118 protein-coding genes, 5 tRNA genes and 1 other RNA gene (1 of these 124 running past the window's edge) are annotated in these 115343 nt (G+C 34.0%); 43 read left to right on the plus strand and 81 right to left on the minus strand.

Features of this window, described 5'->3' with window-relative positions; genetic code table 11:
* Nucleotides 1–2706: hypothetical protein (locus tag ACRHOC_RS12720; RefSeq protein WP_431159031.1), on the minus strand; the 2706-nt coding region annotated here is incomplete at its 3' end.
* A 476-nt stretch (nt 2707–3182) separates the two neighbouring features.
* Here ACRHOC_RS12720 and ACRHOC_RS12725 point away from each other — a divergent pair.
* Nucleotides 3183–4772, plus strand: a complete 1590-nt coding sequence (locus ACRHOC_RS12725) for a peptide chain release factor 3 (protein WP_431159032.1) — start codon at nt 3183–3185, stop codon at nt 4770–4772.
* 142 nt (nt 4773–4914) lie between these two features.
* Nucleotides 4915–5145: a (4Fe-4S)-binding protein gene (locus ACRHOC_RS12730; protein ID WP_431159033.1), complete on the plus strand. Its 231-nt coding sequence runs from the start codon at nt 4915–4917 to the stop codon at nt 5143–5145.
* Between the two features lie 73 nt (nt 5146–5218).
* Here the strand turns inward: ACRHOC_RS12730 and ACRHOC_RS12735 are convergent, their stop codons facing one another.
* The 27 genes from ACRHOC_RS12735 to ACRHOC_RS12865 form a co-directional block, all read right to left on the minus strand.
* Nucleotides 5219–5536, minus strand: coding sequence for a DUF3467 domain-containing protein (locus ACRHOC_RS12735; protein WP_431159034.1), 318 nt, complete (start codon nt 5534–5536; stop codon nt 5219–5221).
* An 87-nt stretch (nt 5537–5623) separates the two neighbouring features.
* Nucleotides 5624–9925, minus strand: a complete 4302-nt coding sequence (gene rpoC, locus ACRHOC_RS12740; RefSeq protein WP_431159035.1) for a DNA-directed RNA polymerase subunit beta' — start codon at nt 9923–9925, stop codon at nt 5624–5626.
* Nucleotides 9926–9989: 64 nt separating this feature from the next.
* A complete protein-coding gene (gene rpoB / locus ACRHOC_RS12745; protein ID WP_431159036.1) occupies nt 9990–13802 on the minus strand; it encodes a DNA-directed RNA polymerase subunit beta in 3813 nt (1270 codons plus the stop codon).
* A 123-nt stretch (nt 13803–13925) separates the two neighbouring features.
* The gene (gene rplL, locus ACRHOC_RS12750; protein WP_431159037.1) at nt 13926–14306 is read right to left on the minus strand and encodes a 50S ribosomal protein L7/L12; all 381 of its coding nucleotides are present in this window, start codon (nt 14304–14306) and stop codon (nt 13926–13928) included.
* Between the two features lie 49 nt (nt 14307–14355).
* On the minus strand, nt 14356–14877 hold the full coding sequence (gene rplJ / locus ACRHOC_RS12755; protein WP_431159038.1) for a 50S ribosomal protein L10: 522 nt from the start codon (nt 14875–14877) through the stop codon (nt 14356–14358).
* Nucleotides 14878–14896: 19 nt separating this feature from the next.
* Entirely contained in the window at nt 14897–15586 is a 690-nt protein-coding gene (gene rplA, locus ACRHOC_RS12760) for a 50S ribosomal protein L1 (protein ID WP_431159039.1), read from the minus strand.
* Between the two features lie 10 nt (nt 15587–15596).
* Entirely contained in the window at nt 15597–16037 is a 441-nt protein-coding gene (gene rplK / locus ACRHOC_RS12765) for a 50S ribosomal protein L11 (RefSeq protein ID WP_111684313.1), read from the minus strand.
* 69 nt (nt 16038–16106) lie between these two features.
* The gene (gene nusG, locus ACRHOC_RS12770) at nt 16107–16652 is read right to left on the minus strand and encodes a transcription termination/antitermination protein NusG (RefSeq protein WP_114299322.1); all 546 of its coding nucleotides are present in this window, start codon (nt 16650–16652) and stop codon (nt 16107–16109) included.
* A gap of 18 nt (nt 16653–16670) precedes the next feature.
* Nucleotides 16671–16865 carry a preprotein translocase subunit SecE gene (gene secE, locus ACRHOC_RS12775; protein ID WP_431159040.1) on the minus strand — a complete coding sequence of 65 codons (195 nt, stop codon included), beginning with the start codon at nt 16863–16865 and terminating at the stop codon, nt 16671–16673.
* A gap of 47 nt (nt 16866–16912) precedes the next feature.
* A tRNA-Trp gene (locus tag ACRHOC_RS12780) sits at nt 16913–16985 on the minus strand.
* Between the two features lie 63 nt (nt 16986–17048).
* A complete protein-coding gene (gene tuf / locus ACRHOC_RS12785; protein ID WP_431159041.1) occupies nt 17049–18236 on the minus strand; it encodes an elongation factor Tu in 1188 nt (395 codons plus the stop codon).
* Between the two features lie 69 nt (nt 18237–18305).
* Nucleotides 18306–18377: transfer RNA gene (locus ACRHOC_RS12790), tRNA-Thr, on the minus strand.
* Between the two features lie 63 nt (nt 18378–18440).
* A tRNA-Gly gene (locus ACRHOC_RS12795) sits at nt 18441–18513 on the minus strand.
* 35 nt (nt 18514–18548) lie between these two features.
* Nucleotides 18549–18631 (minus strand) — tRNA-Tyr (locus ACRHOC_RS12800).
* Between the two features lie 44 nt (nt 18632–18675).
* Nucleotides 18676–18749: transfer RNA gene (locus ACRHOC_RS12805), tRNA-Thr, on the minus strand.
* Nucleotides 18750–18860: 111 nt separating this feature from the next.
* Entirely contained in the window at nt 18861–19163 is a 303-nt protein-coding gene (hpf, locus tag ACRHOC_RS12810) for a ribosome hibernation-promoting factor, HPF/YfiA family (RefSeq protein WP_431159042.1), read from the minus strand.
* Nucleotides 19164–19228: 65 nt separating this feature from the next.
* Nucleotides 19229–20116, minus strand: coding sequence for a tyrosine-type recombinase/integrase (locus tag ACRHOC_RS12815; protein WP_431159043.1), 888 nt, complete (start codon nt 20114–20116; stop codon nt 19229–19231).
* 96 nt (nt 20117–20212) lie between these two features.
* Nucleotides 20213–20407, minus strand: coding sequence for a 30S ribosomal protein S21 (rpsU, locus tag ACRHOC_RS12820; RefSeq protein WP_431159044.1), 195 nt, complete (start codon nt 20405–20407; stop codon nt 20213–20215).
* Nucleotides 20408–20476: 69 nt separating this feature from the next.
* Nucleotides 20477–21904, minus strand: a complete 1428-nt coding sequence (locus ACRHOC_RS12825; RefSeq protein WP_431159045.1) for a carboxypeptidase-like regulatory domain-containing protein — start codon at nt 21902–21904, stop codon at nt 20477–20479.
* Between the two features lie 43 nt (nt 21905–21947).
* Entirely contained in the window at nt 21948–23114 is a 1167-nt protein-coding gene (locus tag ACRHOC_RS12830; protein ID WP_431159046.1) for an acyl-CoA dehydrogenase family protein, read from the minus strand.
* Between the two features lie 13 nt (nt 23115–23127).
* Nucleotides 23128–23994 (minus strand): ComEA family DNA-binding protein, encoded by an 867-nt coding sequence (locus tag ACRHOC_RS12835; RefSeq protein WP_431159047.1) that lies wholly within the window; start codon nt 23992–23994, stop codon nt 23128–23130.
* Between the two features lie 17 nt (nt 23995–24011).
* Complete coding sequence (locus tag ACRHOC_RS12840) at nt 24012–25646, minus strand: alanine/glycine:cation symporter family protein (protein WP_431159048.1); 1635 nt, start codon at nt 25644–25646, stop codon at nt 24012–24014.
* 94 nt (nt 25647–25740) lie between these two features.
* Nucleotides 25741–26769 (minus strand): potassium channel family protein, encoded by a 1029-nt coding sequence (locus ACRHOC_RS12845; protein WP_431159049.1) that lies wholly within the window; start codon nt 26767–26769, stop codon nt 25741–25743.
* On the minus strand, nt 26766–26993 hold the full coding sequence (locus tag ACRHOC_RS12850) for a PspC domain-containing protein (RefSeq protein WP_431159050.1): 228 nt from the start codon (nt 26991–26993) through the stop codon (nt 26766–26768). Before ACRHOC_RS12850 ends, ACRHOC_RS12845 begins: the two co-directional genes overlap by 4 nt.
* Before the next feature lie 12 nt (nt 26994–27005).
* Entirely contained in the window at nt 27006–28277 is a 1272-nt protein-coding gene (locus ACRHOC_RS12855; protein ID WP_431159051.1) for a DUF2851 family protein, read from the minus strand.
* 32 nt (nt 28278–28309) lie between these two features.
* Nucleotides 28310–30040 carry a PAS domain-containing hybrid sensor histidine kinase/response regulator gene (locus ACRHOC_RS12860; protein ID WP_431159052.1) on the minus strand — a complete coding sequence of 577 codons (1731 nt, stop codon included), beginning with the start codon at nt 30038–30040 and terminating at the stop codon, nt 28310–28312.
* On the minus strand, nt 30034–31161 hold the full coding sequence (locus ACRHOC_RS12865) for an FIST signal transduction protein (RefSeq protein ID WP_431159053.1): 1128 nt from the start codon (nt 31159–31161) through the stop codon (nt 30034–30036). The genes ACRHOC_RS12860 and ACRHOC_RS12865 overlap by 7 nt, the downstream gene beginning before the upstream one ends.
* A 323-nt stretch (nt 31162–31484) precedes the next feature.
* Between ACRHOC_RS12865 and ACRHOC_RS12870 the strand changes: the two genes are divergently transcribed.
* Nucleotides 31485–31904, plus strand: a complete 420-nt coding sequence (locus tag ACRHOC_RS12870; RefSeq protein WP_431159054.1) for a hypothetical protein — start codon at nt 31485–31487, stop codon at nt 31902–31904.
* Between the two features lie 8 nt (nt 31905–31912).
* On the opposite strand, the gene ACRHOC_RS12875 is transcribed toward ACRHOC_RS12870, so the two are convergent.
* On the minus strand, nt 31913–32893 hold the full coding sequence (locus ACRHOC_RS12875; RefSeq protein WP_431159055.1) for a PLP-dependent cysteine synthase family protein: 981 nt from the start codon (nt 32891–32893) through the stop codon (nt 31913–31915).
* Nucleotides 32894–32959: 66 nt separating this feature from the next.
* Nucleotides 32960–34192, minus strand: coding sequence for an ABC transporter permease (locus ACRHOC_RS12880; protein WP_431159056.1), 1233 nt, complete (start codon nt 34190–34192; stop codon nt 32960–32962).
* An 8-nt stretch (nt 34193–34200) separates the two neighbouring features.
* On the opposite strand from ACRHOC_RS12880, the gene ACRHOC_RS12885 reads away from it, so the two are divergent.
* Nucleotides 34201–35466: an exo-beta-N-acetylmuramidase NamZ family protein gene (locus ACRHOC_RS12885; RefSeq protein ID WP_431159057.1), complete on the plus strand. Its 1266-nt coding sequence runs from the start codon at nt 34201–34203 to the stop codon at nt 35464–35466.
* On the opposite strand, the gene ACRHOC_RS12890 is transcribed toward ACRHOC_RS12885, so the two are convergent.
* The 5 genes from ACRHOC_RS12890 to ACRHOC_RS12910 form a co-directional block, all read right to left on the minus strand.
* Nucleotides 35463–35846, minus strand: coding sequence for a hypothetical protein (locus ACRHOC_RS12890; protein ID WP_431159058.1), 384 nt, complete (start codon nt 35844–35846; stop codon nt 35463–35465). The genes ACRHOC_RS12885 and ACRHOC_RS12890 overlap by 4 nt on opposite strands.
* A 203-nt stretch (nt 35847–36049) precedes the next feature.
* Nucleotides 36050–36877: a glycerophosphodiester phosphodiesterase gene (locus tag ACRHOC_RS12895; protein WP_431159059.1), complete on the minus strand. Its 828-nt coding sequence runs from the start codon at nt 36875–36877 to the stop codon at nt 36050–36052.
* Between the two features lie 28 nt (nt 36878–36905).
* Nucleotides 36906–37748, minus strand: coding sequence for a sterol desaturase family protein (locus ACRHOC_RS12900; RefSeq protein WP_431159060.1), 843 nt, complete (start codon nt 37746–37748; stop codon nt 36906–36908).
* A 2-nt stretch (nt 37749–37750) separates the two neighbouring features.
* Nucleotides 37751–38650: a hypothetical protein gene (locus tag ACRHOC_RS12905; protein ID WP_431159061.1), complete on the minus strand. Its 900-nt coding sequence runs from the start codon at nt 38648–38650 to the stop codon at nt 37751–37753.
* 44 nt (nt 38651–38694) lie between these two features.
* The gene (locus tag ACRHOC_RS12910) at nt 38695–39189 is read right to left on the minus strand and encodes a YkgJ family cysteine cluster protein (RefSeq protein ID WP_431159062.1); all 495 of its coding nucleotides are present in this window, start codon (nt 39187–39189) and stop codon (nt 38695–38697) included.
* Between the two features lie 51 nt (nt 39190–39240).
* On the opposite strand from ACRHOC_RS12910, the gene ACRHOC_RS12915 reads away from it, so the two are divergent.
* Nucleotides 39241–39942 carry a class I SAM-dependent methyltransferase gene (locus ACRHOC_RS12915; RefSeq protein ID WP_431159063.1) on the plus strand — a complete coding sequence of 234 codons (702 nt, stop codon included), beginning with the start codon at nt 39241–39243 and terminating at the stop codon, nt 39940–39942.
* On the opposite strand, the gene ACRHOC_RS12920 is transcribed toward ACRHOC_RS12915, so the two are convergent.
* The 3 genes from ACRHOC_RS12920 to ACRHOC_RS12930 are packed head-to-tail and all read right to left on the minus strand — an operon-like array spanning nt 39918 to nt 45430.
* Nucleotides 39918–40592 carry a hypothetical protein gene (locus ACRHOC_RS12920; RefSeq protein ID WP_431159064.1) on the minus strand — a complete coding sequence of 225 codons (675 nt, stop codon included), beginning with the start codon at nt 40590–40592 and terminating at the stop codon, nt 39918–39920. The two genes, ACRHOC_RS12915 and ACRHOC_RS12920, sit on opposite strands and share 25 nt — an antisense overlap.
* Nucleotides 40593–40645: 53 nt before the next feature.
* Entirely contained in the window at nt 40646–42373 is a 1728-nt protein-coding gene (locus ACRHOC_RS12925) for a TonB-dependent receptor (RefSeq protein WP_431159065.1), read from the minus strand.
* Nucleotides 42374–42406: 33 nt separating this feature from the next.
* Nucleotides 42407–45430, minus strand: a complete 3024-nt coding sequence (locus ACRHOC_RS12930) for a tetratricopeptide repeat protein (RefSeq protein ID WP_431159066.1) — start codon at nt 45428–45430, stop codon at nt 42407–42409.
* Between the two features lie 212 nt (nt 45431–45642).
* On the opposite strand from ACRHOC_RS12930, the gene ACRHOC_RS12935 reads away from it, so the two are divergent.
* From ACRHOC_RS12935 to ACRHOC_RS12945, 3 genes are read left to right on the plus strand one after another with little or no spacing between them, the layout of a single operon-like run.
* Complete coding sequence (locus ACRHOC_RS12935; RefSeq protein WP_431159067.1) at nt 45643–46326, plus strand: cell division ATP-binding protein FtsE; 684 nt, start codon at nt 45643–45645, stop codon at nt 46324–46326.
* 18 nt (nt 46327–46344) lie between these two features.
* Complete coding sequence (locus tag ACRHOC_RS12940; RefSeq protein WP_431159068.1) at nt 46345–47631, plus strand: hypothetical protein; 1287 nt, start codon at nt 46345–46347, stop codon at nt 47629–47631.
* 1 nt (nt 47632) lies between these two features.
* The gene (locus ACRHOC_RS12945) at nt 47633–48574 is read left to right on the plus strand and encodes a glycosyltransferase family 2 protein (protein WP_431159069.1); all 942 of its coding nucleotides are present in this window, start codon (nt 47633–47635) and stop codon (nt 48572–48574) included.
* On the opposite strand, the gene ACRHOC_RS12950 is transcribed toward ACRHOC_RS12945, so the two are convergent.
* On the minus strand, nt 48554–48964 hold the full coding sequence (locus tag ACRHOC_RS12950) for a sugar 3,4-ketoisomerase (RefSeq protein WP_431159070.1): 411 nt from the start codon (nt 48962–48964) through the stop codon (nt 48554–48556). The genes ACRHOC_RS12945 and ACRHOC_RS12950 overlap by 21 nt on opposite strands.
* Before the next feature lie 4 nt (nt 48965–48968).
* The gene (locus ACRHOC_RS12955) at nt 48969–50063 is read right to left on the minus strand and encodes a glycosyltransferase (RefSeq protein WP_431159071.1); all 1095 of its coding nucleotides are present in this window, start codon (nt 50061–50063) and stop codon (nt 48969–48971) included.
* A 26-nt stretch (nt 50064–50089) separates the two neighbouring features.
* Between ACRHOC_RS12955 and ACRHOC_RS12960 the strand changes: the two genes are divergently transcribed.
* Nucleotides 50090–51232, plus strand: a complete 1143-nt coding sequence (locus ACRHOC_RS12960; RefSeq protein ID WP_431159072.1) for a glycosyltransferase — start codon at nt 50090–50092, stop codon at nt 51230–51232.
* Here the strand turns inward: ACRHOC_RS12960 and ACRHOC_RS12965 are convergent.
* From ACRHOC_RS12965 to typA, 9 genes are all read right to left on the minus strand, one after another.
* Entirely contained in the window at nt 51225–52517 is a 1293-nt protein-coding gene (locus tag ACRHOC_RS12965) for an O-antigen translocase (RefSeq protein ID WP_431159073.1), read from the minus strand. The two genes, ACRHOC_RS12960 and ACRHOC_RS12965, sit on opposite strands and share 8 nt — an antisense overlap.
* Nucleotides 52518–52528: 11 nt before the next feature.
* Nucleotides 52529–53839 (minus strand): O-antigen translocase, encoded by a 1311-nt coding sequence (locus tag ACRHOC_RS12970; RefSeq protein ID WP_431159074.1) that lies wholly within the window; start codon nt 53837–53839, stop codon nt 52529–52531.
* Nucleotides 53840–54937: a DegT/DnrJ/EryC1/StrS family aminotransferase gene (locus ACRHOC_RS12975; RefSeq protein WP_431159075.1), complete on the minus strand. Its 1098-nt coding sequence runs from the start codon at nt 54935–54937 to the stop codon at nt 53840–53842. It abuts the gene before it with no gap.
* Nucleotides 54934–55770 carry a FemAB family protein gene (locus ACRHOC_RS12980; RefSeq protein ID WP_431159076.1) on the minus strand — a complete coding sequence of 279 codons (837 nt, stop codon included), beginning with the start codon at nt 55768–55770 and terminating at the stop codon, nt 54934–54936. Before ACRHOC_RS12980 ends, ACRHOC_RS12975 begins: the two co-directional genes overlap by 4 nt.
* 120 nt (nt 55771–55890) lie before the next feature.
* Nucleotides 55891–57369, minus strand: a complete 1479-nt coding sequence (locus ACRHOC_RS12985) for a sulfatase-like hydrolase/transferase (RefSeq protein WP_431159077.1) — start codon at nt 57367–57369, stop codon at nt 55891–55893.
* On the minus strand, nt 57359–58756 hold the full coding sequence (locus ACRHOC_RS12990) for a class I SAM-dependent methyltransferase (RefSeq protein WP_431159078.1): 1398 nt from the start codon (nt 58754–58756) through the stop codon (nt 57359–57361). Before ACRHOC_RS12990 ends, ACRHOC_RS12985 begins: the two co-directional genes overlap by 11 nt.
* Before the next feature lies 1 nt (nt 58757).
* Nucleotides 58758–58955 carry a hypothetical protein gene (locus ACRHOC_RS12995; RefSeq protein WP_431159079.1) on the minus strand — a complete coding sequence of 66 codons (198 nt, stop codon included), beginning with the start codon at nt 58953–58955 and terminating at the stop codon, nt 58758–58760.
* 28 nt (nt 58956–58983) lie between these two features.
* Nucleotides 58984–59223 carry a uroporphyrinogen decarboxylase gene (locus tag ACRHOC_RS13000; protein WP_431159080.1) on the minus strand — a complete coding sequence of 80 codons (240 nt, stop codon included), beginning with the start codon at nt 59221–59223 and terminating at the stop codon, nt 58984–58986.
* Between the two features lie 9 nt (nt 59224–59232).
* Nucleotides 59233–61032, minus strand: a complete 1800-nt coding sequence (typA, locus tag ACRHOC_RS13005) for a translational GTPase TypA (RefSeq protein WP_431159081.1) — start codon at nt 61030–61032, stop codon at nt 59233–59235.
* Nucleotides 61033–61226: 194 nt separating this feature from the next.
* On the opposite strand from typA, the gene ACRHOC_RS13010 reads away from it, so the two are divergent.
* From ACRHOC_RS13010 to kdsA, 3 genes are all read left to right on the plus strand, one after another.
* Nucleotides 61227–61586, plus strand: coding sequence for a hypothetical protein (locus ACRHOC_RS13010; RefSeq protein WP_431159082.1), 360 nt, complete (start codon nt 61227–61229; stop codon nt 61584–61586).
* A gap of 57 nt (nt 61587–61643) precedes the next feature.
* Nucleotides 61644–62186 carry a hypothetical protein gene (locus ACRHOC_RS13015; RefSeq protein WP_431159083.1) on the plus strand — a complete coding sequence of 181 codons (543 nt, stop codon included), beginning with the start codon at nt 61644–61646 and terminating at the stop codon, nt 62184–62186.
* Between the two features lie 63 nt (nt 62187–62249).
* Complete coding sequence (gene kdsA, locus ACRHOC_RS13020) at nt 62250–63068, plus strand: 3-deoxy-8-phosphooctulonate synthase (protein ID WP_431159165.1); 819 nt, start codon at nt 62250–62252, stop codon at nt 63066–63068.
* Here the strand turns inward: kdsA and ACRHOC_RS13025 are convergent.
* From ACRHOC_RS13025 to ACRHOC_RS13035, 3 genes are all read right to left on the minus strand, one after another.
* The gene (locus ACRHOC_RS13025) at nt 63058–63441 is read right to left on the minus strand and encodes a DUF1801 domain-containing protein (protein WP_431159084.1); all 384 of its coding nucleotides are present in this window, start codon (nt 63439–63441) and stop codon (nt 63058–63060) included. The two genes, kdsA and ACRHOC_RS13025, sit on opposite strands and share 11 nt — an antisense overlap.
* 1 nt (nt 63442) lies before the next feature.
* Complete coding sequence (locus tag ACRHOC_RS13030; RefSeq protein ID WP_431159085.1) at nt 63443–63796, minus strand: hypothetical protein; 354 nt, start codon at nt 63794–63796, stop codon at nt 63443–63445.
* Between the two features lie 112 nt (nt 63797–63908).
* Nucleotides 63909–65114 (minus strand): NAD(P)-dependent oxidoreductase, encoded by a 1206-nt coding sequence (locus ACRHOC_RS13035; RefSeq protein ID WP_431159086.1) that lies wholly within the window; start codon nt 65112–65114, stop codon nt 63909–63911.
* A 130-nt stretch (nt 65115–65244) separates the two neighbouring features.
* On the opposite strand from ACRHOC_RS13035, the gene ssrA reads away from it, so the two are divergent.
* Nucleotides 65245–65637: a transfer-messenger RNA gene (ssrA, locus tag ACRHOC_RS13040) on the plus strand.
* Nucleotides 65638–65815: 178 nt separating this feature from the next.
* On the opposite strand, the gene ACRHOC_RS13045 is transcribed toward ssrA, so the two are convergent.
* Nucleotides 65816–66046, minus strand: coding sequence for a hypothetical protein (locus tag ACRHOC_RS13045; protein ID WP_431159087.1), 231 nt, complete (start codon nt 66044–66046; stop codon nt 65816–65818).
* A gap of 135 nt (nt 66047–66181) precedes the next feature.
* Here ACRHOC_RS13045 and ACRHOC_RS13050 point away from each other — a divergent pair, with 135 nt between their 5' ends.
* Complete coding sequence (locus tag ACRHOC_RS13050) at nt 66182–67108, plus strand: hypothetical protein (RefSeq protein ID WP_431159088.1); 927 nt, start codon at nt 66182–66184, stop codon at nt 67106–67108.
* Here ACRHOC_RS13050 and ACRHOC_RS13055 read toward each other — a convergent pair whose 3' ends face one another.
* Nucleotides 67109–67375 (minus strand): hypothetical protein, encoded by a 267-nt coding sequence (locus ACRHOC_RS13055; RefSeq protein ID WP_431159089.1) that lies wholly within the window; start codon nt 67373–67375, stop codon nt 67109–67111.
* A 320-nt stretch (nt 67376–67695) separates the two neighbouring features.
* On the opposite strand from ACRHOC_RS13055, the gene ACRHOC_RS13060 reads away from it, so the two are divergent.
* Nucleotides 67696–67986 carry a hypothetical protein gene (locus ACRHOC_RS13060; protein WP_431159090.1) on the plus strand — a complete coding sequence of 97 codons (291 nt, stop codon included), beginning with the start codon at nt 67696–67698 and terminating at the stop codon, nt 67984–67986.
* Nucleotides 67987–68055: 69 nt separating this feature from the next.
* On the opposite strand, the gene ACRHOC_RS13065 is transcribed toward ACRHOC_RS13060, so the two are convergent.
* The 10 genes from ACRHOC_RS13065 to ACRHOC_RS13110 all read right to left on the minus strand — a co-directional run bounded on the left by ACRHOC_RS13065 (nt 68056) and on the right by ACRHOC_RS13110 (nt 75299).
* On the minus strand, nt 68056–69216 hold the full coding sequence (locus ACRHOC_RS13065) for a hypothetical protein (protein WP_431159091.1): 1161 nt from the start codon (nt 69214–69216) through the stop codon (nt 68056–68058).
* 183 nt (nt 69217–69399) lie between these two features.
* Nucleotides 69400–69789: a hypothetical protein gene (locus ACRHOC_RS13070; protein WP_431159092.1), complete on the minus strand. Its 390-nt coding sequence runs from the start codon at nt 69787–69789 to the stop codon at nt 69400–69402.
* A 4-nt stretch (nt 69790–69793) separates the two neighbouring features.
* Nucleotides 69794–70069, minus strand: coding sequence for a helix-turn-helix transcriptional regulator (locus tag ACRHOC_RS13075; protein ID WP_431159093.1), 276 nt, complete (start codon nt 70067–70069; stop codon nt 69794–69796).
* Between the two features lie 91 nt (nt 70070–70160).
* Nucleotides 70161–70805: a hypothetical protein gene (locus ACRHOC_RS13080; protein ID WP_431159094.1), complete on the minus strand. Its 645-nt coding sequence runs from the start codon at nt 70803–70805 to the stop codon at nt 70161–70163.
* A gap of 11 nt (nt 70806–70816) precedes the next feature.
* Complete coding sequence (locus ACRHOC_RS13085) at nt 70817–72157, minus strand: phage integrase SAM-like domain-containing protein (protein ID WP_431159095.1); 1341 nt, start codon at nt 72155–72157, stop codon at nt 70817–70819.
* Nucleotides 72158–72354: 197 nt separating this feature from the next.
* The gene (locus ACRHOC_RS13090; RefSeq protein WP_431159096.1) at nt 72355–72555 is read right to left on the minus strand and encodes a hypothetical protein; all 201 of its coding nucleotides are present in this window, start codon (nt 72553–72555) and stop codon (nt 72355–72357) included.
* A gap of 38 nt (nt 72556–72593) precedes the next feature.
* Complete coding sequence (locus ACRHOC_RS13095; protein WP_431159097.1) at nt 72594–73436, minus strand: NAD(P)H-binding protein; 843 nt, start codon at nt 73434–73436, stop codon at nt 72594–72596.
* Nucleotides 73437–73448: 12 nt separating this feature from the next.
* Entirely contained in the window at nt 73449–73946 is a 498-nt protein-coding gene (locus ACRHOC_RS13100) for a DUF1772 domain-containing protein (RefSeq protein ID WP_431159098.1), read from the minus strand.
* Nucleotides 73947–73950: 4 nt separating this feature from the next.
* A complete protein-coding gene (locus ACRHOC_RS13105) occupies nt 73951–74352 on the minus strand; it encodes a DUF5367 family protein (protein ID WP_431159099.1) in 402 nt (133 codons plus the stop codon).
* 92 nt (nt 74353–74444) lie between these two features.
* Nucleotides 74445–75299 carry a helix-turn-helix domain-containing protein gene (locus ACRHOC_RS13110; protein WP_431159100.1) on the minus strand — a complete coding sequence of 285 codons (855 nt, stop codon included), beginning with the start codon at nt 75297–75299 and terminating at the stop codon, nt 74445–74447.
* A gap of 304 nt (nt 75300–75603) precedes the next feature.
* Here ACRHOC_RS13110 and ACRHOC_RS13115 point away from each other — a divergent pair, with 304 nt between their 5' ends.
* On the plus strand, nt 75604–76164 hold the full coding sequence (locus ACRHOC_RS13115; RefSeq protein ID WP_431159101.1) for an HD domain-containing protein: 561 nt from the start codon (nt 75604–75606) through the stop codon (nt 76162–76164).
* 34 nt (nt 76165–76198) lie between these two features.
* On the opposite strand, the gene ACRHOC_RS13120 is transcribed toward ACRHOC_RS13115, so the two are convergent.
* Nucleotides 76199–77089, minus strand: a complete 891-nt coding sequence (locus tag ACRHOC_RS13120) for a hypothetical protein (protein ID WP_431159102.1) — start codon at nt 77087–77089, stop codon at nt 76199–76201.
* A 184-nt stretch (nt 77090–77273) separates the two neighbouring features.
* On the opposite strand from ACRHOC_RS13120, the gene ACRHOC_RS13125 reads away from it, so the two are divergent.
* The 8 genes from ACRHOC_RS13125 to ACRHOC_RS13160 all read left to right on the plus strand — a co-directional run bounded on the left by ACRHOC_RS13125 (nt 77274) and on the right by ACRHOC_RS13160 (nt 81582).
* The gene (locus tag ACRHOC_RS13125) at nt 77274–77423 is read left to right on the plus strand and encodes a hypothetical protein (protein ID WP_431159103.1); all 150 of its coding nucleotides are present in this window, start codon (nt 77274–77276) and stop codon (nt 77421–77423) included.
* A 144-nt stretch (nt 77424–77567) separates the two neighbouring features.
* Nucleotides 77568–78020, plus strand: a complete 453-nt coding sequence (msrB, locus tag ACRHOC_RS13130) for a peptide-methionine (R)-S-oxide reductase MsrB (RefSeq protein ID WP_431159104.1) — start codon at nt 77568–77570, stop codon at nt 78018–78020.
* Nucleotides 78020–78559 (plus strand): peptide-methionine (S)-S-oxide reductase MsrA, encoded by a 540-nt coding sequence (gene msrA / locus ACRHOC_RS13135; RefSeq protein ID WP_431159105.1) that lies wholly within the window; start codon nt 78020–78022, stop codon nt 78557–78559. The genes msrB and msrA overlap by 1 nt, the downstream gene beginning before the upstream one ends.
* Entirely contained in the window at nt 78559–78801 is a 243-nt protein-coding gene (locus ACRHOC_RS13140; protein ID WP_431159106.1) for a DUF7672 family protein, read from the plus strand. The genes msrA and ACRHOC_RS13140 overlap by 1 nt, the downstream gene beginning before the upstream one ends.
* A gap of 57 nt (nt 78802–78858) precedes the next feature.
* On the plus strand, nt 78859–79287 hold the full coding sequence (locus tag ACRHOC_RS13145) for a MarR family winged helix-turn-helix transcriptional regulator (protein WP_431159107.1): 429 nt from the start codon (nt 78859–78861) through the stop codon (nt 79285–79287).
* Between the two features lie 61 nt (nt 79288–79348).
* Nucleotides 79349–80080, plus strand: coding sequence for an SDR family oxidoreductase (locus ACRHOC_RS13150; protein ID WP_431159108.1), 732 nt, complete (start codon nt 79349–79351; stop codon nt 80078–80080).
* A 21-nt stretch (nt 80081–80101) separates the two neighbouring features.
* A complete protein-coding gene (locus ACRHOC_RS13155) occupies nt 80102–80743 on the plus strand; it encodes an NADPH-dependent F420 reductase (RefSeq protein WP_431159109.1) in 642 nt (213 codons plus the stop codon).
* A gap of 110 nt (nt 80744–80853) precedes the next feature.
* Nucleotides 80854–81582, plus strand: coding sequence for a nitroreductase family protein (locus ACRHOC_RS13160; RefSeq protein WP_431159110.1), 729 nt, complete (start codon nt 80854–80856; stop codon nt 81580–81582).
* 3 nt (nt 81583–81585) lie between these two features.
* On the opposite strand, the gene ACRHOC_RS13165 is transcribed toward ACRHOC_RS13160, so the two are convergent.
* From ACRHOC_RS13165 to ACRHOC_RS13185, 5 genes are all read right to left on the minus strand, one after another.
* Complete coding sequence (locus ACRHOC_RS13165; RefSeq protein WP_431159111.1) at nt 81586–83562, minus strand: cytochrome c biogenesis protein CcdA; 1977 nt, start codon at nt 83560–83562, stop codon at nt 81586–81588.
* Nucleotides 83563–83700: 138 nt separating this feature from the next.
* Nucleotides 83701–84105, minus strand: a complete 405-nt coding sequence (locus ACRHOC_RS13170; protein WP_431159112.1) for a rhodanese-like domain-containing protein — start codon at nt 84103–84105, stop codon at nt 83701–83703.
* 12 nt (nt 84106–84117) lie between these two features.
* A complete protein-coding gene (locus ACRHOC_RS13175) occupies nt 84118–84429 on the minus strand; it encodes a rhodanese-like domain-containing protein (RefSeq protein WP_431159113.1) in 312 nt (103 codons plus the stop codon).
* Nucleotides 84430–84541: 112 nt separating this feature from the next.
* A complete protein-coding gene (locus tag ACRHOC_RS13180; protein ID WP_431159114.1) occupies nt 84542–85153 on the minus strand; it encodes a thioredoxin family protein in 612 nt (203 codons plus the stop codon).
* Between the two features lie 36 nt (nt 85154–85189).
* On the minus strand, nt 85190–85729 hold the full coding sequence (locus ACRHOC_RS13185; protein ID WP_431159115.1) for a TlpA family protein disulfide reductase: 540 nt from the start codon (nt 85727–85729) through the stop codon (nt 85190–85192).
* Between the two features lie 233 nt (nt 85730–85962).
* On the opposite strand from ACRHOC_RS13185, the gene ACRHOC_RS13190 reads away from it, so the two are divergent.
* The 11 genes from ACRHOC_RS13190 to ACRHOC_RS13240 all read left to right on the plus strand — a co-directional run bounded on the left by ACRHOC_RS13190 (nt 85963) and on the right by ACRHOC_RS13240 (nt 95253).
* Nucleotides 85963–87363 carry an anthranilate synthase component I family protein gene (locus tag ACRHOC_RS13190; protein WP_431159116.1) on the plus strand — a complete coding sequence of 467 codons (1401 nt, stop codon included), beginning with the start codon at nt 85963–85965 and terminating at the stop codon, nt 87361–87363.
* A gap of 4 nt (nt 87364–87367) precedes the next feature.
* Nucleotides 87368–87931 carry an anthranilate synthase component II gene (locus ACRHOC_RS13195; protein WP_431159117.1) on the plus strand — a complete coding sequence of 188 codons (564 nt, stop codon included), beginning with the start codon at nt 87368–87370 and terminating at the stop codon, nt 87929–87931.
* Between the two features lie 2 nt (nt 87932–87933).
* Nucleotides 87934–88926, plus strand: a complete 993-nt coding sequence (trpD, locus tag ACRHOC_RS13200) for an anthranilate phosphoribosyltransferase (RefSeq protein WP_431159118.1) — start codon at nt 87934–87936, stop codon at nt 88924–88926.
* Nucleotides 88923–89708: an indole-3-glycerol phosphate synthase TrpC gene (gene trpC / locus ACRHOC_RS13205; protein ID WP_431159119.1), complete on the plus strand. Its 786-nt coding sequence runs from the start codon at nt 88923–88925 to the stop codon at nt 89706–89708. The genes trpD and trpC overlap by 4 nt, the downstream gene beginning before the upstream one ends.
* A 17-nt stretch (nt 89709–89725) precedes the next feature.
* Nucleotides 89726–90346, plus strand: a complete 621-nt coding sequence (locus ACRHOC_RS13210; RefSeq protein WP_431159120.1) for a phosphoribosylanthranilate isomerase — start codon at nt 89726–89728, stop codon at nt 90344–90346.
* Nucleotides 90330–91511 (plus strand): tryptophan synthase subunit beta, encoded by a 1182-nt coding sequence (trpB, locus tag ACRHOC_RS13215; RefSeq protein WP_431159121.1) that lies wholly within the window; start codon nt 90330–90332, stop codon nt 91509–91511. Before ACRHOC_RS13210 ends, trpB begins: the two co-directional genes overlap by 17 nt.
* A 1-nt stretch (nt 91512) precedes the next feature.
* Nucleotides 91513–92289 carry a tryptophan synthase subunit alpha gene (gene trpA, locus ACRHOC_RS13220; RefSeq protein WP_431159122.1) on the plus strand — a complete coding sequence of 259 codons (777 nt, stop codon included), beginning with the start codon at nt 91513–91515 and terminating at the stop codon, nt 92287–92289.
* On the plus strand, nt 92276–92503 hold the full coding sequence (locus ACRHOC_RS13225; protein WP_431159123.1) for a hypothetical protein: 228 nt from the start codon (nt 92276–92278) through the stop codon (nt 92501–92503). The genes trpA and ACRHOC_RS13225 overlap by 14 nt, the downstream gene beginning before the upstream one ends.
* 173 nt (nt 92504–92676) lie before the next feature.
* Entirely contained in the window at nt 92677–93477 is an 801-nt protein-coding gene (locus ACRHOC_RS13230) for an alpha/beta hydrolase (protein WP_431159124.1), read from the plus strand.
* Nucleotides 93474–94367, plus strand: coding sequence for an alpha/beta hydrolase (locus ACRHOC_RS13235; RefSeq protein WP_431159125.1), 894 nt, complete (start codon nt 93474–93476; stop codon nt 94365–94367). The genes ACRHOC_RS13230 and ACRHOC_RS13235 overlap by 4 nt, the downstream gene beginning before the upstream one ends.
* Complete coding sequence (locus ACRHOC_RS13240; RefSeq protein ID WP_431159126.1) at nt 94360–95253, plus strand: YitT family protein; 894 nt, start codon at nt 94360–94362, stop codon at nt 95251–95253. The genes ACRHOC_RS13235 and ACRHOC_RS13240 overlap by 8 nt, the downstream gene beginning before the upstream one ends.
* A gap of 1 nt (nt 95254) precedes the next feature.
* Here ACRHOC_RS13240 and ACRHOC_RS13245 read toward each other — a convergent pair whose 3' ends face one another.
* The 5 genes from ACRHOC_RS13245 to ACRHOC_RS13265 all read right to left on the minus strand — a co-directional run bounded on the left by ACRHOC_RS13245 (nt 95255) and on the right by ACRHOC_RS13265 (nt 99193).
* Entirely contained in the window at nt 95255–96058 is an 804-nt protein-coding gene (locus ACRHOC_RS13245) for a tryptophan-rich sensory protein (RefSeq protein ID WP_431159127.1), read from the minus strand.
* A gap of 49 nt (nt 96059–96107) precedes the next feature.
* Complete coding sequence (locus ACRHOC_RS13250; protein ID WP_431159128.1) at nt 96108–96761, minus strand: uracil-DNA glycosylase family protein; 654 nt, start codon at nt 96759–96761, stop codon at nt 96108–96110.
* Nucleotides 96761–97519, minus strand: a complete 759-nt coding sequence (gene yaaA / locus ACRHOC_RS13255; RefSeq protein ID WP_431159129.1) for a peroxide stress protein YaaA — start codon at nt 97517–97519, stop codon at nt 96761–96763. Before yaaA ends, ACRHOC_RS13250 begins: the two co-directional genes overlap by 1 nt.
* A gap of 78 nt (nt 97520–97597) precedes the next feature.
* A complete protein-coding gene (locus ACRHOC_RS13260; RefSeq protein WP_431159130.1) occupies nt 97598–98635 on the minus strand; it encodes an RluA family pseudouridine synthase in 1038 nt (345 codons plus the stop codon).
* Nucleotides 98636–98644: 9 nt separating this feature from the next.
* Nucleotides 98645–99193, minus strand: a complete 549-nt coding sequence (locus tag ACRHOC_RS13265) for a PASTA domain-containing protein (protein ID WP_431159131.1) — start codon at nt 99191–99193, stop codon at nt 98645–98647.
* Between the two features lie 126 nt (nt 99194–99319).
* Here ACRHOC_RS13265 and ACRHOC_RS13270 point away from each other — a divergent pair, with 126 nt between their 5' ends.
* The 3 genes from ACRHOC_RS13270 to ACRHOC_RS13280 all read left to right on the plus strand — a co-directional run bounded on the left by ACRHOC_RS13270 (nt 99320) and on the right by ACRHOC_RS13280 (nt 101303).
* On the plus strand, nt 99320–100297 hold the full coding sequence (locus tag ACRHOC_RS13270) for a D-alanine--D-alanine ligase (protein ID WP_431159132.1): 978 nt from the start codon (nt 99320–99322) through the stop codon (nt 100295–100297).
* A 45-nt stretch (nt 100298–100342) separates the two neighbouring features.
* On the plus strand, nt 100343–100795 hold the full coding sequence (gene coaD, locus ACRHOC_RS13275; protein ID WP_431159133.1) for a pantetheine-phosphate adenylyltransferase: 453 nt from the start codon (nt 100343–100345) through the stop codon (nt 100793–100795).
* 64 nt (nt 100796–100859) lie between these two features.
* Complete coding sequence (locus ACRHOC_RS13280; RefSeq protein WP_431159134.1) at nt 100860–101303, plus strand: HEAT repeat domain-containing protein; 444 nt, start codon at nt 100860–100862, stop codon at nt 101301–101303.
* 2 nt (nt 101304–101305) lie between these two features.
* On the opposite strand, the gene ACRHOC_RS13285 is transcribed toward ACRHOC_RS13280, so the two are convergent.
* The 5 genes from ACRHOC_RS13285 to alaS form a co-directional block, all read right to left on the minus strand.
* Nucleotides 101306–101959, minus strand: a complete 654-nt coding sequence (locus tag ACRHOC_RS13285; protein WP_431159135.1) for a response regulator transcription factor — start codon at nt 101957–101959, stop codon at nt 101306–101308.
* Between the two features lie 3 nt (nt 101960–101962).
* Nucleotides 101963–104152, minus strand: a complete 2190-nt coding sequence (locus ACRHOC_RS13290) for a tetratricopeptide repeat-containing sensor histidine kinase (RefSeq protein ID WP_431159136.1) — start codon at nt 104150–104152, stop codon at nt 101963–101965.
* Between the two features lie 104 nt (nt 104153–104256).
* Complete coding sequence (locus ACRHOC_RS13295) at nt 104257–106149, minus strand: PQQ-binding-like beta-propeller repeat protein (protein ID WP_431159137.1); 1893 nt, start codon at nt 106147–106149, stop codon at nt 104257–104259.
* Between the two features lie 117 nt (nt 106150–106266).
* Complete coding sequence (locus ACRHOC_RS13300) at nt 106267–107217, minus strand: GSCFA domain-containing protein (RefSeq protein ID WP_431159138.1); 951 nt, start codon at nt 107215–107217, stop codon at nt 106267–106269.
* A gap of 19 nt (nt 107218–107236) precedes the next feature.
* A complete protein-coding gene (alaS, locus tag ACRHOC_RS13305; protein ID WP_431159139.1) occupies nt 107237–109849 on the minus strand; it encodes an alanine--tRNA ligase in 2613 nt (870 codons plus the stop codon).
* 131 nt (nt 109850–109980) lie between these two features.
* Between alaS and ACRHOC_RS13310 the strand changes: the two genes are divergently transcribed.
* The 5 genes from ACRHOC_RS13310 to ACRHOC_RS13330 are packed head-to-tail and all read left to right on the plus strand — an operon-like array spanning nt 109981 to nt 113152.
* Nucleotides 109981–110952: a M23 family metallopeptidase gene (locus ACRHOC_RS13310; protein WP_431159140.1), complete on the plus strand. Its 972-nt coding sequence runs from the start codon at nt 109981–109983 to the stop codon at nt 110950–110952.
* A gap of 1 nt (nt 110953) precedes the next feature.
* The gene (locus tag ACRHOC_RS13315; RefSeq protein WP_431159141.1) at nt 110954–111283 is read left to right on the plus strand and encodes a MerR family transcriptional regulator; all 330 of its coding nucleotides are present in this window, start codon (nt 110954–110956) and stop codon (nt 111281–111283) included.
* A gap of 10 nt (nt 111284–111293) precedes the next feature.
* Entirely contained in the window at nt 111294–111893 is a 600-nt protein-coding gene (locus ACRHOC_RS13320) for a LemA family protein (protein WP_431159142.1), read from the plus strand.
* Nucleotides 111894–111902: 9 nt separating this feature from the next.
* The gene (locus ACRHOC_RS13325; protein ID WP_431159143.1) at nt 111903–112343 is read left to right on the plus strand and encodes a TPM domain-containing protein; all 441 of its coding nucleotides are present in this window, start codon (nt 111903–111905) and stop codon (nt 112341–112343) included.
* Nucleotides 112340–113152, plus strand: a complete 813-nt coding sequence (locus ACRHOC_RS13330; RefSeq protein WP_431159144.1) for a TPM domain-containing protein — start codon at nt 112340–112342, stop codon at nt 113150–113152. Before ACRHOC_RS13325 ends, ACRHOC_RS13330 begins: the two co-directional genes overlap by 4 nt.
* Before the next feature lie 15 nt (nt 113153–113167).
* On the opposite strand, the gene ACRHOC_RS13335 is transcribed toward ACRHOC_RS13330, so the two are convergent.
* Nucleotides 113168–115343: the 3' portion of a T9SS type B sorting domain-containing protein gene (locus ACRHOC_RS13335; RefSeq protein WP_431159145.1), read on the minus strand. 203 nt of this gene lie beyond the right edge of the window; the window shows 2176 of its 2379 coding nt (coding positions 204–2379); its start codon lies off the right edge, out of view — the gene reads right to left on this strand; the stop codon is at nt 113168–113170.

A 115343-nucleotide genomic window follows, 5' to 3' on the forward strand; every position in this document is an offset into this window, starting at 1 on the left:
TACTGGTGCAACATCATTCGTGATCGCTACGGTCTTAACCGCCTCGATACTTGGACACTCAATAAAATTCAAAATAACTGGGTTGCTCGAAACAGCCACACATGACGGAGTAGTTTGATATCGAACAACAGGTGAGTAAGTATCAGGTGGTAAATTATTAAATGTATTTGAAGATTGCCATGGCTGGTCATTAGTACCACTTAAACTAGTTAAACTATATTCAATAGCTCCACCTCCATTATCGGTAGCATCAACCGAAATAGATCCTAAATTAGTTGGACAGGTTGGGCGATTTAGTACACTAGTTGCTTCTATCGTTGGTGGTGGAATATAGAAGGCAGGATCATATAAAATAAAGGCCTTTCCATCTCCCCCATCATCTCCAGTTGCACCACTTTGCGTTACTCGTATACCCTTTATATCTGTCCCAAAAGGAACTAGAGCCGTAAGTGGATATATTACAACCTCAACATTAAAGGACGGGAAAAACTCTACAACTGAAGTATCAATATAATCAGTAGTTGAAATATTAACAACATTACCTATCAAATTCAAACTACCATCTAGAGCCTGAACTGTCATTTCATTATTCCCTGCTCGTTCTGTTATGACTACATATCTATTTGAAGCGGAAGTTATTTCTGAATTGTATATGAACTGTACATAATCCGTTGACTCAATACCATTATCTAATGATAGATATTTTCTTAAGTTTGGACTAGAGTTTGCCTCTATAAGTGCTGGATCAAAAATTGCAGGACCTTCAGAAATATCGTTAATTGTAGTTTGTTGCTCAACAATGAATTGATTGGCACCATCCTCATTAGCAAACTGATAACTGGTGGATTCAGGTCGTGCTATTCCGGTAAAAGGATTAGGTTGACCAGCTATTGTAACTGAATTTAGAATCGCTGGAGAAGAAGGATCATTCGCGTTAGTTACATCAAATGTAACATCTGATGATATCAATGCAGCGGTAGGATTTCCACCTGGAACTATATCCAAACAAGAATCATCACTACATTCTAAAGGGGCAGTTGTTACCGCCGAATTAGTTAATGTACATGAATTATCATCTGAAAAAGTTGCAGTCAATTCAATATCATTACCAGTTGCTGGCAAAATAACATCATTAAAAGTATGGCTTGTTGCAGAGTCTAAACTACCAACAGCTACAGTTGTATTTCCCTCACCAGATATATCGAGGGTACCAGTTGTTGGTGCTTTATCAAAAATAACAGTTATATCAGCAGTAAAGGTATCATCAGTTGGGTCTTCAGGAGTTCCATTATTATTGCATGATGTAATGTCACTAGCTGATATTGAAGTGATATTGAAGCCTGACTCCAAAAAAACAACATCATTAGTAGATGTAGCCTCACAAATAGGACTAGATTGGTATCTTACAGAAATAGTGTAAGTATCAGGTGGTAAATTATTAAATGTATTTGAAGATTGCCATGGCTGGTCATTAGTACCACTTAAACTAGTTAAACTATATTCAATAGCTCCACCTCCATTATCGGTAGCATCAACCGAAATAGATCCTAAATTAGTTGGACAGGTTGGGCGATTTAGTACACTAGTTGCTTCTATCGTTGGTGGTGGAATATAGAAGGCAGGATCATATAAAATAAAGGCCTTTCCATCTCCCCCATCATCTCCAGTTGCACCACTTTGCGTTACTCGTATACCCTTTATATCTGTCCCAAAAGGAACTAGAGCCGTAAGTGGATATATTACAACCTCAACATTAAAGGACGGGAAAAACTCTACAACTGAAGTATCAATATAATCAGTAGTTGAAATATTAACAACATTACCTATCAAATTCAAACTACCATCTAGAGCCTGAACTGTCATTTCATTATTCCCTGCTCGTTCTGTTATGACTACATATCTATTTGAAGCGGAAGTTATTTCTGAATTGTATATGAACTGTACATAATCCGTTGACTCAATACCATTATCTAATGATAGATATTTTCTTAAGTTTGGACTAGAGTTTGCCTCTATAAGTGCTGGATCAAAAATTGCAGGACCTTCAGAAATATCGTTAATTGTAGTTTGTTGCTCAACAATGAATTGATTGGCACCATCCTCATTAGCAAACTGATAACTGGTGGATTCAGGTCGTGCTATTCCGGTAAAAGGATTAGGTTGACCAGCTATTGTAACTGAATTTAGAATCGCTGGAGAAGAAGGATCATTCGCGTTAGTTACATCAAATGTAACATCTGATGATGTCAATGCAGCGGTAGGATTTCCTGGAGGAACTATATCCAAACAAGCATCATCACTACACTCAAAAGGGGCTGTCGTTACTCCATTGTTCGTTAAGGTACAGCCAGTATCATCTGAGAAAGTTGCAGTTAATGAAATATCAGAACCATTAGCTGGTAATGTAACACCAACAAAAGTATGAGGTGATGTTAATCCTACAACTGACACTGATGCCGAACCATCTCCTGATAAATCTAAAGTTCCTGTAGCTGGTACATTTGTAAATAAAACTGTTATATCTGCAGTGAAAGTATCATCATTAATATTAGATGGAGTACCATTATCATTACAACCAGATTCGTTTGATGAAGTAATATCTGTTATGCTACATTGTGCATTAAGACTACTTATTGAAATAAATGATAATGCTAAGATTAGCGCTAAAACAAAATTTCTGTCTGAGAATCGGATAGAGATTTTCATATATTCTATTGTTAATGTATGTTTTCATTAATTAAGTGTCTATTAGACACATATTCTTTCTATCGAAGCTTATATATTCATTAAACTTTTTGATCCAAGCTTTTAATATTGAAATATTTGAATCAAAAAATTTAACATATCTATAACCCAATAGATACTTCTCAAAAACTAAGTCACAAAATTACGTTTGAATGCCAATGTTGGCCAATGAAGACTTGCTATTAATCGTCTCTGGAGTCCGTAGGCTAAAAGTAATTTGAGGGCTGTGTACTTATAACATGTCAAAATTTATCAATTTTAACTTTCGAAAAGTAATGCATAGGGTCAATAACAAACTAAAAAAATCGATGACCCTAAAAAAAAATAGGTTCAAATAAACTTATTCTCAATTTATAGTGGAATCTTAAATAATATCCATAACTATTAAAAATACTATAAGATTATATTAATTTTGCACCCTCCATTCTTAAATAAATATGAGTTTTAAATCTGAAATAGAAAGACGTAGAACATTTGGGATTATATCACATCCAGATGCTGGTAAGACTACCTTGACTGAAAAATTACTTCTTTTCGGTGGTGCTATTCAAGAGGCTGGTGCAGTAAAAAGCAACAAGATTAAAAAAGGCGCAACTAGTGATTTTATGGAAATAGAACGCCAACGTGGTATTTCTGTTGCAACATCAGTCTTAGCGTTTGAATACAATGGTATTAAGATTAATATTTTAGATACGCCAGGTCACAAAGACTTTGCTGAAGATACTTTTAGAACTCTAACTGCTGTAGATAGCGTCATTGTTGTTATCGACGTTGCAAAAGGTGTTGAGGAACAGACTGAAAAACTTGTTGAAGTTTGTCGAATGCGCAATATCCCTATGATTGTTTTTATTAATAAACTTGATCGAGAAGGAAAAGATGCCTTTGATTTGCTTGATGAAGTTGAGCAAAAATTAGGTCTTACGGTTACGCCACTAAGTTTTCCAATAGGAATGGGTTATGACTTTAAGGGTATATATAATATTTGGGAGAAAAATATTAATCTATTTAAAGGAGACAGTAAGCAACATATTAATGATACAGAAGAGATTAACGATTTAAACTCAGACCAATTAGATGCATTGGTTGGTGAAGTAAGTGCCCAAACTTTAAGAGATGAAATTGAACTAGTTTCTGGCATCTATCCTGAGTTTAATAAAGATAACTATTTAAATGGAGAGCTACAACCTGTATTTTTTGGTTCCGCATTAAATAATTTTGGTGTAAGAGAATTATTAGATTGCTTTATTGAGATTGCTCCAAAGCCCAGAGCTAAACAAAGTGAGGAGCGACTGGTTCAACCAGATGAGAATAAGTTTACAGGTTTTGTTTTTAAGATCCATGCTAATATGGACCCAAACCACCGCAATCGATTGGCATTCGTAAAAATCGTTTCGGGTGAGTTTAAACGGAATACACCATATTTACACGTTAGACATAATAAAAAACTTAAATTTTCGAGCCCGAACGCCTTTTTCGCAGAAAAAAAGGAAATAGTAGACATCTCTTATCCAGGAGATATTGTAGGATTACAGGATACAGGAAATTTCAAAATTGGTGATACGCTCACTGAAGGAGAAATTATAAATTACAAAGGTATTCCAAGCTTTTCACCCGAGCATTTTAGATATATTAATAATGCAGATCCAATGAAAGCTAAGCAACTCTACAAAGGAATAGATCAACTTATGGATGAAGGAGTTGCGCAACTTTTTACCCTCGATTATAACGGTAGAAAAGTTATAGGTACAGTTGGTGCCTTACAATATGAAGTAATACAATATAGATTAGAACATGAATATGGCGCAAAGTGTACTTACGAGAACCTTAATGTACACAAAGCTTGTTGGGTTGAGACTGATAATGAAAAGAGTGAAGAATACAAAGAATTCCTCAGGGTAAAGCAACGCTATTTGGCAAAAGACAAGGAAGGGCAACTAGTATTTCTGGCAGATTCTTTGTTTTCTTTGCAAATGACACAGCAAAAATATCCTAGTATTAGCTTTCATATGACATCTGAATTTAGTTGATAAAAATGTGCATTTCATCGAATAACCTCTTTAAATATAGTATTTAATCGATGTTTTTTGCTTTTTATCGTGTTTTTATTATATCTTACTCATCATTTTTTATAAATTAACCACTGATTAACCCCAAATTAATCTACTTATTATGGAAACTAATCATAATGTTTTCAGTAATTCTAAAATTACTGTTACCTACGAACCTTGCCGTTGTATTAACGCTGAATTATGCGCAAAACAACTCTCTGAAGTATTTAGAAGTTCAGTAATTCCGTGGATAGATCTTGACGGTGCCAAAACCAAAAAAATTATTAAACAGGTTAAAAGATGTCCTTCGGGAGCATTGCAGTATTATTTAAACCGTAAAGAAGTCGCTTAAATAATTTAATACCGAACCGTAAAAAAGAAGACCCTCTATTGTATCAGAGGGTCTTTTTATATAATTTTTTTATTTATGCCTGTCCAGTTGGGCCAAAATTCAAAGGCATTGGTGGTTGTTCATAATCCTTTATTACACCATGGGCTTTTTCAAATCTCGAGACATTATCACCTAAAGCTTTTACCAAACGTTTAGCATGTTGTGGTGTTAATATTATTCTAGACTTAACTTTGCTCTTTGGTGCTCCTGGCATAATATTAACAAAGTCTACTACAAACTCAGATACAGAATGGTTTATAATAGCAAGGTTAGAGTATATACCTTCTGCTACCTTCTCATCTAATTCTATATTGATTTGTCCTTTTTTCTGATTCTTTTTTTCGTCTGCCATTTTACTGTTTTAATTTAAAAAGCCTTCAATCTAAATAAGTTTGAAGGCTTTAGTTATTTTCTCCTGCCCTCGCAGGTAAGATAAATTTTAATTAAAATTCATCTCTTCTTTTGCTTTCATCATTTCATCGAACTCTTCTTTAGAACCAACGATAATATTATCATAAGATCTAACACCTGTTCCTGCTGGTATTCTATGACCAACAATAACATTCTCTTTAAGTCCTTCTAATGTATCTATCTTACCATTTACAGCCGCTTCGTTAAGTACCTTAGTCGTTTCCTGGAACGATGCCGCAGAAATAAATGATTTAGTCTGTAACGAGGCTCTTGTTATACCTTGTAAGATTGGTGTAGCCGTTGCCGGTTGTGCATCTCTTGCAGTTACAAGATTCTTATCCTCTCTTCTAAGAATCGAATTTTCATCTCGTAATTGTCTCACAGATACGATTTGACCTGATTTTAAGTTTTCTGAATCACCAGCTTCTTCAACCACTTTCATTCCAAAAATCTTATCGTTTTCTTCAATGAAATCTGATTTATGTACAAGTTGATTTTCTAAGAAAATAGTATCACCAGAATCCATAATCTTAACTTTACGCATCATCTGTCTTACAACAACCTCAAAGTGCTTGTCATTAATCTTAACACCTTGTAGTCGATATACTTCTTGCACCTCATTAACTAAGTATTGCTGTACAGCTGAAGGTCCTTTGATATTTAATATATCATTAGGTGTTATCGAACCATCAGATAATGGCATACCTGCTTTTACATAATCATTTTCTTGAACCAAGATCTGATTAGATAGTTTTACCAAGTACTTTTTAACTTCACCTAATTTAGATTCGATAATAATTTCTCTATTACCACGCTTAATCTTACCAAAGGATACAACACCATCAATTTCACTTACTACAGCAGGATTAGATGGATTACGTGCTTCAAATAACTCTGTTACACGTGGAAGACCACCAGTAATATCACCTGCTTTCGCGGATTTACGAGGTATCTTAACTAAGATTTTACCTATCTCAATTTTTTCTCCATCGTCAATCATGATATGCGCACCTACAGGTAAATTGTAAGAACGTATAGTTTCTCCTTTATTATCTTCTATCAATAATGTAGGAATCAACTTCTTGTTCCTAGATTCAGAAATTACCTTCTCTTGGAAACCAGTTTGTTCATCAATCTCTACTTGATATGTCACACCTTGTTCGATGTTCTCATACTTCACCTTACCAGCAAATTCTGAAATAATAACACCATTGTAAGGATCCCATTGACAGATTACATCACCTTTCTTAACCTTAGCTCCTGGTTTAACAAATATGTGAGAACCATAAGGTATGTTATTAGTACTTAATACAATACCTGTCTTAGAATCAACAAGCTTTAATTCCGAAGTTCTCGAGATTACAACATCTACATCATTACCTTCATTATCTTTAGACTTAACTGTCTTAAGATCTTCAATCTCTGCAACACCGTCAAATTTAACCGCTAACTTGTTCTCTTCAGAAATGTTTCCTGCAATACCACCTACGTGGAACGTACGTAATGTAAGCTGCGTACCAGGTTCACCAATCGATTGTGCTGCAACAACACCAACCGCTTCACCACGCTGTACCATTTTACCTGTCGCAAGGTTTCGTCCGTAACACTTAACACAGATTCCTTTCTTAGCTTCACATGTTAATGGTGAGCGCACCTCAATTGATTCGATAGCAGAATCACCAATTTTCTTAGCAATAACGTCGTCTATATGACCACCTGCCTCAACAAGTAATTCCTCTGTATGTGGATCGAATACATCATTAAGTGATGTTCTACCAACAATTCTATCTTCGAGTTTTTCAACTACTTCTTCATTTTTCTTAAGTGCTGAAACTTCAATACCTCTTAATGTTCCACAATCTTCTTCGTAAACGATAACATCTTGTGAAACATCTACTAATCGACGCGTTAAGTAGCCTGCATCCGCTGTTTTAAGAGCGGTATCTGCAAGACCTTTACGTGCACCGTGAGTAGAGATGAAGTATTCTAAAATTGAAAGTCCTTCCTTAAAGTTCGATAAGATCGGGTTTTCAATAATTTCACCACCACCTGCATTAGATTTTTTAGGCTTAGCCATTAATCCACGCATACCAGTTAACTGACGGATCTGCTCTTTAGAACCACGAGCTCCAGAATCTAACATCATATATACTGAGTTAAATCCTTGCTGATCTTCACGGATACGTTTCATAGAAAGTTCAGTTAACTCAGCATTTGTAGAAGTCCAGATATCAATTACCTGATTATATCGCTCGTTATTGGTAATAAGACCCATATTATAGTTACCCATTATGCCATCTACCTGCTTGTTCGCCGCAGCAATCATAGTATGTTTTTCCTGTGGAATAATGATATCACCTAAACTGAATGATAATCCACCTTGGAATGCAAATTGGTAACCTAATGTCTTGATCTCATCAAGGAATTCAGCTGTTTCTGGAACAGAAGTTACTTTTAAAATTCCGTGAATAATATCTCTTAATGACTTTTTAGTAAGTACCTCATTAATGTAACCTGCTTGTTCTGGTACCTTTTCGTTGAAAAGTACTCTACCAACAGTTGTTTCAATAATTTGAGTTGTTAACTCACCTGCTTCATTAAAGTCTTTAGTTCTTACTTTAATACCAGCATTTAAATCTACTTTCTTCTCATTATAAGCAATTGTTACTTCCTCTGGTGAGTAGAATGTTAATCCTTCACCATTAACCGTATAATCCTTATCTGTTTTTCTATGCTTAGTCATGTAATAAAGACCAAGTACCATATCTTGAGATGGAACCGTTACAGGAGAACCATTAGCCGGATTCAAAATATTATGAGACGCCAACATTAATAATTGTGCCTCAAGAATAGCCTCAGGGCCTAATGGTAAATGCACCGCCATCTGGTCACCATCGAAATCCGCATTAAATGCAGTACACACTAATGGGTGTAATTGAATTGCTTTACCTTCGATAAGTTTTGGCTGGAAGGCCTGAATACCTAATCGGTGTAATGTAGGAGCACGGTTTAGTAATACTGGATGTCCTTTAAGAACATTCTCTAAGATATCCCAAACAACAGGCTCTTTTCTATCTATAATTTTCTTTGCAGATTTTACAGTTTTTACGATTCCTCTTTCAATTAACTTTCTGATAATGAAAGGCTTGTAAAGCTCTGCTGCCATATTCTTTGGCAATCCACATTCGAATAATTTTAATTCTGGTCCAACAACAATTACAGAACGTGCAGAATAATCAACACGCTTACCAAGTAAGTTTTGACGGAAACGTCCTTGCTTACCTTTAAGTGAATCAGATAATGATTTTAATGGTCTGTTAGAATCCGTCTTAACAGCAGAAGATTTACGTGTGTTATCAAATAATGAATCTACAGATTCTTGAAGCATACGCTTCTCATTACGTAAAATTACTTCTGGTGCTTTAATCTCAACCAATCTCTTAAGACGGTTGTTACGGATAATTACACGACGGTAAAGATCATTTAAATCTGATGTCGCGAAACGACCACCATCTAGTGGTACTAACGGTCTTAATTCTGGTGGGATTACAGGAACAGCCTTCATTATCATCCACTCTGGCTTGTTCTCTCTATTTAAGTTAGACTCTCTGAATGCCTCAACCACCTGAAGACGCTTTAATGCCTCTGTCTTACGTTGTTTAGACGTTTCATTGTTAGCCTTGTGTCTTAAGTCGTATGATAATTCGTCTAGATCAATTCTTGCTAATAAATCAATAAGGCACTCAGCACCCATTTTAGCAATGAATTTATTAGGATCTGTATCTTCTAAGTATTGGTTTTCTTGTGGAAGTGTTTCTAGAATATTTAAGTATTCCTCTTCAGTTAAGAAATCCATTTTTTGAACAGGCTCACCTTCAGCATTTACTGCTGTACCAGGTTGTATTACCACATAACGCTCGTAATAGATAATCATATCTAATTTCTTAGATGGTAATCCAAGTAAGTAACCTATTTTATTTGGTAATGAACGGAAGTACCAGATGTGTGCAACAGGAACAACTAGGTTGATATGCCCTACTCTATCTCTACGTACTTTCTTCTCAGTTACTTCAACTCCACAACGGTCACATACGATACCCTTGTAGCGAATTCTTTTATATTTACCACAAGCACATTCGTAATCCTTTACAGGACCAAAAATACGCTCACAGAACAAACCATCGCGTTCTGGTTTGTGGGTTCGATAATTAATAGTTTCTGGTTTTAAAACTTCACCTCTTGATGCTGCCAAAACAGACTCAGGTGATGCTAAACCAATAGAAATTTTGTTAAACTTCTGTACTGTATTCTTATCTTGTTTTCTTGCCATTTTATTTATGGTATTCAGCACGTAATTTCAGTTGCTTAAACAACTGAAATTACCCACCTAAGTTTTACTCTTCTAATCTAATATCTAGTCCTAATCCTTTCAATTCGTGCATAAGTACGTTGAATGATTCTGGTAATCCAGGCTCTGGCATCGGCTCTCCCTTAACGATTGCTTCGTAAGTTTTAGCTCTACCTATAACGTCATCTGACTTAACTGTTAAGATTTCACGTAGCGTACTTGATGCGCCATAAGCTTCAAGTGCCCAAACCTCCATCTCACCAAAACGCTGTCCACCAAATTGTGCTTTACCACCTAATGGCTGTTGCGTAATTAACGAGTAAGGTCCAATAGAACGTGCGTGCATCTTATCATCAATCATGTGACCTAACTTAATCATGTATATCACACCAACTGTTGCAGCTTGGTCAAAACGTTCACCAGTACCACCATCATATAGATATGTATGACCAAATCTTGGGATACCAGCTTCGTCTGTGTACTCATTAATCTGATCTAATGTTGCACCATCGAAAATTGGAGTTGCATAGGTCTTATTAAGGTTTTGACCTGCCCATCCTAATACAGTCTCATAAATCTGACCAATATTCATACGTGATGGTACACCTAATGGATTAAGTACTATATCAACTGGTGTTCCGTCTTCAAGGAATGGCATATCTTCTTGACGTACAATACGTGCAACAATACCTTTGTTACCGTGACGTCCTGCCATTTTATCACCAACTTTTAGCTTACGTTTTTTAGCAATGTAAACTTTAGCTAGTTTAATGATTCCTGAAGGTAACTCATCACCAACTGAGATTGTAAACTTCTCGCGTCTTAAAGAACCTTGTAAATCATTTTCCTTGATCTTGTAGTTATGGATTAAATCTGCAACTAAAGCATTTGTATGATCATCTGTAGTCCATTTACCTGATGTTAAGTGTGTATAATCGTCAACAGCATTTAACATCTTTAATGTATACTTCTTACCTTTTGGAATGATTTCCTCACCAAGATCATTATAAATACCTTGAGCTGTCTTACCATTTACGATAGCAAATAATTTTTCAACTAAGATATTCTTAAGATCATCAAAACGGTTATCGTATGCATCTTCTAGTTTCTCGATATCCTCCTTATCTTGAGCTCTCTTGCGCTTATCTTTAACTGCACGTGCAAATAACTTTTTATCGATTACTACACCATTAAGTGATGGTGAAGCCTTTAAAGAAGCATCTTTAACATCACCTGCTTTATCACCAAAGATTGCTCGTAAAAGTTTCTCTTCTGGTGTTGGATCAGACTCACCTTTTGGTGTAATCTTACCAATTAAGATATCACCTGGCTTAATCTCAGCACCAATTCGAATCATACCGTTTTCGTCAAGGTCTTTAGTAGCCTCTTCAGAAACATTTGGTATATCGTTTGTTAATTCTTCATTACCTAATTTAGTATCCCTTACTTCTAATGAATACTCATCGATGTGAATCGAAGTAAAGATATCATCTCTTACAACCTTCTCAGAAATTACAATCGCATCCTCAAAGTTATATCCTTTCCAAGGCATAAAGGCGACCTTCATATTTCTACCAAGTGCCAATTCACCGTTTTGAGTTGCATAACCTTCACAAAGAACTTGACCTTTAGTTACTTTATCACCATTTTTAACAATTGGCTTTAAGTTAATTGAAGTTCCCTGGTTTGTTTTTCTAAACTTAACTAATGGATATTCTTTAACATCACTGTCAAAGCTTACCATAGCTTCCTCTTCAGAACGTTGGTACTTAATTACAATTTTATCGGCATCTACATACTCAACAACACCTTCTCCTTCAGCATTAATTAATACTCTTGAGTCTGATGCCACTTGTCTTTCTAAACCTGTACCTACTATTGGTGCCTCAGGTCTTAAAAGTGGTACAGCTTGACGCATCATGTTAGATCCCATCAATGCACGGTTTGCGTCATCATGCTCTAAGAAAGGAATCAAAGAAGCCGAAATTGATGCAATCTGGTTTGGTGCAACGTCTGTATAATTAACGTTAGTAGGTTCAATCACTGGGAAATCACCTTCTTGACGTGCAATTACTTTATCATGAACAATCTTACCCTTTCCATCAACTTCAACCGTTGCCTGAGCGATTAATTGCTCTTCTTCTTCCTCAGCACTTAAATAAGTTGGTTCGTTTTTAATATCTACTACACCTTTATCAACTTTTCTATACGGTGTCTCAATGAATCCCATTGAGTTAACCTTCGCATAAACTGAAAGGGAAGAAATCAAACCAATGTTTGGTCCTTCAGGTGTTTCGATTGGACATAAACGCCCGTAGTGTGTATAGTGTACGTCACGAACCTCAAAACCAGCTCTTTCTCTCGACAGACCACCAGGTCCTAAGGCTGATAAACGACGTTTATGAGTAATCTCTGCTAATGGATTTGTTTGATCCATGAACTGAGATAGCTGGTTCGTTCCAAAGAATGAATTAATTACTGATGATAATGTTTTAGCATTAATCAAATCAATTGGTGTAAATACTTCGTTGTCACGAACATTCATTCTCTCACGAATTGTGCGCGCCATACGTGCTAAACCAACACCAAACTGAGACGATAACTGCTCACCAACTGTACGCACACGACGGTTAGATAAGTGATCGATATCATCAATCTCTGCTTTTGAATTAATTAACTCAATTAAATATTTAATAATGGTTATGATATCTTCTTTGGTAAGTACTTGCTTATCCATTCCGATATCTAAACCTAATTTTTTGTTCATTCTATAACGACCTACTTCACCTAAAGAGTAACGTTGGTCAGAAAAGAATAGCTTGTCAATTATACCACGCGCAGTTTCTTCGTCTGGCGGTTCTGCATTACGTAATTGACGATAGATATGCTCAACAGCCTCTTTTTCAGAGTTGGTTGGATCTTTCTGTAATGTGTTATGAATAATTGCATAATCTCCTTGCTGTGCACTCTCCTTATGTAAAAGAATCGTTTTCACACCCGCTTCAAGGATTTCCTCAATGTTCTCTTTGTCTACAATAGTATCACGATCTAATACAATTTCGTTACGCTCAATAGATACAACTTCCCCAGTATCTTCATCAACGAAATCTTCGTGCCAAGTATTAAGAACACGTGCCGCTAACTTGCGACCTATTACTTTTTTTAGTCCTGTTTTAGAAACTTTTACTTCTTCTGCTAAGTCAAATATTTCTAAAATGTCTTTATCTCGCTCAAAACCAATTGCACGGAATAAAGTGGTAACAGGTAATTTTTTCTTTCTATCAATGTAAGCATACATTACGCTATTGATATCAGTTGCAAATTCTATCCAAGAGCCTTTAAAAGGAATTACCCTGGCAGAATACAACTTTGTACCATTAGCATGGAATGATTGGCTAAAGAATACACCTGGTGATCTGTGTAACTGTGAAACAACTACACGCTCTGCACCGTTGATACAAAAAGTACCACTTGGTGTCATATAAGGTATAGTACCTAAATACACATCTTGAACTATTGTTTCGAAATCCTCATGTTCAGGATCGGTACAATATAGTTTCAATCTTGCTTTTAAAGGTACACTGTAAGTCAATCCTCTTTCTATACACTCTTCAATAGTATATCTTGGTGGATCGATAAAGTAATCTAAAAATTCTAAAACGAATTGATTACGTGTATCTGTAATTGGGAAGTTCTCCATGAAGGTGTTATACAAACCTTCATTCTCTCTTGCTTCTGACTTTGTTTCTAACTGGAAGAAATCCTGGAAGGATTTTATCTGAATATCCAAAAAGTCTGGGTAATCTGTTCTATTTACAATAGAAGAGAAATTAATTCTTTCAGCCTTTTTTGCTAACATTGATGAACTAGATTTTATTAAATAAAAACTTTAAAAGTGTGTATATCCGTTATATACACAAAAGGGTTTAGGTCTTAGAGGGCAACTCCAGACCTAAACCATATATTGTAGGTTAAGCTGAGCTTACTTAAGCTCAACCTCAGCTCCTGCTTCTTCTAAAGAAGATTTTAAGCCTTCTGCTTCGTCTTTAGAAACAGCTTCTTTTATTGTACTTGGTGCTTCATCTACCAAACCTTTAGCGTCTTTTAATCCTAAACCAGTTAATTCCTTAACTAATTTAACAACCGCTAATTTAGATGCTCCTGCTGCCTTTAATATTACATCAAATTCAGTCTTTTCTTCAGCAGCGTCACCACCACCTGCAGCACCTCCACCAGCAGCAACTGCAACTGCAGCAGCAGCAGGCTCGATACCGTACTCATCTTTTAATATTGTAGCTAATTCGTTAACTTCTTTTACAGTTAAATTAACTAATTGTTCTGCGAAATCTTTTAAATCTGCCATTTTTCTATTGTTTAATGTGTGTGTTTTATTATAATTTTTTGTGTGTTATTTATCCTTCCTTTTCAGATAATGTTTTTACTATACCAGCAATTGTACCTCCACTTGATTTAAGTGCTGAAATAACATTCTTAGCAGGTGATTGTAACAATGTTATAATCTCACCAAGAAGTTCTTCACGCGACTTAATTTCTACTAGAGTATCTAATAAGTCGTCACCGATATAAATAGCCTCTTCTATAAAGGCACCTTTTAATAAAGGTTTATCTGATTTTTTACGGAACTGTTTTATAACTTTTGCAGGTGCGTTTCCTGCTTCAGAATACATAACAGAAGTATTTCCTTTTAAAGTTGTTGGTAAATCACCAAAATCTTTATCAGAAGCTTCCATTGCCTTTTCTAAAAGCGTATTCTTTACAACAGCTAGTTTTACGTTTGATTTAAAACAAGCTCTTCTTAAGTTTGAAGTCGTTGCTGCATCTAACCCAGAAATATCAGTAAGATAGATATTAGTGTTTTCAGCTAATTGAGCAGTCAACTCATCAATTACTTGCGATTTTTCTTCTCTTGTCATAATATTCTAAGTTTAACTACTATCCTATTTTAGTATCAATTGCTATACTTGGGCTCATAGTACTAGACATGTAAATACTCTTTACATAAGTACCTTTAGCTGCAGTTGGCTTTAATTTCATTAAAGTTGTAAGTAGTTCGTTTGCATTTCCTACCAATTTCTCAGCACTAAAAGATGCTTTACCGATAGGAGCGTGTACGATACCTGTTTTATCAACTTTAAAATCAATTTTACCAGCTTTTACTTCACTAACAGCTTTAGCTACATCCATTGTAACCGTACCTGTTTTTGGATTTGGCATAAGACCTCTTGGTCCTAATACTCTACCTAATGGTCCTAACTTACCCATGATGCTTGGCATTGTAACGATAACGTCAACATCTGTCCAACCATCTTTAATTTTTTGTAAGTACTCATCTAATCCAACATAATCAGCACCAGCTTCTTTAGCTTCAGCTTCTTTATCTGGAGTTACCAATGCAAGAACCTTCATATCTTTACCTGTACCATGCGGTAATGAAACTACACCACGAACCATTTGATTGGCTTTACGTGGATCTACACCTAATCTAACTGCTAAATCTACTGAAGCATCAAATTTTGTATAGGTAATTTCTTTTAGTAAAGCTGAAGCTTCTTCTAAAGAGTAAAGTTTGTTTTTATCAACCTTCGCTCTTGCTTCTTTTTGCTTTCTTGTTAATCTTGCCATTTCAAAAATTTTAGTTTGGAGCCTCACCTCCTTTAACAGTGATTCCCATAGATCTAGCTGTACCAGCTACCATCTTCATAGCTGAACCGATTTCAAATGCGTTTAAATCTTGCATTTTATCTTCAGCAATTGCTCTAACTTGATCCCAAGTTACTTTTGCTACTTTTCTTCGGTTTGGTTCTCCAGATCCCTTCTTTACTTTGGCCGCTTCTAATAATTGTACTGCAGCTGGTGGTGTCTTGATTACAAATTCAAAGGATTTGTCTTTGTAAACAGAAATGACCACAGGTAAAACCTTACCTGGTTTATCTTGGGTTCTAGCATTAAACTGCTTACAGAACTCCATGATATTAACTCCAGCAGCACCTAAAGCGGGTCCAACCGGTGGCGACGGATTCGCAGCACCTCCCCGAACTTGTAGCTTAACTACTTTGTCTAATTCTTTTGCCATTTTTAAATGTTTAGTGCGTTTTATCTAAATTGGAAGCTAGATTAAACGCTATCTTTATTGTAACAATTATTATAACTTTTCAACTTGCATATAGCTTAACTCTAATGGTGTTTTTCTTCCAAAAATCTTTACCATTACTTCAAGCTTACGCTTTTCTTCATTTATTTTTTCTATAGTTCCATCAAATCCATTGAATGGACCATCAATAACTTTAACAGTTTCACCTTTGGTAAATGGAATTGCAACTAGTGCATCTGCCTCAATTGCCAATTCATCTACTTTGCCTAACATCCTGTTAACTTCAGACTGTCTTAACGGTACAGGATCACCACCTTTAGTCTCACCTAAAAATCCTATTACGTTAGTAATAGATTTAATAATGTGTGGTATTTCACCACTTAGATTAGCTTGTATCATAATGTAACCTGGGAAATAAACTTTTTCTTTGTTTATTTTCTTTCCATTACGAATCTGAATAACCTTTTCTGTTGGTACTAATACCTGATCAACGTAATCCTCTAAACCTAATCTAGAAATCTCATTTTCTATGTAAGTCTTGATTTTGTTTTCTTGACCACTTACAGCCCTAACAACATACCATTTTTTCTCTGACATTCTCTTAGTGTATAATTGTTAGTTTAAAAATTGAAAATATGCTTTTACGGCACGACTAAATACCGTATCTACACCCCAAATAGCTAACGAAAAAATAATTGAAAATACAGCTACCAAAACTGTCAATCTCTGAGCTTCTGGCCAAGGTGTCCAAGACACATTGTTTTTTAATTCTTCAAAAGACTCTTTAATATATGTTATAATTCCTGCCATTTGTTAATAGTTTTTTTTGGCTATTCTCTTAGCCTAATTTTGCTTAGCACGGGTTGCGAGACTCGAACTCACGACACCTGGTTTTGGAGACCAGTGCTCTACCAACTGAGCTAAACCCGTAAATAATAATCAAGGCGTCCTGCGATACAGGACACCTTAATTAACTATTTAACTTTATAGTGTTTAGTCTAAAATTTCAGTTACCTGACCAGCACCAACTGTTCTACCACCTTCACGGATAGCGAAACGTAAACCTACGTTCATTGCAATTGGTTGGATTAAGTCTACCTCAATTGTTAAATTATCACCAGGCATTACCATTTCAACACCAGATGGTAAAGAAATGTTACCAGTTACGTCAGTAGTTCTTACGTAGAACTGTGGACGGTAGTTGTTATGGAATGGTGTGTGACGACCACCTTCTTCTTTCTTAAGGATATAAACCTCAGCCTTGAATTTTTGGTGAGGAGTTACAGATCCTGGCTTAGTGATTACCATACCTCTAGAGATTTGAGTCTTCTCAATACCTCTTAATAGGATACCAGCGTTATCACCAGCTTCTCCTCTATCAAGGATTTGACGGAACATCTCAATACCAGTAATTGTAGAAGTTAATTTCTCAGCTCCCATACCGATAATCTCTACTGGATCTCCAGTGTTAGCAACACCAGTTTCGATACGACCAGTTGCAACAGTACCACGACCAGTAATTGAGAATACATCTTCAATAGGCATTAAGAAAGGCTTGTCCATATCACGCACAGGCTCTTCGATCCAAGAATCAACAGCTTCCATTAATTCCATTACTGTATCTACCCATTTTTGCTCACCGTTAAGTGCTCCTAAAGCAGAACCAGCTACAACAGGTCCGTTATCACCATCGTACTCATAGAAGTTTAATAAATCTCTAACTTCCATATCTACTAATTCTAATAACTCTTCGTCATCCACCATATCTACTTTGTTTAAGAAAACAACGATACGTGGAATACCTACCTGACGACCTAATAATATGTGCTCACGAGTTTGTGGCATTGGTCCATCAGTTGCAGCAACAACTAAGATAGCACCATCCATTTGAGCAGCACCAGTTACCATGTTCTTTACGTAATCCGCGTGACCTGGACAGTCAACGTGAGCATAGTGACGATTTGCTGTTTGATATTCTACGTGAGAAGTATTAATTGTGATACCTCTTTCTTTTTCTTCTGGTGCGTTATCGATTTGATCAAAATCTTTAGCTTCAGATAAACCTGCATCAGCTAATACTTTAGTAATAGCAGCAGTTAAAGTTGTTTTACCGTGATCTACGTGTCCAATAGTACCAATGTTTAAGTGTGGTTTTGAACGATCAAAAGTTGCCTTTGCCATGTTTAATTTATTTTAATCTTATTAAATATTAGTGTTCAAATTTTATTCTAATTCTATCTTAGAAAAAAGAGCCAATGACGAGATTTGAACTCGTGACCTCTTCCTTACCAAGGAAACGCTCTACCCCTGAGCTACACCGGCGTAAAGTGTTTACTTCCTCATTACGAACAATAATGAGATTCCTGCCTTCGCAGGAATTTTTTGAGCGGGAGACCGGGTTCGAACCGGCGACATTCAGCTTGGAAGGCTGACGCTCTACCAACTGAGCTACTCCCGCTTTTTATAAATGACTATGTCATTTAATATTTTTAGTGGGAAGAGCAGGATTCGAACCTGCGAAGGTAAAAACCAACAGATTTACAGTCTGTCCTCGTTGGCCGCTTGAGTATCTTCCCAATAAAATCAATATTTTAAAGAACTGAATCTTAGTCTATTAAAGAGCCGATAGAGGGACTCGAACCCACGACCTGCTGATTACAAATCAGCTGCTCTAGCCAGCTGAGCTATATCGGCTTTTTTACGTTTTTTTGGTCAAAAAAGACCACAAAAAAGTCCGCTATTTCTAACGGACTGCAAATGTAGTGTTTTATTTTTGTATTCAAAACATTTTTAAAAAAATTTTCATCAACTGTGAGCTCTCAATTTTTCCTTTCGTTTTTTTATCTGTCTTTCTAAGGAAGCAATAGCAATATCAGCGCCTTCCTCAAATGTTTTACATTGTTTTTTTACAATAAAGCTATCTCCCGGTACGCTCACCTTAGCTTCAAATACTTTGTTCTCTTTATCACTAGTATTTTCCACTTTTAAATATACATCTGACTGTATTATTTTATCATAAAATAGATCCAATTTATCCATACGTTTCTGAATGAAATCAATTAGTTTACGATCTGCGGTAAAGTTAACGGATTGAGTGTTTACTTTCATAAGCCTATTTTTAGGTTAAACAATGATGATTATTAAGAATTAATCACCCTCTCAATTAAATGCAATCAACTTTTATTTCTTGGATGTGATTTGGCATACACTTTTTTTAATTCGCCTATACTATTATGCGTATAAACCTGAGTTGCTGCCAAACTAGTGTGTCCTAAAAGTTCTTTTACTGCATTTAAGTCTGCACCTTCATTTAATAAGTGTGTAGCGAAAGAATGTCTTAAAACATGTGGGCTACATTTTTCTTTAGAAGATACCTTACTAAAATACTTATTTATTATTCTGTAAACAAGCATTTCATAAACTTTTAAACCTTTTTCAGTCAGAAAAAGCATCTCTTTATCCCTTATCTCTGGCAACTTATTTCTATACTCTAAATAACCTTTAATGGACTTTATTACGGTATCTATGATTGGAACATAGCGTTCTTTATTTCTTTTACCCAAAATTTTGATTTGTCTTTTGGATAAATCGATATCTGAAAGTTTAATATTGATAAGTTCTATGCGCCTAATACCAGTTGAGTAAAATAATTCAATTATTAGATTATCTCTTGCTGACTCAAAATCGTGTATATGAATATTCTCATCTAATACCATTCTGAGCTCGTCTTGTGAAAATGGCAAATTGACTTTCTTACCTACTTTTAAAGCTTTATGCTTATTTAAAGGATTGGTGTCTACAAGCAAAGCCTTCTGTAAAAATTTGTAATAGGCATTTAAAGAAGACACTTTCCTATTTATAGACCTGTTTGCAATACCATTATCCACCAATTCTACAATCCATTGTCTTAACAAATTATAATCTGCATCTATTATTAGGGTTTCATAGTTTTCTTTTAAAAACAATTGTACCTCTTCAATGTCTCCAATATAGGCAGAGACTGTATGATGAGAATAATTTTTCTCTGACACTAAATAATCTGAAAAGGCAGTTACACTCATTTTTTAAGGTCGTTTCCTAAATATAACTAATTTGATTAAGAATCTAATCAATAAAAAAATCCTGTGATTTACACAGGATTTAGAATATAAAATAGTTTATGCTATTACTTGATCTCTCAATGTTTGAATATAAGTTGCTTTTTGAAGCAATCTTCTTCTTTCAACCGAAGGCTTTGTAAAGTGCTTTCGAGATTGCAATTGCCTCTTTGTACCAGTTTTATCAAATTTACGTTTGTAGCGTTTTAATGCTCTCTCTATATTCTCACCTTCACTTATCTGAATCTTTAACATAGGGTCTTAACCTCCTCTCTTTTAAAATTTGGGTGCAAAGATAAATCCAAATTTTATTCTGTAGCAAATTTATTCTTTAAATAATTGTGCTTTCTTGGTAAGATCTTTAATTAACTTCTGCTCTTCCTCACTTTCGAGTAGTACATTATAATTTTTCCAAAATTCTTTATTGTACGGTTTTGAAGAGAAAATATCTGAATCCCAATTTTTATCTAATTCCAATTGAATTGTTTCTTTATCCAAAATAATTTCCGAAAATAGAACCTCTTGGATTGTAGAATAGAACCGTTCGTTTTTATTATATCGAGCTTTTTGACTTTCTGTTAATTCTCTGTTGGGCTTTAATCCAACTGTCACTAGTTTTGGTGTCTCATAATAAATATAGTTAGGATACATTTTATCCTCATATTCCATATAATTTAAAATAAGCCTATGATTAATCTGTGTATCAAATAATCGCTTACTTCTTATTTTCTGAGCATCAGATGCGGCTACCAAATCGTATTCTAATCTTTTGATCGCATAATTATCATAGTAAATATATAACCAACCATTTGCATTATAACCTTCGTTATAGATACCTTCTGTCTTAAGACCAACATAATCTAGGCTCTTATCAATTCTTATTTTATAAATTTTACGTTCATTGTCTACTAGAATTGTATCCAATTTAAACTGATGATTTTTCAAAATATCCTCTCCAAACAGGGCATTGGTTTCTTTTGCATTTCTCAAAATATTTAATTTACCAGAAAACAAATTTTCTAATCCATTAACTCGTGTATCATTCCATTTAATGGCATCTATTAATTGATTTTTGGTAAGCTCCGCTCTATCAACTTCAACTACCTTTAAATTCTTAGTGGCATCCTTTTGATTAACATAGGATACATATGCAAAAACGCTATCTATATCTCGCAGATCATAACTTTTTCTCATTTGATCTACGTTTAACTTTAAATGCTCTGCAGAAGATACTGTATATCCGGAATCATATAAAGTAATGGCGCTTTCTATAAGCCATTTAAATTCTACTTTATTCCTCTCTTTATGTCTAAAGAATCCTTTTTGGATATATGATGAGTCAGGAAGATTAATTTCAAGTTTTTCAATTGCTTTTAATACAATACCATTACCTGTAGTTGGTCTTGGTTCTGCCATTACAACAACTTCATCTAAAGTTGCAATATCTTCCTCAAGAAAAATATCGAGACTATTGTCAAATTCATCAATTCTTGTCTTGTAAGATTTAAAACCTATAGAAGATATAACTAGTGTGTCCGTTTTAAATTCTTCGGGAACTAAAAGGATAAACCTACCATCTGAATTACTTACCGTTCCGATGGTTGTATTTTGAATATAAATACTTGCATTTTCTAGCGGTAATAAAGAATTAAAATCTACTACCTTATTCGTGAGCTCAATTTGTGCATTAGACTGTTGAGCACATAAAATTAGAATACAGAAAAAGAAATGAAATTGTAGGTTCTTAAGCATAATACATTGGAGTAAAATATTACCCAAATGTACTAATTATAAATTATGTGGCTGGCTTATAATCCTTATTATCAATACTCATTTTGGCTATAATTTCTTTGAGTATTTCTGATGTCCCTCCACCAATAGGTCCTAATCGACTATCTCTTGCCAGTCTTGCCAATGGATACTCCTCCATGTAACCGTAACCACCTAGAAACTGTAAACATTGGTAAATGACATCATCAGCCATTTTTGTTGATTGTAATTTGGACATTGTTGCTTCTTTCACAACGTAATCACCTAAGTCCAATCGCTTAGCCACATAATAATTAAACTGCTTACAAATTTCCATTTGTGTTTCGCAGTCTGCATAGGTATGTCTTAAGGCTTGAAATTTATCTATGGTCTTTCCAAAAGCTGTTCTTTCACTCATGTACTGCCTTGCATAATCTAGTGCATATTCAGCTCTAGCATGCGCATTAATCCCCATAATTAAGCGCTCTAAGGCAAAGTGTTGCATAATATATCCAAACCCTTTGTTTTCTTCACCCATTAGATTTGAAGCAGGAATTTCTACATTATCAAAAGCTATCTCTCCGGTGTCTGAAGCTCTCCACCCAAGCTTATCTAATTTTGTTGCTGATATTCCTGGTGTTTCTCTATCCATTACAAAGATGCTAATACCCTTGTTCCCTAGTTCGGGAGTTGTTTTGGCTGCAACTACGAGGTAGTCACTAAAAACACCGTTTGTAATGAATGTCTTAGAGCCGTTGATGACGTAATTATCGCCCTTTTTTACGGCAGTAGTTCGCATACCAGCAACATCACTTCCTCCAAAAGGCTCTGTTATACACAGACATCCAATTTTATCACCAGTTATACTTGCCGAAAGATATTTCTCTTTGATAGCCTCATCACCTTCCTTATTGATATGAGTCATAGCTAAATATACATGCGCCCAAATCGCCGCAGCAAATCCTCCAGAGTTTATTTTTTGAAGCTCTTCTAGTAAAATTACAGTATAAAAAAGATCGAGATCAAGACCACCATACTTTTCAGGATAAGCAAGGCCAAAATATCCCATTTCTCCAAATTTCTTCCATATAAATTTATCTAGGCTACCTTGTTGCTCCCATTTCTCGATGTGTGGAACTACTTCCTTTTGTAAAAAATCTCTTAAACTCTCCCTAAATAAATTATGCTCTTCCGTAAAGTACATATTCGACATTCTCTGCAATTTTTTAAAGATGCAAATATAACTTAATTATCTCACATTTGTTAAGAGGGAAATCTTCAACTTTTGTTAATTCTTCTAAAGATTTAAAGCCATCACGGAGAGTTCGTTCTTCAATTATATTGCTGGCAACTTCATAATCGATATACTTAATTAGAACCAATTCATCCCGACTAGCAGTGTTCAAATTTATAGTTTTAATGTGTCTTGGAGTCTTAACAGCAAAATGCTCTTTCAATCTATCAATGACTTCAGGAGCTAAACCATAAACCTCATTTAATTCTACTGTTGAATGAAATCCACCATCGAGTCTTGTTCGATATTTAATTATTCGTTCCGACAACTTTTCTCCAATACCATACACTTTTTGAAGTTCGTTTACTGTAGCCTTATTAAGGTCTATTTTTTGCTCGATTGTTTTGTTGACATTTTGTTCAAAGCTAGATTTTAAGTAAGATTTTTTTGGTTGAGAAACCCACTCTGGAAATTTAAAATTTGGTGAGATGACATTTAGTAATGAATCTGAAATTAAAGTTACCTTCTGAAATTCCTTTGCTGAATTGACCCATTTATTTTCCGATCGAAATTTATGAAGTCGGTCAATTTCTTTATTGCTCATACCCAAAACAAACCCTTTGTGATCTGTTATATAATTTGGATTAAATGGAAATATTTTTGGCTTATTTTGTTCTAATTGTACCTTTTTAAGCGAATCTATTTCACTAATTAGCACCTCTAGTTCTGTATCATTACTTGGCGATGGTTCCTCATTCAAACAGATAAACATGTAAATACCTTGAAGAACGACAATAATTATTATCAATAAAAAAATCCCATTCCGTTCCTTATTAGAAAACTGAAAATGGGATTTCATAAAATTTATATTATTTATTAAGCGTCGCTACCTGCTTTAATGGCTTTAAGGTATTTGCTAATCTCTTCTCTAACTCTTGGAAATAGGAAGAATAAACCAATCATATTAGGGAATACCAAAGCCAATATCATAGCGTCAGAGAATTTAATCACAGCATCTAATGTCGCACCAGCTCCAATAATCACAAACAATAAGAATAAAACCTTGTACGCAATATCTGCAGTTTTACCTTTACCAAATAAGAATTTCCAAGATTGAAGACCATAATATGACCACGATATCATAGTACTAAAAGCAAATAAAACTATTGCAATTGTTAGTACATAAGAAAATCCTGGAAGTACAGAATCAAACGCTCGAGACGTTAAGTCAACACCTCCAAGCTGTTCTCCGGTACCATTTAATATAACATTACTTCCATTTACAGCACCATACTCAAAAACTGACTGTAAGTTTGTTCCATCTATATTAAAGAAAATAATTACCAACGCCGTCATCGTACATATTACTACAGTATCGATAAATGGCTCTAGTAAAGCTACAACACCTTCTGATGCAGGATATTTTGTTTTAACAGCAGAATGGGCAATTGCCGCAGAACCTGCACCTGCCTCATTAGAAAATGCTGCTCTTTGGAAACCAACAATTAGAACACCCAATAATCCACCGAGTCCAGCCATTGGTGTAAATGCACCTTTAAAGATTAAACCAAAAGCTTCATCAATGTATGAGATATTCGCAAAGATAATTATCAAGGCCGCTAAGACATAAATACCAGCCATAAACGGTACAATTTTTTCAGTGATCTTAGCGATTCTTTTAATTCCTCCGATAATCACAATACCAACAAGTACAGCCAAAACTATACCTATTACAACACCAGTACTACCACCATCTAATCCCATTAAAGAACTTAATTGAACAGCGGCCTGGTTAGATTGGAATGCATTACCACCACCAAAAGATGCTCCGACACATAAAATAGCAAATACAACCGCTAAAAATTTACCTATTCCTGTAAATCCACGCTCCTTTAATCCTTTAGACAAGTAGTACATTGGCCCACCATATACTGTTCCGTCTTCACCAACATCTCTATACTTTACGCCTAAAGTACATTCTACAAATTTTGTAGACATACCTATTAAACCACAGACAATCATCCAAAATGTAGCTCCAGGGCCACCTAACGCGATTGCAACTGCAACACCTGCTATATTACCTAAACCAACGGTACCAGAAACGGCTGTAGCAAGTGCCTGGAAGTGACTTACCTCACCCTCTTGGCTCTCATCTCTAATAGTATCTGGTAAATCACCGTCAACTATATTCACTGACACCTTCTCTTCTGCACTATGACCCTCAACCTCATCGTATTTGCCTCTCACAGTATTAATTGCGAGTGGAAATTTTGTAATACTAGGAACTTTGAAATAAACTGTGAAAAATGTTGCTCCTAATACTAATAAAATTACCACAAAAGGAATATCATAACCTCCTAAAGGAACAGTGGTTAAAACTAAATCTTCCCACCAAGTCGCAATAGGCATAAAAGCATCATTCACAATTTCATCCAAACCTTTAGCCTCCTCCTGAGCAAAATTTATTAAAGGAAGTATAAGGGTAATCATTAAAAGAAGAGATTTCTTCATAAGTTTAGTTATTAGTTAGTCACTTGTTTTGAGCCGTGAAGATGCTAAAAAAAAACGAGTTTTTAAAGTCTTACACGTTAAAATGGAAGATTCATTAAGGTATATTATACTGAGAATTTAGGCTATGTATTTGTTCGGGTCTACCTAATACAACTATTTTAGAACCTGGTACAAGTTTGGTGTCTGCTCCAGGATTAACTATATATTCCCCATCAGTATTTTTGAAACCAATTACTGTACATCCTGTTTTTTTACGTAGATCTAATTGTCGAATTGTTTTTACTTCTGAAGCATCGTAGAGTAACTCTACCTTAACCTCTTCTACATTAATATTTCTTTGCCCTACGATTCCTAAATTATCAATAAACTCAACCAAATCAGGTATAACAACGAGAGACGCCATATGGTCGCCACCTATTTTGTCTGGTAAAATCACATTGTTTGCACCAGCGAGCTTTAGTTTATTGTAAGATGTTTCTTGTGAAGCTCTGCTAATTATCGTCATCTTATCATTGATCTGTCTCGCAGAAAGTACTACAAATAGATTATCAGCGTCATTTGGAAGTGCAGAGATTAAAGTATTTGCACGCTTAATTCCAGCTTCAATTAACGTTTCATCTTCATTAGCATTTCCCAGGACATAAGGCATATCCTCCTCTAAAAGACGATCTGTCATTTCTTTATTTTTCTCAATTATAACAAAAGGCTTATTATAAGTCCTCAATTTCATGGCCGCTTGCCTTCCATTGCGCCCATATCCACAAATAATGATGTGGTTTTTCATTGCATCAATTTCCTTTTGCATTTTACGTTGTTTTATATCTTCAAAATTGTTTTTACTTAAAATATATTCAGTGATAATCGAAATCGCATAACCTACAATTACGACACTCGATAGTATTAAAAATACGGTAAAAATCTTAGCCGTATCGTCTAGTGGATTTACCTCTTCAAAACCAACAGTCGTAATGGTAATAACCGTCATATAAACAGCATCAATCCAAGAATAATCCGCTATAATCTTAAAGCCAAACACACCAATACACAGCACGAAAAACAGCAGTAAAAGTGCTGTATAAATTTTAGATCTGAATAGCTTAAGTAATGGATTTCTAACTTTCATAAATCAAAAACTGAAGTACGTTTGGTGTATATGATATCCTTAATACGCATCCAAAACGCAAGGAACAAATAAAGTGCAAATCCAAAGCCTACAGTTACAAATGTGAGGTACATAAATGTAGTTCTTACAACTTTAGCTCTAATGCCTAATCGATCAGCAATGCGTTGACACACATAGTAACCACGCTTCTGAAAATACAGCAACAAAGTGTAAAATAGCTTCATATTGCAATTTACTTATTTTTTGATGATTAGGCTATTGCCTACAGCACATTCTAAACATTTATTTTTATCACAATATTCATTCTTTAATTGCAATAGCGATTGGGATGCTAATGTACTTTTTTTGATGTCTTTTAGGGATAAGAATCTATCAACAATTTTGTTTGATTCAATTTTTAAATCTCTGATGATATTGAGCAGTTTATCATGGTCAGTAACCCCTTGTGCTTTATTGTAGGCGAATTTTAATGGTATTATCGTATTGATTAAAATAAGATCTATAAATGATTTTGAGATGTTCTTAGGCTGATGTTTTGAAATTTTAGAGAATGTGTAATGTGTCTGCCAAAACTCATTAACCTCAACTTTAAAGAGATCATATATATTCTCAATGGATTCAGCACTTATTATTTTTGAGAATAAAGCTGTTTCCTTGCTATATAATCCTGATAACTGTGCCAATCTTATTGTCGGAAAATTTATTGGTCGTAATCGAAAAAAACGTAAAGGAATTATACCCTCATTTGATAGATTAAACTTCCGGCTTAGAAATTTATATTGTTCTCGAAGTTGTGTGTAATATTCAATTTCCAAGTCTTCTTCGAGTAAACCTGACATGCCAAATAAAAGTGCTTCTAAATCAATCTTATTAGAACTTACTTTTCTAACAATGGTAAAATCGAGTTTATTAGCAATACTCATCATAGACTCGCCATTGATTTTTAATCCAAAATTTTTGAATAGCATTTTAAATAGTACTGCTTCCCAATTGTAATTTGAATCTTCTAATAGGCCTTCAATTTCTGTACTCTTTCGTTCGAGACGTTCAATAAATAAGCGATCTAACCAATTATTTAAAATAAAATCATCAACATCTTTGAAATCATCTTCACAATTAATCCAAGACTTTGAATTAAATAAGCGCTTATAATTATTTAATAATTCAACATCAACAATGTTCTTAAGTTCTAAGGTCGGTATAATAGTATTGTCGCGTCTAAATACTTGTGCATCATCCTCCCAAACCACATGTAAAATGACATTATCATAAGCTTTATCTTTCTCATGACCATGAAGATACCAATCTGAAGATTTTAGATGTATCTCAACATTACCAGCCCATAATTGTTCGCCTATTTGTATTTTGGCACCAAAGAAATCTGGACCCGAATTAAAGTTGTGTTGTCCTAAATTACTAATGAAGATATTTTCACCTTCGGATGTTAGTAGTCCTGAAATTTTAAAGGCATTATATTTCCAGACATAATGAAGAAAATCCTCTCGCATTTGTCTAAAATAATAAAAGAAATAAATTAAAACTAAACCACCTGTTGCTTAGATCTACTGTAGAAACTTAATAACTCGTGCAACTCATTTACATCAAAAGGTTTGCTAAGGAAGCCATTCATTTTATAGCGCTCTATTTTTCCGCTAACCTCAGATTTAGAAAAGGCAGATAAGGCAATAATCGGAATTTCGGATTTTAACGGATTATTTAATTTCCTTATTTCTCTTGTGGTTTCGTAACCATCAAGCACAGGCATTTGTAAATCCATTAAAATAAGATCAAAATCTTCGTTTTGATAAACGTCTAATAGTTCTTGTCCATCATTGGTAACCGTGAAGTCCACCGACCACTTAGACAAAAGTTTCTTAAGCAATAAGACATTTAGATTATTATCTTCAGCAATCAATACTTTTAAATCAATTGCTTTAGTCTTAATCAGATTACTTCGCTGTAGAATAGTCTCCTCTCCAGAACGTTTAAATACAATATCAAACCAAAATGTTGATCCTTCACCCTTTTTACTATTGAGCCTAAGTTTACTTGAGTGCAGCTTAACAATTTCTTTACTGATATATAAACCAAGCCCTGATCCACCATAGAGCTCAGAAGTATTATCATTAGCCTGAACAAAACTTTTGAAAATTTTCTTTTGTTTCTCAAAGGATACACCTATACCAGTATCCTTTACTGTAAACCTAATTTTTGGCCCTTCTTTAGTAACCTCAAGTAATTCCGTAGTAAAAGTCACACTACCTTCATGTGTAAATTTGATGGCATTACTTAATAGGTTTTTAATAACTTGAGATAATTTTAAACTATCTCCTTTTATTAAAACAGGAAGGTTACTGTCTACGACCGTATCAAAATCAATCCCTTTTTTAATAGCTTGTTGCTTAAAATGCAATTGTATATTTTGAATAATCTCGGTAAGGTTAAAGTCGTCTTCGACCAACTTGAAGTCCTTAGATTTAAATTTATTTAGATCTAAGAGGTCATTAATTAAGGCTAGTAAGTGTTCACTTGAATATTTTAAAACCTGAAGGTTTTCTAGCTGTTCTGGGAGGAATTGCTCCATTAACAGAATGTCAGACATACCGATTACGGCATTAAGTGGCGTTCTAATCTCATGCGACATGGTCGAAAGGAAATCATCCTTAGTTTTATTGGCTTCTTTCAACTTTATTTCAGTACGCTTTAATTGCGTTACGTCCATCATAGTACCAATCGTGCCAACATTATTTCCTTGTGCATCTTGAATTAGTACTAATTTAAGCTGAATCCATAGTTTATGACCATCTGGTTTATAATACTTAAATAAGGTGGTATAATCATCTTTACCTTCTTTTAAGAACCTTTTGATTCTCATCTTTTCGGCCTCATTTTTACCGAATAATAAATCGCGATATGTGTTATTTATAGCATCCTTGATAGGAACATCCGTTAAGTCTTCCCATGCTTTATTTAAATACTTAAAGCGCCCCTCCATATCGGTTTTAAAAATTACACCCTCTATGGAATTCACTATGGTATTTAATTCATTTTCAACATTATCTACTCTAGATTTTAAGGCCTGATTTAATTTAAACTGCTCATGAGAACTCTTCTCTAGAATAATCTCAATGTGTTTTAAATCTTCATCAAAACTGTTGTAAGCATCATCTACCATGGCAAAAAAGGCCTTGTACTTTTCAAGGTCTTTTTCATCAAATCCAGATTTTCTAATCTGCCTACGGAGTAGTCTATGCATTCCTTTTTCTAACATTCGGATAAGGTTGTTATCGTCATTGTTTGATTATGTAATTCGCATGGTGAGAATTTTCCAAATGGTGCTATTTCACCATAAGAATAAAACCCTGTAATCTTGGATTTTTCACCTACAATATCTTGAACAACTTCTACTTCTTCTTCGACAAGTTGTTTCAAAACAAATCTGCGACCTACACAACTAATTAAAATTGCTAATTGCGAGTTTTCTTTTGATGTTTTGAAAGCACCTTTGGCCGAATCACCAGCACCATCGATAAGCCTATCTATATTTGCTTTCATTAAACGTACATAAGCCCCTTCAGGAATGTTTCCTGCAAAAGTTAAACTTTGGTCTTCTTCATTTATTCCTAAAATGGTTCTTACCACAGGAATATCGTGATCATTAACACGCATACTTAAGGGGAACAATAATCCAGAACTTGGCAAATTCTTAGCATTTTCTCCTAAGAATGATTTATACAGTTCCAATGCTGGCAGTCCATCTAATTCGTAAAGTACATTTTTATCAGATTTCGTTACCAGACGATCTATACCAAAGCTATCCCAGCCACCTTTAGAGCTATAACCAACTTGTAATTGCTCACCATAAAATCCTATAGCAGCAATGGTTTTATTTCTTATTTCGTCATTAGCAACTATAAAAGTTTCTGTAAAATCACCAGAGTCACCTGCTAATCCACCAGTGATACTGGTATTTGGTAACACATCTCTTAATCCTTCTACTAAGTCGGCACCATTTACATTGAGTCCATCACTTAGTACCAATACATGCTTTAAATTTTCAGCATCAAATTTTTTCGCTAATTGAACACCAGCATCAAAACTTTGATCCATACTGCTAACCTCGACTACTTGTAAAGTGTGAGGTGTTTTTTCTAGTTCAATTGCTGTTAACGATACACTATCGTCATTGACATTTACGCCAGAAATTTCTCCAGCTGTGGAACATCCTATAATTGTAGAATTAGGATATTGTTTTTTTAAAGAACTAATAAGTTCTTGCTTCTCTTGGAACGTAGGTGAAATAAATAGCAAAAAAATGCTTGGATCCAATTCTATGGAAGATACCATATCACACCAGGCCCCATCTGTTAAAGACAGTTGATTTACTTTCATAATTTATGGTTTAGTTTGGGACTAGTGCACTTTATCGAATAAATATGCATTTCAGCGAAGATATGATAAAAAATATCAAATTTCCAAATTTTTCATAGTCAAAATCGAATTACAACCTCACAATCACTTCATGTCATTTTGAAATTAAGTTATGTTAAAAAGTCATATTTTATTGTTTTTCAGCTATTTAATTAATTTAATCATTGATGTTCTCTACTTAAATAGATCATAATATTTCTTTGAAAATTTTTAGTTCTTTCAGTGAAGTCCTGTTAATTTTTTTGACAAAACAGACGGTTTTTCTAATTTTAAAATAAAAAACTATGAAACGTTTAATTTTAATTCTTGCCCTGTGCCTTGCCACGATTAGTTGCGGTTCTAACGATGATGGACCTGAATACTCTGCAATTGCTGTTTTTATTGGTGAATGGGATTTAGAAGTCCGTACGATAAACAGTGGCTTACCAGAAGATTTTGGCGAAGAATCAATCGTTTTTTCAGAAGATAACAATTTTGAAGATTTGATTGGCCGTTATACCTTAAGCGGTGACACAGAATCCTCGGGAATCTTTTCTATTTCTGGATTACCTTATGATCTCAACTTTGAAGATTCGACAGGCTCAACCTTATCATCAGCTTTTAATATTGTAGATGGTATTCTTACACTAGAATACACAAACGACAACGGTGATTCTGTTCGTGAAATATGGAGAAAGGTATTGTATAATGAAGAGGAAGAATAAATATTATTTTATTCTGTATATCCCATTTTTTTCATCCAGTCGTCATTAAACATTTTACCTACATAACGGCTACCATGGTCATGAAATAACACCACAACAACATCCTCAGGCTTAAAATGTTCTTTTAGTTGTAACACGCCTTTTATTGCCGCACCTGCAGAATTTCCTAAAAACATACCTTCTTCCTTAGCTAACTTTTGCGTATAAATAGCGGCATCCTTATCTGTTACTTTGGTGAAACCATCGATAATGTCAAAATTTACATTGGCAGGTAATATGTCCTCTCCAATCCCTTCTGTGACATAAGGATAGATTTCCTTCTCATCAAAAATTCCGGTTTCGTGATACTTTTTAAATACCGAACCATAGGTATCTATACCCCAAACCTTTACATTAGGATTTTTCATTTTTAAGTAGCTCCCTACTCCAGAGATCGTTCCTCCCGTACCGACACCAACAACGAAGTGCGTGACTTTTCCATCTGTCTGGTCCCAAATTTCTGGTCCAGTTGTTTTAAAATGTGCCTTGCAGTTACTTGGATTATCATATTGATTAACATACCACGAATTAGGTGTTTCTTCACCAAGGCGTTTGGAAACGGAGTAATAACTTCGAGGATCATCTGGCTCTACATCAGTTGGACAAACCACAACCTCAGCACCAACAGCTCTTAAAATATCCATTTTCTCCTTAGACTGCTTATCGCTTATCACAAATATGCACTTATAGCCTTTTACAATAGCAGCTAAAGCCAATCCCATACCTGTATTCCCTGAGGTCCCTTCTATTATAGTTCCGCCTGGTTTTAAACGACCATCAGCCTCAGCATCCTCTATCATTTGAAGCGCCATTCTATCCTTTACAGAATTACCTGGATTGAAGGTCTCATATTTAGCTAAGACTAAACACGGCAACTCTTCTACCAATTTATTCATCTTTACCAAAGGCGTATTACCTATAGTTCCCAGTATATTTTCAGCGTATTCCATAAATCTAAATTGCGGTGCAAAATTAAGTTAAAAGTGATAAGTACAAAGTTAAATGTTAGTTATGTTTTAATCAAAACGAATGGCCTTGATAGGAGAAATCTTAGCTACAATTACAGAAGGAATCATCAGCATTAATAAACAGGCAAGAAAGGTTCCTAGGTTTAGATATAAGATATAGTCCAAACTCAGATAAACAGGTGCTTCACTTACGTAATAAGTATCTGGATCTAAAGGAAATATTTTAAAGTACTTTTGCGCCAATAACAACCCTAAACCGATAAGATTACCCCAAATTAATCCCAATCCAATGAGATAAGAAGCATTATATAAAAACACCTTTCTTATACTCCAACTTGAAGAACCTAGTGCTTTAAGTACACCAATCATAGTGGTCCGTTCTAAAATCAAAACTAATAAAGCCGTAATCATATTTATACCTGCTACAATAATCATGATTGCAATTATACCATACGTGTTATTATCAAATATCTTTATCCATTCAAAAACGGTAAAATATTTTTGATCGACTGCAGTAGCATTTAATAAGGATGGAATCTCTTGGTAAACTTCTTTTGTTTTGTCCTCCAACAACCTATAGTCATCTATAAAAACTTCGAAGTTACCTATTTGATTTGCTTCCCATTTATTGAGTCGCTGGAGATGTCTTATATCTGCAATGCAGAATTTTTCATCTAATTCTTGAAATCCAGAATTATATATACCAACAATCTCGTAATTAAGGGTTCTTGGTAGCTTATTTAAATTCTCCCCAAATAGTGTTTGAAATTTATCACCTACTTTAAAATTTAATCGATTTGCTAAATACTCAGAGATGAGAATTTCTTCATTACGTTTCCCACTAAAATCAGGTAATCTTCCTGCGATTAAAAACTCTCCAAAATATTGCCAATCATAATCAGCTCCTACACCTTTTACTACGACGCCCTCAAAGTCTGTTTCTGTTCTAATTACGGCAAACTTAGTTGCTACACCTTGTACGTGACGTATGCCACTAATTGTTTTAAAATTGGGATAAAACTCTTGCTCTAAAGAAATAGGAACCTGTGATTCATCTGATGTATTAGTATCGTAATTTGTAATCTCAATGTGACCATTAAAAGCAACAACTTTATCTCTGATTTTTTGTTGTAAACCTAGACCTGTTGCAATTGCAATCAACATCACAATAATACCAATAGCAATTGCGGCAATACCAATTTTAATTATTGGTGCTGATACACTACTTTTATACGTTTTATTGCCAATTATACGTTTAGCTATAAACAACTCAAAATTCAAACCGATATATGCGTTTTAGAGTAATCAAAAATACATTATTATTATTTGTTCTTATTGTAATTTCTTGTGCTTCTAAAACCAAAGAGGACACTTCTACTATTGTTAAGGTAGACAATCGCGTTAATGAAGATAAAACGATCATTGTTGGTGCTAATCAAACTGAAAAATATATTCCCTTATTAAAAGGAAAACGTGTCGGTATTGTGGCCAACCAGACTTCTTTAATTAACAAAAGGCTTCCAAAAGTTACTGCTCCCGAAATAAAAGAAAATACTACTTACCACTTAGTAGACTATCTAAATAATGATAAAAGTATTACTGTAAAAAAAGTGTTTTCCCCAGAGCATGGATTTAGAGGTGCTGCAGATGCAGGTGAAGATGTAAAAGATGGAGTTGATACTAAAACCCAGCTCCCTATCTTGTCTTTACATGGAAAAAACAAAAAACCTACAAATGAACAACTAAGTGATTTAGATATTATGGTCTTTGACATACAAGATGTTGGAGTACGTTTTTACACCTATATTTCTACTTTACATTATGTGATGGAGGCATGTGCGGAAAACAATTTACCATTAATTATTTTAGATCGACCTAATCCAAATGGGAACTATTTTGATGGCCCAACATTAGAAATAGAACATCGCAGTTTTTTGGGTATGCATCCTATTCCCTTAGTTCATGGCATGACCATTGGAGAGTATGCGCAAATGATTAACGGTGAAGGTTGGTTAAAAGAGGGTATTACATGTGATATTGAAATAATTAAAATGGTAAATTATACCCATGAAAGTACCTATAGTTTGCCAAAAAGGCCTTCTCCAAACTTACCAAATGATCAAGCCATAAAACTTTACCCAAGCCTAGGTTTATTTGAAGGCACAAATATTAATGCAGGGCGTGGTACTGAATATCAGTTTCAACGCTATGGCGCACCCTTTTTAGATAAAGAATATTACAGTTTTAGTTATACTCCTATACCAAATTTTGGTTCTAAATACCCAAAGCATCAGGATAAAGTTTGCTTCGGTGCGGACTTATCTCAAATAAATGTGGAACGTAGTTTTACGTTGAAATATATTATCGATGCTTACAATAACGCAACGGATAAAAGTATGTTCTTTAACACCTCAAATTTTACAACTCATGCTGGCACCAAAAAATTACAACAGCAAATTGAATCTGGTTGGAGTGAAGAAGATATAAAATTGAGTTGGCAAAAGGAATTAAAGGCTTTCAAAAAGACTAGATCGAAATACTTGATTTATGACTAGTTGTTTTTTAAAACCAAGGCTTTCTCAGATTCTGTTGCTATAATGTCTTTTGTTGTGAGCTTAATAGGTTCTATCTCGGGTATTTCTTTTAGTATACGTATCACAAAAACAATCCGTTTTGGTGATTGTACAGCAACCATAACGTGCTTTCCCACTGAGAGTTTATTCAATGGAAGTTTAAAACTAGTGTCGTTGATATAAAAATCGAGCTCTCGAGAATAATCTTTGTTTATTGAATATAGACCATTAATTTTCTTATTACTTCTAAGAATTAAAGTATCCTTAGTTTCATTCAATTCATGGATGAGCTCCTTAGCCTGTATATTTCTGTTCTTCTCGAGTTTAGCATAACTTTCTTGAGCTTGTAGTGTGAAGCTCAATAAAAAAATTAGCACTACTACGATACAGATGCGTAATAAGTTTTTCAAAGTAAACTATTAAGTTAAACATTATCGTTCACTCAACAGTAATTAATCAATCCATCTCAAACATAGGTTTATTTGAATAATTTGTATAAGAAATCCTACTAAATACCTAAAAAATAGAAGAACGGTATTTCTTGTTGATAAAGCTGTTAATAACTTTAAATCTCTAAGAGTTCTAACAGACGATCAGGATAGTCGGTTATAATACCATCGACTCCTATGACTATCATTTCTGACATATCTTCTATAGCATTGACGGTCCAAGGGATTACTACAAATTCTTGAGCTTTAAGAATTTGAATTGTATTTTGATTTAAAAGTTTAAAATCTGGACTAATTATTTCTGGCTTATAGGATAACCCTTTAATCTTATCAAAGATGTCTTCATCCTCATCAACTAGAAGGGCCACAGGAATTGTTGGGTCTTGAATTTTAATTTCCTCCAGAATATTCAGATCAAAAGACTGTAGGTTTACTTTGTCCTTTAAACCTGATGCATTTATTTCTTGCAATACTAGTGCAACATATGCCTCAGGTTGTGGCGTGTAAATACCATAATAATCCTCTTCAGATTTTATTTCGATATTGAAATTCACATCAGATTGTAAAGCTTTTACTAAATCAAAAACCTCTTTTAAAAGAGGTTTATAAGTCTTCAGTTTCTTTTGTTCTGGGTAAGTTGGATGAAATTTGAGACCACAATCAAACTGCTTAATAGTGGCATAGTCCATTTCATAAATATTAAAGCCTTTTCCTTCTGCTTTTGAAAATTCATTTCCGTTTTGGTCTAAACAAATGACCGCATTCATATAGGGTTCATGTGTAACAACAACCCTTTTATCCTTAGAAATTGCTATATCTAACTCTAAGGTTGTTACACCTAACTCAATGGCTTTCTTAAACGCAGGAAGTGAATTTTCGGGATACAAGCCTCGACATCCTCTATGTCCTTGAACGTCAATACTTAGTTCTGAATTGCAACCCATAATTAATAGACAAAAAAACACAACATACCTAATCTTCCACATCGGCAGATAGGGTTGGTTTCTCATATTTTTGGAACGGTTGCTTCAATAAGTCTTTGATATTACTATTTTTTGCTTCATCAGGGAAGACATCGACACCATAAACCAATTTATCTCTGTCTAAATATAAATAGGTACCAAATAGTCTATCCCAAACACTAAAGATGTTGCCGTAATTTGAGTCTGTATAAGGCAATCTATAATGGTGGTGTACTTTATGCATATCTGGTGAAACTATAACATAACTTATTGCTTTATCTAAACCACGTGACATTTTGATATTCGCATGATTGAACTGCGTAAACACTAAGGACATGGACTGATATAAAAATACTAAGGCTATAGGTGTTCCTACAATTAAAACACCAAATAAAGTAAAGGTAAATCTTATTACACTTTCTATAGGATGATGTCGATTCGCAGTAGTTGTATCTACTTTGTGATCTGTATGATGTACTAAGTGAACCATCCATAATGGTTTTACCTTATGTTCTACATAATGTGCCAAATACGCTCCAAAAAAATCAAGTAATAACACGCCTAAAATTGTGTATAACCACAAAGGCATCATAGGTAACCAGTTTATTATACCAAAATCATTCTCTACTACCCAGTCTGCAGTTCCTAGTAATAACCAAGCCAAACTAAAATTTATAATCACTGTGGTAAGCGTGAAAAATAAATTAGGAATAGCATGTCTCCATTTCTTATACTTAAACTTAAATAAAGGCAATCCACTTTCTAATAACCAAAAGAAGGTTAATCCACCAACCAGAATAATGCTTCTATGCGAAGAAGGAATAGTTGCAAAATAATCTATAATTGTCTCCAAACTTAAATATTTAGGTTTATAATTTTTTCAGCTTTTTTCAAATTTAATGAAGAAACTTTAGTTTTCCATAACGCTGCTTCATCCTCTTCACCTAAACTTGAATGCGATGTAAATTTTAAAAAGGCAAAAAAACCTTCATTGCTTTGTGCTATGCCAATCTTAGAAAGCTTTTTAAGCTCCCTTAGTACTTTTTTGGGTCTTTCATCAACAAGATATTCTTGAATCTTTAGAAGTTCACAACGCTGTAATAAAGTGGTATCCCCTTCTAAACTTTCAGATTTTACAAATCTCTTTGCTTCCTCTAAATAGATGTTAGATAAATCAATGAGTTTTGACCTTGTATTTTTCCTTGTATACATAGCTAAGTCCAAGTACTTTGAGGCCAAGAAAAATGCAGAATAAAAATTCTTATCGTTGTAATAATTTTTTAATTCACTTGATATTAATTCCGTGCTTAACGCATAGCGTTCAATCAACCGTGTGATATCCTGAATACCATCTACATAAGGCGTAACATTTAAAATATTACCATTAATATCCATGATTTTAATAGAATCATCATTGAATTTATCGAGATATGCTTGTCTTCTTTTGTCTTTTATTCTAATAAATAAATCATGGTATTCGTCCTCACTTACAATTACTGGAATGAAATTTTTCCAAATGAGTGGACTTATTTTTTCATCAGAAAATAAGTTTGGTATAATCAGATAACGTCCTTTATTATTTTGAACTGCAACTGGATAGTCATAGTATGTGGATTCCTCCCAGACCATTAGAATCATTTTGTTCTGAACCAAAGCTAATTTTTGAGCAATATCGAGTGATCGCATCCATTCTTGAGCTCCAATAGATGATCCAAATACCAAAATAAAAAGTGGAATTAATATATATTTTCTCATAGCATTTTTAAGTAACAAATCATCAAAAATTATTCCAACACCAATTAATTTGAAATCCTTTTTTTCATGTTCTCTACTATGTTGAATGCTGCGGGACATATCTCAATATTCTTTAACGTCAGATTAGAAATCTGATGAAATTTTTTCCTATCTGTATGTGGAAATTCCCTGCAGGCCTTTGGTCTCACGTCATATATAGAACAATAATTATCTGTACCTAAAAAAACACATGGAACAGACTTTAATACGTAATCATTGTCTTCATCTATTCGAAGATACGTTTCGATAAATTTATGAGGCTTTAATTTAAAGTGCTTTGCAATACGATCTATATCCTTATCTGTAAATAATGGACCAGTAGTTTTACAGCAATTAGCACATTCTAAACAATCAGTACGTTCAAATTCCTCTTCATGCAATTCTTGCATGAGGTAATCTAATTGCTTGGGAGGCTTTTTTCTCAGCTTTTTGAAAAAACTCTTGTTTTCGTTATGCTTATCTTTGGCAAGCTTTGGAAGTTTATCGATTTGGTCTTGCATGACACAAATTTAAAGAAACTTACTTAGATCTGTACTGTAGACATTTAATCTATGACAAAAGACATTTTTGGAAAGGCTTTACTTGATTATCATAATGGTAATTACACTGAAGATATTGTTACTTGGACCAATATTTCGGATAAAGACATACTCCCTATTCCGTATCTATTTCGTTCGTTTAAAGACATGCCTGCCATAGAACAAAAGGCCTTAAACTTGGCAAATGGAAATATCTTAGATGTTGGCTGTGGTGCTGGTAGCCATGCGCTATGGTTACAAGAAAAAGGACGTGATGTTAAAGCAATAGATATTTCTGAAGGTGCAATTGCAACGACTAAGGCACGAGGAATAATAAATGTACAGCAATCTCAACTTTTAGAAGAACACGAGAAATTTGATACTATTCTCTTACTTATGAATGGTACAGGAATATTTGAAGAGTTAATAAAAGTCAATAAATACCTTATTCATTTAAAGGCGCTTCTTAATACGGGTGGTAAAATATTAATTGATTCTTCTGATATACGCTACATGTATGAAGATGAAGATGGTGGAGTTTGGACCGATTTAAATCAAAATTATTACGGTGAACTCGATTATTATATCAGTTATAAAGGTGAGCATGAAACACCAATGAGATGGCTGTATTTAGACTACAAAACCTTAGAAAATGCCTGTGAATTAGCAGGTCTACGATGCAAAAAAATTATGGATGGTCCACATTACGACTACTTGGCACAATTGGAATTATAATATCTCACAATTGCTTGAAGATCTTCCTTTTTATATTCTTTATTATTGAGTTTAGCTTGTAAAGAAGGACAGTCCGAAAAGTACTCCATGGCACGTTTTCTAAAAGATTTAGATAGACTAACCTGATTAAAAACTTGGGCCTTTCTTCCTTCTCTAAACAACATAACCTGATTATGACTACCCATATAACCAGGAACATAAGTAGGAGCTGAACCAGGAGCTCCTGTATTCTGCCATGTACCAGCATTTTGAACCATCACGGTTCTTCCAACAAGTCTTAATTTACCTTCTACTAATATTTCAGCAAATCCTTGCTTTGTTTTCTTCTCATTCAAGAAAATGGGTATATATGTCTCTACACGTGTTTTTTGTATACGCTTTCCATTAACACGTTCTTTATAGACTATTGTAAAAACAGCACTGTCAATTTCTTCAGGAGCGTACTTAGTCTTTTTCCCTTTTCGTGTAGCTCTATATTTCAGTTGTTCTTTCTTGAGATTAATCCCAGCAGACATCATTGGTAAAGACGCTTCACCTTTAAGTGTCTTTCCATTCTTAAGATGAACAACCGCATCTGTCCATCCATATTGCGCATAGAGTTGCGTGAACGTTATTGAGATTATAAAAACAAGTGTAAGCCTTTTGAACATATTGATTGATTTAACTACAAGCAATATATGAAAAGTATTATTTAAGATTTAAACTAAAAATCAAACTGATAGGTTGCACCACCTAAGGCCTGAATGCCTTGAACTGGGAAATTTAAATAACGCTGATAATCTTGATTCGCAATATTATTAACCTTAGCAAATACAGAAAGTTGATCATTTATTTTATATCCTAAATGTGCATTAGCATCAAAATAACTATCTAATGTTATTGGAGTTGGATCTGGGAAAATTAAAGAACCTACAAGTAGTAATTGATCTTTACGTTCGCCTACATAAAAAGCGCTTGCGCCAGCATACCACTTCTCCGAAATTTGGAAATCCATAAAAATAGATCCTGTAATATCTGGCAGGTTCCAAGCCTCTAACTGTGTATCTGTAGAATAGTTAAAATATTCACCTTTTATACCCAATGTAAAATTGCGATTCACATCAATATTTAGTTCTCCAGCAACTGAGAAGGTAGTAACATCATCATAGACTACGCCAAACGAATTTCCATACTGGTAATCACTCGTAGCAAAGGTTAGAGCATCATTTGCTTTAAATAAAGGCTTGTTTTCCTCAGCAAAATAATTTCCTTTAATATTATAACTAACATTATTAGAGAGTTTTCCTTTTAAACCTATAAATCCATTATAGCGCTGGTCTGTAGGCATTATTGACAAAGTTGGTGAAACAAATGGGTTCTCTTCGGCAAAATCTTGATAAGAATTTTGAATAAGCCCTCCTGTAATACCACCATAAGCAATAAGAATTTCGTCCACCAACCTGTAGGACGCTTCGATATTAGGATAAATAAAGAACTTATTATCACTTAATTCAGTGTCATTCAAATACACAAAACTTACGCCTAAGTCCACTGTTAAATCATCCTGTTTAAGTTGGTATGATGGTGATAAACCAAAGGTGGTGTTGCCATACCTAATTTCATCTTCAGTGGTATAGGTATTATCAAAACTTCCACCGATATAATCAATATAAAATGAGGTGCTCAGCATCTCATCTTGTATTGGAATATCAAAACTAGTTTTCGCGATAAATCGGTTTTCGCCAGAATCTCTATTATCCGTGAATCGCTTAAATCTCACACTACCATCGTTTATAATCGCATCTTCAAAATTTAATTTTCCACCTATATTGAATCCACTGAAAGAATATCCTGGATCTATTGCATTTGCCTCAGCAGGTCCAAAGAAATTTTGTGGCAGACCATACCAGTTATAAGATCTAACATCAAATCCACCATCGATTTTCCATGAAAAATCTCTTAGCTTTTGGGAGTAATGTGCATTGATATTGGTCTTTGCAAAGTCATTATCCAGTAACACATTATCGATACCTCCTTGCGAAGAATGATGACTAAAATACCCACCGACATTCTCATTACTATTGATAGCGTGATTTAAGTATACCTCACCTAAAACCGTGGTATAAGAACCAACACCCAAAGATGCATAGTTATCGAACATTTTTATTGGTTTAGCTTTATCTACATTGGCAGCCTTACCTTTTGCAGGTGTAAATGTTGAAGCTACAGGAATTGAAAATATATTATACTTAACTGGCTTTTTCTTTACAGTATTTGAATCATTTAATTTTGGGGAATCCTTAATTTTAAAGGCATCAGATATTGTAGGTTGATAAGGCCTTACCACATTAACCACCTGGTCATCGATAGTATCCTTTTTACGCTCTTGCCCATTAACAATAAAAAGGGTAAAAGCTAAAATGAAGGCTGTAATATTATACTTGATTTTCATTGTATTTTTCTTGATTATAAGACAGATAACAAATTAGTTTCCGTCAGTTTCGATTGATGAATTCGTTTTTGCTTCTTCGGACTTTATTCTATTTAATTCAATTGTTGCTTCTTCAACAACATCCTCAAATTCTGTAAAATTGGATATCACACTTTCTAAAATATAAGTGGCTTGAAAAGCGTCATCTAATGCATAAAAGTTTTTTGCCATAACAACAAGTCCTTTAGCGCTATAATATTTGTAGCTGCTATAATCTTTTGCCAATTTTTGAATAGTTGTATTTGATGTTTCAAATTGTCCTTCCTTATGTTTGAAATAAGCATTATAAAATAGTGCCTCCGCGGCAACACTTCCTGATGCTATTTTCTCAACATTTGCATAGGCTTCCTTAGCCTTTATTTCGTCTCCTGTTTTTATAGCAGATCTTGCAATTATTAACTGAGCATCACTTTTAATTTTTGAATCTAAACGATCGTTTTCTAAAACCTTATCCGCATAACTTACTGCACTCTCATAATTTTCAAGCTGGTAATAGGCATTCATTAAATTGGACTGCGCGTATAAAACGTTCTGCGGATAGTCTGCATCATCCTCTAAACGCTCTAAATTTGGTAATGCTTCATTCCAACGCGAGTTGGTTAAATAGATTTCAGATAGTTTTACTAACGACTGTTCTGTATATTCACTTTTTGATGAAGTCACAACATATTGGTAATGTGGTTGTGCATTTTCAAACAGGTCTTTTTGATAATACATCTGAGCCAAGTAAAAATGTGATTTTAGTGCATGAATTCCATTTGGGAATTGATTTAAGTAGTTATTGAATTGACGGATGGCATTGTCCGTATCATTTTCTAAATAAGGCTTCTCTGCTGCGAGATACATGGTATTATCTAACTCAACATCAGTTACCTCAACATAATCTAGCGTTCTCACCCAATTGGCATACTCATCTACTCGTCCTAGGTCAATGTAAATTAGCCTTGCAGTAGAAACAGCCTGAACGGCCTCACCAGAACCTGGAAAGTCCTTTGCCACTCTCTTAAATTTTAACAAGGCACGTTCATTATCGTTATTATTGTAATAAACAAGTCCTTGACGTAAAAGTGATTTCGATGTAAATGCGCTTCTTCTATATTCTGAATTAAGACGATCATACATTTGCATGGCCTCTTCCGATTTACCAGATTTAACATAGGTATTGGCCAATTCGTACATCGCATCGTCTCTCAAGGCAGATTTTGGATAACCGTTAATAAACGCGTTTAATTCGGCAATCTTGGTTGTATTCTTTCCCAAATAACCATGACTCATCGCCTTCTGAAAAGTGGCATAATCGGTTTCTATTTCATTTATTTGAATCGCCTTATCATAAGAGCTGATGGCTTGGTTATACTTACTTGATACAAAATATCCATCACCCAGTCTTAAATAGGCGTCGTTGCGTCTAAGCCTATCATCTAAATTAGAATTGACATAAGCCTTAAAATATTCCGAGGCCTTATTATAATCTTTAAGTTTAAAGTATGTGTAGGCTAGATTATAATTGAGATTATCGTTTTCTGGCAAAGTCCTTGCCTCTTCTCTGCCAGAGAATTGCTTAAACCCAATAAGTGCATCATTATAATTTGCCAAATTATATTCGGACTCGGCACGCCAAAAAGTTGCTTTAGCGACAAAAACGGGATCTCTAGGTTCTTTTAATGAATTATTGAACATATCCAAGGCCTCATTATAACGGGTTTCATTAAAAAGTTCAATACCTCTAAAAAATGCTACCTTTTGATAGGCAACTTTATTTTCAAAACTATTTTTCCCTTTTAGTAACTCAATGGCTTCCTTATAATTTTTGGACGTGATATAAGAATCTATAAGTAAGGTTTCTAACTCCTCCTTGTATGGCGTTTTAGGATATTTTTCTAAATACCCAGATAATACTTGTGGCACAGATTGGTATGGGTTACCAATTTCATAACTAATCTTTGCATAATTTAACCAAGCATCTTCTTGGATCTTTAAATCAAAATCCATCTGAGACGCATTTCTAAAAGCATTTAAGGCTTCTTGTTTCTTGTCTAAGTTTATGTAACTCTCACCTAAATGATAATATGCATTTTGTGCTACGCTGTTGTTTCCGTCTATAATTTTATTGAATTCTGAAATAGCACTTTCAAAATCACTTTGCTTATAATAGGCATACCCTAACTGATAATAATCTGTATTATTCCATCTGCCTCTCTTCCCTTCATAAGCTTTTAAATAAGAAATGGACTCTTCATATTTTTCTAAATTGAAAAGGCTCTCACCAATAATCTTATTGAGCTCAGATTTTTCCTGTCGACTACTATTTGGTAATTGTTCTTTGGCTAACTCGATGGCCTTTTCAAATTTTCCGAGTTTAAAATTTAGATCTGCTTGATAATAAGATAGCTTCTCCTTATATTTTTCATTATCGCTGACCTGGTCAAAGTATTCATTAGCAGTATCATAATCGTCGCCTTCATAAGCCATATAACCAATATAATACTTAGCTTGTGAGCCATAATCCTTAGTATCTACGACCCTATTTAAATATTTGGTCGCCTGTTTACGACTACCTGTTGAATATAGACTATAACCATAATTAAAGTAATAGCGATTTCGTTCCTTCCTAGAAATACTTAGTTCATCAACCTTTTCATACCATTTTCTTGCGTAGGCAAACTTTGAATTTTCGAAGTAGTAATCTGCCACATCCATAAATGCAGTGTTCTTCTTTGTACTCGTAGGGTACTCCTCCACAAATTCTGTTATAAGATCATCGGCATTTTGTTGATTAAGTCTTACCGCACAATTTGCGATATAGTAGGAACAATCAGACTTTAAAACTGCGTCATTGGTGTTGTACTTAATATCATCAAATAAGGCCTGAGCAGCTTTAAATTGTTGATTGTTATATAGGGTAAGGGCTTTTTGATAATCTAGTAAATCACTCGTATAAATTGCTGATTTCTGAGCAAAACTAAATATAGAAAACGCAAAGAATACAAGGGATAAGCGCTTAATTAATACTAGCATTGATTTCGTTTTTTGATTAATAATTTGTGATGAATCAAATATAATTTAATACAAAAGCTATAACGGAAGATTCTGCTGTTAATTATAAACCAACTTATTAAATGTTAAAATTGGCATATTAAATCTTATTGTCTTGCGTTATCTCATTTATATCTACTTGATAATTGATTTTATTAATAATACTTTTACGTTAATCAAATTTTAAGCCAATTATGTCCGAAACGGTTTTACAACTCAAAGACGCTACTATTTACCAAGGCGATAGCATGGTACTTTCTGATATAAATTTTGAAATGCAAAAAGGTGATTTTGTTTACCTCATCGGAAAAACTGGTAGTGGTAAAAGTAGTTTTATGAAAACGCTTTACGGAGACTTAGAATTGACCAAAGGTGAAGGTTCTGTCGTTGATTTTAATTTAAGAACCATGAAGGAAAAAGATATTCCTTTTCTTAGACGCAAATTAGGTGTTGTTTTTCAGGATTTTAAATTATTACCAGACAGAACTGTAAATGGAAACTTAGAATTTGTTTTAAAAGCGACTGGATGGACAGATAAGGGAAAAATAGAGCAAAAAATTGATGGTGTTTTAGATAAAGTAGACATGAAGACAAAAGGCTTTAAATTTCCACATGAACTTTCTGGCGGTGAACAACAGCGTATTGCAATTGCAAGAGCCTTACTTAACGATCCCGAATTAATCTTAGCTGATGAACCTACTGGTAATCTAGATCCTCAAACAAGTATTGAGGTAATGGAAGTGTTGCAAGACATTAATAAAAATGGCAATACTATTTTAATGGCAACACACGATTATGCGCTGTTGCTGAAGTATCCTAGTAAAACCCTTAAATGCGATCAAAACAAGGTGTTTGAGGTTGTACAGAGGAAGAATTAAAGTAAAACTAACTTTTTAATGAATGTTATTTGTGTCGGTTATTTTGACAAACATGCAAGATATTTTCTTGACATAAATAAATGGCTTGAAAGATATTCAAACAAAAAAGTTCATTTTAAATACTTTAGCATTCATTTTAGCGGTTATCTCTATTCGCTTTTAAGATTAAGACAGAATTCGTTTATTTCTTCTAGAGCTTGGATAAAAGCCAACTTCAATAAAAAAACTTATAATCAAATTATTGATAGTCAAGAAAGTTATAAAGGCATTGACTTTTCAAGATATTTAGATTTTCATTTAAACTTAGCTAAGGTTAACTCAAAAAGAGCGCTTCAACGACAAGCTCTTGCCTATATTGACCTTTTTGACAAGGCTTATAATACCATCCAACCAGATCTTATAATTTCAGTAGGCGATTCTAGACTTTGTGTTGAAATTGCAATTGCCGTAGCTAAACAAAAGGGAAATAAATGCTATTATATAGAACAAGGACCATTTGATACTACATTTTTTGATGAACAAGGTGTCAATGCTAATCTAAGTAAGAGGCAACTATCTACAAATTCGAATCATCATCCAAACATTAAAAATCAAGAAACTGTAGTTACAAAAAAATATTTACGCTCTCCGATTTACAGAGGTTTTGACATCTTATTAATGAAGCTTTTTGAAAATACCTATCTCTACCCACCAGATTTAAAATTTACTGATCTTAATACCTACAAATCAAAAAGCAATCGAAAAAAAACCAATACAGAATATGGCAAATTTGCACTTTTAGCTATGCAAGTTCCATTGGATGTTAATATGGTATATCATAGTCCGCATTATAAATCACATTTAGATATCATTAAAGACATATGCAAAAACCTTCCTGATGATATAAAACTTATAGTCCGTGAACATCCTTTGTATATTGGCAAATATGAAAAAGCGGTTTATGATTTTATCAGGGAACATAATATCATTATTGATAATGAATCAACCCTAGATGATGCTCTAACAAATGCAGAGCTTATCATTGTAAACAATTCAACAGTTGGTATCGAAGCAATTAATAAATATAAATCTGTCATTGTTCTTGGTGATGCATTTTATGATAATGAAGAAGTCTGTTTAAAACTTAATAGTAGAGATGAACTATCTGAACTTTTAAAAATGGGTTTAAACAGAAAAGTCGATAAAAATAAGATAGATAACTACATTAGAACGCTATACGATACGGTTATGCTAGAAGGAAGTATCAGTGATGAGACGTTGACTTCCTCAAAAAGAATAGCGAACATTTTAATCTCAAAAGTATAGAATGCCATTTTTCTCGGTCATCATACCACTATATAATAAAGAGCAATATATCTCGGAGTGCCTGCAAAGTGCATTGCATCAATCCTTTAAGGATTTTGAAATTATTATAGTAAATGATGGTTCTACTGATCAGAGTGTTGAGAAGGTTGAAAATTTAGTATCTGAAAAAATTACCATACATCATCAAGATAATAAAGGTGTTAGTGAAGCAAGAAATAAGGGCGCCAAACTATCATCTGGAAAATATTTGGCCTTTTTGGACGCTGATGATATTTGGAAACCTGATCATCTTCAATGTTTATATGAGAGTATACAGACATTCTCAAACTCTGGTTTGTATGCTAACAATTATTACATTAAGCATAGTAATTCCTACACTGCACCAGCTACTTTGAATATTAATTTTGATGCCTTAACTCCTATCGAACTTGAGGATTTCTTCATAGCGAGTCTCAAAGACACGATAGTCTGGACCTCAGCAACGGCAATAGAAAAAAATAAATTTATGTCTTATGGTATGTTTAACACTGCTTATCCCACTGGTGAAGATTTAGATTTATGGATAAGAATAGCTCTTAAAGAACCTATTATTTTCCATCCTAAACATACGATGACTTATAATAAATCTATTCATGGAAGCCTCGGTAAACAAGAATACAACAGGCAGAGATTAAAATTTTTAAGTTCATTTAGTCATCAAGAGGAAATCAACAGCAGTTTAAAGACTTACCTTGATTTAAAAAGGTATGGCTTAGCAATACGCACAAAAATAAATAGCGAGCTTAAAATATTCAACGAAACTAAAAAGCTAATTGATTATAAGAATCTTAATGTACGACAGAGACTATTTCTATCTACACCGAGTTGGGTGTTAAAAATATTAGCTTTTATACGAGCGCAGCTAATTAAAAAAGAATGGTATCTAAAGACCTTTAAAGGCTAAGAAATCATCAAAATTTCTAATATAATCGTCCTCTTTGTATTCGGCAGATGCCAATACTAAACACACACAACCAGAAGAAAAATTATCAATTTCTCGCCATATACCTGGCACAATTAAGAGTCCTTTATGTGGCTTGTTAAGATTAATAATTTGTGTTGTTGAACCATCTTTTAAATGAACATCAAAACTTCCAGAAAGCGGAATAATGAGCTGATACAACTCTCTATGTGCGTGACCTCCTCTAAACGCGTCAGAAGGCACATCATACAAGTAGTAAACCCTTTCTATCTTGAAAGGGATAGTTCCTCCCTCAATAACAGCTAAAAGACCACGCTCATCATGTACTCTGGGAATTTCAATTATTTCAATATCAGATAATTTTGAATTCATGGTATTAGCTTTCAATTAGTTTTCGCCACTGCTCAGCTATATTGTTCATTGCGAAATTTAAAACACTAGCTTTTGCATTTTGCCGACAGCTAAGATATAACTTTTCATCCTCAACAAATCTGTTTAACCCATTCGCTAAAGCATTAATATTTCCATTCTCCACAACCAGACCGTTAATCTCATTTTGTAATATACTGTCTTCAGAATTATCATATGCAACGCTTAATACTGGAATGCCACAAGCAAGAGACTCAATGATGGTCATTGGAAATCCTTCAAAACGGCTACTTAATACTGTAAACTTAGAATTTGCAATATATTGAAAAGGATTACTTGAAAATGGTTTTATAAGTACATCCGCTTCTAATTGAAGTTCATTTATCAAAGCCTCGATTAATGGTTTATCCTTACCATTTCCCATGAGCATAAGTTTATAGCCTCGCTCAACTAATTTGGATTCTTTAAAAGCCCTAACCAATAAAGTCAAATTCTTTTGTTGGTCTTCAAATCGTCCATACCAAAAAACGTATTGCGTATCTATCGCCAAAGGTTCTTGCGCAAGTCGGTCGATGTAATTAAAATCTACAGGATTATAAATGGTTTCTAGATTCTTAAATCTATAGACAGATTTGACTTTTTTGGTAATCCCTTCTGATACCGATACAATAGCCTTCGCAGGTTTATAAGTTAATTTAGTTAACCAATTTATCGGAGGAAAGTAAAGCTTAATAGCATGATTATGAATCATGTATATTGTGTCTTTTGGAAAAACAAATGCCGACAAGATATACTCTGAAAAGAACTTTGTCCTCACCCGATGGTCTATAAGAATATCAATTCTATTGTCTTTAATGAAGCGCCATAATACATTTAAACGACTTAGTCTTCCTAGGATGGTGTCATTTTGCTTTTTTATTGCTCCAAGATTAAGTAGCTCTCCTTTGTATGGATAAACAATCTCATCTAAAATAGTTACTACATGCACCTCATAGCCTAAGTCACTCAACATAATGGATTGCAAAGATGCAACCCTGTCTGCACCACCTTCGCTTAACGAACGGCAAACAATACAAATTCTTTTTTTATGATTACTTTGCATTTAAATACGGAAGGTAAAGATATTAAATGAAAGTATTACTTTTTGGTGAATACAATAGAGCCCAATGGAATATTAAAAAAGGTCTTGAAGAACTAGGCCATGAAGCCATTGTAGTAAGTCTAAGAGATGGTTTTAAAAAGGTAGATGTTGATATCGAAATAAAAGACTATTACACTCCATATCTACTTAAAAAATTCAGAAATCTTCTAATTCGATTTTTTGGCTTTGATATTTCTGCATGGAGTATAAAAAGGCAAATCAAATCACAAAAACACAAGCTTTCAAATTTTGATGTAGTACAACTCGTTAATGAAGCGCTATTCGATTTTAAAAGACATCATCAAAAAGAAATATTCAATTGGCTCAAAGACTGGAACAAAAATATTTTTCTTTTATCCTGTGGGCTTGATTATCCTAGCGTTCAGTACGCCTACGACAAAAAATTTAGATATTCAATCTTAACTCCATATTTTGAAAATAAAGGAACAAAAAAAGACTTTTCTGCGGCTTTAAGCTATATAACAAAAGATCATATTGGTTTACACCACCATATCTTTGAACATATTAAAGGCGTCATAGCGAATGATCTAGATTACCATTTACCACTTATTGGCTATAAAAAATATTTAGGTATGATTCCTCATGCTATAAATACGGAACCTTTAAAATATCGAAAACCCATTATTGATAATAAAATCATCATCTTTCATGGTATTAATACCTTTAACTATTACAAGAAAGGAAATGATATTTTCGATGAAGCACTGGATATTGTGAGAGAAAAATATAGCGATAAAGTTGAGATTATCATTACAAGAAATCTACCTTATAGTGAATATATTAAGCGCTTTGACAAAGCACATATTCTTCTCGATCAAGTCTATGCATATGACCAAGGGTTTAATGCACTAGAAGCCATGGCTAAAGGGAAAGTGGTCTTTACAGGAGCAGAAAAAGAATGGGAGGAGTATTATAATGTAAAGGAAGATACTATAGCAATTAATGCCCAACCAAATTCTAATCAAATTGCCGATAAACTTGGGTGGTTAGTTGAAAATCCAAATGAAATAATCAATATTTCTGAAAAAGCCAGGGCTTTTGTTATCGAACATCATGATCACTTAAAATGCACAAAACAGTACTTAGAATTGTGGTCTGCCACTAAGTAACATCTTTAGGTTGTTGTTTTAAATAATAAAGATTAACAAATACTACAACTACAAATAGGTAAATGATATACCTAATAAAATGTGCAATAACTACACCCTCTGTACCATAAACACCAATGAAATACTTGGTTAGTACATAAAACAGAATAAGTGAAATTAATTCAGAAATAACGAAACTACTAACAAGTTTTTTTGCTAAAAATTGATAGGCTAAAACCATAGCACACAATCTCACAAAATCGCCCATTAGTTGCCATTTAAATAAAGGTTCCATCCTAAGAAAGTTTGGATAAATAATCTGGATAATTTGATGACGTAAAAGATAGACCAAAACCATACCAAGTAGAAAAATTGGTAATATCGTTTTGTAAATCTTCCCTACCTCATGGTTGAACTCCTTTCGATTATAGATACTTGAAAATCTCGGTAGTACATAAAGGGTAAATAATCCTGTGGCAAAGACCATATAATTCTTAGAAATAAAAGTAATGGCCGTCCAATAACCCGCTTCATTTATATTAATATCATCAGTTACAACATTTCTAATTTCTAGTTCTACATAGTTTATTAAAAAGGCTGAAATAAATGACATTAAGGTGAATGCCAAAAGGCTATTTTTATAATCTAACCTCAGTTTAAAATTCTTAAAACTTACATAGCGCCTAAGTGTTTTACCAAAAATGATAACCAGTGCCGTGAGCTGTATTATTGGTGCAAGTGCAATAGCTACTAAAACTCCATTTAAACTATAGCCATACAAGCCAATTATAAGTGCTACTGACGCCAACAAGTAACTGATGAGTTCGATCTTTGCATACTTTTTATAATCAGATAGACCACTTACCACACCGTTAACCACTCGACTGACAGCAATAAATGGAACGATTACAGCCAAAAGCTTAAACACATAGGTAAATTCGGTGGACTTAAAAACATAATCAGAAAGAAAATCAGCACCAACGAATAGGACAAGTGCTGAAACGATGCTACCAGTTATTAAGAATAGTGTGGCGGTAGAAAATACTTTGGTTAATTCTTGTCTATTTTCTTTAAGCTCAGATACATATTTAACAACACCACTAAACGTGCCCAATGTTGAAGTACTAGACAACATTGCAATTACATTTCTTAATTGTCCAATATTTGCTATACCTGCCTCACCCACTGTTACTGCCAATAAGCGCTGAATAAACACTGAAACAATCAACCTAATGGTAATAACCACAGCATTCAAAGAGGTTATCTTTAATACTATATTATTTTTAATAAAACCAGGAAGTTTCAATAGGCCAGATTTTAATTATTGTCTAATCCTTCATCCGGTAATATACCAAACAAGGAGCTCCCAAAAATTAATAATATTATCGCAAAGTGCATAAAATAACTTAAGCAATGGGCCATTACAGCACCTTGCAAACCATAGATATCGATAAAATATACACTAGAGAAATAAATGAATACAAATAAGAAAATCTCAAGTACTATAAAATGTGCAAACATCTTTTTAGCCAAAAATTGATATGCAATAACCATAGAAAGCACCCTCATAAAATCCCCTAAAATTTGATACCCAAACAACTCTTGTACCGGACGAAAATCTTCAGTAAATAAAACATTTACTAACACAGATCTACTAAAATAGATAAGCAATAATATCACTCCAAAAACTGGCATAATTGTTTTATAGAAACTAAATACTTCTCTTCTAAACTCTTTTTTAGTATTTATCTCTGCAAACCTAGGGAGGATATATAAGACCATGAGGGAATTGATAAACATCAAATAGTAATCTGAAACTCGGTTCATGGCTTGCCAATAGCCAGCTTCTTTTAACCCAATTTCAGCAATAAGGTAATTTCTTATTATTATTAATACAATCGGCATAGCAATAGAAGATGCAATTGCCATGATCATATATGGACTTAGTAAATTAAGTATTGAAAAACTAAAATCTGTTATTTTAATGAGATGCATTAAGTTCTTTCGATATAGAATACCAACTACAGTAATTAATAAGTTTAGAGCTGGAGTAATGACTACCGCAATTAAGGCGCCATCAATATTATCTTGCCAGATCAATAATATGGTTACTAAAAGACCAAGTATTTGACCAATAATATTAATAATGAACAATATCTTGTACTTAGAAAATCCGTTCATTATCGAGAACACAAACATATTTAATGCATAAAAAGGAAGCACAATCGCTAAAACCTCAATCACATAAGTATACTTGTAATTCCCCTGAAATATCAAACCGTTAATGAATTCTGCATTATAATAAATTAACAAGGCGAGTAACATAGAACAGAAAAAGCCTAGATAAAATACGGTTGATAAGGTTTTACCGAGTTCTGTCACATTATTCTTAAACTTACCAATATATTTTACTACGCCTTTATATAACCCAGCTATAGCTATGGATTGGACAGCGCTTAAAAAATTTCTAAGGTTACCGATTAAAGCCATGCCTTCTGGTCCAATGAATACTGCAATGAACTTTGAAATTAATATTCCGGCTATAATCTTTATACTAATATTTGCTGTATTAAGACTCGCTGCCTTGTGTATGACCTCTGTATTTATATAATCGAAAAATTTCCTCAATTAATAGGCATTTAAAATTTGGACTAAAGTATCTACCTCTTTATCAGATAAAACAGGACTCATTGGCAGACTAATAACCTTATCACAAAGGGTTTCTGTGATCGGAAATTCTAATTTTGAAAACCGCTTTAGAGCGTCTTGCTTGTGCGGCGGAATAGGGTAATGGATTAACCATCCAATATTATTACTATTAAGATAGTTTATGAATTCACTCCGGTTTGAAACCTCTACAACAAAGGCATAAAAAACATGATTATTACTGTTGTTATAGTATGGTAGCTTAATTTTTGGATTAACTATTTCATTTATATAGCGCTTCGCAACGTCTTGACGTCTTTCATTATCCTTATGCAATATGTTTAATTTAACGGATAAAAATGAGGCCTGTAGTACATCCAATCGACTGTTATAACCAATGGATTGGTTTTTATATTTTTCTTTGCTTCCATAGTTAGATAACATTCTAACTTTATTATGCAATTGCTCATCATTTGTTGTGATTGCGCCTCCATCACCAAGCGCTCCAAGATTTTTACTTGGGTAAAAACTAAATGCGGCTGCATTAGCTAAATTACCAGCTATACCATTTTCATTCGAAGCACCATGGGCTTGTGCAGCATCTTCTATAAAGATTAAATCTCTAGTCTTAGTAAGTTCCTTAATCGATTTTAAATCTGCTAATTGACCATATAAGTGTACCACAATAATGGCTTTAATGTCATCATCTAACACATCTGATATTGAATAGGCAGAGATATTATAAGTCTTTGGATCAGGCTCTACTAGAACAGGCTCTAATCCTGCATGGATAACTGAAAGAATGGTAGCTATAAAGGTATTAGCAGGTACAATTACCTTGTCACCAAGACTTAATCGTCCAAGTTGAATATAACCCTTTAAGATTAGGGTTAAGGCATCTAAACCATTACCTACTCCAATGCAATACCTTGTCCCACAAAAATCTGCAAACTCATTTTCAAATTTTGATACTGCTGGTCCAAGAATAAATTGCGAATCATTAAGATTTTCATTTAAAGAAATATGAAATTGATCCTTAAATCTGTCATTTATTTTATGAAGGTCTAAAAATGGTATCATACTACTCTATATCTGTAAAAATCCTGTTGATATTCTCTACAACCTAACTCAATCTTTTGTCGCATTAGACCTGGATTGTATCCTTCAGGAAACGATTTATCAATTACAGTTCCCATTGAAAAATAGCGTTTGTTCTCCTTTTTAAATTTTTGAATCAATTCAATAAATAAATATTCAAGAGCACGCTCTGGCTCACCAAATGCATTGGTCGCTCCATATTGTGATTTTACAATAGGTCCCTTGTCAAAAATAGTAATACCAGCTAAAATTTGACTATTTAAGTAGATGTTATACTGTTTTATTTGTTCAGGGAATCTAGATTTTAAAAGGGAAATCTCGTCGAGAGTATGAACAGGTGTTGTATTATGTTTTGAGTTTAATCTCGGTATTAAAACTTCATTCCAAAAACTATCCAAATTGCGCTCCTCCTTTATTTCAAAGCCTTTACTACTATTTTTTCGGTAGTGCTTTAGTTTAGTTTTATGTATACTAAATGGTAAACTGTAATCTATAGCCAATACTTTATTAGTATGAAATACTTCAGAGTCTTTTTGAAGATGATTGATTAACGCCTTAGAATTATTGTGCTGATAAAAGTCTGGAAGTTGTTTTATAGCTACTTTATTTATTCCTACCTCTTTAACGAACCTATCAACTGCAGAAAAAACCTTATCTAGTTTGATATTGTCCTTTAAAAACAACCCACCATAAGTAAGTCCTTGGTGGGAATAAAGCATATCCTCACTAACATTAGCCGGCAACAATCCTACTAGTTCGTCATCTTCATAAACCATAAGGGAAAAGTCACTAAACCTGTCACTATGGTAATCCATAAACCCTCTTTTAAATAAAAAGGTCATTTCATTAGAGGTCTCCACAAATGTGTCCCAATCTAATCTATCATCAGCGCTATATTTGACTACTCGTATTATAAGGGTTGGATTACTTAAATACTATTTAATTATTTCATTGATGACATTTCCACCAGCATCAATAACTTTTACCACATCTTTATTTCCTAAACTATTCAATCTTAAATTATAGCTTGCATCTTCTTCGAGATGATTTAGAACTTCCACATTTTTACTTAGGGCTCCAAAAAGTACTCTAAAAATATTGACATTAGTTTTTAGATCTTTATCAAAACCATCTTCGAGATGGCCAGTCCATTTTATAGCTGCAATATTCGAAAAAATTGAATTTACTAATTCTGGCTTTTCATTGGAATAAAGATCATTAAAACTTCTTAAACCAACCCATCCACCATGATCTGCCAATATGATTATTATTCCATTTTTATCCTTTTTTGCAATATAATTTACGATATCCTTTAACCAGAGATTAACCTCTTCAATTTTAGCAAGGTAACGCTCACGCTCTTCTAAAACTGATTTATCAGTATTAAAAAATGCAACATGATGTGGTAATAATTTTTCTATAAAGAAAAACTGGGGATTACTATCATTTGGGTTATATACGTCTTTAAAGTCTTTATAGACGTCTCTTGCGACACTCCCACCCTTTGTAAGATGTGAAAATTCATCCTTAGCTATATTGTAATAATCAAAAACCTCTTGTTTTTTATTCTGCTGAAAATATTCATCTTCAGCAATAAAATGTGTTTTATAACCATTTGCTTTAAAAATTGAAGCTACAGGATTATGTTTTGTAATAACCTCTCTCCCATTCGCAATTTCAATTTTTGGAAACATCATATCTGCATACATGTGATGCTTCATAGCAAACAAAGATGCGTTTGAAGTTAAGCTGGCAGGATAATTACTTCGAAAATCATTATAAACCTTAAATCCGTTATCCTCTAACCAACTATATAAATCACTATTATAATTGTAAGGCGAAGATTCCATCATTTTTTTTGAAACATACCCATCTGGTTGAATCATATAGACATTTGGGGAAGATTTAAACTTAATATTTTCAATCTCATCAGCTTGCTTTAACCATAAATCTGGTTTTATGTCTTCATAGATATGAATAGACATTCTTACCAAAGACAAACATGAAAATAAAAAAAGTACAACTACCATCTTTTTATAGTGCTTCCTTGGGTTAAATGGTAAAGCAAAACCCGCAACACCAGTGGCAATTAGAAGGGCTATACGCTTAAGTGTTGAATTAAAATAGGTGTGTGTTAAAAATAATAATACAGCAAGCATAACCACCCAAAAAATAAAGTGTTTACGTTTAGCGTGAAGTTTCTGATTGCGTTCTAAGAGTACATAATAAACACTATAACTACTAAAAACAAAAACGAGAATCGCTCCTAAAAAGAAAAGTAAATGCGAAAAAGAATTTAGTGCCCAATAATTATTAGACGCATAGAATAAAACTGGCGTTATAGCTATTGCTAAAAAAGAAAGTAAGGGTGCTTCCTTTGTACTGTTTATAAAATTTTGAATTTTAGCTCTCAAACGACTCAAGTTTATTTTTCATTAAATACATTACCCGATCCGAATTCTCTATGGGCAATTTTTCAGTCACATCAAAAAAAGTACTAAAGTCTTGTTCAAAATTTTCTTGATTATAAAAATCGAAATGAGATTCAAATTCACCTTTAGCTTTCAATAAACGTTGTACCCAAGAATCATTTCGTTTTGGAAACTCAATTATAAGTTGCTTAGAAAACTTAGCGAAAAATCGTGCCGACTCTCTAAAAGGTACGTTCCCCGTTAAGGACATGTGATGAATAACCGCTAATGCCAAAGTTATATCGGGACCAAAAGTTTTAATTCGGTCTATAAATGAAAATCGTTCTTTGTTATTTAGGCCTATTCCTGGTGAAGGATTTAATACATCTAGAACAAAGGGTAACATATTTTGCTCCTTCGATTTCTTTAGCCTTACATAATTTGAATCTACTGCGTTATTATCAATATCACAAACTAAGATCTCAGGTATCTCAATATCGATTTGACGTGCAAATGTGCCATCATTGCCACCAATATCAATGAGCTTATTTGGTTTAAATGTTTTAACCCAATTATTAATTATTTTCGATTTGTTACTAAAAGCATCATCGGTATAATTGGTCTTATCATAATAATCGCCCCATTCTGTAGCAGATTTCAGCTTAAGATTTTTTATAAAATCGTAAAGACTTTCAATAATATTGAGTTGCCCTTTTAAACTTAAGGCTTTGGCTTTCGTTTCTCCTTTGTAATCCTCGTTGTGCTTAGTTTCAAGCTTGGCAAGTAAATGGATATTACTATATAAAGTTGGACTTAATTTGGTCTTAAATGGTAACATGGAACTTGCGATATTCACAGGTATGCCATCGATAAAATTTCGAATTAATTTTAATTGTTCAGCACCGTGATAATGTGCTAATACTAATGGAGCTAAAAAATGTGTAATAAATTGCTTGTATGCGCGCCATGGTTGGTTCTCACGATAAAAGTCAAAACTCAAAGTATCTATAAATACAGCCTTTCCATTGTGAAACGTAACATTAAATGCTGAAGCATCCTTGAGGTTAAACCCACTTTCCAAAGCGAACTTCTGAATTTTTAAGGTGAGCAATGACGCCTCCTTATACATATTAAAACTCCATTCATAAGGATAAGTAATAAATGAAATCGGTTCTGGTCGTATGACTATGGTTTCCTCAGAACGTGAAAGTTCTTCATGCGGAATAAGCAATCTATTATTAAAGAGTTTTTGATAGAATCCTGATTGCGTAAGTGCCTCATATTGCTCAAAATAAATCGGATTAATAACCCGTTTTATTTCACCTTTATCCATAAAAATATAACCTGAAGGGTCTCTAAAAGAAGATGAATGAAGTGCCTCTACGTCCACTTTATTTCGTTTTGTCTACATCCGAATCTTTAACATCGATATCATCAAACACATCATCTTCGATGGGTTTTACTAAACCAAGGAATACCTTTATTTTATGAACCAGATTTTTAGAAAACAATACAACACCAGCTACTGCCGCAACAATGGCCTGAATAATCATTGCTCCTAAACCTGGATCGAAATAAAGAAAATGCATGTATCAAGTTTTTGTAAATATAAAACTTCTAACTTTTATTACTAACCAAATAATAAATATTAACGGCCAATATTGCGGCATTGGCAATAATGATTGGGAGACCAATACGTAAAGTTGGCATTAAAAACCCATAAATAATAAATAGAATACAGCCAGTCATATTTACCATTCTAAGTTTTTTCACATCCTTCATGGTAAAGGACAGTAAAACCATAAATGATGCTAAATAACCGATATACTCTGTTCCCGTAATACCGAACAATTCCATTTTATGAAATTAAATGTTTTTTGCGCGCTTTCGGTCTACCTCTTTCAATAAAATTTTACGAAGTCTTAAATGATTTGGTGTTACCTCTACGTATTCATCTTTTTGGATATACTCTAAGGCCTCTTCTAATGAAAATTTGATTGCGGGTACAATTTTTGCCTTGTCATCTGCTCCTGCAGATCTTACGTTACTTAATTTCTTAGTCTTTGTAACATTTACCACCATGTCATCACCTCTAGAATTTTCACCGATAACCTGGCCTTCATAAATATCTTCTCCTGGATCTATAAAGAACTTACCTCGTTCTTGTAATTTATCAATTGAATATGGTATTGCTGTTCCATTTTCCATAGATACCAACGATCCGTTTTGACGCTCAGGAATTCCTCCTTTAAGAGGTCTATATTCTTTAAAACGGTGTGCCATAATAGCTTCACCAGCCGTTGCCGTTAATAATTGATTTCTAAGACCAATAATACCACGTGAAGGGACAATAAATTCACAGACCATACGATCTCCTTTTGCCTCCATACTCAACATTTCACCCTTTCGCATGGTCACCATTTCAATAGCTTTACCAGATACGGTTTCAGGAAGATCTATGGTCATTTCTTCAAATGGTTCACATTTTACACCATCTATCTCTTTTATGATAACCTGGGGCTGACCTATTTGAAGCTCATACCCTTCGCGTCGCATCGTTTCAATTAAAACAGATAAATGCAGAACACCACGTCCAAAAACCATAAACTTATCTGCGCTATCGGTATCTTCTACTCTTAATGCCAGATTCTTCTCTAGCTCTTTTGTAAGGCGATCTTTAATATGTCTCGACGTCACAAATTTACCGTCTTTTCCAAAAAATGGGGAATCGTTAATCGTAAACAGCATGCTCATTGTTGGCTCGTCTATTGCAATAGTTTTTAAACCTTCAGGGTTTTCAAAATCTGCAACGGTATCTCCAATCTCAAATCCTTCTAAACCTACAATAGCACAAATATCACCAGCTTGTACCTCATCAACTTTTTTGCGACCCAATCCTTCGAATGTATGAAGCTCCTTTATCTTACTTTTTACAACAGCACCATCACGCTTAACTAGTGAGATTTGCTGACCAGCTTTTAAAGTACCTCGTGTTAATCGACCAATGGCGATACGGCCCGTAAAACTTGAAAAATCCAGCGATGTTATGAGCATTTGAGTACTACCCTCTTCTATTTTTGGTTCAGGTATATGTTCGATAACCATATCTAGCAAAGGTTCGATATTTGAGGTTTGATCTTGCCAATCTTCACTCATCCAATTATGTTTTGCAGAACCATAAACGGTAGGAAAATCTAATTGCCACTCTTCAGCACCAAGCTCAAACATTAAATCAAATACCTTTTCGTGCACCTCGTCTGGCGTACAATTTTCTTTATCTACTTTGTTGATGACCACACATGGTTTCAATCCTAAATCTATGGCCTTTTGGAGTACAAAACGTGTTTGTGGCATTGGCCCTTCAAAGGCATCTACCAAAAGAAGAACACCATCTGCCATATTTAGTACACGCTCAACCTCTCCACCAAAATCCGCGTGACCAGGCGTATCAATAATATTAATTTTAGTATCCTTATACACAACAGAAACGTTCTTTGAGGTTATGGTTATACCTCTTTCACGCTCCAAATCATTATTATCTAGTATAAGATCACCAGTATTCTCATTCTCGCGGAATAATTGACAGTGATACATAATCTTATCTACCAAGGTTGTTTTCCCATGGTCAACGTGTGCAATAATCGCGATGTTCTTAATTTTTGTCATAACCAATACTGATTTTAAGCGCGCAAAGGTACGCTTAAATCCTTGTATTACGTTAATTTTATGTTATTAATTGTTGCTTAAGTGTATTCAATTCGTATCTTAAGCAATTCAATTTTATTATATGTTGTAATAGCCTGTTGTCTATCCCCCCTAGTTCTGGCATTTTACTCCTTAACCCTAATAATTAATAATTGATGAAGGCAATTAATAAGTTAACGCGTTTTATTCCCTACCTCTATTTTTTATCAGTAATTGCGTATTGGTTTACATACACAAATAGAACTGAAGGCATTACCGCCTATCCTATCCTTTTATTTGGTATTCCTTTTATTTGGCAACTTTTAAAACCAAATAAAAACTTAAACTTTTCATTGGGTATTATTTTTGTTTGTTTATCATCTTATTTAATATTAGCATATAGCTTAGCATTATTAGATGTAGTTAATTGGTTTGGTGCGTCCTCGTCTGTTTTTTCAAATGTTGGTCTTATCATTTTTGGTAGCTTTATAATGGCACTTTGGATGATTAGAAACAGTATTCAAAAACAATTTTAAAAGGCTTCCTTTTAAGGTAAAGTAGTATATTGGTTTAAATTTTTAAACCTACAAATTGTGAGTAGATTTTCTCTTAAGCCCTTAAGGCAAATCAAGTTTATCGGCTTTTATTTTTTGTTTTTATCTTTTATGGCTTGCCCATCAGATGATGAATGTACTAAGATGATTACCATACCTCAGTTTTATATTGTTGGCAATCAAACATATTCTTCCGAGATTACGCAAGAGGTTTCTTGCAACTTTCCAGAACCTACTGAACCCGAATTAATAGAGCCACCGACATTAGAGAATTTTACGTATCAAATTTTGAGCTTTAATTATGTGCCTGAAACAAGCGATAATACTACCTTACTACAGTACGAGATTCAATTAAATAACCACAACGATTTTAATGTAGAAGGTATTCCAATAATTACAGTTGTTTCTGATGGGTTGCAGTTTTCTGGAAATTTTACTGCGGATGCTGTAGAACCTTGTAATGCAATTAATGCTAATTCAAGTTGCATCCTTGTATACAATAGTGAAACACCTATTGAAAATATATTACCACCTACAACATATGAAATTATTGATGTAGAGTATGTGGTTATAAACAATTAGGCACTTCCTAAATCTCATTTGGTGCTTAAATAATATTATCTTTGCACCTTATTATTTAAGTATATAGTTGTGATCTCAATTCCTAAAATAAAACACGCCGATTCTGACAATTTCTTTTTGCTTTGTGGTCCTTGTGCCATAGAAGGTGAAGATATGGCATTACGCATCGCTGAGAAAGTTGTAAGTATTACTGATAAGCTCAAAATTCCTTATGTTTTTAAAGGAAGCTTTAAAAAAGCCAACCGAAGTAGAATTGATAGTTTTACAGGTATTGGTGATGAGAACGCACTTAAAATCCTAAGAAAAGTTTCAGAAACCTTCGACATACCAACGGTTACCGATATTCATGAGGTTTCAGATGCGACTAAAGCTGCTGAATATGTAGATGTGCTACAAATCCCAGCTTTCTTGGTAAGACAAACTGATTTGGTTGTAGCTGCGGCAAAAACTGGTAAAGTAGTTAACTTGAAAAAAGGTCAGTTTATGAGTCCTGAAGCTATGAAACATGCGGTACAAAAAGTAAAGGACTCTGGAAGCGATCTGGCCTTAATAACAGATCGAGGAACCATGTTTGGCTATCAGGATATGGTAGTTGATTTTAGAGGCATACCAACAATGCGCCAATATGCGCCAACAGTTTTGGACGTGACTCACTCCTTACAGCAACCTAATCAATCTGCAGGTGTAACCGGTGGACGACCAGATATGATAGAAACGATTGCAAGAGCTGGTGTAGTAAATAATGTTGATGGATTATTTATCGAAACACATTTTGATCCCGCCAATGCGAAAAGTGATGGTGCCAATATGTTACACTTAGATAACCTGGAAGGTTTATTGACGCGATTGGTTGAAATAAGAACGTTGGTGACTAATTTCTAGCCTTCCCAATTCTGGTTAATTTAAAAGGATTGGTATTAATTTCAAGTTGTTTTTTGATAACATACATGATGACCTCGTCATTTATATCTTCAACTGCCTTGTAACGAAGTGAAGTTATTGCAGTGCGGTTTTTTGTTACAAAGTAGTCTCTATAATCACTGAGACGATCACCATGCCAAAACGCAAAATCTACATAGTCCTTGGATTGATTTAAATAACAAATAGGCAAGTCACCATTAAAATAAAAAGGAATTTTCCACTTATAGTGTAATTCTGGATTTGGCAGAATGGCTTCTACAATAGATTGAAGTTGAAGCAGAATTGATTTAAAAGGCTCCTCCTGTTTGAGAATGTAGGCTTCTGCAGGATTCATTCTAAAATAACCTCAAAATACCCACGACTAATAAGGCAATTCCTATAATTGCTTTAAAAGGCATTAACTTTTCAGATAATTGACGTAAACCGCTTTCTAGAGCTGGGACTTTTCCAAATACATGGGTCAACAACAATATACCTCCAAGAATACTCACTATACTAAACAACCAGCCACCTCTAAACGTAATCAGTGCTAAAATAACCAAGGTACCTCCAATAACAGTCTGAAACGGTACGAGAGCACCAGCAATTTTATTAAAGAAATTGCTTTCTCCATCCCATTTATCTAATGTAGCAATACCCAAAAGTATACCTCCTGTAATTTGAGCAATCGTTAATAAAAGTCCAAGCATATTGATATGATTTTAGTTGTTATAAATTTAAGAATTAGCTGATTAATAATTGCCTAAATCCACAACTTTTATAGCGGTTGTAGCATTAAACAAAAATTAGGAAGACTACGAATTATGAAATCCCATCTACATAATCCTGTAGGTAACCAAACTTCTGTGTGAGCTTGCCAGCATCCGTTATTTTAGCACGCTCAAGTATCCCATTCGCATCGTTGGTAAAAAAAGCTGGTAACACATGTTCTAAAAACGTTTCTCCAAAGCCCTCACTTGCATCTTTTGGTAATTCGCATGGTAGATTATCCACTGCCATTACTGCGATCGCATTTTCAGCATTGAAAGCAACTTCTGTTTCCGATGCAGGATCATAGCCATAAAAAGGATCTTTAATAGTTGATGGTCTTATTGTACTCGCCACAGGACCATCGATATCACAAGAGATATCTGCAACTAAATTAATTCTAAAATGAGGATCTTTAGCATCTTGTCTCGTGAACAAATAAGGTGCATTATTACCATAAAAATGGCCTGCAATAAAGAAATCGGTTTCTTTAGCGTAAGGCATAAAATTACTTTCGTATTCCGATGGATCTTTATAGAACTCTAAACGCTCTCCTACCTTGCCATCTTTACGTTTTGCATATTCCATCACATCAACACGACAGTATACAGGCTCGGTAAATTCTGAGGTTAAATAAAGCGCATCACTTAATTCTTTGATTCCCAAATGATCTAAAATCTCCTTAGCCCCTTTCGCTACTTTGCCTGTACCAGACAGTAGTATTTTAATAGCTGGTAATTTAATCGTGTCTAAAACACTTTTTACTTCCTGCAGATCGGCTAAAGTTTCAACCTTCGGTAAATCAAATAAACCATCTCGTATACCCAATGCTCTTATACCATTGTAAGCACCTACAAGTCCTGCATATCGGCCAAAACCTATAAGTCTGTAGCCATTTGGTCCTACAATAGTCTCATGATCATAAAGTCTAATGTTCTTATCTAATATTGCCCTTAGTAAATCTCTATTATAAGGTTGTTTCTTGATTGTATGGGAAAAGAAAAAGTAATCCTTATTAGGTATCAAAGCCTCCACAGGCACTTCCTTAACACCAATCATAACATCCGCATCAGAAACATCATCTTTAACTTCAAAACCATACTTTATATACTCCACATCTGAAAATACTCTGATATCTGAAGATTCAATTACAAACTCAGCATCCGGAAATCGTTTTCTGGCTTCTGCTAAGGTCTGAGGTGAAAAAACAACGCGTCGATCTGGTGGGTTTTTACGTTCTTTTATAATGGCGAATTTCATATTTGTAAGTATTAAAATATGACATAAATGTCATAAAAACGATGTGGAATAATTTTTGCACGAAAATAAAGGGATTTAAGAGGTTGCACAACTTTTTTTGTAACTTCGCCATCCTTTTAAATTATCATTTGGGGTCGACTGGTTTTGACAGCGAGATTAATTAAATGGTAAGCACGTCGTGTAATGGTATTGACACACGTAAAAGGCTAAACCAAATTTTAAACGGCGAGAATAACTACGCTTTAGCTGCATAATCTGAATTATAGTAAGATTGGCTTAGGCTCACAAGGTGAGCAAGCTAAATGTCTCCAGAAAGCCTTGGTTAATGGCGTTCTAATTAGAGGCATCGTAAAAATTAACTAAGATTGGGTAAGGCTTTGATGCCCTTTCGAGATTAAAAAGCTAAGCTGTAAGTAGGCTGTTTTTTGTCAGCTTACAGTCTAAAACCAAGAAAAAACTAAACGTGTAGAAAGCTCTTTAGTTACTTGTTTGGACGAGAGTTCGATTCTCTCCGACTCCACTTTAAAATACCTTAACTTATTAATAATAAATAAGTTAAGGTTTTTTTTAGCCAACAATTAGTCAACAAATTGAAAATCTAGTCTTTTTGATCTATTGTAATGCTATAATAATGAAGTTAAAAATAATTATCCCTAGCAATACTGCAATAATTGTTCTCTCTCTTTTATTAAACGCTCTTTTCATATGCATAGGTTAGAATATTTATCAAGTCTATGACCATGCTTAAACGCTCGTATTTCTGTTATGGTGTTGTGTATTGGATCGTAAACCACCTCAACAAAGAACATATCAATTGCATAACAATTACATTTCTCATTTTGTCCTATGTAGTTATCTAAGAAAGTACCGTATTGATTAACGGCTTCCATTTTATTATTGAGGTCTAGTAAGTTAAATTGATACAACGTCATCTAATTGTAATAGCATATAGAATAACAACCATTATTAATAAATAAAAAAGGTAAGTATCATTTTTCTTGTCATTCATATTAATAATAAATAATATTTATATTAGTACAAATCATTTTCAATATTATACTAATTCTATGCGAAAAACAATTTTATTCTTTTTTTTGATTTTTGGAGTCACTAATTCACAAAATAATTCAACTACAAAAATGAAGGCAAATGTTTTCAATACCAATCTTGCAGGAAAGGAAATAATTTGCCAAATAAATAAAGGTAAAGAAATAGAAATTATTGAAATTACGGATACTGAATATGTAAAAGTGAAATATAAAAGATGTATTGGGTATGTAGCAAGGATTACAATTATAGAAACTGAATTTATCCAAACAGAAATTGACAAAATACTCAATGCTCAGGCAGAGGAGGAAAAACAAAAAAAGGAAAGAGAACAAAAAAGACTGGATTCAATTGCCAAAAGAAAGGAAATGCTAAAGAAGAGAGAAAAATTTAGGCAAGACTCAATTAAAGAACAAAAAAAGAAAGAAATTAAAGAAAAAATAAGAGCGAGGAAATTAAAGGACAGTATCGCAGAGGTTGAAAGAATAAAGGAAAGAAGATCAAGGTGTCATTACACTCAAAATGAAGTTGATAAATTCACTAATAAGATTAGAAAGGTAACTGAATATTATGAAATTGCTGAGCATAGTGTCTATTTGGAAAATTCAGTAGATATTAGATTAGCAAGGAATGGTAACTATAAATTCATCTATTTTTATATCCCAGAAGGTTTAGGTTGTGCAAGTCCATATAATAAGAATGATTCTTATGTGATTGTTAGACTTAAAAACAATGTTAAGGTTAAATTTTATCATGAAGATGATATTGATTGCTCTAGTGATGCTTTTATGCTCGTATCCTCTTTAACAACTGCTCATATAAATAAATTAAAAAGTTCACCAATAGAGGCGATACGTTTTCTAGGTAGTGAATCTTATTATGACGTAGAAAATATAAATTACGAAAATTTCTTTATTGATAAATTAAGTTGCCTCAATAAAAACTAACTAATAATAGTTGTTTGTAAAATCTCTAAAAATATCTTCAGGGCATTTATCCCTTATGAGGTTATGAAGTTTAGAATACAAACTATAATTCCTCTTGTTTAGAATAAACTTAGTATTTGGATCGACGCTAGATTTTAGAAGTTTGTTTGTTTCATCTATTCTAGTTTCCAATATCATAATATTAAAAATCTTTTGATACTGTCTTACCGTTAAATTAGGTACTCCTTTTGACTTTAAAAGACTTGAATAATAAGTTGTGAACTTCATGCAACAAAATTATTCTAGGTCTTAAATAAGTCTTGCTACAAATAGTAGAAATAATCAGTTAAAATCAGTTATCAGAATTAAAAAAAGATTATTAATAATTTGAAAAAAATTTGATTATTCAAAGTATATATTTTCATATTAGTTTAATATAAACTTATATTAAAACATGTTAGTTGAACATACTATTCTAAACTATTTTAGAATGCTTTTTACCGTTTCTAAAACAATTATGTTCCATAAGAATTAAAAAAAATTATTAATGATTTATTGAATGCAAGTTATTTATCTTTTATTTACTTAGAATTGTAATAATATTTTAAATGAAAATACTAAAAATCATAAGAATCTTGGTCGGAAAACTGAATCAAATTCAGAAATTACTTATAGCACTTTTTGTTTCTGCAGTTTTGTATTTAATCTTTTATCCTTATGCATACGATAAGGGCGTAGTGCATGGAAAATTTACTTCTAGTGGGCATACTATGTCTTGGGAAATACTTGGTTATGAACCATTTAATTTTGCTAAAACAGGAGGTATTTGGAGTATCTATTTGGTTATTGTCGGAGTTTTATTGTTGGTGCTTTATTCTAAACCTAAAATAAAACCCTAATAGAATAGTTATCAATTGATTTATTAATACTCTATGTAAGTATATTTTTGGAACTAGAAACTATCATCTTTAACCGAATGCCTGAGTAATGCCTAAATGAAATAATTGATACTGAGAAGGTGAATATAGTCTCTCTTGCTTTATTCTTCTATTGCTTAATGTATTTCTAATATTGTGCGCCAGTTCTTTAATCTGTGTCTCAATATCTGCATCATGCCATTTACTAGATAGGTACTTTCTCTTAATCTCGTTGTAAACCTTTAAATCTGTTTTTTTGTAGTAACGTATTCCAGTATGAGAAAGTAAAGAACTATCATTTCTTTGCATTGAGATATTTAAACCAGTTACTAAACATTGACGTCTGTTTTTGTCTTTATTGGTAGTTGTAGAAACTGCCGTTTTTAACCCTATATATAAAGGGTTAATTTGGGTAGTTTTTGTATTTAACAGATCAACCTTATTTGAGATTAATTCTCTTATCTGAGATTTTATATTATTTGGGTATTTGTTTAATATAGAATTGAGATTGTTTCTATGATATTTGAAATTGGAGTAGTTGTTATCTTTTAGTTCTAACCAGTAGTTAATATTGCTATAAGTGTCCTTGTATTTGGTGTCTTCTAACAACTTCCAATCATAGAATAGAACGTTGTTCCATAATTGCAATAAATCGCTCTTAAAACGTCTTAAATCGTATTCTAATAAATTGCTGAGGTTATATATACCTTTGTTATTTAATTCTTCCATTTTCGAGTATTTTTTCTCAATTCTAAATACATCGTTATCAATGTCAAAACCTTTGTTTTTATAGTGTGTCCTTTTGTCGTATAATTTTATATAATGCCTTTGGTGTTTTGTTTGGATGTAAGTTCCTTCGTCTTTGGTGTATATAGATTTTAATTCACTTGTCTTATGAAGCAAACAATATCTTAAAAGTTGTTTTGTGGGTACTGGCGGCAAGATATTAATGCCAATTTCTAATTGTCGCAGTGTGCAATTTCTGAAATCAATATCGAATTTCTCATTTAAGTCATGGCGTACCTCAGCAATTTCATTAATTCCAAAATCATTAAAATTATGTGCGCCATTATTCCAGTGCTTGTGCAAACTGCCTTCAATGGTTAATCTCTTATAAGGTGTCTTTTCGGTAACGTCATATATTTTGAACTCTAAACCCTTGTAAAATGCGTTTGATCTAATAGATAATTCGCCAGTCTTGGTGTTTACCATATTCTGAAAATCTAGTAAAGAGTGATGCTCGAAATATGCAATATTCGAGTTAATTACTTCCACCTTTACAAAGTCAATCACGATATAAAATGTTATCTTTGAGTATTAGGTATACGTTGCCGTAATACCACGATATTTGAACAAGAAAAGAGGGTTTTTACGCCCTCTTTTTTGTTTGGAATACTAGTCAACAAGAAAATCCCAAACGTTGCTCAAATTCGTTGTGTAGTAGTTCTGAAAATAATAGATAGTCAATGTATTTGCCTTATCAGAAAATTGAAATAAAACAAGGTGTCTTTTTTTGTCTATATCACCTTTAAAAACATTGTATTTTATTGTATTAAACAGTCCAGTAAGACGTGGTTTTTTCCACTTTTTACCTTCTCTTATCTGTAACCAATACGCAGGCATCGACTGAGCGCATTTTCTATCTTTAGAGATATTTATAATATCAGTTAATTGGTTAACTCCATTTGTAACTGATTCTATTTTATAATGTCTTGTAGTTTTAAACTTTCCAATATTGTATTCCTTGAATACGTGTAGTATTGGTTGAGGTGTTGCCGTACTCATTGCTCTAGTTGTTAAGTTTAACTATTGCGTTTTCGACTTCCGATCTTAGATAAAAAACACGACCACCAATTTGGTGTGCGGTCAATATTCCCTTTTTTGTCCAATTATATACTGTACTGAGGTCAATTGATAGCATTTCTGCCAATTCATGCCTTGTTAAGTATTCTTTTGGCTCTTTTGGTTTGAAGTGTTTTTTAAGGTCTTCTAATTGAGTTTTTACGCCCTCAATTATTTTTCTTTGTAGTTGCTCGGGTGTTACCGAAATAAATTGAACTTGCATTGCTTTAACTGTTTAAAATTTAACTTGATGCAATATTATTTAAACAGTATGCTGAGGGTAAAAGAAGGGCAAAAGATTGTTTACCCCTTTTTTATTTTTTTAAAGTTTTTACATAACTATCAATTAAATCTTCTTTGAGTTTCGCATCATAATTACCATTCATGATTTTTTTTGCATTATCCTTATTACATCCTAGAACAAGACTTAATACATTGTGTTTTTCGTCCTCACTTATTTTTAATTTTCTTATATTTTTTTCAATATCAAAAACCTTATTAACAATGGTAAATCGATCCAATAGATTTAATGGTTTGCCTTCTAGTGATAATTTTGTAGAAATAATTTTTTTCTTTGCTATACCAAAGTGTTTAAGGCGCTCTATTTCTTTTGAGCCAGTCACTAATAAATGATGCTTTAATAATTTTGAAAATACATACGTTGAAATCATTTCGTTTGTTCTCATTTCAGTTGAATCACCTTTATCATTATCCCAAAGGTCTTGATTTTCATCAACCAATGAGATGTACAAATACCATAAATAATGTTTCTCAGATGTTACAACATCAAGACCACTTTCTAGTAAATAACGACTTAAATAAAATTCATATTGCGAAATAAATAAATCAACCTTGTTACATTTTCGTAAATATTCATTTGCACAATTTCTTAATACATTGTAATCATCAGAGTATCGTAATTCTTCGTAATATTCAATATTAAATTCGTTATCAAACATTGTGTTTCTTTTTAATTTGCCTTATTAATGACAGTTAAATTATTTTCTTTTTTCTCCTTTGTTTGCTTTTGTTTTAAGCCCTCTTTTTGCCATATTTTAGCAAGTTTTAAACTATAATCGATTGGTTTTTTACCAATATACTCTAAAAACATTTTTTCGGTACTGTGAGCAGTTATATTCATCAAAATAGGTGTAGGATATAACTCAGTAGCATAAAAATTAGAAGCAAATGATCTACGACAAATATGACTTGAAACAAGTTCGTATTTTGGATAATCACCATTTACATATCTTTTCTTTTTATTATCAAATTTATTTCCATTTTCAATGGTGTCAATTTCTGCGAGTTTACAGATTTCTTTAAGGTAACGATTAAACATTGCTTTTGCGCTATCAATACTTTTGGCAAATGTTGGCGGAAACTCTCCCTTTCTTTTATTTAAAATATTCTTTACTTCATGATGAATAGGTATTTGTACGGTTTTTTTAGTTTTGATTTGTTCTAAAACAATAAAGTCATGATCTTGTATATGTTGTATAAAACTACTATTCATTCTCAATAAGTCCGAAACTCTCTGACCTGTATAGCAACCAATAATAAGCCAGTCTTTTGCAATTTCATGAGCATCGCTTATAAACGTTTTTGACTTGATTTTATTAATCTCATCAAATGATAATATAATCTTAGGTGCTTTTACTGAAAATCCAGAAAAATTATCCAATTGTTGACTTACTCTATAACCATTCTTTTTTGCATCCAAGCATATACTTTTGACAAACTTCAAATAACGTCCAATGGTATTATCACTTAGTTTATCAATTGTATCAAAATAGTCAATTAATTCACTTCTAAAGGTCAAATTCACATCTGTCAGTTTAGTTCGAGTACTTCTTTTTTTATCAAAGGCAACTAATTTATTTACAATAGTTCTATATTTCTTTTGAGTGGATCTAGAAACTCCTACTCGTTGGGATTTTTTATTCACTTTATATTTTAGATTTTTTATGAAATACTCTCCATATTGAGTTAGATAGTCCAGTTCTTTGATCTCATGTTTATTAAAGTGTATGTCTATTTTTGATTGCAACCAATTGCCCGTTATTACTATTCCAGAACTATTGGCATCGTTAACCTCATCGAGTATAAATTTTGTTAAACCTCTTAATTTAGATGTGATGTTTTTTTCATCTGCATAAGTCTGTTTAGGAAGTCCTGTTTTAGCACTCCAATTCTTTGGATTTATACTTAATGATGTTTTGCGTTTTAATGATCCTGAACGCCCCAAGGATAATCTTAAATAGATAGGTGCATTGTCCGACTTACTTTGAAGTTGATATTTAATTGTTGCCATAATTTAGAAAATTGAACACCTAAATATAATCAATAGTAATGATTTTAGTCAACATTTAGTCAACATTTAGTCAACTATTTTCAATCTTATTAGATTGCAATCAACTTTTAATTATATACCATAAGGCTTATAAAAATTTATTTATTATTGATTTTATAGATTCAAAGCGTGTTGAGATAATTATCCAAATTGTATTGTTATACTCTCTCCGACTCCACAACACTCACAACTGTGTTGTGAATTAAAATAGAAAACCCATCAAGTTCACTTGTTTGGGTTTTTTCTTTTAATGAATGTGGATTGTAAATCCAGGCAGTTGTATTTGCAACTTCAGAATCACTGTAGAACAACGAAGTTAATCTCTCCGACTCCACAGAAAAAACCCTTGTAACTGGCACAAGGGTTTTCTCATTTTGATTGATGAATGGTTTATTGATTAAGCTTTAACTGCGGTATTTTTCCAAATGTTAGTTTTGGAAACTTCTTGGGCATAAGCCATAAAACTTATTGGTTTTTTTCCTAATATATTTTCTATATCATTAGTGATAATCGAATTTTCTGGATTACCTAAAACCACTTCAAATAGGTAATCAATTAACCAAATAAAATCTTCAGGCAATTGCATCTCTCGCATGGCATTACTGTATTCTTCCAAACTTACCGGTATAAAGGTAATGTCGTGCTCTGTCACTTCAGAAATAGTATCTACAGCTTCCTTAAAAGTTAAGAGTTCATTTCCTGTAAGTTCATATATTTTTTGAGAATGGGCATCATTCAAAAATACTTCAACAACTACGTCCGCAATATCATTTGCGTCAACAAACGGAATTTTAACATGGGCTTGTGGTAAAGCCACAACACCATCTAATATTGAATCCAATAAGAAGTTTTCGCTAAAATTTTGGTTAAACCAACTCGCTCTAACAATGGTGTAATCTATTCCTGAATTTATCACGATTTCTTCGCATAATTCGGCTTCTCTTTCACCCTTTCCGGATAATAAAACCAACTTCTTGACACCTGCATTTTTTGATACTCTTACCAATTCTGCTATGGCCTCCTTCGCCCCTGGTACCGCAAGATCTGGTTGGTAAGTGATATATATATAATCTATACCTTTAACGACTTCTGGCCAGTTATGAGGCCGATTCCAATCGAAAGATGGTTGTGCAGATCGTGAACCGATGCGCACTGCATGTCCTAACTTTTGTAAACGATCTACTATTCTTCGACCTGTTTTGCCTGTTCCTCCTGTTATTAAAAATTGTTCTTTTTTCATGTTATTTAATATTTATTTTGTGATTTGTGTTGTTATTATGATTAAGGTTATAAATGAAATTAATGATGTAACTGTTCTTATAAGATGGAGCCGATTCCATTTGTTTTCAAAGGTGTCTCGCAACTGTCTTAATTCTATTTCATTAAGTGTTTCTAAGTTATTTTTATCCAAAATTTCGTTTAGTGGTATATTTCCAAATACAGTGACTAAAATCACACCAAGGAAATAAATAAGCACACTTACTATAAGCAACCACCATAGACCTGATGATATATTTTTAAGTATGAAGAGATTTATTATACCTAAAAAGAAAGGTCCTATAAACACGATGAAAAATGTAGGGTTCAAAATGACTCTATTCATTTGTTGAAAAGACATTAAAAATCCAAAGTCATTCAGCTTTCCAATACCTGGTGTTATTGAGTTTGACCAAGTGAAACATAATCCGGCACTTAACCCAGTACACATTACCAATAGCAAGAATACAATGTGTTGCAATGAAAACTCCATAATCCTACTTTGTTATTGTTAATGTTCTATTGGCTATTTTGATATAATAGTACAGTACCACTATACCAACGAAGACCATGGCTATGAGCCAAAATCCTGGAGCTGTAAAAAACATGTAATGGTCGATGCCATTAGGCACCATAAATACAGGAACCGTAATGAGTGCATCTAAAAAGGCGCTGACCAATAAAAAAATAATCCCTACTAAAAACCCATGAGTGGTTTTCTCACGCCTATAATAAAATGCTGCTCCAAACCAAACTAATGGAATTACAGCCAGCATTAATACCAGATTAGCCTGAAGTTCGGCATCTTCTAGTATTGGAATGTAAAATGAAATTGTGTAAGCAGATACAGCTAGTATCCAAATTGCTATACCGACTAAAATTGCTCTAATTGTTTTCATGTCTTAATAATTTTTTAATTACAAGACAAAAGTATCTCCACATCAGAGCATTGACTTATTCAAAAAGATTTTTGATTTGTTTGAAAGGACGACTATCTAATTTGGCTTGGTCTATAACCAAACTTCTTGGCAAAAGCATTTGAAAAAGAACTTAAGCTATCATATCCAACATGCCAAGCAGCCTCTTGTACTGTCGCATTTTGCCCTTTTATCATATCATGGGCTGTAGTGAGCCTTTGATTTTGGAGATATTTAAAAACAGGGACGCCAAAAACTTCTTTAAATTCTTTTTTTAGCTTGGTCGTATTAAGTCCTATTATTTTTGACAATTCAGAAAGTGAAGGTGGATTATCTAAATTCTCCGCCAAAATATTTTTCACTTCATCCAATCGCTGTCTATCAACCGATTGAAAATTCTGCGATTTATTCAATGCAAGTTGACCAAAGAAATGAGATAGTAAGGCGGTAATTTGGCTTCTAAAGAACATCATTTTAGCCTTACCCTCATATTTAATATTAAATAAACTGTCTACGATTAGTTGCATTTCTGGAGTCATAAAAAAACTGGGACCTTCAACATAGTGATCCTTAGGATTAACTAGTTGTTCCAGTAATTCTGAAAATAATTCCCCTTCTTGGTTGGGCAACTTATTAAGATTTCTTGTTGCTGTAGCAATGACGATGCACTCTAAAGGACAATCTTTTGAAACTGTATGTGTACAAATCACTTCTTGATCAGAATAAAAAGATAAGGCCAGTCCTTTTGTATAATTATAAAATTTAGAGGAAGTTGGATATTTGAATTCTAAATCTACATTTCCTGAACCATAAAAAGCAACAGCAATAACGGGTTCATCAAAATAACATGAATCTTCAATTACACTATCTGAGTTTGCCGTTTCTACCAGAATGGTAAAATCGTTAATATCTATAATATCGCGTGTCACATAACTAAAATAGCACTTTTAGAACTTATAGCAAATTGAAAAAGTTTGAATAAATTTCTTATTCACTATCTATTCCCTTGAGAAATACAAGTTTGTTGAAAAACTAAAAGAGCACAAAACAATTCAGTCTCATACTCTCTTAGGTTAGGGTTTTTGCTATTAAAACAATTGGACAAATTTATACCTTGGGATAAGATTGGCATGTAACAAATGTTACTTAAAGCTTCTTAACCTATTTTCAAAAGCATTATAAAAGCTCTAATTTTAGAGTGAAATCTTAATTAGCTCAAAACTTTTTAGGTATATGAATATTGACAATCTTATTCAAAGTTTTACTGAATTAGAAAAACTAAAAACAGTTGAACGTGGACTTAATGTTGGTAGGAGAAAAGAAAGTAGTGCAGAACACTCATGGAGTTGTTTATTAATAGCAGATTTAGTGATTGACTACACCAATGAACCATTAGACCGGTTAAAAGTATTTGAATATTTACTTTATCACGATGTTGTAGAAGTCTATGCTGGTGATGCCAAGTTTAATAATCCTGAAGAAATGAAATTAAAGCGCGAAAAGGAAGAAAAGGCATTGCTAAAAATTGAGTCATTTATTTCAAATCGTGATCGGTTCAAAAAAATAATGTCAGAATACGAAAACAGAAACACAAGAGAAGCGGAGTTTGCAAAGGCTATTGATTGTTTAGACTCTTGTGTGAGAAACCTCAATGATGAAGGCGCTACCAAAAATGATGGTTTTACTGAAAACCTTATTAGAAGTAAATATCTTCCTCATGTCTCCAAATTTGATATTACGCTTCAACTGTTTGAAGCTCTAATGGAGAAATTGGTTGAACTAGATAAAGTTTAGTTCCACTCTTTTAATCATTCAATAACATTGGTGGCTATTGCTTGTCTACCGTGTTTAAGCGATTAGTAGCATACCTCCCACTTATTTTTTTTACAAATTCCTCAAGTTCTACGGCATTATTCTCGTTAGTATCCAATCCATAGAATCGAAGTTTATGATCAATAGGACGTCCAAGATTATCGGACTTATTGGTATAATAGCTTTCCATTTCTTCTAAAGAAATCTCATAGTTTTCGTCTATGTCGAAATCATAGAACAAAGCAGTTCGCAACTTCACATAATCATCTCCTGCTTTACGCCGAGACACAAAAACATCGATAATGGCTCTTCGTTTTTTAACCTCGAACATAATTTTACCTTCCTCCATATTTGGTCCATTCTTAAACTCTGAGAGGTTAACAAAACTGTTCTTATTGGCGTCTAAGGCATAAAATAGTAGCATAGCATTAATGGGTTCTCCTGTTTTACTATCAATTTTACCATGACCATAAAGCATCATTTCATAAAGTGAAATCCCTCGATTTTTATTGGCGTCTACAGTGCGAAAATTATTAAGAGCTTCATCATTGGCAAGATTAGAATCCGTTGGTATTACGTTTTCAATTAAGCGCTCTGGATATTGCCAACGCTTCGAAAACTCGAGAGCTCGTTTATAATTTGGATCTTCTAAATATTCTGGTAGCGTAATGATATTATTTGTATTCGCGTCAATGGCATAGAATTGACGTTTTGCATCTATAGAATCTCCAAATCGGTTGAGCTTATCTTTATAATAGGTCCTCATTTCGAGATTGGTAATGACCTCATTACCGTCAGCATCAATTTGAGCAAAACGATTAGTCCGTTTTTCAGTTAGGTCTTGGGAAAATAGTAGGGCTGTAGATAGAAAGAGGGAAGATTTAAACAGATTAATTAATAGTCTCATTATAAATTAATTATATGAAATACTAATATACATTTATTTTAAATCTATCGCATTAAATTATGTTGTAAAGGATTAACAATTATTAATAGTTTGTATTATAGTTATGTTAAGACCCCTCATAAATTTCGTAATGCGCTGAAAATGTTTATTTTAAAGTAAATAAGTTTAATACAAAAAAGCAACTATGAAAATTAAAGAAGAGAACGAAAAACGAAGAGATTATATTTTTCAGAAGGATACCATAACAAAGTCGGTTGCTACTTTTGTAACAAGTGTATTAATAATGCTCATTGCAATTGTGGCCAGTACTTATGATACTTTGGCACACTTCTAAAAATAAAATCACATAAAATGATCTGCCCAACTATTAAAATATAGTTGGGCTTTTTTTTGTCTTTATTGCTTAACACAATTTTGTAAGTTTAATAGCTTTTCAAAGACTAACTTTGCATAAAAATTAAGAAAGGAAAAAAGATCTATGCTAACTTGGAAAAACGTTATTGATTTTGCTGTTAATGGGAATCCAACACCAGAGCGACGTGTTGAAAAATCTGATGCAGAGTGGTACGCACAACTTACACCAGAGCAATACCGAATAACTAGAGAGAAAGGTACAGAACGACCGCACAGTGGTGCCTTATGTAGTGTTTATGATTCTGGTAAATACAATTGTGTTTGCTGTGGCACACCATTATTTGACAGTACAATTAAATTTAGCTCAGGTACAGGTTGGCCAAGCTTTACACAACCCATAAAAGAAAATGCCATTAAGTACGAACGCGATACCTCTTATGGTATGGTACGTGTTGAAGTGATGTGCAATACATGCGATGCCCATTTAGGACATGTGTTTCCTGATGGCCCAGAACCAAGTGGCCTAAGATATTGTATTAATTCAGAGTCTATGACTTTAGATAAGGAGACAGCTTAATGGACAATAAGAATATACAACTGGCTACGGTTGGAGGTGGTTGCTTTTGGTGTACAGAAGCGGTTTTCCAAGAGGTAAAAGGTGTAGAAAAAGTAATTTCGGGTTATACTGGTGGTAATGCGCCAGGCAGACCTACATACCGAGAAGTTTGTTCAGGATTAACAGGCCATGCAGAAGCCGTACAAGTTACTTTTGATGCCAATATTATCTCTTATGAGGATGTACTCATCATATTTATGACCACACACGATCCGACAACATTAAACAAACAAGGTGCCGATCGTGGGACACAATACAGATCTGTGATTTATTATCATAATGATACTCAAAAAGACATTGCTGAGGCGGTAACTAAAGCTTTAGGGCCATACTATAAGGATCCTATCGTCACTGAAATATCTAAAGCTGAAATCTTCTATGAGGCCGAAAAAGAACATCAAGATTTTTACAAAAACAATCCTAATTATGGTTATTGTAACTTTGTAATAGATCCGAAGTTGGCCAAGTTACGTCAGCTTCATGCAGATAAACTCAAATAATGATACGACTCTATATTATCGGAATCTTTATTCTCATTATTGCCATAGTCGCAAATGGTTTAGTGATTAAGTTCGGTATGAAATCTTGGTACGATTTATTTTCACTTTTGGAGGAGTTTGGTAGTAGTACCTTCAAACAACTTTCGGTATTAGACTATTTATGGTTGTTTGTTGGATATCCGTTAGTATTAGGATGTGGTTATTGGTTGGGCGATTATGTCCACAAATTAATCTTCAAGTAAAAAAATATTTCAATTTTATTTGTATGTACAAACATTTAATATACATTTGCATCAACAATGGAAACAAAAGACAGTAAATATTGTACATGCCTATACCACTCTGCAAATGCTTTTGCGAGGGTAATGACAAAGATGGCCGATGAAGCATTTTCACAAACAGGCTTATCGCCTTCTTATGCTTTTTTACTAATGACTGTTAATGATGCTCCAGGTATTCAGCCAAAAGCCATTAGCCGTCAAATGCAATTAACACCCTCAACAGTGACACGACTTATAGAAAAAATGGAATATCGTGGTTTACTAGAACGTAAATCTGTTGGGAGAGCAACCGAAGTATTTCCTACGGAAAAAAGTCTAGCGCTTAAACCAGAACTTAAAAAAGCATGGCAAAGCTTATACAAACAATATAATACGATTCTTGGTAAGGACGAAGCACGTCAATTAACTGATGATATCTATAGTGCTTATGCCGCCATTGACAACTAAAAAAATTTTGTTATTCTTATTTGTATGTACAAACATTATATAATTAATAAAAACAAAAATCATGAAAAAAGTAGCATTAATAACAGGAGCTAATAAAGGATTAGGATTTCAAACAGCTAAAGAACTAGGTCAAAAAGGAATTAAAGTATTGATCGGTGCAAGAAATGAAGAACGCGGTAATAACGCCGTATCTGAACTTAAAAATGAAGGTATAGATGCAGAATTTGTACAACTGGATGTTTCTGATACAGCAAGTATTAAAAATGCTGTAGATACAATTGAATCGAAACATGGGCACTTAGATATCTTAGTAAACAACGCAGGAATGATCCATCCTAATGAAAGTTGGGAACAAAATAGTGTAAACTCATTGACACAAGATGTTCTAAGAGCAACGTTTGAAACCAACTTCTTTGGCCTGGTAGACTTAACACAACAATTGGTACCCCTTATTAAAAAAAGTGAGCAAGGCAATATCGTCAATGTTTCGAGTGTACTTGGTTCATTGGCTGAAGCGACTAATCCAGAGTCGGATTACTATGCTGTAAAACCATTTTCGTACAACGCTTCTAAGGCCGCAGTAAACTCTTATACAATTCATTTAGCAACTGCATTAAAGGAAGATAATATAAAAGTGAATTCTGCACATCCAGGTTGGGTACAAACCGATCTAGGTACAGAACATGCTCCACTCACAGTAGAGGAAGGCGCAAGAACTATTGTAGATTTAGCCTTAGACACAACAGATAAAACATCACACTTTGAGCATTTAGGGCAACCAATTGCTTGGTAATAAATAATCAATTAAATAAATATGAAAACAGTAGGAATAATAGGTTCTGGTATAGTTGGCCAGACCTTAGGTGACGGCTTTTTAAAATATGGTCATAAGGTTATGATTGGCACAAGAGATACTTCAAAACTAATTGACTGGCAATCTAAAAATGGTACTAATGCCCATTTAGGAAATGCTTCTGAAACCGCTACATTTGGCCAAATATTGGTCTTAGCTACAAAAGGAACAGTCGCTAAAGATATTATTGCTTCATTAGATGCAAAAAGTCTAGAAGGTAAAACCATAATAGATGCAACAAATCCTATTACGGACGAAGCACCGGAAGATGGCGTGTTGAAATTCTTTACCAAGGATCAATCCTTAATGGAAATTCTACAAGAAACAGCACCAAAGGCAAATTTTGTAAAAGCCTTTAATACCATTGGCAGTGGTTTAATGATAAATCCGACATTTGAAAGCAAACCAACGATGTTCATAGCAGGTAACAATGACGCATCTAAAAAAGAAGTTGGGGAAATCATTGAACAATTTGGTTTTGAAGTTGAAGACATGGGAACTGCTAAAGCCAGTAATGTCATCGAACAATTATGTATACTCTGGTGCATTCCAGGATTTAGAGAAAATAAATGGAATCATGCTTTTAAACTAATGAAAGCTTAGAGTTCAAAATAACATAAGTATAGGTCAGACAGGAAACAGTTATAGTACTAATTGTTTCTTGTCTGACTTTGTTTTTAAGGCATTAATACTATTTTTGATAAAACAACACTATGGAAAAAACAGTATCAGAAGCTATAGCTTATAGACGCTCTACTAGAGTCTATAAGGACCAACCTATTGACACAGAAAAAGTGAAGCAATGCCTAGTTAATGCTTCACTTGCACCAACCAGTAGTAATCTTCAACTCTGGGAATTTTATCATGTTACGGATGAAGCAAAACTTAAAAAACTAGCTGAAGCCTGTTTTAACCAAAGTGCTGCAAAAACCGCGAAACAATTAGTAGTTGTTGTTGCTAGGAAAGATTTGTGGCGTAAGCGTGCTAAGGCCAATATTGCATTTCTAGATCGTGTTTACGATAAAGAAGGGCTAAGTGATCGTGATTTAAAACGTAAAAAAATGGCCACTAACTACTATAAGAAATTAATACCAACCATCTACACAGACTTTCTTGGTATTCTTGGTCTAATTAAATATACTGTTTTCCAAATTATAGGTCTTTTTAAGCCCATCTACAGGCAAACACGTCAAAGTGATATGAGGATTGTAGCGCATAAAAGTGCAGGTTTAGCCGCACAGAATTTTATGACAAGTATGGCTGCAATTGGTTATGATACGTGTCCTATGGAAGGTAGTGATACTTTAAGAGTTAAGAAGGTACTAAACCTTCCAAGTGGTGCAGAAATAAATATGGTAATTGGTTGTGGTATTAGAGATGATAAAGGCATCTATGGACCACGTTTTAGAGTCCCTTTTGAAGAAGTCTATTTTGAGGTCTAAGTCTTATTTCTTAAAATTTTCTAGACCTATTTTTAACCATTCATAATAGGCATCTGCATCTGGTTCGTAGGCATTGGTCGTATTCAACAACTCCATATTATGATCTAAAAGTGCATAATACGGCTGCGAGTTATTTTCAAAATTGATTGTCTGTAATGTTGCCCACTTATCACCTACCGTTTCGATTGCTTTGACAGAACCATTTGATCTTAGATACTGAAATTGTTCTTCATTAGGTAATTCCTTTTTATCATCGACATAAAGTGAAATAATAACGTAATTATCACTTAACATATCGTAGACATCAGAAGTGCTCCACACCTGCTCTTCCATTTTTCTACAATTCACACAAGCCCAACCTGTAAAATCTAATAATATGGGTTTATTCTCTGCTTTAGCTTGCGCTATACCAGCCTCTAGATCCTTATTACAATTAAGATCTAAAGGACATTCTGAAGATTTTTCATAAAGACTGTAAAACATCGGTGGCGGAAATCCACTAAGCCATTTTAAATTAGCATAAGCCGAATTCGTTAGACCTGGAATGAGATAAATTACAAAAGCAATCACCAAAATCCCTGTTGTTATTCTACCCTTTCCTAGTTTTTGTAATGGACCATCGTGTGGGAATTTTATCTTACCAAATAAATAAAGTACCAATCCAATTCCAATTAATATCCAAAGCCCTATAAAGACTTCACGCTTTAAAAGTCCCCAATGTTCAACTAAATCGGCATTTGATAAGAACTTAAGCGCCAGTGCTAATTCTATAAATCCTAAAACAACTTTAACTGTATTTAACCAGCCACCAGATTTAGGTAAAGAGTTTAGCCATTTTGGGAACATCGCAAATAACGAAAAAGGCAAGGCCAAAGCGAGGCCAAAGCCGCTCATTCCCATCGTTAATTGCATAGCACCTCCATCTGCTGTAAGCGAGCTACCCAGTAATGTTCCTAAGATAGGTCCAGTACAGGAAAATGACACAATAGCTAAAGTTAATGCCATAAAAAATACACCAATAAATCCACCGATTTTGTTAGCCCTACTATCCATAGCAGCACTCCACGATTGCGGTAAAGTCAACTCAAAATAGCCAAAGAAAGAAAAGGCAAATACAATAAAGATGACGAAGAATATAATGTTAAGAGTAACATTGGTTGAAATGTTATTTAATATTCCTGGATCTAAAGAGTCTAATACATGAAAAGGAATACTCAGCAAGGCATAAATTAAAAATATAAAAAAGCCATAAAGTAAAGAATTAAACAAGCCTTTTTTAGGATCATTGGCACTCTTAGTAAAAAATGATACTGTAAGTGGAATCATCGGGAAAACGCATGGCGTTAATAAGGCAATTAATCCACCTAAAAAGCCTAATAGAAAGATTGAAAAATTACTTTTTTCCTTTATAGTGGTCTTTTCATACTTATCCCATCCCTTAATGTTGAGATTAAGTCCTTCGGAGAGTGCTTTACTTCTTTCATCTAACTCCACTGCTTCCTTTACAATTGCAGAACCATCAAGAGAAATATTAAATGTATAATCGCCTGGAATACACTTAGCATTATCACATGTTTGATATTCTACATAAACATCAATCTGTTCTAAGTCTGAATTTATTAACGTTATGGTCTGCTCAAAAATCGCTTTTTCCTTAAATTTTACGACATCTTCCTCAAAAATTGGATCAAAAATTGGAGGTACTGACGGCTCTGATGTATCTCCATTTAATTTGTAATTATTCTCTTGATTATTGAACTCAAAATATGTTGTTGGTGCAAAACTATCCTCCGATTGTTGGTATTGGGAATAAATGTACCAGCCATTATCTATATTGGCCTGAAGTATAATTTTGAATTCACTATCACTAACTTTCTCAACCTTAGATTCCCATTTAACAGGTTCTAAGATCTGAGCGTTAATTTGAAAAAAGGTAAATAAGAATACTATACTGTAAAGAAAACCAGATTTAATTTTCATGCGACGTGCGTTAATACACAAATGTAATTGTTGTGTTTGTAATATTGATTAACTGTCGCCTAATTTATAAAAACCTTAAGAATTAAATTTGAAAATATTAAGGCATGAAAAAACCGAACAAATTGTTCGGTATTATAATTACGATTTTACCTCTAAATCTATTTTATCAGAATGTTCCCAGCGTGATATGCCGCCTTCGAGATCATAGATTTTCTCAAAGCCTGCATCTTGCATTTTCTTTGCACATTTGGCACTGCGACCACCACCTTTACAATAAAGGATGATAGGACGTTCTTTATCTAATCCGATAATATCTTCATCAAACGTCGGTGAATTGATATCAATATTTTGAGCATTTACGATATGCACTTCGTCATATTCCTCAGCAGATCTCACATCAATAACCTGCACATCCTCCTGCTCCAATATCGACTGCATTTCTTCTGCCGTTATTAATTTTACTTCTGCCTTAGAGGTATCAATACAACTAAAAGACACTGATAATACTGCGAGTAGTATAAATAGACTTAAGACTTTCTTCATAATAAATTAATTTTACTGATGAGCAATTTCACCTTGCCATTCACTTATGCCACCTTCTAAATTATAGGCGTTGTCAAAACCAAGTTGATTCATTATTGCACAAGCTTGCCTACTGCGACCGCCCGACTTGCAATACACATAGTAGTTCTTAGATTTATCTAATTTGCTAAGCTCTTCAATAAAACCTTGACCTCTATAAATATCTATATGAAGCGCATTAGGAATGATTCCTAAACTCACTTCATCATCTGTTCTAACATCTAAAACAACTGAATTATTGTCTTGTTCAAGCTGTTTTGTCCAATCTTTTTGGGATAAATCCACGTATAATAGCAATTTCGTTAAACAAATTTAACATTTACTTATGATATAGACGAAGAAAAACCTGAAGTGTTACATCTTCAGGTTATTTTTTTTCAAGATATCTTAGAATTATTTAAACCTTAATGGAGCATCCTATAGCTCTTGTCTCTTTTACTTTAATCTCTTCACCATCTAAAAGTGCATCAACAGCATTCTCCACATATTTTGTCGTTACTGCAGCCGCGTCTTTATAATTATCGTCTATTGCACCAATGTATTTTACCTCATTACCTTTTCTTGTCTTTTCTAATAGGTAAACATGTGGTGTTTTAGTTGCGCCATACTGAGGATATACTTTCTGTCCTTTATCCATCAAATAAGGGAAGGTAAATCCTTTAGCTTTTGCTCTGGCCTTCATGGATTCCATATTATCGCCTGGCTTAACATCTGTATTATTCGGCATTATGGCAATTACAGGATAGCCTTTTGAGGCGTACTTCTTGTCTAATTCTACAATTCTATCTTCATAGGCTACAGCGTAAGGACATGTGTTACACGTAAAAATTACAATGAATCCTTTTGCATCTCTATAATCGGATAAAGAAACCATTTTACCATCAATATTTTCTAAACTGAAGTCAGTTGCTAAATCTCCAACCTTATAACCTTCTTTTACTGGTTTCTCCGTAAATGCAAACAATGTGGTAACCAATACAAATACAGTGAGTAGTTTTAATCTTTTCATTTTTATAAAATTTAAATTTATATGTACAATTATTAATTATTTGAGAAACGCTTCAATCTCATTATCCAGTTCTTCTTGAGTAAATGAGCGTTCATAAAATTTTCGTCTTTCCTTATTATATATAATTGTTGCTGGTATGGCTCCAGACCATTCTTCGTTTATGGCTGGTATCCATCTGTTCTGGTCAGTATCATCAAAGGCAACAACTTTTGATTTTAAATTATGCTTAGCCATAAAAGGCTTTAGCTTACTGTCATAATTTTTTGGAAAGTCTAAGCTCACTAAAAGTACCTCAATATTATTGGCTTCGTACTTTTCCTTTGCAGCCTCAAAATAAGGAAGCTCCTTTACACATGGCGCACACCACGTTGCCCAAAAATTAACAACGTGTAATTTATCATCCTCTTTATTGATTAGAGGTTTCAAGCCATCATAATCGTAAATCTCAAGTTTAATATCATTATACGCCTCCTCAACAACTGCCGTTTTTTCTTCAACAACAACCGTTTCAAGGTCTTCAACATTACCTTTACAGGAGACTATAAATACGATAAGTATTAGTAACATCTGTTTCATAAGCTAAAGTTATTAATCATACCACTGGCATTTTAATAATTAACAAAAAATTAATTTAAAAGCTTGATAATAAAAATTATCATTTCTATATTTGATGCAACAATGAAAACATTAACAAATCATACTTGGTGGTGGAAATTTACAAACTTACGTTTCGTGAATTAAAACCTTGTATGTAGTATAATAGAAAAAGGCTTGTCATTCACGACAAGCCTTTTTTTAATTAGTAATCGATGAAAAAATTTAGTCTTTATACACATTATAAAAAGATACTTGCAGACACCATAACACCTGTAAGCATTTACCTTAAAATAAGGGATAAATTTCCTAACAGCATTCTTCTTGAGAGTAGTGATTACCATGCCAATGATAATAGCTTTTCCTACATCTGTTGCAATCCAATAGCATCCATAGAGGTAAGAAAGGGTTCTATCTATCAAAATTATCCAGATGGTAGCTCAAAAGTGAATCATATTAAGACGGTTAGTGTTGTTGAGGAAATTCAAAAATTTACCCAACGGTTTAAGGTAGACTCTAAGGAAAAGTTCAAGTTTATAAACAATGGTATTTTTGGCTATACAGCCTACGATGCTGTTAAATATTTTGAGGATATTGATATTAGTCAAAAACCAAATTCGATTGAAATCCCAGAAATCTACTATGCCGTATACCAAAATATTATTGCTATTAATCACTTTAAGAACGAAGCTTATATTTTTGCCCATTGTTTTGATACAGAAAATAATATTGATGAAATTTTACAGCTCATTCAAAATCGTCAATACGCATCCTATGACTTCGATACCAATGGTGAAATTGATTCTAATCTAACGGACGAGGAATACAAAACACATGTAGAGTTAGCAAAAAAACACTGTGCAAGAGGTGATGTGTTTCAGCTTGTATTATCTAAACAATTTTCTCAAAAATTCAGTGGTGATGAGTTTAATGTATATCGTGCCTTAAGAAGCATCAATCCTTCTCCTTACCTATTCTATTTTGATTATGGTTATTTCAAAATTTTTGGAAGTTCTCCAGAAGCACAATTAATAGTAAGTGAAGGTAAAGCAGAGATCCACCCGATCGCAGGAACTTTTAAACGTACAGGAAATGACTTAAAAGATGCTGAGCTTGCAGAAAACTTAATTAAGGATGACAAGGAAAATAGTGAGCATGTAATGCTTGTAGATCTGGCAAGAAATGATTTGAGTAGACACGGTCATGACGTAAATGTAGAAACCTATAGAGAAGTTCAGTTTTTCTCTCATGTTATTCATTTAGTCAGTAAGGTAACAGGACAAATTAACGACGATACACAAACCATACAAGTTGTTGCAGACACATTTCCTGCTGGTACGTTAAGTGGTGCACCAAAACATATGGCTATGCAACTAATTGAGCGTTATGAAAAAACGAGTCGTGGTTATTATGGTGGTGCTATTGGGTTTATGGATTTTGAAGGTAATTATAACCATGCTATTATGATTAGAACCTTTTTGAGTAAAAATCATAAGCTATTTTGGCAGGCAGGTGCTGGATTGGTAGCCAAGTCAAACCCAGAAAATGAATTACAAGAAGTATACAATAAATTAGGAGCCCTTACAAAAGCCATAGAACAGGCAAAACAGATTTAAAAAAATGAAAGTACTAGTTATAGACAATTACGATAGCTTCACCTACAATTTGGTCCACTATTTAGAAGATTTAGACTGTGATGTAACCGTAAAAAGAAATGATAAATTATCATTAGATGAAATTGAACCATTCGACAAGATTGTTTTGTCTCCTGGACCAGGTATACCAGACGAAGCTGGTCTTCTAAAAGATATCATTGCCAAATATGCCTCTACAAAGAGCATCCTTGGTGTGTGTCTTGGTCAACAAGCCATTGCTGAAGTTTTTGGTGGTTCCTTAGATAATCTAGACCAGGTTTACCATGGTGTTTCTACCAATGTTACACTCTCGGTTGATGATGAGATATTATTCGAAGGCATGAATGATACTTTCGAAGTAGGTAGGTACCACTCTTGGGTTGTTAGTGCCATATTACCAGATAGCCTTGAGGCCACTTCATTTGATGAAAACGGACAAATCATGTCCTTAAGACATCGTGAATATGATGTAAAAGGTGTGCAATATCATCCTGAATCTGTACTTACACCAAATGGTAAAAAAATTCTCGAGAATTGGGTTAAAAGTTAATTATGAAAGACATTTTAAATAGACTTATAAATCAAGAAAGCATCAGTAGTGATGAGGCTAAAAATGTTTTGGTTAACATTTCAATTGGTATGTATAACCAAAGTCAGATTGCTTCATTTCTTACCATTTATATGATGCGTGGTATCACAATTGAAGAATTAAGAGGGTTTCGCGATGCCCTTTTAGAATTGTGTATTCCAGTTGAATTAGACGGTGAACCAACCATTGACCTCTGTGGTACTGGTGGTGATGGTAAAGATACTTTTAATATCTCTACGCTATCCTCATTCATTGCCGCTGGTGCAGGTGTTAAAGTCACCAAACATGGTAATTATGGTGTATCCTCAACGTGCGGATCATCAAACGTAATGGAGAAATTGGGTATAAAATTTACTAATGATATCGACTTTCTAAGACGTAGTCTCGATGAAACCAATATTTGTGTTTTACATGCACCTTTGTTTCATCCAGCCATGCGTAATGTTGCCCCAATTAGAAGGGAACTCGGCGTGAAAACATTTTTTAACATGCTAGGACCTATGGTAAATCCGGCGTTTCCGATAAATCAAATGGTTGGTGTTTTTAATTTAGAGCTTTTAAGGTTATACGGTTATCTCTATCAAGAAACTGATAAAAACTACGCCATAGTCCATGCTTTAGATGGTTATGACGAGATATCATTAACCGGTAAAACCAAAGTAATTACCAATGATTCTGAATTACTTTTTAGCCCTAATGAAATTGGTCTACAGCAAGTGGGTGAATCAGAAATATTTGGTGGAAATACCATCAATGAAGCAGCGCGCCTCTTTAAAAGAATCATTAAAGGAAAAGGTACAAATGCTCAAAATGAAGTGGTACTTGCTAATGCTGGTTTAGCCATTGCAACTGCCAATAAAATATCACATAAAGAAGGTATTGAGTTAGCCAGAGAATCGTTATTCGGTGGCAAAGCCAAAAAGAGTTTAAAGAAACTAATTGAACTAAGTAAATGAACATCTTAGATAAAATAGTTGCAGATAAGCGCATTGAAGTTGGCTTGCGAAAAGAACTAATTCCGACAAAGCAATTGGAATCCTCAGTTCTGTTTGATCGTGCCACCACTTCATTGGCCAATGCATTACGAAACAGTGAAACAGGTATAATTGCCGAGCACAAGCGTAGATCTCCATCTAAGCATGAAATAAACTATAGCCTAAATGTTCAAGATGTTGCCACAGGCTACGAAAATGCAGGTGTAACTGGCATGTCTGTACTCACAGACGGAAAGTACTTTGGAGGTTCTTTAGATGACCTCATAATTGCTAGATCTAGTTGTGGCCTACCCTTGTTAAGAAAGGAATTTATTATAGACGAATATCAAATTCTTGAAGCAAAAGCCTATGGAGCAGATGTAATTTTATTAATTGCAGCAATTTTGACTCGAGAAGAAATAAAAGCCTTATCTCAATTTGCAAAACAACTGCAATTAGATGTCTTGTTAGAAGTGCATAATGAGGAAGAACTGCATAAATCTATTATGCCATCCCTAGATATGTTAGGTGTGAATAATCGAGATCTTAAAACATTTACAGTGAGCTTAGATACCTCAAAAGCATTGAGCGATTTAATTCCTGATGAGTTTGTGAAAGTCTCAGAGAGCGGTATTAGTTCCACTGAAGCCATTAAAGAATTACAACCCTATGGATATAAAGGGTTTTTAATAGGTGAAAATTTCATGAAAACTAATGATCCTGGAGCACATACCTTAGAATTTATAAATGTCTTAAAGCAATGAAATTAAAAGTCTGTGGCATGAAATATCTTAATAATATGGAGGCAGTATCACAACTGCAACCCGATTTTATGGGCTTTATATTTTACGATAAATCATCAAGGTATTTCCAGGGAGAAATACCAAGTTTACCAGAGACCATTAAAAAGGTTGGTGTTTTTGTTGATGAACCATTTGAAAATATCCTAGTAAAAACAAATGAATTCAAACTAGATTTAATTCAGTTGCATGGGCATGAATCTGTCGAATACGTAAAAAGTCTTCTGAGAATTTTAGTGGACTCAGCGAATAAAATGCCAGAATTGATTAAAGTTTTCTCCATTAAGGACGAATTTGATTTTAGCCAATTAAAGCCTTATAAAGACTATGTGAGTTACTTTCTCTTTGATACTAAAGGTAAATTACCAGGTGGTAATGGCTACACCTTCAATTGGGGAGTTTTAAATGACTATCCATTTTCTACACCCTATTTTTTAAGTGGTGGTATTGGGTTGAATGAAACTGAAAAAATAAAAACATTTAAAGAAAGTCCAGCATCAAAATATTGCTATTCGCTAGACGTCAATAGCAAGTTTGAAATTAATCCTGGCGTTAAAAATATTAGTGAATTAGAAAAATTTAAGTATGAGTTACAACATTAATGAAAAGGGCTATTATGGCGAATTTGGTGGTGCATATATACCAGAAATGCTCTATCCAAATATTGAAGAGTTAAGACAGAATTATATTAAAATTTCAGAAGATCCTTCTTTTAAAGAAGAGTTTCATCAACTCTTAAAAGATTATGTAGGCAGACCTTCTCCTCTATATTTTGCCAAACGTCTTTCAGAAAAATATAATACAAAGATCTATTTAAAACGTGAAGATTTAAACCATACTGGTGCGCATAAGGTAAACAACACGATAGGTCAAATTTTATTAGCAAAGCGATTAGGTAAAACTCGAATCATTGCTGAAACTGGAGCAGGTCAACATGGTGTGGCAACAGCAACCGTTTGTGCCTTAATGGGAATTGAGTGTGTCGTCTATATGGGAGAAATTGATATTGCAAGACAAGCACCAAATGTGGCACGTATGAAAATGCTAGGCGCAAAAGTAGTCCCTGCCTTATCAGGTAGTAGAACCCTAAAAGATGCTACTAATGAAGCGATGCGCGACTGGATTAATAATCCTGTAGATACACACTACATTGTAGGTAGTGTTGTTGGACCTCATCCCTATCCAGATATGGTAGCTCGATTTCAGGCTATTGTATCTGAGGAGATTAAGACTCAACTTAAAGAAAAAGAAGGAACGGAAAATCCAGATTATCTTATAGCATGCGTAGGAGGTGGTAGTAATGCCGCAGGAACCTATTACCATTACTTAGATAATACCGACGTTAATATTATTGCTGTTGAAGCAGCAGGAAAAGGTGTTGATACTGGAGAAAGTGCTGCGACTTCCGTTTTAGGGAAGGAAGGCATTATTCATGGTAGTAAAACTTTATTAATGCAAACGCATGATGGTCAAATTACGGAGCCCTATTCCATCTCTGCTGGGCTCGATTATCCAGGAGTTGGACCAATGCATGCTAATCTTTATAAAACAGGACGTGCAAAGTTTATTGCCATTACAGATGATGAAGCCATGACTGCAGGACTCGAGCTTTCACAATTAGAAGGGATTATTCCAGCTATTGAAACCTCTCACGCCTTAGCTGTTTTTGAACATAAAACATTTAATCCAGATGACATTATTGTGGTGAATCTATCTGGGAGAGGTGATAAGGACTTACAAAACTATATTGATTACTTTAAGTTATAAGATGAACAGAATACAACAGAAATTACAAGAGGACAAGAAGTTACTTTCTATATATTTTACGGCAGGTTATCCAAATATTAATGACACAGTAACCACTATTAAGAATCTTGAAGATAGTGGTGTTGATATGATAGAAATTGGTCTACCTTTTAGTGATCCTCTAGCGGATGGCCCAACCATTCAAGCCAGTTCAACACAAGCATTAAAAAATGGTATGACTAGTGAACTACTTTTTGACCAACTAAAGGATATTCGAAAATCTGTCGAAATACCACTTATTATAATGGGCTACTTTAATCCCATTTTACAGTATGGTGTAGAGGCCTTTTGTAAAGCTTGCCAAGATGTTGGGATCGATGGTCTTATTATTCCAGATTTACCTGTTGATGTTTATCATGAGCAGTATCAGAGTACTTTTGAATCTTATGGATTGATAAATATTTTCCTGATTACACCTCAGACTTCTGACGAACGTATTCACTATATCGACTCTATTTCTAACGGATTTATCTACATGGTAAGTTCAGCAAGTACAACAGGTGCTAAAACAGGTTTTGGCGAAGAACAAAATGCCTATTTTAATCGTATTGAAAAGATGAATCTAAAAAACCCACAAATTGTTGGTTTTGGAATCTCAAACAAGGAGACCTTTTCGCATGCAACAACACATGCTAAAGGTGCTATAATTGGAAGTGCTTTTATTAAGCATGTTACCCATGAAGGTGTCGATGCTATAGACGACTTTGTAAATTTTGTACTAGAAGGTGAGACTCACTAAAGATTGGAGAATAATAATCCTATTGTGCCTTACCTTGGGTTTAGCACCCTTTTTCCCTGAGCCACATGTTGTTGGTAAATTGAGATGGGTATTAGGTGGTGCTAAAGGCATGCAACCAATGGACTATTTTGATTTACTTTTGCATGGTTTCCCCTTTATTTTACTAATTAGATGGATAACAATTAAACTAAAACAACAAAGGAATGTAAATTGATATTCCTTTGGTTTCCAGTCCATATTCCTCTTTAATTTTGATATATTTGAGACTAAGGGTAAATAACTAACAACCCGATATTCTCAAAAATGATAAAACGTACACTCCTTTTACTCTTTTCTTTAAGCATAGGTTTATTAACATGTCAGAGTAAAATTATAGCGAGTCTAAGCATGGAGAGTTCGATATTAAATACCTCAGTAAAATATTCGGTGTATTTACCTGACGGATTTGAAAAAACAGACCAATCCTACCCTGTTGTTTATCTATTAAATGGTTTTACAGGAGACGAAACAGATTGGATTAGGCTCGGCCATGTAAAGGACATAACCGACCAACTTATCAATGGAAAGCAAATTGATCCAATTGTCATCATAATGCCTGATGGTGACGATCGCCTTTATATGAACAAGGATGATGGTACTTATAACTATGAGGATATGTTTATTAAAGAATTAATGCCTTTTGTAGAAAACAAATACAGGATTAAAAAAGATAAAAACGCACGAGGCATTAGTGGTTTATCTATGGGTGGAGCAGGGAGTTTAAGACTAGCTTTAAAATATCATGATTTGTTTGGCGCTTGTGCGGCATTTAGTGCTGGCTTAGGTACAGAGGAAGAAATAATTAATGAAGATCAAGGAAGTTTTGATTATTACTTTGGTAGAATTTCACCATCTACTATCGGTGTAAAAGGCAAAGATCGTATGAATGCCACCTTAAAGGACTATAGCCTTTATGACATGGTAAAAACCAAGAATAAGAATCAGCTAAAATCGGTTGATATCTATTTTGATTGTGGTGATGACGACTTTTTAGCCATTGGTAATGCAACACTCCATATCGAATTAACAAAGCGCGGTATTCCTCATGAATATCGTGTGAGAGACGGCGCGCATACTTGGAATTTCTGGGTAGAGTCGCTTCCAATCGGCTTAACTTTTATTGGTAATTCAATGCGTTTTTCAGAATGAAACATTATATCACCATACTATCAGTATTATTCGGATTTATCGCATTTGGCCAAAGCGAAGTGAAACTAAGTTTATCAATGGCGTCCAAGCTGTTGGATACTAATGTAAAATATTCAATTTATCTTCCTGAAACTTACCAGAACTCAAATGAGGACTTTCCTGTAGTTTATCTACTCAATGGCTTTACAGGTGACGAAACCGACTGGAATATGGAAGGGTTGTTGTCGGACATTGTAAATGAACTTATAAACGCAAATAAAATTACCCCTATGGTACTAGTGATGCCAGATGGTGATGACCGACTCTATATGAATAAGGAGGACGGCACCTACCCATATGAGGATATGCTCATTAAGGAGTTTATACCCTTTATTGAGAAGACATACAGAATTAAGTCTGCCAAACAACATCGTGCAATAAGTGGCCTATCAATGGGTGGTGCTGGGAGTATGCGACTTGCGTTTAAATATCACACTCTTTTTGGCAGTTGTGCTTCTTATAGCGCTAGTATTAGAACCTATGATGAAATCATCAATGACAATGCCTCTCATTTTGATAATTATTTCGGACGAATTTCGCCTTCAGTTATAGGAAAAACTGGTAAAATTAGATATACCAAAGCAATACAGGAGTTTGATCTATTAAACTTTGTTGATAATGCCAATGTAAATGACTTAAAAACTGTTAATCTCTATTTTGATTGTGGTGATGATGACTTTCTAACACTTGGGAATACTGAGATGCATATCAAACTAAAAAAGAAAGGTGTACCTCACGAGTTTAGGGTTCGTAATGGTGGGCACACTTGGAATTTTTGGATCGATTCCCTAACTGAAGGATTAATATTTATAAGCAACGCCATGAAAAGTCAATTAAATCGAGTTGATTAATTTGAAAAAGTCTTGGAAATATATCAGTGAGTATCTCCAAATTTTGTTTGGTATTATCCTCGCTAGTATTGGATTAAAAGCGTTCTTATTACCCAATGGTTTTCTCGATGGTGGTGTTACTGGTATTGCCCTTTTGGTGCGCACCTTTGTAGATATTAAAATCTCCTACTTACTCATTATCTTTTCAATTCCATTTTTAATTCTGGGATATTTCACAGTATCTAAACGTATCGTTATTAAATCTGTATTAAGTATCATTGGTCTTGCACTATTTATTCATTTTGAAAATTTTGAAACCATAACCGATGATAAACTTCTTATTTCTATTTTTGGAGGATTATTTCTTGGCGCAGGTATTGGAATTGCCATACGAAATGGTTCAGTATTAGATGGATCTGAGATTTTAGGTGTTTATCTCAATGATAAATTTGGGATTAGCATAGGACAAATAATTCTATTCTTTAATATTATTCTATTTAGCATCACGGCCTGGGTGATATCTACTGAAGTTGCCTTATACTCTATCCTAACTTACATCGTTACCGCGAAAGTCACAGATCTCACTATTGAAGGTTTTGAAGACTTTATCGGAGTTACCATTGTTTCAAAAAAATATGAGGCCATAGAAGATGCTATTATGCAAGAACTTGGTGTTGGTATGACACTTTACAAAGGAACCCGTGGTGTTGGTAACTCGGGAAGACAAGTTGATTTTGATATTATTCATTCGATAATTAACCGAATTGATATTAAAAAAATGTATCGCATAATTAATGATATAGACCCAAATGCTTTTATCGTTGAGTTTGATGTAAACACTGTAAAAGGTGGTGTTTTAAGGCATTACCTAGATAAGAAAAAGAATAAGAAGCTTACTCAAATCTAATTCACTTCCTTGTAGCTTGCCATTCTCTAAACTTTGTAAATGGATTTGCTGATAAATTTTTAAATCCATGAATACCGTTGGCTGTTATAAGTAGTGCAGCACCAATAAATGTTATAATGGTAATTAACTCATTGGTTCCCTTATTGGCAACGCCTATTCCGACTAAAGCCCATGCGCCAACTAAAGCAAACTCTCGCATATTACGTTTCCACATCACATAAAGGTTTAGAATAACAGCAATACATATCATTATAATAGTCCAAGTATTGTCTAAGAGACCAAAGGCATTCCAATCAACTTTAACCAAATAACTAGATACATTTGCAATACTTGCCACCGAAACCCAACCTGCATATATAGCAAAAGGCCACCAAACAAAAGCCATTACGGGAAATCGCTCATAATTATGCTCCATATTTAGATTCACAACAATTCTAAATATCGCATACAATAACAAGAAAATCAAAATACAAGACAACCTAGTGTATTCATAAATCCATGCGAAAACCCACAGTGAATTAAACAGACAGGATAGGATAAACCAAATACCAATTTTTTCAACAAAGCTATCATCTGTGACTTTAACCCAAAGACTTCGACCCTGATAAATCGCAAATGAAATAAGCATTAAATAGATTAAACCCCAAATCGCAAAAGTATAACCAGCAGGTGTGAATACCGATTTATAATCATTAGATACTGCACCAATTGTAGTGTTATTTAAAAGTCCTGTATTGGATAAATAATTAATGAAAATCGTAGATCCTAGGGCCAATCCGTTAGCAACTTGCAGTACTTTTTTCATGAGGGTTGATTTGTATACAAGTTACAAAATCTCTTTCAAGTTCATTTGACTAGAAAAATTCACGATACTGCATGACTCTAAAATCGAAAGTTGTAAAATCTGGATTTTTAGATTTGAGTTGTTTATATAACGGCATGCTACCAATGGCCCTATTGGCAGAGCCAGAAGCTGATGTCAACGATACCGTTGTGATCTTTCTACCATCTAAACTAAATTGATGGACCCTAGGAATTTCATCAGAAACCAACTCCAGTTTTAAGTCTTGAGATTTTATGTGTTTCCTAAAAAAGTACTCAGGCCCATTCTTACTATTTCCACCTGTAAATAATAAGGTTCCAACATTTGGAAACTTTCTAAGATAACCAATAACATCACGAAGCTTCACATTAGACAATCCTAAATCTGAAGCATCGATCTTTTCTCTTTCTCCACTTTCAACTATATCACAAACACCGATTTTATGCCGTATTAAAAAGTTTTTGCGTTCCTCTATAGCTTCTTGAGAATTATCATACCGTAAACTAAGATTATGGATGGCATCGATATATAACCATAACGAATTGTAATAACTCCCGTAACAGAAGTCTACATCCTTTTCAAGTAAGTTGCCTGTAGAAAATCGTGGTGGCGGTAAAGTGCCAACAATAAGCTTTTTGGTATCAGAATGTATAAAAGGTGGATAAGGATGCCTATGCAAAAACATTATCGCGTAAATACCAATTCTTTATCAGAGGATAATTCATCACTTAAGGCATAGTTATCGTAATTAAATGCTTTAATATCTTCTATAGATTGTGCATTAGTATCGATAATATATCTAGACATTAATCCTCGTGCATATTTAGCAAAGAAACCAATCGTCTTATATTGTCCATTTTTAAACTCCTTAAAATTGACAGTTATAATCGGAACTTTTAAGGCTTTGGTATCAATCGCCTTGAAATATTCATTACTCGCTAGATTTAAGAATAATTCATTGTCTTCGAGCTCATCATTAAGCGCCTTAGTCACTTTTTTGCGCCAAAACTCATAAAGATTTTTATTACGCCCTACTGGTAATTTAGTACCCATTTCTAAACGGTACGGCTGTATAAGGTCTAATGGTTTTAAAATACCATATAACCCAGATATAATTCTAATCGTATTCTGAGCTTTATCTAACTTGTTCTTATCTATGGTATAAGCATCCAAACCTCTGTATACATCACCATTAAAAGCATACATGGCAGGTCTTGCATTATCTTGCGTAAATGGTAAACTCCATTCTTGGTTACGTTCATAATTTAGCTGACTTAAGTCATTAGAGATATTCATCAATTTTGATAAACTTCTCGCTGACTTTTTCTTCAAAATTTTATTTAAACGTTCAGCCTCCGCCTCAAAACAAAATTCACTCGATTTTGCAGTAGGAAGATTACTTTCAAAGTCTAAAGATTTAGCTGGTGATAATACAAGTTTCATGTAGTTATTTTTCTTTTTTCAAATTTACAAACCACAAGAAGAATTCAAGGTAGGATTCAACAAATATTAACAATAGTACTATTCATTATCTTGATGCTTCGCATAAGCTCTCCATTTCTCAATACAGAGACGCATATCTTCAGGGATTTCGGTAGTAAATCGCATCATTTCTCCTGATACAGGGTGTTCAAATCCTAAAGTTTTGGCATGTAAGGCTTGTCGCGGTAATATTTTAAAACAATTATCTATAAATTGTTTGTATTTCGTAAATGTGGTACCCTTTAAAATCTTGTCTCCACCATACCTTTCATCATTAAATAGTGTGTGGTCTATATGCTTCATATGTACCCTAATTTGATGCGTACGACCTGTTTCTAATCGACAACTTACCAAAGTGACATAACCAAACCGTTCCATGACTTTGTAATGTGTCACAGCTGGTTTGCCTTTTTCTGCTTCTTCATCTTCAAATACCGTATTCTGTAATCTATTTTTTGGATGTCTTCCGATATTACCTTCAACAGTGCCTTCATCAGCTTCAACATTTCCCCAAACCAATGCTACATATTCTCGCTCACTAGTCTTATTAGCAAACTGGTTAGAGAGATGATTCATGGCATTTTCAGTCTTAGCCACAACTAATAAGCCTGTTGTGTCCTTGTCTATGCGATGTACTAATCCTGGTCTATTGCTTGAATTGTTAGGCAGATTTTCAAAATGGTAAATTAGGCCATTTATTAATGTGCCAGAATAGTTACCATGCCCAGGATGTACCACCATACCAGCCGGTTTATTTACCACCAAGACCTCATCATCTTCATAAACAATATCAATAGGAATATTCTCTGCAACCAAGAGTTGCTCATGTGTAGGATGTTCAAATTTTACGGTAATATGATCATTGGGCTTAACCTTATAGCTTGCCTTTACTGGCTTACCATTTACAAATACAAAACCATCCTTAACGGCATTTTGAATTTTACTTCGAGTTACATTCTCCATAAAATTCATGAGAAATTTATCTACTCTTATAGCTTGCTGTCCCTTGTCGACTTTAAAGGCATAATGCTCATGGAGTGCCTCCTCTTCGGTATTTAAGTCATTAATATTTGGCATGATAAAGGCTTAAAGTTTGCCGTTACCTACAACCAAATCTATCTCAGAGGTTAATGGTAGTAAGGTACCTGGTTTAAGTGGTTGTCCTTTATGAGACATAGACATAACGCCTTCTCCTATTGCATCCTTATAAGTAATTTTACCAATCTTAAACTCTAATGCTTCTAACGTGGGCTTGGCTTGCCTCAACGTACGTTTTAGTATGTTAGGCACTTCTACTTTTCGGTAACCAGACGGATTGAGTATGAGGTATATTTTACGATCTTCCTTAACCTTAGAACCTGCTACAGGATTTTGTTCTATTACTGAATATTTAGGATAATTAGGATTGTAGTTGGCAGAATCTTGTATTTGCATTACCAGATCATTATCCTTGAGCTCAATTTCTACAGTTTCCACCGATTTTCCTTTTAAATCTGGTACAACAACAAACTCTCCTTTTTTTGTTGTGATATCTAACCATTTTAATGCCAAAAAGCTCAGTACTAAAACGGCTGCGATCGCAAGGCCCAATTGTTTGAAAAATGCTTTACTAGTTAGAAATTTAATTACACTCATGGATTAACTGATTATTGACAAATCTACTAAATAATATAACGCTATAAAATTTATATACGTATAGCCATATGATTTGGTTTATTAAAATAAATGATACTTTTACATTAAGATTTGACGACTTAAAAAATGAAAAAAAATATTGCCATCATTATGGGCGGTTATTCTAGTGAATATGAAATTTCACTCAAAAGTGGATATGTGGTTTTTGAAACGCTAGATAAAGAAAAATATAATCCTTTTAAAGTTCATATTTTTAAAAACAAATGGTGCTATGTCAATAATAATGGTGAGGAATATTCGATAGACAAAAATGATTTTTCAGTAACCGTCAATAATGAAAAAATAAAATTTGATTGTGTTTTTAATGCCATTCATGGTGCTCCAGGTGAGGATGGATACATGCAGGCGTATTTTGAACTTTTAGGCATCCCTATTACAGGGTGCAATATGTATCAGGCCGCACTGACATTTAATAAAAGAGACCTTATTTCTGCACTACAACCTTATGGGATCAAAACTGCAACTAACTACTTTATCAATTATGGTGATCACATTGATGAAGAGGACATAGTTAACAAAGTTGGACTGCCTTGTTTTGTTAAGGCTAATAAGGCAGGAAGTAGTTTTGGAGTCACTAAGGTTTATCAACAAGAAGACCTTAAAAATGCTATCGACGTAGCTTTTAAGGAAGATAATGAAATCATCATAGAAGCTTTTCTTGATGGTACTGAAGTATCTGTAGGTGTTATTTCCTATAAGAATGAAACCTTGGTACTACCTATAACCGAAATAGTATCAGAAAATGATTTCTTCGATTACCAAGCCAAGTATGAAGGTAAATCACAAGAAATTACACCAGCTCGTATATCGGCATCACAACAAGAAAATGTAATAACCGAGGCAAAGAAAATCTATGAGGTTTTAAAAATGAAAGGATTCTCAAGAAGCGAGTTTATTTTTAAAGGAGACCAACCTTATTTCTTAGAAATGAATACTGTTCCAGGACTAACAAAAGAGAGTATTCTACCACAGCAGGCCAATGAAGCTGGCATATCTCTTAATGACCTCTTCAGTAATGCTATCGAAGAAGCATTACATAATTAAGTATATTTGTTTAAAGATTAATTATCGCAAGAAAAACACCTGTATATGAGACGTGCTATTTTTCCAGGATCATTTGATCCGATTACATTAGGTCACTATGATATCATTAAACGTGGTGTTAAATTATTTGATGAAGTTATTGTAGCTATTGGTATAAATGCTGAAAAAAAATATATGTTCTCATTAGAACAGCGTAAAGCTTTTATTGAAGAAGCTTTTAAAAATGAACCCAAAGTAAAGGTTACAACTTATAATGGTTTAACTGTAGACTACTGTAAACAAGTTGATGCTGAATTCATTTTAAGAGGACTAAGAAACCCTGCTGATTTTGAATTTGAAAAAGCCATTGCTCATACCAATCGTAAGCTTTCAAAAATCGAAACAGTATTTCTATTAACCGCTGCAAATACGTCATACATATCCTCTTCGATTGTTAGAGATGTTATTAAAAATAATGGTGATTACTCACTTCTTGTCCCTAATAGTGTGAAGCTTTAGTCCTACGATTTTCTGTAACATTTCTTTTTAAAATATGACGAATATAGTATAGACACTATTCGTTATGCGCCGTACCATCACCTTCTTACTGATAAGACTAAATTGGTTGACACCAAGCCAGTCTCTTATTGCGAGATTTCAGCGTAATAACGATTCAGAAATTCTTCAATACTTATTGCGTAATGGTTCATATAAAACCAGACCTATTGCTGCGACAGCCTTAGCAGATATGGAGGATCATACATCGATCCCATTATTACTTGAAGCCATTCATGATAGCATACATCATGTCTCTATTGCTGCCTTAAATGCGCTCGAGTATTTAGATGTAGCTAAAGAAACGAAACGAATTATCAATAGAAAACGGTTTCACTGGGTAAAACTTTTTAATGACAAAAGCAATGCACCTAAAAAACCAAAGGCTAAATCTAATATTTACCGATGGGAGCGTGCAAGTAAGAAAAGTTTTGAAATGGTAAAGGAGCGACTAAAAAGACCAATAAGATAAGTCTATATCAAATTGTTTTTTCTCGCCTTTTGAACAGCTTCTAGCTTATTGTGAACCTGTAATTTTCTGTAGATATTTTCAATGTGTTTTCTTATGGTTCCAGTAGATAAAATAAGGTTATCTGCTATGGCATTGTAGCTTAAACCCTTACTTAGTTGCTCTAAAACATCAACTTCCCTAGAGGTTAGTTTTATCTCTTCAAGTGGCGTTTTTGCATTTTCAATTTTTGAAGGATCTCTTAAAAGTTTTAAAGTTTTCAGGGCAATCGAAGGATTCATTGCGGCACCACCATTTAAGGTCTCAACGATGCCATTATGAAGCTCTTTGGCATTTATTTCTTTTAAAAGATAGCCGTCAGCTCCAGCTTTAATAGCGTTAAATATATGCTCATCATTATCAAATACGGTGAGCATAATTATTTTTATCTGTGGATATTTTTGTTTCACTTTTTCTGTGGCCACTACACCATTCATTATGGGCATTTCAATATCCATCAATATCAAATCTACATGATGATTCGTTTCTAGCTGATCTAGGAGTTCTTTCCCATTTGAAACTTTAAATTTTACTTGGAGGTCATCAAAAAACGACAGCTTTTCCTCTACAGCATGCAATAAAAAAGTATTATCATCAACAATCCCGACCTTTATATTCATCATCTAGACGTTTAGAATTATTTCTGTCCCTTTATTCTCTCCAGATACTATATCTAGATTACCTCCAATTTCTGAAGCTCGCTTTTCCATATTCTTCAATCCATTTCCTAATTTAACTGTGGCTTTGTCAAACCCTTTACCATCATCTTTGATATTTATTACATAGTTTGAAGCAACTTTTTTTATGGTAACACTTATATTGGAAGCATCTGCATATTTTATACTATTATGAATGGCCTCCTGTATAATTCTGTAGACATTCATACCCTTTATTGAAGACAATACATGAGACTCATCTATGCTTCCATCTACATCAAAATGAAAATTGATATTATTAGAAGCAATATCTGCTTTATCAATATAATTGCTTATTCGTGCTTGTAAATCTTCGAATGAAATTTGGTTTTTGTTCATCGCCCAAATCGTATCCCTTAACTCATAGATTGTACCAGAAGCAAAATCACTAAGGCTATCCAATTTTTTGGTCAATTTATTATCCTCAATCTTAAAGGCATATTTTAAATTATCTATTGATGAAATAATGAAGGTTAATTGTGCACCAATATTATCATGCAAGTCTCTGGAGATCCTAAGTCGTTGTTCTTGTAATTTGTTTTGAGTTTCAATCTTTAATAACGCATCTTTAAGTTCATTTTCCTTTTGTAATTGTCTGTTCTTTAGCTTTTGTTGGTTATAAAATAAAAGGCCAATTATTCCAATTATTACTGTTGTTCCCACAGTACCAAAAAGCTGATAATTTCGTTTTTGAATAACCAAATCTTGTTCGGCTAATTCCGCTCTTTGAATTAAAATCTGTTTTTCTTTTTTCTCGGTCTCATATTTGGTTTCAAGTTCGTTCACCTTATTCTTAACATCGGTGGAAGATATTGAGTCGGTTAAATCGTGGTAAGTCTTGTAATATTCGAGTGCTGTTTTATAATTGTATTGATCACTATTTAACAAACTAATCATTAGACTCGCCTCTTTCTGTACTATAAGATCTTCGCGTTTTACCGCCAGTTCGTAACCTTTCATTAAATGTTCTGTAGCAAGTTCATATTGTTTATTATTTCTGTAGGCATCACCCAAATTTACACGCGATACAATCTCATTACCAATATCCTTTTTATCAATACTATTTTTCAAGGCAATCTTTCCATATAAAATACCTTTGTCAAAATTCCCTATTGCTGTCTCAATAAGTGCCAAATTAGGATACGATATATTTTCACCATAACCATAGTTAGCCTCTTTACTCTTTTTCAAGGCCTTCTCATAATAGCCTCTTGCTTCTAGTAACTTTAGTGTATCCTTATTGGTTACTCCAATTTTTCTGAGTGTTCCACCTAAGTTTAAATATCCTCCAATAATGTCTGTGGTAGCCCCTTCTTCTTCTTTTAATTTCAATGATTTTAAGAGGTACTCTTCCGATTTATCGTAATCATCTAAATCTCTATAAAGTAGACCTATATTGTTATATGATCTTGCCAGATTTAAGTTGTCTTTTCTCGATTCGGCAATTTTGGCAGATTCAATATGCATGGCCAAAGCACTTTCATAATTGCCACTATAGGAATCACAGAGTGCAATGTTATTATAACTCCTTGAAATGTCATCCAAATTATTAATCTCCTTGGCGATAGCTAAAACCCTCTCAAACTCCTCTCGTGCCTTGTCGTATTCTGATTTATAAAAGAACATGATGCCACGGTTATTATAAAGTGAAGTCTTTAAATCAGTATCTGTTGACTTTGCTACAATGGTCTCCGCTTTATCATAATAGACCTTGGCAGAGTCTAATTTCGACTTTCTGCTAAAAGCTAAACCTAATCCAATTAAGGACTTCGCTTGAAGCGAATCATTACGTAATTGGAGTGCTTCAGTGTCAACTTGCTTTAATATTCGAATAGCCGAATCTATATTTACAGACATATATTCGCGCCCAACATTATAAAGCGTTGTGGACTTTCTTAGAGGATCCTTAGTTTGATTATAGACGTTCCATAAACTGTCTATTTTAATATCAATTTTTGTTTGAGCACTTATTTCATTTAGGCATAGAAACAAGCAAACGGCTAAAATTTTTGAAAATAATCGCATAATAGAAAATGAAAAAAGCATCGGTAATATTCTGATATTTAGACAGAATATGACTGATGCTTTCTTTGAAAAATTGATTAATAGCGTACTCAATATACTAGGATTATAAGTAGGTTAAGTCTTTTTTTCGACAAAGGGGTTAATTAATGAGATTAATAGCACATTTAATTCTCTTTTTATATAAAAGGTTAAACAACCTAATTATTTAAATTATAAGCATATATGGTTTTGTCACCACGTTGGTAATATAAAAAGCCTCCATATTCATCTACCTTGTAGACTGGCTTCTTATCTTTAAGTAATATTTCTTTTTCAACATTACCACTGTCCTTATTTATTTTTACCAAGCCTACTCCACTATCTAATTTTGTCAAAATAAATTGTGAATTTTCTGTAGCAGCACTTGCCTTAAATCGCTTGGCCATCTCATTAAATGAAACTGTACCAATGGCAGCAAACATTTGTGAAGCTCGATTCATCTGTGCACCATAGCTATTATATTGCCCTAAGGAATTTCTATTGGCTCCAGCTCTTGCTGCAGCATCTACAGCCATAGCAGTCGACGCAACAGCTGTAACACCTGCTAATATCGCACCAAAAGCACTTTTCCCTGGAGCTCTGTGATATTCATGCCAATTCGTTTCTCCATCCCAATCTAGTAGCATTACATTTTGACTAGACGTTACCAAAATCCCACCGTCTCTTAATTCGATATGCGTTGGTGCTTCTTTACCGTCAAATTTGGCTTCAGTTAATAAGTTCGATGTCCCAGAACTAGCATCTATAGCAAAAAGCTTTTCATCTGCTGCGATTAAATATCTGTTATTCTTTTCATCAAAATCTGAGCTAACAGTACTCGCACGTTTAAACTTCAATGGTTTATCCCAAACTGACTCTCCAGTCTCAAGATTAACAATATTGGCATCCTCTGAAGTAATGTAGATTAGGCCTTGCGGCGTTTGAGCCATGGTTAAGATATTTTCTCCAGTTTTAAGGGGCTTTTTAAAAAGTGTCTTTCCTTCATAAGATATTTTATTAATACCACCTTCTTGAATACCAAATAGAATTCCGTCCTCCATAATATAAAAATGTTGCACATAGCCTTTGGTCTTAGGTGCTTTCTCCCAAAGATCTTGGCCTGTACCAGTACTTAGTAGCGTAATCTTGGATTCTGACTTTGCGGCAAAGGCACCATCGCCACCTACAACATCACTCACTACTGCCAAACCTTGTGGTAAAATCTGAAAATTAGATACACCGCCTTTTACTTTACGTTCTTCTTGCCATGCTGGAGAACCATCTGCATTTATTTTATAAATCTTGGTATTCTTAAGATTACTCGTTTTTGCAAATCCATAAATATCTGATTCATCCTCGCTAGCCACCATAGAATTGATACCTTTTATTTTATTTTCCCATAAGGTTTCACCGGCTTTAGATTTAGCAATAACACCTTGACTCGTTGGTACAAGTAATTTATCTTTTAGTAATAATGGTGTTCCTGTAACAGCAAAATATTTCATACTCACCTTGCCAGGTTTTAGTAAAAAGAATGAATAGTCGAGTTCGCCAGTACCTAAATCATAAACAGCAACCTTAGGTGTAAGACTTTCAGCTTTTCCACCACCCTTTTGTAAACCGCTTACAACAAGTTTGTTCTGAGGCATAATGACATCGCAAGTAGAAACAGATTTCCATCCTTTTGATTCTGTAGAAAATAAAACCTTACCCGAAATGTGGTCTATCACGGCCTTCTTTGTTGTAATATTCCCAAATCCTGTTTGTCCGACCATTACATATGGAGACATTGGAATAAAATTTAATTCTTCAGGCTTAACCTTACCATAATCGGTAAAATTGAAAAGGAGTTCATTTTCTCCTGGTTTTATGCCTACTAAACCATCATTAGTAGCCACAACCACTGTACCAGCAACGGTAATGGTCATATCATTTATTTTAGCCCCTAAATCATAGCTAAAATCTGGTGTTTCAGCATTCTGAGAATGCCCCATAAATAGTGAAGCACCCATTAAAAGCACAACTAAAGCTAGTTGCTTCCATTTAATTAATACGTGTTTTAGATTAGTCATTGTTGATGTCTTATTTGGTTAATAGAGCAACAAAAATGGACTAATTAGAATGATAAAACCATACGATAAACTACGTATTTAAATATATACTATTGTTTTTCAAGTACTTAGGATAAACTAAAAAGAGATATTTGGATGTATTTTCTCTAATTTCTTGATTTCCTCGGCTAGTTTATCACGAAAGTCTTGATAAGATTGGGAATCCTTATTAAAGGGTTTATGGGCTAATTTCTTTTGGATTTGGTCCACAGATTTCAGGACGTTCTCAGTATCTTTTGAAATCCACGTGGTTTTAAATTTTTCCCAGATATAATCTAAAGCTAAATCATTTGGATGAATCATATCCGATTTATAGAATCGGTAATCTCTAAGTTCATCCATCATTAATTCGTAAGAAGGAAAGTAATTTATTCTTTCCCTAGGGTCTACACAGTTTTGTACCGCTGTAATCAAGTGCGCTTTACTTCGCATATTTTCAACAAAGCCATCCTTAAGATGTCTTACTGGAGACACTGTGAACAATATATTTACTCGACTATTTTCAGCCTTTAACAAAGCAATAATAGCTTGCAAACTTTCAGTAATGCTATCCACATCTAAAAGTTCTTTAAGGAACTGCTTCTGCGGTATTTTATGACAATTGGCTACAATTTTATCTGTTTGCAAAAACCGATAGACCCAAGACGTCCCTAGCGTAATAATAACATGAGACACTGTCTTAAGCTGTTGATGCGTAGCATCTAAAGCTGTATTTAAGCGAACAATTAAATCACTCTTCTTTGTTGTATTTAAACTAGAGTGCGCATCAAGACAAACCCAACTATCGATGGCATTAATAAGTTCATTATCTTGGTAATATTCGAGATTAATCGCCCTTGAAATCAAATTTTCAATAGCCAAAGGATTAAAGAGAATACCTAAGGGATTAACACTAGACTGAAATTTATAATATTCAAACTTCCCACCTATATTTTCTGAAAAACAAGAGCCAATTAGTAAGATCCTAGAGTCGTAGTCAATCTGATGATGTGATTGTGGTTCTAAAGGTATCTTAGTCTGTAGCTTCATTGATGTAAAGCAATGTGTTTTATTTTAAATAGGCTATTGAGGCTGATAATGCTTCCTCGATACCAGCCGGATTTTTACCACCTGCTGTGGCAAAGAAAGGTTGGCCACCGCCACCTCCTTGAATATGTTTTCCCAATTCTCTCACAATGGTACCAGCATTTAAATCTTTACTCGCTACAAGTTCTTTAGAGATGTAACACGTTAATATGGCCTTACCATTATTTTCTGCACCAAAAATTAAAAAGAGATTATTATGCTCACCACCAAGTTCAAAACATAGATCTTTAATTCCTTTTGCATCTAAATCTACTTTCTTAGCCAAGTATTTCACATCATCAATGGTCTTAAACTCAGATTTCAGATCACCCTTAAGATTTTTTGCTTTATCCTTTAGTAGAGACTCAATCTGTTTTTTAAGCGATGTATTTTCATCTTGAAGTGTTTTTACTGCAACAGCTGGATCAACAGCACTTTTTAGGACTTGTTTTACAGCTTCAAACTGTTTATCAACCGTTTCAAAGTAGGAACCAACAGCCACATTTGTAATGGCTTCAATACGTCGAATACCCGCTGCTATTGCACTTTCAGATTTAATCTTAAAATACCATATATCACCAGTCTGTTGCACGTGAGTTCCACCACAAAGCTCCATAGACTGACCGAATTTTATGGCACGGACACTATCGCCATATTTTTCACCAAATAAGGCAATGGCACCTTCATCCAATGCTTTTTGCATAGGAATGTTACGTTGCTCTTCTAATGGTATATTTTCTCTAATTCTAGCATTTACAAAATCCTCAATCTCTTGCAATTGGTCCGCATCAACCTTAGAGAAATGCGAAAAATCAAATCTTAGATACTTTGGTTTTACTAAAGACCCTTTTTGCTCTACGTGAGTACCTAAAATCGTTCTTAAAGCTTGATGCAACAAATGTGTTGCTGTATGATTACTCGCAGAAAGTCTTCTATGCTCCTCATTTACAATGGCCTTAAAAGTATCTTCTAAATGATTTGGTAGTTGATTGGTTATATGTATAATAAGATTGTTTTCCTTTTTGGTATCTATTACGTACACAACATCACCATTTGGTGATTCAAGAGATCCTTTATCACCAACTTGTCCTCCACCTTCAGGATAAAAAGGCGTCATATTAAAGACTAACTGATACTGGTCGCCATCTTTTTTTGAAACAACTTTTCTGTATTTTGTTAATCTAACATCGGCTTCTAGAGTATCATAACCTATAAACTCTTCAGTATCATCCTCACGTAATACGACCCAGTCTGAAGTTTCTGTTGCTGAAGCGCTACGCGATCTTTCTTTCTGTTTCTTCATTTCAGAATCAAAGCCATCTTCATCAACAGTATACCCTTTTTCTCTCGCTATTAACTGTGTTAAATCTAAAGGAAAACCATAAGTATCATAAAGCTCAAACGCACGGCTACCATCTATGGTTTTTGATTTTGTATTCTCAATTACACGATCTAATAATAATAAACCTTGATCTAGTGTTCTTAAAAAAGAATGCTCCTCTTCTTTAATAACATTTTCAATAAGACGCTCTTGTGATTTTATCTCTGGAAAAGCATCTCCCATTTGTTTGTTCAGGGTATCAGCGAGTTTATAGATAAACGGCTCTTTCTGGTTTAAAAAAGTAAATCCATATCGTATTGCTCGTCTTAAAATTCTTCTAATCACATAACCAGCACCTGTATTACTTGGCAATTGGCCATCTGCAATTGAAAAGGCAACAGCTCTTACATGATCTGCAATTACCCTAATAGCAACGTCTGTCTTGTCTTCTTTACCATATTTGCTATTGGTGATGGTTTCGATTTCTCTTATGATAGGCGTAAACACATCTGTATCGTAGTTGGACTGCACACCTTGTAACACCATACAAAGACGCTCAAATCCCATACCTGTATCGATATGTTTATTTGGTAAATTCTCTAATGTGCCATTAGCTTTTCTGTTGTATTGCATAAAGACCAAATTCCAAATTTCTACAACCTGTGGATGGTCCATATTAACAAGTTCTTTACCGTCTACCTTAGCCTTTTCCTCGGCAGATCTAATGTCTACATGTATTTCACTACAAGGACCGCAAGGACCTTGTTCTCCCATTTCCCAAAAATTATCCTTCTTATCACCCTTGAGTATGCGATCTTCATCTATATACTGTTTCCAGATATCATAAGCTTCAGTATCCATCTGAAGCTTATCCTCATCATTACCTTCAAAAACAGTAACATATAAAATGTCTTTATCGATACCATATACTTCGGTCAGTAACTCCCAAGCCCAAGCAATCGCCTCCTTTTTAAAATAATCGCCAAAGCTCCAGTTCCCCAACATTTCAAATAGTGTGTGATGATAGGTATCATAACCCACTTCCTCTAAATCATTATGTTTACCAGATACTCTTAGACATTTTTGTGTATCTGCTATGCGATCCTTTTTTGGATTTGCATTCCCAAGGAAATACTCCTTAAATGGTGCCATCCCAGAATTCACAAACATCAAAGTAGGATCATCCTTTAACACCATTGGTGCAGAAGGTACAATGAGATGGTCTTTCCCCTTAAAAAAGTCTAGAAATTTAGCACGAATATCTTGAGATTTCATATGCAAATAATTACGGCTTGATTCAATTTAAAATTCCCACAATTGCAAAACAATTTTTATCTTTGGTCGTTACGCTAATAAAACTGGGAAACAAAATGTCTTATTAGCGCAAAAATAGCATAATTTGCAATATGGGTAAGGTAAAATATTATTATGATTCTGAAACACTTTCTTACCGCAAAATAAAGCGTAAGAAAAGAACAACATTTAAGTATGTGATGTTGTTTTTAACAGCTGCTGGGCTTTTTGGGTTTCTTTCATTTTTTATCGTTAGCCAATATCTAGAATCTCCTAAAGAACGTGCACTTGCAAGAGAATTGCAAAATATGGAACTCCAATATCAATTGCTCAACAAGCGTATGGATGATGCCATCGCTGCACTAGAAAATGTTGAAGAAAGAGATAATGCCATTTACAGACTATATTTTGAAGCCAATCCAATACCAGAAGAACAAAGACGTGCAGGTTTTGGTGGGATAAATCGTTATAAGAAATTTGAAGGTTATGACAATTCTCAATTAATCTCAGAAACCAATAAACGATTGGACATATTAGAAAAGGCCATTGTAGTACAATCGAAATCGCTCGATGAAATCGCGAAACTTGCTGAGGATAAAGAAAAATTTTTAGAAGCAATACCTGCAATTCAACCTGTAAATAATGTGAGCTTAACCCGAGTGGCTTCTGGTTATGGTTTTAGAACAGACCCATTTACTAAGGTGCGTAAATTTCATTGGGGAATGGATTTTACTGCACCAAGAGGTACTCCAATTTACGCAACTGGTGATGGTATCGTTAAACGTGCTGATAATAGCTCAACAGGATATGGAAAGCATATTCGTATAGATCATGGTTATGGTTATATGACACTATATGCACATCTTTACAAATACAATGTAAGAGTAAATCAAAGGGTTAAGCGTGGCGATCTTATAGGCTTTGTAGGCAGTACAGGAAGATCTGAAGCACCACACCTACATTATGAAGTTTTTAAGGATGGTAGTCGCATAAACCCTATTAACTTCTATTATGGTAATCTATCTGCAGAAGAGTTTGATAAATTATTACAACGAGCATCTTTAGAAAATCAATCACTAGATTAACATGCATATAGATCTTCCAGAAAAACGTTATTATGGCATTGGCGAAGTCGCCAAAGCCTTTAAGGTAAATACATCTTTAATTCGATTTTGGGAGAAAGAGTTTGACATAATTAAACCAAAAAAGAATGCCAAGGGAAATCGAAAATTCACACCAGAAGATATAAAGAACTTAAAGTTTATTTATCACTTAGTGAAAGAACGTGGATTTACTCTTGAAGGAGCCAAGACCCATCTTAAGGAAGATAAAAAACAAGCGCTTGATAAATATGAGATTATTGAAAAACTGGAGAACATAAAAGCGCAACTCAATAAAATTAAATCACAACTATAAATTTATCAATATGAAAAAATGGTTAGTCCCTTTAATTGTAATCGCTGTTATTGCAATTGGGATATACAATTGGGCTGTAGGTTTTAACAACACGGCTGTAGAATATGAGGCCGATGCAAAAACGGCATGGTCTAATGTAGAGAGTACCTACCAAAGACGAAGCGATTTATACAGTACAGTCATTAAAACTGTACAAGGTGCTGCAGATTTTGAAAGAAAGACGTTGAATGAGGTTATAGAAGCCCGCTCTAAAGCGACTTCTGTAAATGTAAATATTGATGATCTTACGCCTGAAAATTTAGAAAAATTTCAGCAAGCACAAAGCCAATTAAAAGGATCTTTCAGTAGGTTAATTGCAACATTTGAAAGATATCCAGACCTAAAAGCATCACAACAGTTTAGAGATTTTCAAGCGCAACAAGAAGGCACAGAAAATCGAATTAATGTGGCAAGAGATCGCTATAATGAAGCTGTGAATATCTACGACATACATACGACGAAGTTTCCTGGCAAATTATTAGCTGGATTATTTGGTTTTGATGAAATACCAAGGTATAAGGCAGATCCAGGCACTGAAAATGTACCTGATGTAAATTTCGAATTTAATTAAGATTTAAGCATGCCACATCTCGAAGATTTCCTTTCTTCTCAAGAGGAATCGGAAATTGTAGAAGCGATCCGAGTTGCTGAGCGGTCTACCTCTGGTGAAATCCGTGTGCACATTGAACAAGATTATGATGGTGATATTTATAATCATGCGCTCGAGGTATTCCATTATTTAAAAATGGATAATACTCTTGAGCGTAATGGCGTATTAATTTATGTGGCTGTTGATAATAAAGCATTTGTAATATGTGGTGACAAAGGCATAAACGATAAAGTCGGAGATGATTTTTGGAATTCTACCAGAGATAAAATACAACAACACTTTAAGAATGGCGATTTTAAGGATGGCCTAATAGGAGGTATAATGGAAGCCGGAAGGGTACTGTCGGATTATTTTCCTTGGAACCATGGTGACCGAAACGAACTAGATAATACAATTTCAAAAGGCCAATGAAGAATTGTAAATCTATAATATCGAAGTTTTATTTCCTTTGCCTTTTGTTTTCGGCACAATGGACTTTTGCACAATACGAAATTCCTCCTGTACCTGATTTTCAAACTAGTGTTTACGACTATATTAATCTACTAAGCTTAACAGAAAAGGCAAATCTAGAGCAAAATCTAATTCGTTATTCAGACACCACCTCAACACAAATTGTGGTTGCTATCATAAGCTCTACAGAAGGAGAGTATATCAATTACCTAGGAACACAATGGGCTGAAAAATGGGGAATTGGCCAAGAAAAAGAAGATAATGGTGTCTTCATACTGCTTGCCAAGGATGATCGTAAAATTGGAATAAATACGGGATTTGGTGTAGAACATCTTCTTACCGATGCTCTTAGTAAACGCATTATCGACAGGGACATCATACCTTACTTTAGACAAGGCGATTATTATGGTGGGCTCGACAGAGGTACTGAAGCAATTTTTGAGGTTCTTAATGGCGAATATCAAGGTACGAGGCAGAATAATACAACAGATTTCCCAGTTGGCTTGCTTATAATTATGCTTCTCATTTTTATACTTTTCATTATCGCAATTTCCAAAAATCGACGCGGTGGTGGTGGGAACCGAGGCAATCGTTCTGACAGTCGCAGTATTCTAGAAGCTATTATACTGAGCAACATGGGACGAGGAAGTTACTCTCGCGGTTCTTCTTCTGGCGGTTTCGGTGGTGGCTTTGGAGGAAGTTCTGGAGGATTCGGCGGTGGATTCGGTGGTGGAAGTTTTGGTGGTGGAGGTGCTTCTGGAGGCTGGTAATTTCTTGGTTTTACACTATCGTTTCAATGCAAAATGTCCTTTAATTGTTCGGCCATCTTCAAAATTGGCAATAAACCAGTAGTCGTTGCTTGGCAGCTGATTTCCATTTAGTGTGCCATCCCAACTTGGACTGTCCTCATTTAATATCGTAAGCAACTTGCCATATCTATCGTAAATTTCAACAATTGCAGTAACCGGAAATCGAGAGAAAAAGCCTTTAATTTCCCAACGCTCATTTGTTGCATCTCCATTAGGTGTAAAGAACTTAGGATATCCTAATACTGAAATTTCTTCTGCAGTAACACCACAATTATTCTTTATATCCATTACATAGACCGTGTGAATACCTGAGGTTATATTTTCAATTGTATTTGATTCTTGATATGGTCCATTTGCATTATCAAGGGCATAGACATATTCACCCTCACCACTTACACTGATTGCAATCGTATTATTCTCAACCAAATCTGAAACCTCAACCCCTTCAATTGTTGCTACGTTTGAAGGTAAAACTTCTACAATTCTCTGATTGGTACATGCGAAAGGTTCAGTTACTAAAACCGTATAAGTCCCTATTTGATTAACGTCTATATTTATTGTTGTTTCACCAGTAGACCATTGGTAATAGAAGTTATTTGGTATGCCCTCCAAAACACCTCCATTGAGACTAATCGTCTCTGGAAAACTGTTTAAACAATAATAAACTTCTTCAAATTGATTAAGGCTTGGTATATCTTTAACGTAAAGGTCTACTTCATTAATACTAAAACAACCCAATTCTGTATCCACTCTTGCATAAATCGTCTGATTATAAGCTTCAATATTAGGGTAATAATTGGTGAGTCTATTATTCTCTAACAAAGCATCGTTATAGGTCTCGTAATACGCCACAATTGATCCTATTGGAGCATTATCCAAAATCTGGTCATTGGCTAATAATAAATTAAAAAAGGCAAAACCATCAACCTCAAAGTCATCACAAACTTCTAAAGACAACTCTACAGGCAGACTGGTATTAACCTGAAGCTCTATCTCAGAAATTGCAGCACAGCCAGTTTGAGTATTAAACACCTCAGCATAAACAATCTGCGGATTTGAAACATTATAGTACTGGTTTGAACTTATTGGTAGTTGCAATGCATCATCTTGATATAGTGTGACCTGCAAAAAGCCAATTTCTTCAGGATTATTGCCAAGCATTAAATCATAAAAATTATTCGATAAATTAAAAACTGCTATACCATCTATAGTTTCGTCGTCGCATTGCGCAATGGTAAGATCATTGGCCAATGGTAAATCATAAACCGTTACCGTTACGGGAATTCTTGGACCACCGTTACAACCATTAAAACTAGCTGTAACCCAAAAAGTCGTGGTATCTTCAATATAAGACTCAAACATTAATCCGGTTCCTAATACCTCTGTAGACGATGGTGTTTCAAACCAAATAACCTCATCCGTATTTGTACTAACGGCAATGACGGCATTACCAGATTCGCAAATCGATTCTGTTAATATATCTAGCTTAGGTGTTACTATGGTTGTGCTGCCAGAAACATTTAATTCTGGTTCATTAGGCAAACCACCAAACTCTACAATATAGCCTTGTGGATGGTAATCGCTCGCTGGATCTAAAGACCCAGTAACTGGTAGATCATTCCATGAGCCTTCCATTCCAACATTTGGAGAAGTAATATGAGCATAGTTTTCACCACCACAACAGTTATTAGGTTCACCAGTATTCCAAAAAGTAAAAACACCATCTGGTGCACTTCCGTCTACAGCTCCATTCCAAAAGATTTCACCTGCTTCGGGACCAGTTTCCCAAATCCAAACGCCCTCAGATATACGATCCGATCCACCTATCCATCCTGTCCCAGGACTTTGTTGACCAGCAAGCTGTGCTTCTTCCTCTGTGGTTATAGTTGCGAGGTAACCTTGTAATCCAAAATAGGTTAAATCTTCTGCTTCATTTTTTGCCTCGCCCCAAGAAATCCCTACATCAGAAATATAGAAATAATAGTGTCCTGTTGAAGGCAGAAAATTGGCATTTCCTAAATTAATGGAGAATACTTTGTCTTCGGTAAAATTAGTCTGTGTGGTTTGAAATACAACGCTGGCCACAGCAGATTCGTAATCATCTCCTGAGGCATTACCAGAGAGCGTCATTACACCTTCATTAGGTGCCCAA

Origin of the sequence: Winogradskyella poriferorum, assembly GCF_050618035.1 — a bacterium.
GTDB classification, from domain to species: Bacteria; Bacteroidota; Bacteroidia; order Flavobacteriales; family Flavobacteriaceae; genus Winogradskyella; species Winogradskyella poriferorum_A.

What these genes read in the sequence shown, in the direction of transcription:
- trpC (WP_431159119.1), top strand. Translation starts at nt 88,923, where the DNA reads ATGAACATCTTAGATAAAATAGTTGCAGATAAGCGCATTGAAGTTGGC.
- ACRHOC_RS13060 (WP_431159090.1), top strand. Translation starts at nt 67,696, where the DNA reads ATGAAAATACTAAAAATCATAAGAATCTTGGTCGGAAAACTGAATCAA.
- ACRHOC_RS12865 (WP_431159053.1), bottom strand. Translation starts at nt 31,161, where the DNA reads ATGAAAGTAAATCAACTGTCTTTAACAGATGGGGCCTGGTGTGATATG.
- coaD (WP_431159133.1), top strand. Translation starts at nt 100,343, where the DNA reads ATGAGACGTGCTATTTTTCCAGGATCATTTGATCCGATTACATTAGGT.
- rpoB (WP_431159036.1), bottom strand. Translation starts at nt 13,802, where the DNA reads ATGTTAGCAAAAAAGGCTGAAAGAATTAATTTCTCTTCTATTGTAAAT.
- ACRHOC_RS13325 (WP_431159143.1), top strand. Translation starts at nt 111,903, where the DNA reads ATGCCACATCTCGAAGATTTCCTTTCTTCTCAAGAGGAATCGGAAATT.
- ACRHOC_RS13190 (WP_431159116.1), top strand. Translation starts at nt 85,963, where the DNA reads ATGAAAAAATTTAGTCTTTATACACATTATAAAAAGATACTTGCAGAC.
- ACRHOC_RS12960 (WP_431159072.1), top strand. Translation starts at nt 50,090, where the DNA reads ATGAAAGTATTACTTTTTGGTGAATACAATAGAGCCCAATGGAATATT.
- ACRHOC_RS13230 (WP_431159124.1), top strand. Translation starts at nt 92,677, where the DNA reads ATGGAGAGTTCGATATTAAATACCTCAGTAAAATATTCGGTGTATTTA.
- hpf (WP_431159042.1), bottom strand. Translation starts at nt 19,163, where the DNA reads ATGAAAGTAAACACTCAATCCGTTAACTTTACCGCAGATCGTAAACTA.
- ACRHOC_RS12735 (WP_431159034.1), bottom strand. Translation starts at nt 5,536, where the DNA reads ATGGCAGACGAAAAAAAGAATCAGAAAAAAGGACAAATCAATATAGAA.
- ACRHOC_RS13075 (WP_431159093.1), bottom strand. Translation starts at nt 70,069, where the DNA reads ATGCAAGTTCAATTTATTTCGGTAACACCCGAGCAACTACAAAGAAAA.
- ACRHOC_RS13155 (WP_431159109.1), top strand. Translation starts at nt 80,102, where the DNA reads ATGAAAACAGTAGGAATAATAGGTTCTGGTATAGTTGGCCAGACCTTA.
- ACRHOC_RS12955 (WP_431159071.1), bottom strand. Translation starts at nt 50,063, where the DNA reads ATGCAAAGTAATCATAAAAAAAGAATTTGTATTGTTTGCCGTTCGTTA.
- ACRHOC_RS13160 (WP_431159110.1), top strand. Translation starts at nt 80,854, where the DNA reads ATGGAAAAAACAGTATCAGAAGCTATAGCTTATAGACGCTCTACTAGA.
- ACRHOC_RS13180 (WP_431159114.1), bottom strand. Translation starts at nt 85,153, where the DNA reads ATGAAAAGATTAAAACTACTCACTGTATTTGTATTGGTTACCACATTG.
- ACRHOC_RS13010 (WP_431159082.1), top strand. Translation starts at nt 61,227, where the DNA reads ATGAAGGCAATTAATAAGTTAACGCGTTTTATTCCCTACCTCTATTTT.
- ACRHOC_RS12950 (WP_431159070.1), bottom strand. Translation starts at nt 48,964, where the DNA reads ATGAATTCAAAATTATCTGATATTGAAATAATTGAAATTCCCAGAGTA.
- msrB (WP_431159104.1), top strand. Translation starts at nt 77,568, where the DNA reads ATGCTAACTTGGAAAAACGTTATTGATTTTGCTGTTAATGGGAATCCA.
- ACRHOC_RS13320 (WP_431159142.1), top strand. Translation starts at nt 111,294, where the DNA reads ATGAAAAAATGGTTAGTCCCTTTAATTGTAATCGCTGTTATTGCAATT.
- ACRHOC_RS13050 (WP_431159088.1), top strand. Translation starts at nt 66,182, where the DNA reads ATGCGAAAAACAATTTTATTCTTTTTTTTGATTTTTGGAGTCACTAAT.
- ACRHOC_RS13025 (WP_431159084.1), bottom strand. Translation starts at nt 63,441, where the DNA reads ATGAATCCTGCAGAAGCCTACATTCTCAAACAGGAGGAGCCTTTTAAA.
- ACRHOC_RS13250 (WP_431159128.1), bottom strand. Translation starts at nt 96,761, where the DNA reads ATGTTTTTGCATAGGCATCCTTATCCACCTTTTATACATTCTGATACC.
- ACRHOC_RS13065 (WP_431159091.1), bottom strand. Translation starts at nt 69,216, where the DNA reads ATGGTAAACACCAAGACTGGCGAATTATCTATTAGATCAAACGCATTT.
- rpoC (WP_431159035.1), bottom strand. Translation starts at nt 9,925, where the DNA reads ATGGCAAGAAAACAAGATAAGAATACAGTACAGAAGTTTAACAAAATT.
- ACRHOC_RS13295 (WP_431159137.1), bottom strand. Translation starts at nt 106,149, where the DNA reads ATGACTAATCTAAAACACGTATTAATTAAATGGAAGCAACTAGCTTTA.
- ACRHOC_RS13210 (WP_431159120.1), top strand. Translation starts at nt 89,726, where the DNA reads ATGAAATATCTTAATAATATGGAGGCAGTATCACAACTGCAACCCGAT.
- ACRHOC_RS13030 (WP_431159085.1), bottom strand. Translation starts at nt 63,796, where the DNA reads ATGCTTGGACTTTTATTAACGATTGCTCAAATTACAGGAGGTATACTT.
- ACRHOC_RS12725 (WP_431159032.1), top strand. Translation starts at nt 3,183, where the DNA reads ATGAGTTTTAAATCTGAAATAGAAAGACGTAGAACATTTGGGATTATA.
- ACRHOC_RS12850 (WP_431159050.1), bottom strand. Translation starts at nt 26,993, where the DNA reads ATGAAGCTATTTTACACTTTGTTGCTGTATTTTCAGAAGCGTGGTTAC.
- ACRHOC_RS13080 (WP_431159094.1), bottom strand. Translation starts at nt 70,805, where the DNA reads ATGTTTGATAACGAATTTAATATTGAATATTACGAAGAATTACGATAC.
- msrA (WP_431159105.1), top strand. Translation starts at nt 78,020, where the DNA reads ATGGACAATAAGAATATACAACTGGCTACGGTTGGAGGTGGTTGCTTT.
- rpsU (WP_431159044.1), bottom strand. Translation starts at nt 20,407, where the DNA reads ATGTTAAAGATTCAGATAAGTGAAGGTGAGAATATAGAGAGAGCATTA.
- ACRHOC_RS13145 (WP_431159107.1), top strand. Translation starts at nt 78,859, where the DNA reads ATGGAAACAAAAGACAGTAAATATTGTACATGCCTATACCACTCTGCA.
- ACRHOC_RS12730 (WP_431159033.1), top strand. Translation starts at nt 4,915, where the DNA reads ATGGAAACTAATCATAATGTTTTCAGTAATTCTAAAATTACTGTTACC.
- rplK (WP_111684313.1), bottom strand. Translation starts at nt 16,037, where the DNA reads ATGGCAAAAGAATTAGACAAAGTAGTTAAGCTACAAGTTCGGGGAGGT.
- ACRHOC_RS12915 (WP_431159063.1), top strand. Translation starts at nt 39,241, where the DNA reads ATGACAAAAGACATTTTTGGAAAGGCTTTACTTGATTATCATAATGGT.
- ACRHOC_RS13315 (WP_431159141.1), top strand. Translation starts at nt 110,954, where the DNA reads ATGCATATAGATCTTCCAGAAAAACGTTATTATGGCATTGGCGAAGTC.
- trpB (WP_431159121.1), top strand. Translation starts at nt 90,330, where the DNA reads ATGAGTTACAACATTAATGAAAAGGGCTATTATGGCGAATTTGGTGGT.
- ACRHOC_RS13280 (WP_431159134.1), top strand. Translation starts at nt 100,860, where the DNA reads ATGCGCCGTACCATCACCTTCTTACTGATAAGACTAAATTGGTTGACA.
- ACRHOC_RS12815 (WP_431159043.1), bottom strand. Translation starts at nt 20,116, where the DNA reads ATGAGTGTAACTGCCTTTTCAGATTATTTAGTGTCAGAGAAAAATTAT.
- ACRHOC_RS13150 (WP_431159108.1), top strand. Translation starts at nt 79,349, where the DNA reads ATGAAAAAAGTAGCATTAATAACAGGAGCTAATAAAGGATTAGGATTT.
- tuf (WP_431159041.1), bottom strand. Translation starts at nt 18,236, where the DNA reads ATGGCAAAGGCAACTTTTGATCGTTCAAAACCACACTTAAACATTGGT.
- ACRHOC_RS13165 (WP_431159111.1), bottom strand. Translation starts at nt 83,562, where the DNA reads ATGAAAATTAAATCTGGTTTTCTTTACAGTATAGTATTCTTATTTACC.
- ACRHOC_RS13000 (WP_431159080.1), bottom strand. Translation starts at nt 59,223, where the DNA reads ATGGAATTGTTCGGTATTACGGGAACAGAGTATATCGGTTATTTAGCA.
- ACRHOC_RS12905 (WP_431159061.1), bottom strand. Translation starts at nt 38,650, where the DNA reads ATGAGAAAATATATATTAATTCCACTTTTTATTTTGGTATTTGGATCA.
- nusG (WP_114299322.1), bottom strand. Translation starts at nt 16,652, where the DNA reads ATGTCAGAGAAAAAATGGTATGTTGTTAGGGCTGTAAGTGGTCAAGAA.
- ACRHOC_RS13045 (WP_431159087.1), bottom strand. Translation starts at nt 66,046, where the DNA reads ATGACGTTGTATCAATTTAACTTACTAGACCTCAATAATAAAATGGAA.
- ACRHOC_RS13120 (WP_431159102.1), bottom strand. Translation starts at nt 77,089, where the DNA reads ATGAGACTATTAATTAATCTGTTTAAATCTTCCCTCTTTCTATCTACA.
- ACRHOC_RS13300 (WP_431159138.1), bottom strand. Translation starts at nt 107,217, where the DNA reads ATGAAGCTACAGACTAAGATACCTTTAGAACCACAATCACATCATCAG.
- ACRHOC_RS13245 (WP_431159127.1), bottom strand. Translation starts at nt 96,058, where the DNA reads ATGAAAAAAGTACTGCAAGTTGCTAACGGATTGGCCCTAGGATCTACG.
- ACRHOC_RS13035 (WP_431159086.1), bottom strand. Translation starts at nt 65,114, where the DNA reads ATGAAATTCGCCATTATAAAAGAACGTAAAAACCCACCAGATCGACGC.
- ACRHOC_RS12945 (WP_431159069.1), top strand. Translation starts at nt 47,633, where the DNA reads ATGCCATTTTTCTCGGTCATCATACCACTATATAATAAAGAGCAATAT.
- ACRHOC_RS13095 (WP_431159097.1), bottom strand. Translation starts at nt 73,436, where the DNA reads ATGAAAAAAGAACAATTTTTAATAACAGGAGGAACAGGCAAAACAGGT.
- ACRHOC_RS12830 (WP_431159046.1), bottom strand. Translation starts at nt 23,114, where the DNA reads ATGTCGAATATGTACTTTACGGAAGAGCATAATTTATTTAGGGAGAGT.
- ACRHOC_RS13055 (WP_431159089.1), bottom strand. Translation starts at nt 67,375, where the DNA reads ATGAAGTTCACAACTTATTATTCAAGTCTTTTAAAGTCAAAAGGAGTA.
- ACRHOC_RS12855 (WP_431159051.1), bottom strand. Translation starts at nt 28,277, where the DNA reads ATGCGAGAGGATTTTCTTCATTATGTCTGGAAATATAATGCCTTTAAA.
- ACRHOC_RS12870 (WP_431159054.1), top strand. Translation starts at nt 31,485, where the DNA reads ATGAAACGTTTAATTTTAATTCTTGCCCTGTGCCTTGCCACGATTAGT.
- ACRHOC_RS12860 (WP_431159052.1), bottom strand. Translation starts at nt 30,040, where the DNA reads ATGTTAGAAAAAGGAATGCATAGACTACTCCGTAGGCAGATTAGAAAA.
- ACRHOC_RS12875 (WP_431159055.1), bottom strand. Translation starts at nt 32,893, where the DNA reads ATGGAATACGCTGAAAATATACTGGGAACTATAGGTAATACGCCTTTG.
- trpA (WP_431159122.1), top strand. Translation starts at nt 91,513, where the DNA reads ATGAACAGAATACAACAGAAATTACAAGAGGACAAGAAGTTACTTTCT.
- ACRHOC_RS12885 (WP_431159057.1), top strand. Translation starts at nt 34,201, where the DNA reads ATGCGTTTTAGAGTAATCAAAAATACATTATTATTATTTGTTCTTATT.
- ACRHOC_RS13265 (WP_431159131.1), bottom strand. Translation starts at nt 99,193, where the DNA reads ATGAGTGTAATTAAATTTCTAACTAGTAAAGCATTTTTCAAACAATTG.
- ACRHOC_RS12980 (WP_431159076.1), bottom strand. Translation starts at nt 55,770, where the DNA reads ATGGATTACCATAGTGACAGGTTTAGTGACTTTTCCCTTATGGTTTAT.
- ACRHOC_RS12940 (WP_431159068.1), top strand. Translation starts at nt 46,345, where the DNA reads ATGAATGTTATTTGTGTCGGTTATTTTGACAAACATGCAAGATATTTT.
- rplJ (WP_431159038.1), bottom strand. Translation starts at nt 14,877, where the DNA reads ATGACAAGAGAAGAAAAATCGCAAGTAATTGATGAGTTGACTGCTCAA.
- ACRHOC_RS12840 (WP_431159048.1), bottom strand. Translation starts at nt 25,646, where the DNA reads ATGAAGAAATCTCTTCTTTTAATGATTACCCTTATACTTCCTTTAATA.
- ACRHOC_RS12920 (WP_431159064.1), bottom strand. Translation starts at nt 40,592, where the DNA reads ATGTTCAAAAGGCTTACACTTGTTTTTATAATCTCAATAACGTTCACG.
- ACRHOC_RS12845 (WP_431159049.1), bottom strand. Translation starts at nt 26,769, where the DNA reads ATGAAAGTTAGAAATCCATTACTTAAGCTATTCAGATCTAAAATTTAT.
- ACRHOC_RS12975 (WP_431159075.1), bottom strand. Translation starts at nt 54,937, where the DNA reads ATGATACCATTTTTAGACCTTCATAAAATAAATGACAGATTTAAGGAT.
- ACRHOC_RS13100 (WP_431159098.1), bottom strand. Translation starts at nt 73,946, where the DNA reads ATGGAGTTTTCATTGCAACACATTGTATTCTTGCTATTGGTAATGTGT.
- ACRHOC_RS13105 (WP_431159099.1), bottom strand. Translation starts at nt 74,352, where the DNA reads ATGAAAACAATTAGAGCAATTTTAGTCGGTATAGCAATTTGGATACTA.
- typA (WP_431159081.1), bottom strand. Translation starts at nt 61,032, where the DNA reads ATGACAAAAATTAAGAACATCGCGATTATTGCACACGTTGACCATGGG.
- yaaA (WP_431159129.1), bottom strand. Translation starts at nt 97,519, where the DNA reads ATGAAACTTGTATTATCACCAGCTAAATCTTTAGACTTTGAAAGTAAT.
- ACRHOC_RS13195 (WP_431159117.1), top strand. Translation starts at nt 87,368, where the DNA reads ATGAAAGTACTAGTTATAGACAATTACGATAGCTTCACCTACAATTTG.
- ACRHOC_RS12895 (WP_431159059.1), bottom strand. Translation starts at nt 36,877, where the DNA reads ATGGGTTGCAATTCAGAACTAAGTATTGACGTTCAAGGACATAGAGGA.
- secE (WP_431159040.1), bottom strand. Translation starts at nt 16,865, where the DNA reads ATGGCAGGAATTATAACATATATTAAAGAGTCTTTTGAAGAATTAAAA.
- rplL (WP_431159037.1), bottom strand. Translation starts at nt 14,306, where the DNA reads ATGGCAGATTTAAAAGATTTCGCAGAACAATTAGTTAATTTAACTGTA.
- ACRHOC_RS13085 (WP_431159095.1), bottom strand. Translation starts at nt 72,157, where the DNA reads ATGGCAACAATTAAATATCAACTTCAAAGTAAGTCGGACAATGCACCT.
- rplA (WP_431159039.1), bottom strand. Translation starts at nt 15,586, where the DNA reads ATGGCAAGATTAACAAGAAAGCAAAAAGAAGCAAGAGCGAAGGTTGAT.
- ACRHOC_RS12925 (WP_431159065.1), bottom strand. Translation starts at nt 42,373, where the DNA reads ATGAAAATCAAGTATAATATTACAGCCTTCATTTTAGCTTTTACCCTT.
- ACRHOC_RS13270 (WP_431159132.1), top strand. Translation starts at nt 99,320, where the DNA reads ATGAAAAAAAATATTGCCATCATTATGGGCGGTTATTCTAGTGAATAT.
- ACRHOC_RS12935 (WP_431159067.1), top strand. Translation starts at nt 45,643, where the DNA reads ATGTCCGAAACGGTTTTACAACTCAAAGACGCTACTATTTACCAAGGC.
- ACRHOC_RS12835 (WP_431159047.1), bottom strand. Translation starts at nt 23,994, where the DNA reads ATGAAATCCCATTTTCAGTTTTCTAATAAGGAACGGAATGGGATTTTT.
- ACRHOC_RS12825 (WP_431159045.1), bottom strand. Translation starts at nt 21,904, where the DNA reads ATGCTTAAGAACCTACAATTTCATTTCTTTTTCTGTATTCTAATTTTA.
- ACRHOC_RS13170 (WP_431159112.1), bottom strand. Translation starts at nt 84,105, where the DNA reads ATGAAGAAAGTCTTAAGTCTATTTATACTACTCGCAGTATTATCAGTG.
- ACRHOC_RS13330 (WP_431159144.1), top strand. Translation starts at nt 112,340, where the DNA reads ATGAAGAATTGTAAATCTATAATATCGAAGTTTTATTTCCTTTGCCTT.
- ACRHOC_RS13115 (WP_431159101.1), top strand. Translation starts at nt 75,604, where the DNA reads ATGAATATTGACAATCTTATTCAAAGTTTTACTGAATTAGAAAAACTA.
- ACRHOC_RS13185 (WP_431159115.1), bottom strand. Translation starts at nt 85,729, where the DNA reads ATGAAACAGATGTTACTAATACTTATCGTATTTATAGTCTCCTGTAAA.
- ACRHOC_RS13070 (WP_431159092.1), bottom strand. Translation starts at nt 69,789, where the DNA reads ATGAGTACGGCAACACCTCAACCAATACTACACGTATTCAAGGAATAC.
- ACRHOC_RS12995 (WP_431159079.1), bottom strand. Translation starts at nt 58,955, where the DNA reads ATGCATTTTCTTTATTTCGATCCAGGTTTAGGAGCAATGATTATTCAG.
- alaS (WP_431159139.1), bottom strand. Translation starts at nt 109,849, where the DNA reads ATGAAATCTCAAGATATTCGTGCTAAATTTCTAGACTTTTTTAAGGGG.
- ACRHOC_RS13285 (WP_431159135.1), bottom strand. Translation starts at nt 101,959, where the DNA reads ATGAATATAAAGGTCGGGATTGTTGATGATAATACTTTTTTATTGCAT.
- trpD (WP_431159118.1), top strand. Translation starts at nt 87,934, where the DNA reads ATGAAAGACATTTTAAATAGACTTATAAATCAAGAAAGCATCAGTAGT.
- ACRHOC_RS13140 (WP_431159106.1), top strand. Translation starts at nt 78,559, where the DNA reads ATGATACGACTCTATATTATCGGAATCTTTATTCTCATTATTGCCATA.
- ACRHOC_RS12910 (WP_431159062.1), bottom strand. Translation starts at nt 39,189, where the DNA reads ATGCAAGACCAAATCGATAAACTTCCAAAGCTTGCCAAAGATAAGCAT.
- ACRHOC_RS13260 (WP_431159130.1), bottom strand. Translation starts at nt 98,635, where the DNA reads ATGCCAAATATTAATGACTTAAATACCGAAGAGGAGGCACTCCATGAG.
- ACRHOC_RS13125 (WP_431159103.1), top strand. Translation starts at nt 77,274, where the DNA reads ATGAAAATTAAAGAAGAGAACGAAAAACGAAGAGATTATATTTTTCAG.
- ACRHOC_RS13310 (WP_431159140.1), top strand. Translation starts at nt 109,981, where the DNA reads ATGGGTAAGGTAAAATATTATTATGATTCTGAAACACTTTCTTACCGC.
- ACRHOC_RS13235 (WP_431159125.1), top strand. Translation starts at nt 93,474, where the DNA reads ATGAAACATTATATCACCATACTATCAGTATTATTCGGATTTATCGCA.
- ACRHOC_RS12930 (WP_431159066.1), bottom strand. Translation starts at nt 45,430, where the DNA reads ATGCTAGTATTAATTAAGCGCTTATCCCTTGTATTCTTTGCGTTTTCT.